Raw genomic sequence first — 115,343 nt, forward strand, 5'->3', positions numbered from 1 at the left:
ACTTGCGGATATTGCAGCATGAAGTGGGTGAGCATGTCGGCAACATGCGTTTGCAGCAGAGCGGTGGGACAACTGATACGAACTACGCCGCGTGGCTCGGCCCGCGTCATGTCAATAACGTCTTGTGCGGCCTCGGCCTCGATCAGCATGGCCTTGCAATGTTCGTAGTAAGACTGGCCAATATCGGTCATTCCGAACTGGCGGGTAGAGCGATGGATCAGTCGTACGCCCAGTTCTTCTTCCAGGATGCGTAGCTTGCGGCTGAGCGTGGATTTGGGTATGCCCAGCGCCCGGCCTGCCGGTGCCAGGCCCTTGTGATCGACAATTTGCACGTAGTAATAAAGATTGTTGAGGTCCTGCATTGCTTTTATTGTTCCATATATGGAACTCTGACTCCAATTTTTAGATCTATCGGAATATTTGTTCCAAGTTTATGATATCTCTACTGTCACTACAAGGAGATGACAATGAAAAAAGTACTTGGTCTCTACAGCGCACCTCGCCCACATTGGGTGGGAGACGGGTTTCCCGTCAGGTCCATGTTTTCGTATCAAAGCCACGGCAAACAACTGAGTCCGTTTCTGTTGCTGGACTACGCCGGTCCGGCCGACTTTACGCCGACAACGGGAAAACGCGGTGTCGGCCAGCATCCTCACCGCGGGTTTGAGACGGTAACCATCGTTCATAAAGGCGAGGTCAGTCATCGCGACTCAACCGGTCAGGGTGGCACGATCGGCCCTGGCGATGTGCAATGGATGACGGCTGGCTCAGGCATTCTGCATGAGGAATTCCATTCCGATGATTTTGCCGGCAAAGGTGGAGCTTTGGAGATGGTGCAGCTTTGGGTGAACCTGCCTGCCAAAGACAAAATGGCTGCGCCAGGTTATCAGGCCATACTGGATGGCGACATTCCGGTTGTGGCGCTGCCTGGCGACGTCGGGTCCGTGCGCGTGATTGCGGGTGAGTATGCGCAACACAAAGGGCCTGCACATACGTTTACACCGATGCATGTCTGGGATATGAGCCTGAATCAGGGTGGTATCGCCGAGCTCGAGGTACCGGATGGCTGGAATACCGCATTGGTGGTATTGCGTGGAACAGTTCTGGTTAACGGTGACACAGTGGCTCGCGAAGCGCAGTTGGTGGTGCTGGATAAAACCGGTAGCCATTTGACCATCGAGGCAAACAGCGATGCAGTTCTGTTGTTGCTCAGCGGTGAGCCGATTGATGAGCCTATTGTGGGTTATGGCCCGTTTGTGATGAATAGCCAGGATGAAATCGCCCAGGCCATTACCGACTTCAATAGTGGTCGGTTTGGCCAGATGGCCGAGTCAACAGCAGGGTAGCGCTGTTTTTGAATGCGATGGGCATTGTGCCCATCGCACCGTTAATGGCGAGCCGCTTCGTCAATAACGTTATTTGCCGGATGCCATTTTGGCACCGACCTGAACTTCATGGAGAATGGATATGACTACGCCCTATAAACGTTTGGATAAAAGCCAGGCCGCAGTTCTGATGGTTGATCATCAAGCTGGTTTGTTGTCGCTGGTTCGGGATATTGATCCGGACAAATTCAAAAATAATGTGCTGGCCCTGGGTGATTTGGCAAAGTACTTTGAGTTGCCAACTATTTTGACGACGAGCTTTGAGGATGGCCCGAACGGACCCCTGGTGCCAGAACTCAAAGAACGCTTCCCGGACGCCCCTTATATTGCCCGTCCTGGTCAGATCAATGCCTGGGATAATGAGGATTTCGTCAAGGCAATAGAAGCCACTGGCAAGAAGCAGCTCATTATCGCCGGTGTTGTGACTGAGGTCTGCGTTGCGTTTCCTGCATTGTCGGCCATCGAAGCCGGATACGACGTATTTGTCGTGACCGATGCGTCGGGCACCTTCAACGAAATCACTCGTCATTCTGCCTGGGATCGTATGTCGTCGGCAGGCGCGCAATTGATGACGTGGTTTGGCCTGGCGTGTGAGCTGCATCGTGACTGGCGTAACGATGTCGAGGGCTTGGGTACATTGTTTTCCAACCATATTCCCGATTACCGGAATCTGATCACCAGCTATAACACATTGACCTCAGGGAAATAAAACAGCAGGCAACGCGAGTAATCCATGATGCGATTGCCCGCGTTGCCTGATATCCGGTTCTGTTCCCGACGGGTTTACCAGGCGCAAGCTTGCTTACGGCCGTTTTAGCATGCCTGCTGCGTTGACCCTGATTTAGTGATGCATCAGATCATGTGCAATGGCCTGGCTATCCCATCCTGAAGGGAAATAAGTCGGCCAGTTGGTGAGCTCTTCACTGAGTTTCTGGTGGCCATCATTGCCAAAATAGATATGAAAGTGGCTGACTTTTTTCGGGGCAATCGTGTGATCGCTAAATTGTATGAAGCCGGGCGCTTGCGCGTCGCCCTGTGTCTTGGTGAACAAGTAACGCACGCCGCGATTGCCCGCTTTGTACGTCAGGATTTTATAACCATCGTATTTGTATTGAGCGCTGGTGCTTTTGCCATGCCGATAAAAAGTGAATCGATCATCTTGAATGACCAGGCGATCGATGTCGGTTTTATAGCCTGCGTCGTAATATTGTTTATATCCTTCTGCGGTTCGGTCTTTTTTGTGGTCGGCCTTGTGCGTCATGACCGTATCCAGCGAGCCGTTTTTCAGTAGAGGGTAGAGTGACTGCCAATCTCCTTCCCAGTCCGACAGGCTCCGGTCTTTTACTTCTGCATCCTTGAAATAGCCCTTTGCGGCAGTCTTCTTTATTGTTTCGGATCCATGGTCATGCGTGTGATTATGCTGATGGGTGTGCGCATGAGCGGGGGCCGTGAGCGCGAACGATAAGATTGCAGTCCGGAGCAGGTTGGTCGGCATGTTCATCACGTTGGCTTCCTCTTGTTTAAAATAGTTATGTTATAACATAACATTTATAGGAGTCAATGAATGATTTTTTCTTTGGCTGGTATGGGGACGAGCCGTTTTCGGGTTCAGCCGGGTGCCTCAGGAGGAAAGATTCTTTTGCGAAGCTGCGGGCCTCGCAAAAGAATGTGATGGTTGTGTGTGCCGGTTTCGGCGGCCAATAGATTTGTGTGGCTTATTTTTTATGTCGGGCAGCTTCGTCGCGTTGCATGCGGTCCAGCGAATGCTCTGTCTCGTTTTCATCGAGCGCCTGCTGCTGCAGCATGCATTCATCAAAATGCGCGGAACCGGGTTGAATACCCAGTGTTGCGCATTGCTTGCGGTAGCCGTCCGCTTGCCAATCGTCCAGTGTCTGACATCCGCCAAGTAAACCCGAGACTGCCATACTCATCGCCAGAAGCGCTTTCGCTGATGATTTTTGCTGCATCTTGTCTTATCCCCTAAATATGTCAAGTGAAATGCTATTTAACCATTGATGATTGTTTCTGCATAGCCGGGCGCTACGAAGCGTGGCTTTGCTGGACGGGGATCTCGCTATTTGGTGGTATAGCCGCCATTGACCAGAATCGTTTGTCCGGTCATCCACCATCCCTCCGATACCATGAAGCGGACCCAGGGAACGATGTCTTCGATATCGGTCAGGCCGGTTTTGGAGAAGGGAGAGAGCGCTGCTGCTGTCTTGTGGTATGCCACCGCGTCTTCGCCTTCTGCCGGATAAAAGAAAGGCGTATCCATGGGGCCGGGCCCGATGGCAGTGACCGAGATGCCGCGTTCTCCGAATTCCTTTGAAGCGGCACGAGTGAAATGTTCTACAGGCGCTTTTAAGCCTTCGTATGCAGAATAGAAGGGCGTATAGGCACCCAGCAGCGATGTGACCAGGGTACAAATTTTGCCGTTATCGTTGACGGCTTTGCCTGCTTCCTTCAGGAAAAAGAAGGCCGACTTGACGTTCACAGCGCTTGATTGATCAAACTCTTCTTCTGTGACCTCGGCCATGGGCTTTTTGAGCACCATGCCGACTGTGTTAATGGCGATATCGGGCCGGCCTACGGCGGCAATGGTATCGGCAAACAGTTTTTCCACTGCCGCGGCGCGGGTCAGGTCGGCCTGGAAAGCAACGCCTTTGGCGCCCGCCTGTTCAATGGCTGCAAGCGTTTCATCGGCAGCTGCCTTGGCTTCGTTGCCGTGATAGTGTATTGCCACTGCTTTGGCACCATGCCGGGCGAACTCGCGCGCCAGCAGACCACCCAGGTTTTTCGCGCCGCCTGCGATAAGGACTGTTTTTCCTTCGATTGTGTTTCTGGACATTTTCGGACTCCCGTTAGTGTTTGTTGAACGAAGTGCATTGCCACGTTTGTGATAAAGAATAATTGATCGTCATTTCGAGATAAAGCTGCTATTCTTGAATTCTTACGTCGAAATTTTCGAACAATCAATATTCTTATGGACCAGATCCGACAGATGCAGGTTTTCATCCAGGTGATGGAAAGCGGCAATTTCACGCGAGCGGCAGAAGCGCTCAATGTCCCCCGTTCCACTGTCTCCACCCTCATTCAGGCGCTGGAGGACCGGTTGGGTGTGCAGCTGTTGCGTCGAACCACGCGACGGATGATTCCTACCGTTGAGGGTCTCGAGTTTTTAAAAACGGCGCGGGAGATCGTGGAGGCGATTGAAGCCTCCGAACAAATGTTCCGTTCAGTGTCCCCGCGTTTGAAAGGAAGGCTGAGAATCGATATGCCCAGCCGAATTGGCCGCCGGATCATTATCCCTGCGCTGTCTTCATTGATTGAGATGCACCCCGACTTGGAGCTGGAGGTGAGCATGACAGATCGCATGGTGGATATGATTTCTGAAGGAATCGATTGCGTGATTCGTGTGGGAGATCTGAGCAGTTCTGATCTGATTTGCCGTAAGCTGGGAGAGGTCGATATCATCACATGCGCCAGTCCTGACTATCTGGCGTGTCGCGGTACACCGGAATCGCCTGATGATTTGTCCGGGCACCTGCTGGTCAATTATGCTCCCCGATTTCAGACCGGCCCGGCGGCCTGGACATATATCGCGCACGGCAAATTGAACGTGGTGAATATGAAGAGCATGATTTCAGTGAATAATGTAGAGGGCTATTTGGCCGCTGCCAGGGCGGGGATGGGATTGATCCAGATTCCTGCTTTTGATGTGCAGGATCTCATCGAGCGCGACGCGCTTGTCGAAGTGCTGTCCGGATTTCGCGCGGCTTCTATGCCGCTGTCATTTCTGTATGCGCGACGGCGCAATGTCCCGGTGCGTATTCAGGTATTTCAGAACTGGGTGTCTGATTTATTGCGGCGTGAAGGCGTATTCGGACCGGTATTGTGAAGTGAATGAGCTCGTTTTTTCTCTGAGGATGGTGCAGCCCCACTCGGACAAAGCAATGACGAGTCTGCGTCTGCTTACTGTAGCGGCGGTTTAGCGGAGGTGATATCCAGTACTGCCACCCCGCAGTCACGGCTGTTGTGCAGTGGCACGACTTCATAGTCTCTGCCCGCTTGCGGAGTGAACACTGCAGTATTGCTCCTGCATGAGGCTTCGTAATAATACGATGCATAGTGAGGGGCGGAAGACCCTAAGCCCACAAAGGCATTGTTCACACGTACCGGCACGCCTGCTGGAATGACAAATTCCCGATAGAATACTTTCGAAAGAATTCCGTCATAGTTGTGCATTTCGTTGAGCATGGGTGTTTTAGGCATACCCAAGCTGACATTTTCGGCTGTACCCACAAGAGACGAGAATGCGTCACCAAGGCTGCCGCCCACATTCTTCTCGACCTTTTTGTTGCCGATACTATATTCCATAATGGAAGGTTTCTGATTTTGGCCATAAAGCCGGATGCGCGCGTGTTGCTGCGGGTTGTAGTTTTCGGTGCTTATTACCGTGGTGCTTTGGCACGCGGTCAGCACGACCACGCATGCCAGTGGCGCAATGAGTTTACATATTCTCATGCTTTCAATCGATCCATCTGCAAGTTTTCAAAATGGCCTGGGCAAGACGCATGGACGGTCAGGCATCTATTGCCAGCCGATGGCATTATCCGATGAATTGCAAATAATGACCTTGATGTAATGCAACTTTTCCCGCCGATCTTGTCAATTTCAAAAATCCGATTTGACCAGGACAGGCATATGGATGCTGCGCCGGGCAGGCAGGTGGAGTTGGGACGGGCTGGCGGTTACTGTCGTGGAATATTGACGATAGGCGTGGCTTCGAGCAATTTGTCCAGCTTGGCGTTCAGTTCTCTGGTTTGCTCGTGCACTTCTTCGCGGATGCTCTTTCTAATGGAAGTGCCGACATCGAATATGGATATCATATTTTGGCTTAGCGCATAAACCAGGCTTGCAATACCAATAAGGACCGTAATGGCAGCCGTCCAGACGGTGTGGCGAAACGTCTTGCTCTCAGACACGAACTGCTCACACATCTTTTCAATGCGTACAATCCGTTCATCCATCCTTTGTTCGATGGATCGAATACTTTTATCGATATAGACATGGGTGGTGACAGCGCGCATAAGTCCAATATGATGCAGTCATTAGAAACGAAATCTTATGCATAACCTGACCGTGCGTCAATATATGAGTAGGCAAAAGAGTCCGGGACGTGTCTGTGTTCTGTCATATATTTTTACACTCCGTTTTTGGGTTGATGCGGTCAAGCGTTTGCCGGAGAATTGAAAGTCCACAGGTAGCTCAAATGGTAGAGTATCCGAGTACTTCACGAGGAGGGTTACGGTTCGAGCCCGTATCTGTGGAAGATTTCTACTACTACGTAACCGGACGGGAACAGCTTCCTGGCTGGCTTCGCCCGGTTGCCGTTTTGTGTCGCATGTAGTAACTACGGATGCTGTAGCGCGGTAAGATGATCCGAAGCAGGCAACGCTGTTTTGATTGATCAGGATCAAATATAAAAAAGCCTGTGGAGTCAGATCATCATGTCATGGACAAGACTTCAAAATAGAAGAGACATACCTGAATGCAAGCGTGTGCATGCAGTGGCGGGTTCCGGGCGCCGACAACGGTACGCCTGATATTTTTATAAAATGGAGTGTCCAGAATGCTGGTATCAAAGATACAAACCTCGCTGGCGTATGAGGTGTCGTCGGCGAGTGAGTTTTTTCTGAATATGCTGGTCTCCAAAAAAAGCCAGCTTATTCTGGATGAACGTTTGCATGTGGGGTATGTCAATCGTCATGGCGTGGAATCCGTTATTCATTTTCAGAAGAATATCGATGCTGTAGGCGGGCGCTTTGCATCGTTTACTGCGCAAGAGGGCACCGTGGGTGTCGAGTACACGGCTCGTGTTGTGACCAATAATGAACGACGCCCGGCCGATGCGGCGATTTATTCGATCAGTCGTCTGCCAAAGAAAACCATTCCCTGCTTGCGACCAAGCCGGTATTGTGAATCGGATGTTCTGTCCGCCCAGGTGCAGTCCCTTTTCCGGGCACAGGGCGACGGGATTGCGCTGGTTGAGTCTATCATTGACTGGATCCAGGACAATATTCAGTACGAAGTAGGGTGTTCGGACTCCACGACATCAGCCTGGGATGTGTTTGAAAAACGCAAGGGCGTTTGCCGGGATTTTGCTCATATGGCCATTACGTTTTGCCGCGCCCTGAATATCCCGGCCCGCTTTTGCGTGGGCTATATTTATTTTGATGAACCGCCTCAGGATTTCCATGCGATATTCGAAGCGTATTTGGGAGGGCGGTGGATCAAGTTTGATCCGACGCGATTGGCGCCACCCGATCACCTGGTTGTGATTGCGCGCGGCAATGATGCCAAGGACACGCCCTTTGCCACGATTTTTGGCAGTATCAGAACCACGCGCATGCGCATCAATATCGTGCAGGAGGATCCTTATTCTGATTTTCGCGTCGCGGCAGGCGATGAGCAACAGGCGATTATCGGCCGCTAGGCTGTGCGCGGATTGTATCGCGCACGCTGCCTGACAGATCTTACTGCTTTTGTTCTTCCTTGCGGGAGATGACCTCGCCGGTGCTGGCGTCAATAAAAAGTTCATATTTGGTGCCAGGCTTGAGCGTGGTCACTTCATAACCCCAGACATTCTTTTCACGGTCGAAATCGACTTCGACCGCTTTGGCGCCGGTTTCTGACTCGGCAGTTTGCACCGCCTGCGCCAATGTGACTTTGGCCTCATTGATCGCCCGGGCTTCCTGTTGATGATTTGACTCGGCTGCCGCCACGCCTGGCAAGGCGATGAGCAGGGAGAAAAGCAGAGGAGAGGTCATTTTCATTTTCATAAGTCATCCTGAAAGAAAGAGAGGATGTTTCAGTGTAATGCATCCGGGTGCTTCTGTAACCCGTGGCCGTCCCAATCTCGGTTTTCCGCAGATAGGGTGTTCTTGAAAATACTGTATACTTATACAGTATTTAAAGGAATTGCCATGATGGAAACTATTGTAGAAAGCCACGGAAAAAGGGCTGTGCTGGAGGCGCCAGAACGTGTTCATCCCGGCCTCTGGCGTGCTTCGCAAATGGCGCATGCGCCCGGTTTATATGCGCATACCGGCCATCCCGATCTCTCGGCTCAACTGCCGGGGGGCGGCTGGCCGCTGGGTAATCTTATCGAGGTTATGACACCGCGTGCTGGGATAGGCGAGCTGCAGTTGTTCAGGCCCGCCTTGTGTCACTCAACCAGGACGGGTTTGTCATCTGCTCTCACCGGCTTGGCTTCTCCTGGTGCGCAGTTGGACGATTCACGGCCTATTGTGCTGATTCAGCCGCCTTATGTCCCTCACATCTGTGCCTGGGCGCAGTGGGGAATCAACCCTGCCCGGTTGCTCTGGCTGTCTCCGCAAAGCAGCGCAGATGCCTTGTGGGCGGCAGAGCATATTCTGAACAGCGGTGCCTTCGCGGCCCTTGTGCTCTGGCAGCATGCCCTGCGCGATTCGGCCTTGCGTCGTCTGCAATTGTCAGCGCAAAAGGGCGACACGCTTTTCGTGCTGGTTCGGGGGCTGGCGGCGGCCCGGCAGTCTTCACCGGCGCCCTTGCGGCTTGCCCTTCACCCCGCGCATGCCGGTCTTCTTGTCCATATCGTCAAGCGTCGCGGCAATATAAGCGAACACCCCGTGCATGTGGCGCTTTATTCCGATCCTGCCGGCAGGTATGGGCATTCGGCCGTTGTGACCGAGCGTCATAGCGCTTTTTCCACTCATTCTGGTGTTTCTGATCCCGTTTCAGCCTCTTTTACAGAGTCCCATCATGCGAACATGGATAGCCGTCCATTTACTGCACCCCACGCTGGACACCCTTTGTCCTGACTGGCGCAGGCTTGCCGCAGTGGTCATGGATCATGATCTGGTACGGGTGTGCTCGCCGCTTGCCTGGGAAACGGGCGTCCGTCCAGGTATGCGTGCCGGTGGGGTCAACGCGCTCTGTCCCCAGGCGGTGCTCACTCAATACGACGAACACATACATCAATCGGCCATGCAGGCGGCAGCGCTGGCGTTGCTGCAATACACGCCCGAGCTTGCGCTGGATGAGCAGGACACGCTGTTGCTCGATGTCACCGGCAGTCTCAGCCTCTTTGGCGGTATCCGCCGGCTTTACCGTCGCATCCAGGGCACGTTGCAGGGGCTTTGCCTGAGCGCACGTTGCGCCATTGCGGCCACGGCCGGAGGAGCCTGGTTGCTGGCCACCGTTCCGACCGTTGCATGTGTTGCGCCGTCTGGCGCGATCACGGCTTGCGCTCATACAAGGGGGCGCCGGTGCCTGAAGCTGCACTCCTTGTTTGGCCGCCTGGATACCTTGCCTGCAAACGCGCTGCCTGCCGCGCGTCCCTATGAGGCGTGGCTTGACAATATTGGTTGCGGCACGCTCGGTGCGTTGCGACAGCTGCCCCGTGCCGGCTTGCAACGCCGTACCAGCAAACAGCTGTTGCAGGCGCTGGATGCCGCCTATGGAAAAACGCCTGAAATCTTTGAATGGATCACCGCTCCTTTGCAGTTTCACGGACGCATCGAACTGGTCGAGCGTATCGAATCAACAGAAGCGGTCGCACGCGTGGCCGGTCGACTGCTTGAGCAACTCTGCGGCTGGCTGACCGGACATCAACAGGCGGTCACACAGATGGCGTTGCTGCTGGAGCATGAGCGGGGTCGTCACGCCCGTCCTCCTACCCCGCTGGCACTGGCTGCAAGCACGCCTACCCGCGATCCAGCCCATCTGATGCGGTTATTGCAGGAGCATTTGCATCATTTGAAACTGGAGGCCCCTGTTATTGCCATGGCCCTTGAGGTTCATCGGGTGCAGGACCTTGCCCCGGTGCCCGACGACTTATTCCCCGACCCCGGGGGCACCCCTCAGGATCGACAGCGGGTCATCGACATCATCCTGGCGCGACTGGGACATGATCGGGTGTTGCAACCCCAGCTACATGCCGATCACCGTCCTGAGATGGCAAACCAGTGGGCAGCAGCAGGCCCTTCGCGCATTGTCGGACACACTGTGCAAGGCGGTGAGCGGCCGTGCTGGTTGCTGGAAAAGCCATTGCCGTTGGCGGTTCGTCGAAACCGGCCCTGGTACGGCACGCCTTTGCACATTCTCCATGGGCCGGAACGAATCGAAGATGGATGGTGGGACGGCTGGACGCAAAGAGACTATTTCTTGGCAGAAGACGAGGCAGGTATACGCTACTGGCTGTTTCAGGATCGTCGTAAAAAGTTGCGCTGGTTTTTGCATGGTGTTTTCGGGTAAGGGGATGCGCCTGTGACTGAGCCTTTATTTTCTTCATCTTCTTCTTATGAACTGCCGAATTATGCGGAACTGTATTGTCAGAGCAATTACAGTTTTTTGCAGGGGGCCTCGCATCCTCGTGAGCTGGTTCAGGCGGCGTTCAGCCTCAACTATATGGCTCTGGCCATCACCGACGAATGTTCGGTGGCCGGGGTCGTGCGTGCATACGAAGAAGTGACAAAACTGAATCAGCCCATCCTGGAACAGGCCGAACGCAGTAGAAAAGCGGCACTGGAAAAAGCAGGTTGTACCTTATGGCCGAAGGCGCTGGTGCCAGCGATGTTCCCAGCGCCCTCGTCGCTGGTGTTGTCTGCCAGCGCATCCGTTGAGTCCGGCGCCAAGTCACGTGCTGCGTCAGGTGTCAGGTCAGATGCTGAGCCAGGTGATAAGTCAAGTGCAGAGTCGCCGGAAGCGTCTGACGAGCCGCCATTGCGTTTGCCGATGAAACTGATCGTAGGGTCTGTTTTTTCGCTGCGCGCAGCAGAAGCATCTCCTGCGTTAAAGCTGATCGTTCTGGCTCAGACCCGCGACGGATATGGCAATCTGTGCGAGTTCATTACATTGGGACGGCGTCGTGCCCCCAAAGGGGATTATTATCTGACCACAAAAGACATTACCTGCCCAGAGAGCGCAGATCCGTCTCTGCCTCACTTGCGGTTTTTACCAGAGTGCCTGGGTCTGCTTGTGCCCGAATACTGTGCCCCCTATGAACAGGTGCTGGCGCAGGCGCAATGGCTTGCCCAGGCCTTTGCCGGACGGTGCTGGCTGGTGCTCAGTCTATTGCACCAGGGGCAGGATGCCGCGCACAAGCGCATGCTCATGGCGGTATCCGAAGCCACAGGCGTGCCGCTTGTGGCCGCCGGACATGTGCAAATGCATGTGCGTTCGCGCAAACCCGTGCATGACACACTGACGGCCATCCGGCTGGGGAAAAGTGTCCAGGACTGTGGATTCTCACGCAGTTCCAACGGCGAACAGCATTTGCGCCAGCGGGTAACGCTGGCCAGGCTGTATCCGCTGGCTGCGCTCCAGCAAACCATTGAGGTCATGCTTCAATGCTCATTCAGTCTTCACGAACTCAAGTATCAATACCCTGACCATATCTGCCCCACGGATATGACGCCAACGGCCTATCTGCGACAGGAAACCTATGCGGGAGCGCAGCGACGCTTTTCCGAAGAGGTGCCGGATGTTGTTACCCGCCAGTTGGAGGTTGAGCTGCAATTGATTGCCGAATTGAAGTACGAGGCCTATTTTCTGACGGTCTACGATATCGTGCGGTTTGCACGTAAACAGGGCATTTTGTGTCAGGGCAGAGGCTCGGCTGCCAATAGTGCCGTCTGCTACTGCCTGGGAATTACGGAAGTGGATCCGGCCCGGAGCAATAGTCTGTTCGAGCGGTTTATCAGTAAAGAACGTGATGAGCCACCCGATATAGATGTGGATTTCGAACATCAGCGTCGCGAGGAAGTCATCCAGTATATTTATGCCACTTATGGTCGCGACCGGGCGGCACTGACGGCAGTTGTCATCACCTATCGGGTCAAGAGTGTGCTGCGTGATACCGGCAAGGCGCTGGGCGTGGATCCGCTCATTATCAATGCGGTAGCACGCGCCTATCATTATTGGGACGGCCGGGCCAACCTGATGGCGCGCTTGCAGGAATGCGGCCTCGACCCGAATTCTCCGGTCGCTTTGCAATGGGTTTATCTGGCTGAAAAAATCATGAGTTTTCCGCGCCATCTTTCGCAGCATCCTGGCGGGTTCGTCATGTCGCGAGGTCCGCTTTCCAGGATCGTTCCCATTGAAAATGCGGCCATGGAGAACCGCAGTGTGGTGCAATGGGATAAGGACGATCTGGACGTCCTGCGTATTCTGAAAGTGGATGTACTGGCGCTGGGCATGCTCAGCATGATCCGCCGGGCGCTGGAGTTGGTGTCGCAACGATATGGCGAGCATTTTCAGATGCAGGATATTCCTGATGAAGACACGGATACTTACGACATGATCTGCAAGGCCGATACCATTGGCGTGTTTCAGATCGAATCCCGTGCGCAAATGACCATGCTGCCACGCTTGCGGCCGCGTTGCTACTATGATCTGGTTATTGAAGTGTCCATTATCCGCCCGGGGCCGATACAGGGTGGCATGGTGCATCCTTATCTGCGGCGGCGCCAGAATCTGGAAGAGGTGGACTACCCTGGCCCAGAGGTCCAGGCGGCCCTGGAACGTACATTAGGCGTCCCGATTTTCCAGGAGCAGGTCATGCAGATTGCCATGACGGCAGCCGGGTTTACCGGGGGCGAGGCCGATTCCCTGCGCCGTTCCATGGCGGCCTGGAAGCGCAAAGGGGGGCTGGAAAAATTCTATGACAAAATTATCAATGGCATGGTTGGCAATAACTATAAACGGGAGTTTGCCGAACAGATTTTCCGCCAGATCCAGGGTTTTGGTGAATACGGTTTTCCTGAAAGCCATGCGGCCAGTTTTGCATTGCTGGCCTATGATAGCAGCTGGCTTAAATGTCATGAGCCAGAAGCTTTCCTGGCGGCGCTGCTCAACAGCCAGCCCATGGGCTTCTATAGCGCCTCGACACTGATCCAGGACGCCAGACGACACGATGTTGCCATCGCACCTGCAGATGTGCAGGTCAGTGACTGGGAAACAACGCTGCAATTGCCCGAAGGTAGCCCTGCAGAGAGTGAGGTCACACATGACAGGCCAGATCAGACGCTTTCCGCAACAGCACGCCTTTGCATGGCCCAGTGTAAAGCCAGACAACAAGGTAAACGGCCCACTGTCAGACTGGGGCTGAACCAGATCAAGGGAATGCATGAGACCGTTGCCCGACGGATTGTCCAGGTGCGTGAGCAGGCACCTTTTGTGTCTGTGGCCGATCTGGCCCGTCGCGCCGATCTGAGCCGGCATGACCTGAACGCGCTGGCGGCAGCAAATGCGCTGGAGAGCATCGCCGGACATCGCCGGGCGGCCTTGTGGGACGCTGTTGTCAGCACGCCCGACAAAGATATGCTGCGAGATGCGCCTGTTTATGAAACCTCGACCCCGCAACTGTCATTATTGACAGAAGGCCAGTCTTTGGTCGCCGATTACGATTCGCTGGGTCTGACGCTGGGTCGCCATCCGCTGGCGCTTTTGCGGGACAGGCTGACAGCAATGCGCTTTTTGTCTTCTGCCGTCCTGCGTGAACAGCCTGATCGACGTCTGGTGCGTGCGGCCGGTATTATCACCGTCAGGCAACGGCCGGGAACGGCAAAAGGCGTGGTTTTTGTCACTATTGAAGACGAAGAAGGACAGATTAATCTGCTGATACGGCCGACGCTGGCAGAGCGTCAACGCAAGGAGTTGCTGACCTCTCGCCTGATAGGCGCTTATGGCCGGTGGCAATCCCAAAGCGGTGTTCAGCATGTGATCGTGGAGCGTCTGGTCAATCTGACGCATTTACTGGGAAAATTGCAGACGCGAAGCCGCAATTTTCACTGAAAACCCCCATGCCTGCTGATTGCTGACTGGAAAAAGCGGCGACGCAAGCGTTCTGTTCACCGAGTTGCATTGCTGTGCGTAAGGCGCTGCGGGCAGCCGCTACAAGTGTATTGCTCAAGCCTGGGTTGATTTTTTCTTGCAAGATCGGCGCTTCTGGATCCATCCGGCGACCAGACCCAGCAAGCTGATGATTACGATCAGCCAATTGCCTGTCCGGGCATAGAGTGTCAGCCCCTGCGTACCCTGTACCTGCACATCCAGGATATTGGCGGTGGCTGTCGGCAATTGCGCCAGTACGCGGCCTTCTGCATCAATGGCCGCGGTTGAACCGGTATTTGTTGCGCGAATCATGGGTCTTGCTGTTTCCATGCTGCGCATGCGTGAAATCTGCAAGTGTTGTCTGAGCGCCCAGGTATTGCCAAACCAGCCCAGGTTGCTGACATTGAACAGGATGCTGGCGCCGGGTGCCCCGTCAGCCTGCGTGTGCAGGGAAGGCAGCAGTTCTTCGCCAAAGACATCTTCGTAACAAATATTGGGTGCAAACTGCTGGCCGTTGACGACAAAGCTTTTCTGTCCCTGCTGACCCCGGTCAAAGTCGCCCAGCGGAATATTCAAGGCATCGACAAACCAGCGAAAACCGAAAGGCACGAATTCGCCAAAAGGCACAAGATGACGTTTGTCATAGACGGGCAACTGGGCCTGCATCAGCGCCTGCACAGAGGTATTGGCGTTAATGGCGATCACACTGTTGGTATAGCGGTCTTTGCCATTCTCGACAGTATGCATGGGGCTGCCCAGGAACAGGGTGGCCTTCATCTGATCAGCTAGGTCCACCACAGATTGCCAGAATTCAGGCGCCATTCTGTCCTGGAACGTCGGCAGAATGGTTTCGGGAAAAACAATGACAGAAGGTGCGCGTTGCGCGTCCGTAGCCGGACGGGTGGCCAGGCCAAACTGTGTCTGCAGTGAGCTCATCAACTGGGATGGATCGAACTTCATCTGTTGGGCAATATTGCCCTGCACCAGTCTGACCGTCAGGGGCGGCCCCTGATTGTCGAACCAGACAATGCGGCTGAGCGCCAGGCTGACGATGAACATGCCCATCAGCGCACTGGCCATGGCGGCCATGATGCCGGTGCGGTTGTGCTTTACATAATAGACAATGCAGGCAGTCAGCCCGCTGGCCAGTGCCGCCAGAAAGGCAACGCCATAAACGCCGAAAATGGGGGCCCAGGCAGACAGCAGGCTGCTGGTGTGGGCGTAGCCGATATTATTCCAGGGGAAGCCGGTAAACACAAAGCCGCGCAGCCATTCGCCCAGTGTCCAGGCGCAGGCCCACAGCAATGGTCGCCCCACTGCCAGTGGTACACGCATGACGTTCATGTCACGGCCCAGCCAGGCTGTGCAAGCGCCCGCCAGGGCGGCATACAGGGACAGATAAAGCGCGAACAGAAAGACAGCCAGCGCCGCAAGCGGCGCGGCCAGTCCGCCGAAATGATTCATGCTGATGTACAGCCAGTATATGCCGACGCAGAAACTGCTGGTGCTGAAAACAAAAGCGGCCAGTGCGGCTCGTCCGATATGGCGTGTGCTGAAGACAACGAAGGCCGGCATCGCCATGGACAGGACCTGGACATAGGCCAATGTCCAGTCGGGCAGGGGATCAGGCGCAAAACTCAATGCATGGAGCGCCCCGGCCACAATGAGAAGAAGCCAGACCATGGATCAGGTTTCTGATTTGCTGTGGCTGCTGCTCATGGCAGACAGCCGTTTGACATGCAGCCAAAGAGCGCGGCGGGCATCTGCGCGCAGGACCTGGAAACGCAGGCCCTGGAAATCATAACTGTCACCTCGTTGCGGAATATGGTCCAGTTCCGCGGCCAGCCAGCCGCCGATGGTGTCGTAATCGTCTTCGGGGATGGCAACCTGCAGCGTCTGGTTCAGCTGCTTGATGTCGGTAACGGCCATCACGCGCCAGGAGGAGTCTGTTTCCGGAAAGATGGTCATTTGCGCATCTTCGTCGTATTCGTCCTCGATGTCGCCCACAATCTGTTCGAGCACATCTTCCATGGTGACCAGGCCGGCGATGCTGCCGTATTCGTCAATCACGATCGCAATATGATTGCGGTTTTCGCGGAAATCGCGCAACAGCTGATTCAGCCGTTTGGTTTCCGGAATATAAATGGCCGGGCGCACCAGGCTGCGGATGTCCGTTTCGGGATTGGTAATGAATCGCAGCAGATCCTTGGCCAGCAGAATACCGATAATATTGTCTTTTTCTTCTTCAAATACCGGAAAGCGGGAGTGCGCTGTTTCAAGAATAATGGGAAGCAGCTCCTGCAGCGGCTTGCTGATGTCCAGCACGTCCATGCGTGAGCGCGGAATCATGATGTCGCTGACGTTTTTTTCGGTGAAGGAAATGGAGCCCACAATCATGGAATAGGAATCATCATCAATGATGTCCCTGTCATGGGCGGAAGAGAGGATCTCCTGGATGTCTTCCCGGTCTTCGGGTTCGTTCTGGCCCAGCAGGCCTTTTATGCGCTGGATAAGTGAGCGGGAAATCTGTTTTTTGCCGGGCTGACTGTCGGGCTCGGCATCGTTGGAAGGGTATGGATCTGACATCTCTGGACGTCTAGTTAAGGATTTATAAGGATAACGCAAATTTGCGTAAATTTGATGAAAAGTTAAAGACTTAGCGTAAACCCGAGCCGGTCATGGGGTCTTGGGTTTTAACGTGGTGTGTAAGGATCCGGAAAACCTAGCCCCGCCAGAAGGGCGGTTTCAATCGCCTCCATATGGGCGGCGTCGTCTTCGTTTTCGTGGTCATAGCCCAGCGCATGCAGCGCGCCATGAATAACCAGATGCGCAGCGTGCTGCTGCAGCGTTTTGTGTTGTTCCTGTGCTTCCCGCCTGAGGACAGGCACGCACAGGATGATGTCGCCTCGGGCAATGCCATCCGGATCAATGCCATATTCGAAGGTCAACACGTTCGTGGCATAATCGCGGCCGCGAAACTGACTGTTCAGTTCATGTGCTTCGTCGGTATCGACCAGTCGCAAGGCCAGTTCCACTTCGATGATGTCGGGATTTTCCGCCATGGCGGCATCCACTGCGCGCAACATCCAGCCACGGATACGCTGCCGGGTAAGAGAAGGTTCCGGTATCACATGTTGCACGGATGTGCGCAAATAAGAGGTATCGCGCGTGCGGCGGCGGCCGATGGGGGCAGAGTCAGGCATGGGGGCTGCGGCCTTCCGCCAGGTCGTATGCATCGATGATGCGGGCCACCAGCGGGTGGCGTACGACATCTTCACTGGTAAAACGTGAAAATGCGATGCCCTGCACATGATTGAGGACACGCACGGCGTGCTCCAGTCCGCTTTTCTGCCCCTTGATCAGATCAATTTGAGACGGGTCGCCGGTAATGACCGCTTTGCTGCCAAAGCCGATACGGGTCAGGAACATTTTCATTTGTTCCTGCGTGGTGTTTTGCGCTTCATCCAGAATAACAAAAGCGTGATTCAGTGTGCGGCCCCGCATATAGGCCAGCGGCGCGATCTCGATGGTCTGCTTCTCGAACAGGCGCATGACCTTGTCAAACCCCATCAGGTCATACAGGGCATCGTAGAGAGGCCGCAGATACGGATCAACTTTCTGGGCCAGGTCGCCCGGCAAAAATCCCAGGCGTTCGCCCGCTTCGACGGCAGGACGGGTCAGGATAATGCGCTGCACATGTTCCCGCTCCAGGGCGTCAATGGCGCAGGCAACGGCCAGCCAGGTTTTACCGGTGCCGGCCGGACCTGTGCCAAATGTGATGTCGTGCCGCAGGATGTTGTTCAGGTAGTCACGCTGGCGTGGTGTGCGCGGGCGCAGGTCGTTGCGTCGGGTGCGCAGGGCAATGGAGCCGCTGTCGTCATCCAGCGGAGGAAGGTCGGGGAGTGCCTGCCTGCCGCCGGGGCGCGCTTGAGATTGATCGTCGCTGCCATTGGCGCTGGGCCGGACGGGAGTGGCCGGTCTGGCATTGGCCCGCAATTCGACCAGCCCCAGCTGAATGTCATCAATGGTCAGGTCGCGATGGCGGGCACGACGATGGAACAGGTTGACGGCGCCTGCGGCATCCTGCGCCTGATCGCCTTCTACGATGATACGGCTGCCGTTGCGGCCAATTGTGACATCATAGGCCTGCGCAATTTGCTGCAGGTTTTCGTCCAGCGGTCCGCACAGATTGGCCAGCTGGGTGTTGTCGCCTTCCAGGTGAAAAACGACGGGCAGGGTCCGTTTTCCCGACATCAGGCGGCGTCTCCGTTGGCCAGTTCGCCACGCAACGAGTTGGTATAGACGTTGGTAATACGGACTTTGACAATCTGACCGATCAGGTTCGCTGGTGCGGCAAAGTTGACGATGCGGTTGTTTTCGGTACGTCCTGTCAGTTCGCTGGCGTCGCGACGGGAGGGGCCTTCGACCAGGACCGGCTGCAAAGTGTCAAGCATGGCGTGGCTGATGGCGCTGGCCTGAGCCGAAATCTGCGCCTGCAATCTTTGCAGCCGCTCAAGTTTGACTTCGTAGGGCGTATCGTCTTCAAGGTCGGCCGCAGGCGTACCCGGGCGGCGCGAATAGATGAATGAAAACGACGTGTCGAAGTTGACGTCGGCGATCAGCTTCAGTGTTGTTTCAAAATCGGCCTCGGTTTCGCCCGGAAAACCAACGATAAAGTCGGAAGACAATGTCATGCCCGGCCGGGCAGCATAGAGGCGGCGGGCGATAGATTTGAATTCAATACCGGTGTAGCCCCGTTTCATGGCCGCCAGAATGCGATCACTGCCGGTTTGAATAGGCAAATGCAGGAACGGAACCAGTTTGGGCAGGCGGCCATGCGCTTCGATCAGCCGGCTGGTCATTTCCTTGGGATGCGATGTGGTATAGCGGATGCGTTCAATGCCCGGAATGTCATGCACATAGTCGAGCAGCATGGCAAAGTCGGCCAGTTCCGTAGTGCCCCCCAGTGTGCCGCGATAGGCGTTCACGTTCTGTCCCAGCAGATTGACTTCCTTGACGCCCTGGTCGGCCAGATCGGCAATCTCGGTCAGCACATCTTCGAACGGGCGGGAAATTTCCTCACCACGCGTATAGGGGACGACGCAGAAGCTGCAGTATTTGCTGCAACCTTCCATGATCGAGACAAAGGCCGACGGGCCGTCAATCCGGGCAGGCGGCAAGGCGTCGAATTTTTCGATTTCGGGAAAGCTGATGTCTACCTGGGCGCGGCCGGTGCTTTTGCGCCGCTCGATCAGGTCAGGCAGGCGATGCAGCGTTTGCGGACCGAAGACCACGTCGACATAGGGTGCACGGCGGATGATGGTGGCGCCTTCCTGGCTGGCTACGCAGCCACCTACACCAATGACCAGATTGGGGTTTTTCTTTTTGAGCTGATTGATGCGGCCCAGATCGGAAAAGACTTTTTCCTGCGCTTTTTCCCGGATGGAACAGGTGTTGAGCAAGATGACGTCGGCGTCTTCCGGCGTGCTGGTCAATTCCAGCCCCTGGTTCTCGCGCAGGACGTCGGCCATTTTGTCCGAATCGTATTCATTCATCTGGCAGCCGAATGTCTTGATATACAACTTCTTGGCCGATGGATGGATGCGGATGGGGGTTTCCTGTACAGGTTGTACGGGCGTTGCGGCAGTTTCTGCTCCGCGCTTGAGTGTCGTTTCGTGCATGTTATGGGTACCGTGGCGGGTTTTTATCCCGGGGGTAAATTTGAAAAACGTGATTGTAACGTGTTTGCATCAATTTGGACTTATCTTGTTGTTTTTTCAGATAAAAAAAAGCACCCGCAGGTGCTTTTTCAGGCTTGTGCGCACCAGGGTGTGGCGCGCAGGGTACAGTTTCATGATCAGTAGATCACTTCGCTGGCCGGGTCTTCCTTTTTAGGCGTCTTGATCATGTCTTCGCGCTTGACGCCCAGCCACATGGCGATCGCTGCGGCCACGAACACGGAAGAGTAAATGCCAAACCAGATACCGATGGTCAGGGCCAGGGCAAAGTTGTGCAGGGACGGACCGCCGAAGAAGAACATGGACAGTACCATCATCTGTGTCGATGCGTGGGTAATGACCGTACGGGAAATGGTTTGTGTAATCGCGCCGTCGATCACATCACGCACGCTGGCACGACGCTGCTTGCGAAAGTTTTCACGGATCCGGTCCATGATCACCACCGATTCATTCACGGAATAGCCGAGCACCGCCAGCACGCCTGCCAGCACGGGCAGGGAGAACTCCCACTGGAAGAAGGCGAAGAATCCCAGAATGATGACCACATCGTGCAGGTTGGCGATCACGCAGGCGAGCGCAAATTTCCATTCAAAGCGTATGCCCAGGTAGATCATGATGCCGATGACGACGAAGGCCAGCGCCTTCAGGCCGTTGGACAGCAGTTCACTGCCCACCTGCGGACCTACGAATTCCACCCGGCGCAATTCAACGTCCGGGCTGGCCTTCTTGAGTTCGGCCATCACGGTGTTGCTTTGTTCTGTCGATGACAGATTCTTGTCTACCGGCAAACGGATAATAACGTCGCGCGATGTACCGAAATTCTGCACCTGAAAGTCGCTGTATTTGAGCGCGCTTATGCTGCTGCGGATTTCGTCCAGCTGGGCCGCCTGCTGATAATTGACTTCCATGACTGTTCCGCCGGTAAACTCAATCGACAGATGAAAGCCGCGGGTCACAATGAAAAATACCGCGAGCACGAAGGTGATGGCGCTGATCGTATTGAGGACCAGCGCGTTCTTCATGAACGGGATGGTTTTATGAATTCTGAAAAATTCCATATTTATTCCTGCTCTGTCCGGTCAGCCCGGACAGAAAAAGTGTTCTGCGTGATTCAGTTTTTCGCTTTGTCGACCTGAGTGCCGGTTTCGGGGCGCCAGACTGTGCCGATAGACACCGTCTTAAGTTTTTTGCGCCGTCCGTACCACAGATTGACAATCGCTCTTACGCCGACGACCGACGAGAACATGGAGGTCAGAATGCCGATGCAATGCACCACAGCAAAACCCCGTACCGGACCGCTGCCGAAGGCCAGCAGGGCAATACCCACGATCAGTGTGGTCAGGTTCGAGTCAAGAATCGTGGCCCATGCCTTGCTGAAACCGGTGCTGATGGCCTGCTGTGGCGAAGCGCCATTGCGCAGTTCCTCGCGAACCCGTTCGTTGATCAGCACGTTCGAGTCAATGGCCATACCCAGCGTGAGCGCGATGGCCGCAATACCCGGTAGTGTCAGCGTTGCCTGCAGCAGCGACAGGACAGCCAGCAGCAGCAGGACGTTGAACGCCAGGCCCAGTGTCGAGAAGATGCCGAACACGTGGTAATAAATGACCATGAAGATGGCGATCAGGATGAAACCGTAAAGGGTGGAATCAAATCCCATCCGGATATTGTCGGCGCCCAGGCTGGGGCCGATGGTGCGCTCTTCGATGATGGACATGGGCGCGGCCAGGGAACCGGCGCGCAGCAGCAGGGCGGTGTCGGCTGCCTGGGTGGCATCCATGCTGCCGGAAATTTCGACTTGTCCGTTCGGAATTTCACTACGGATAACCGGTGCGGTCACAACTTGCCCCTTGCCATTTTCAAACAGAATAATGGCAAGGCGCTTGCCGATATTGTCGCGTGTGGTATCGCGGAAAATACGTGCGCCTTTGTCGTCCAGTGTCAGATTGACAGTCGGTTGCTGTGTCTGCTGATTGCGGCCCGACTGGGCGTTTTCCAGGTTTTCACCGGTCAGCAGCACCTGGCGGCGTACCAGCACGGTACGGCCATCTGTATCCTTGAAGCTTTCCAGGCCGAAAGGAACGGTGCCGTTGGCCATGGCGGTTTGGGCTGCGGGCGAATCGTCTACCATACGCAGTTGCAGCGTGGCCGTACGACCCAGGATTTCCTTGGCCTTGGCCACATCCTGAATGCCGGGCAATTGAACGATAATGCGGTCGGTGCCCTGCTGCTGGATAATCGGCTCGGCAACGCCCAGTTCATTGATCCGGTTATGCAGCGTCAGAATATTCTGTTTGAGAGCGGTGTCCTGAACGCGGGTAATTTCGGCCGCACGAATGGCGCCGGTCAGTAAAAATTTTCCGCCGGACTGGCTGGAGGTGAAGTCCAGTTCGTTCGTCCGGGTACGCAGGGTGTCGAGCGCCTTGTTGCGCTCTTCTGCCGAGGCGAAGGTGGCGACGATGCTGGCGTTGGCGGTGTTGACCGATTCCACGTTGACGCGGGCGTCGCGCAGAATGGCGCGCATGTCTGTCGTCAGGGATTCATAGCGCGCAGTCAGGGCGCCCTGCATATCAACCTGCAGCAGGAAATGAACGCCGCCGCGCAGATCCAGACCCAGATACATGGGGTTGGCGCCGATGGCGCTCATCCAGTCGGGAGAGCCGGAGAGCAGATTCAGCGCCACGGTATAGGCTGGATCATCCTTGACAGGGTTGAGTGCATTGTCCAGGATATCCCGGGCCTTCAGCTGCGTGTCGGTGTTGGCCAGTCTGACCCTGACCGTGCCGGCCGGGCCGTTTTGTTGAAAATAGGCGCCCGAGTAGGCAATGTTGTTCTGCTTGAGTATGTCCTCTACCTGACCCATGGTCTGATTGGTGACTTTATGCGTCACCTTGGCGCTGGAGACCTGGACTGCAGGAGATTCGCCAAAAAAGTTGGGGACGGTGTACAGGATGCCGATGATCAGGGCAACCAGTACCGTAATGTACTTCCATAGAGGGTAGCGGTTCATACCGTGGCCGTTATCGATAAAGAGTTAAAACAGAGAGCCGGAAAAAAAGCGGGGCGGTGTATGCCGCCCGCCTGTCAGTCCGGTTTACAGTGACTTGACTGTACCTTTTGGCAATACCGTGGTGACGGCAACGCGCTGTACCTGTACTTCGACGGGTTTGTCGGCCAGCGCAGACACTTCCAGCGTCAGGTAGTTGTCGGTGACTTTAGTGATTTTACCCAGAATGCCGCCTGCAGTAATGACTTCGTCGCCTTTGGCAAGCGCGTCAATCATGGCTTTGGTTTCTTTCTGACGTTTCATTTGCGGGCGAATCATGAGGAAATACAGCACCACGAACATCAGGATGATAGGCAGGAAGCTGGTCAGGCCTCCCATGACGCCGCCGGCCGGAGCGGCCTGCGCCAGGGTCAGGGCAGATAAATTGCTAGTCAGCATAAAAAGAACTCCCGTAAGTGTAAATTAACCGAATATTGTAGCCTTTTCTTGGCTAATCAATGCCTTTTGACCGATCGCTGAAAAATTGTTCCTTCCATTGAGCGAAGCGGCCCTGTTCCAGCGCTTCCCGGATTTCTTCCATCAAGTGCAGATAGAAATACAGGTTGTGCAGGGTGTTCAGACGTGCGCCGGTGATTTCATTGGCCTTTTGCATATGGTGCAGGTAGGCTCGTGAAAAGTGACGGCAGGTGTGGCAGGCGCAAGTCGGGTCTAGCGGTCGGGTATCGTCGCGGTAACGCGCATTGCGGATCTTGATATCGCCAAAGCGGGTGAACAGCCAGCCGTTGCGGGCGTTGCGCGAGGGCATGACGCAGTCGAACATGTCCACGCCCTGGCTGACGCCTTCGACCAGATCTTCGGGCGTACCCACCCCCATTAGATAACGCGGCGCGTTCTCGGGCAACTGGTGGGCAATATGATCGAGAATCCGCAGCATATCCTGCTTGGGCTCACCCACTGACAGTCCGCCGATGGCATAGCCGTCAAAACCGATGCGTTGCAGTCCGGCCAGGGACTCGTCGCGCAGATCCTCGAACATGCCACCCTGGACAATGCCAAAAAGCGCATTGGGATTCTGCAGACTGTCGAAGGTGTCGCGCGAACGTTGCGCCCAGCGCAGGGACATTCGCATGGAACGGGCCGCTTCGTCATGCGTGGCGGGGCGTCCGTCAACGGTATAGGGTGTGCATTCGTCAAAAACCATGACGATGTCCGAGTTGAGGGCGCGCTGGATGCGCATGGATTCCTCGGGCGTCAGAAACAGGCGCGACCCGTCGATGGGGGAGGAGAACTTGACGCCTTCCTCGGTGATTTTGCTGCGCAGATCGCTCAGGCTGAATACCTGGAAACCGCCCGAGTCGGTCAGGATGGGTTTGTTCCACTGCATGAATCCGTGCAATCCGCCATGCTTTTCAATGACTTGTGTGCCGGGCCGTAACCACAGATGAAATGTATTGCCCAATACGACCTGTGCGCCGATTTCGTCCAGTTCGTGAGGCAGCATGGCCTTGACGCTGCCATAGGTGCCGACCGGCATGAACATGGGGGTCTGCACTGTGCCGTGGTTCAGTGTAATACTGGCCCGACGGGCTTTGCCCTCGGTTTTGATTAATGAAAAGGAAAGTCCTGACATGATGATTGACTGGGTTATCTAAACTCTAAAGACAAAAGGGCAACGACGGGGAAGGGCAGAAGGACAGGCCGAAAAACGAAGCGGCTAAGTACACAAGAACCAAGTATGACAGAATCGGTCCCGTTTCGTTCCCTGCCTGGCCGTTGACGCTGCGATCGCCCGCATATGCGGGCGATCATGCGGACCGCGGATCAGCGCGGGGTGATAAACATGGCGTCACCATAACTGAAAAAGCGGTAGCGCTGTTCAATCGCGTGACGATAAGCCCGGTGCATGCGTTCGCGACCCGTCAGCGCAGACACAAGCATCAGTAGGGTTGACTGGGGAAGATGAAAATTGGTGATCAAACCATCGATGACGCGAAACTCGTAACCAGGCGTAATGAATAGCTGTGTATCGGCACTATGAGCACGCGGACAACGCAGGTCGTCCACTGTGCCTGCCTGCTGCGCGGCCGATTCCAGGGCCCGCACACTGGTGGTGCCCACCGCAATGACGCGGGCGCCGCGGCTGCGGGCCGCAGCAATGGCGTCCACTGTTTCCTGTGGCACGGTATACCACTCCGCATGCATAATATGTTCGCTGATTTTGTCTACACGCACGGGCTGGAAGGTTCCGGCGCCCACATGCAGCGTGACCCAGGCCGTGTCGATGCGCTTGTCCTGCAGGTGTTGCATCAGAGCCTGGTCAAAATGTAGGCCTGCCGTGGGCGCAGCAACGGCGCCGGGGTGACGTGCATAAACGGTTTGGTAGCGGGTTTCGTCTTCCTGGTCGGCATTGTGTTTGATGTATGGAGGCAACGGAAGGTTGCCGTGCCGGTCCAGCAAGGGCAGAATATCGGCTTCGAACTGTAATTCGAACAGGTCTTCGTGCCTGGCCGTTACCTGGCAGCGGACTTCACCGTCAAAAATCAGGGTCGTGCCCGGGCGCGGCGATTTGCTGGCGCGGACGTGAGCCAGGGCGCGTGTCGGTTCAAGAATGCGTTCGATCAGGGCTTCCACTCGTCCGCCGCTGTCTTTTTGCCCGTATAGTCGAGCTTTGATGACTTTGGTGTCATTGAAAATCAGCAAATCGCCCGGCTGCAGCAGATCGGGAAGGGCAGAAAAGCGCAGGTCCTGCAGACCGCCGTCGGCTTCAAGCAGCAGCAGGCGACTGTCGGTGCGGGTGGCGGGGGGTGTCTGGGCGATCAGTTCTTCGGGAAGCTCGTAATCGAAATCGGCAATACTCAGCGAGGGATCTATGGGTAGCATGTATGAGAAAGCAATAGGGGCAATAGAGGGCGAGGGGTTCGGTCGTGGCAGTCAACTGCGTCGGACGCCGAACCAGGGTGTGAGCGGGTTGGCAAATCAATTTGTCCGGTTTTAACCGGATTGTCGTATTTAACCATTATAAAGTGTCTTTTCCATTCCGGACCGCAACAGGAGAGCCAGGCCATAATGATCCTTCCTCCGCTTTTTTCAACCAACACATGCGAAAGCGTTGTGGATCCCGGTCGCGCAGGCGAGCGACGGTTGTGCCGGACGACGGTTTTGTCTGACGGCAGTCGATGCTCATCGTGACTTTAGTGACGACCTCGTGCCTAAAGTGACTTCAAAAACGGTGACTTCAATAACCATTCCGATAACGACCTCAATAGCGACGTCACGTGCGCACTGTCTGGCGGGTGGCCTGGCCGCACTGGTCTGTCTTGCCGTGTTCGGTGTGTCGCTGGTCGCTCCGGCACAGGCGCGGGAGCCCGCGGGCAAGAGCAGCGTCGCCGGCAAATCGCAGGTCAAGGCCAAAACAGCATCGAAGACCGGTCGCAGCTCGTCCGGAACTTCTGGCAAAAAGAAAGGCAAAGTTGCAAAGGGTAAAACCGCCAGGATTCGGGTTGCGCCAGGTGAGACCTTCGAGTTTCACCGGCCAGGCTCGCTTGATGTGAAAATTGTGGAGCCGAATAAAAAAGGTGCGACAGGCTTGGGCACGGCGGCGGCTGCACAAAGCCATGCCGATACGGCCGAACTGCTCAATACTTACGGGTTTCCCATTGCGTCCATCCGCTCGGCCGATCATCTGCCCGAGGCCATCCAGGCGCGCTGGGACAGGACCGGAGTGCCGCTGTCGTCTTTGTCTCTGCTGATCAAGGAAGCAGGCGGTCCGGTGATTCTCGCAATCAATCCCACCACGCCGCGCAATCCGGCCTCGGTCATGAAAACCCTGACGACCTGGTCAGCGCTGAATCGATTGGGCGGCAGCTTTACCTGGAATACACGAGCGTACATCGACCGCCGGGCCCGGTTCGATGTGTCACAGGCCATGCGCACGCCGCTTTACATAAAGGGTGGCGGAGACCCGGCTCTCAATTACGAAGGACTCAGGGAAATGATTCGCGCGATCCAGGCTAAAGGATTGCGACATCTGTCTGACGTGGTGGTGGACCGTTCCCTGTTCGCGCCGATTTTTACTGACCCCGGAGAATTTGACGGCTCACCGGAACGGCCCTATAACGCAAATCCGGATGCCATGATGGTCAACCTGGGCGCGATTATGCTCAATTTCAAACCGGACCGGCAGGCAGGCAACTGGACTGTGTCATTTGAGCCGGACATACAGAACCCGCCGGTAACGGGACACCTGGGACTGACCTCGGGTGCTTGCAGCAAATCGCGCACCGGCTCGGAACTGACCGATATGATCGAGTCGGAAGAAGGGCGGTCGCTGCATCTGAAGGGCAATCTGTCGTCCGCTTGCGGGGCGTTTTCCTTCTATCGGCTGGTGGGCTCGCAATCCTATATGTTTTCCAGCATATTTGAACGGCTCTGGACGGCCGAGGGCGGAACCATTTCAGGTGTGATACGCGACGGCCTGGTGCCAGATAGGGCGGTCATGCTGGAGACACGCAGGTCTCCGCCACTGGGGCAGGTGATACAGACTATCAATAAATACAGCAATAATGTGATGGCCAAAACGCTGCTGCTGACACTCGGCGAACAGCTTTATGGCGCACCTGCGACGTTCGAAAAGGGTAGCCAGGCCGTTCTGGATACGCTGAAGAAACAGGGTGTTAATATTGGCGGATACACCGTGGTCAATGGCTCGGGCTTGTCCCGCGGCGGGCGCATTACCGCCGGCGGGCAGGCGCAGATGCTTGATTCGATCTGGTCCTCGGCATTGCGCGATACCTTCATTGATTCGTTGTCAGTCACGGGCGTGGATGGTACTATGCGTCGCCGTCTGACGGATCAGGCAGTCCGGGGGCGAGGGCATTTCAAGACAGGCACCCTGGGCAATGCCAGTGCGCTGTCCGGATTTGTGACCGCAGCCAATGGCAAAACCTATATTCTGGTCAGCCTGGTCAACGATGCTGCCGCACTGAACACCAAATCGTTTGTCGACGCCATTGTTCAGTGGCTTATTGCGCAATAATTTTTCGGAGAAAAAAATCATGTCCGTCCACGAAATCGATCATCCCCTGATCCAGCACAAACTGGGCATCATGCGTCGTGCCGATCTGAGCACCAAAAGCTTTCGCGAGCTGGCCCAGGAAATCGCCGCCTTGCTGACATATGAAGCCTCCAAGGATTTTCCGCTGGAAGATACCCAGATCGAGGGCTGGTGTGGCCAGGTGACTGTCAAGAAAATTGCCGGCAAGAAAGTCACCGTGGTGCCGATTCTGCGGGCAGGTATCGGCATGCTTGACGGGGTTCTTTCCCTGATACCCGGTGCCAAGGTGAGCGCTGTGGGCATTGCCCGCAACGAAGAAACGCTTGAAGCGGGCACCTATCTGCAGAAGCTGGTGGGTGACCTGGACCAGCGTCTTGCGCTGATTATCGACCCCATGCTGGCCACGGGCGGCTCAATGGAGGCGACTATTGCCATGCTCAAACAGGCCGGCTGCCGGGAGATCAAGGCGCTGGTGCTGGTCGCTGCGCCGGAAGGCATTAAACGAGTGCTGGATGCTCATCCGGATGTAAAAATTTACACCGCCTCGATTGATGAGCGATTGAATCAGGACGGTTACATCATGCCCGGACTGGGTGATGCAGGTGATCGTATCTTCGGGACAAAACAGAAAGAATGAACTACCGGTTTTTGCCAAATGTTGCGGTAGTTTCGGTGCCCGATAGAAAATGCAAGTATCTGATTTGAAATGTAAAAAATCAAAAGTATGACGTGTTGCAGGGTTGTCTGAGAATGGTAAAAAAATTGATCAAATGAAAAGAATTCTGAAGTTTGATAGACAAACGCACGGAATGCGATATGATAGGCTTGAAATTATCGACAATGGAATAATATATAAAAAGGCAAGTCCCGGTAAAAGCGGGTTCGCTTTCCGGATATCCAGATAATCTACGCAGGAGAGTCATATGGCTAGTAAATCTAATCTTGAACAATCCCAGGAACAGCTGCTGAACAATTTGCGCGCCAGTATTGCCGAGGCTGAAGGCATGCTCAAAGAAGCCACCGAAATCGGCGGCGACAAAGCCAGTGAGTTGCGTGACCGCGCTGTCAGCGCCCTGCAAAAAGCAACGGGTTCTTTCAAAGACGTACAGGAACGGGCTGTCGAACAAAGCAAACAGGCAGTGCAGGTAACCGACGAGTACGTTCATGACAATCCATGGCGTACAGTCGGTTTTGCTGCGCTGGCCGGCGTTCTGCTGGGTGTCATTATCGGCCGCAAGTAAAGCGCCCGCTTATGTCAGTCAAACAGAATCTGGGCTCGGTTGCGGGTGATTTTGCCTCACTGGTAAAAACCCGTCTTGAACTGCTGTCATTGGAATTGACTGAAGAAAAGGACCGACTGCTGTCGGTTCTTTTGTTCGGTGCAATCGGTTTGCTGTTTTTGCATCTGGCACTCATGGTCATTGCGGTTCTGGTCGGTCTGTTTTTTTGGGAAACGGAGTATCGCTATCTGGCCCTGGCTATACTGGTGCTTATTTACGTGCTGGTGGGTGTCGGGTGTCTGTTTCTGATGAAAAAACATCTTGGACTGGCTGCTTCGCCATTTTCGGCGACGGTCGATGCACTCAGAGACGATGCCGCCGCCTTGCGCGGGCGTCATCCATCCACGGCGGCTGCGAGCGCCCGGGCCTCTGCTTCGTCTGATACAGGAGTTGGCAATGACTGATCCGGCCATGAAAAAAGCGTTCCGCAAGCAACTGCTGACTGCCAGAGTGCTGGCAGAGCGTGAGCAATTGCGGCAGGATATCAATGCCCTGGGTCATTCGATGTCACCCGAGGCCATCAAGACCGCGCTATTGGATATGGGTAGCGGCACGCTCATGAGTCTGACCCGAAAGCGCAGCGGGATTTTTTCCCTGATCGAAAAAAATCCGATGGTCAGCCTCGCCATCGCCCGTTTTTTGTTACGCGCCAGCAAGTCCCGTTCGGCGCTGATTAAACCGCTGGCGCTGGCGGCCACGTCCTGGTTTGTTTATAACAAATTTCGCTCGAAACAGGAGCAGCGGGACACGCAGCGCGCCCGCCGGGAAACCTCAGTGCGCCGCTACACGGAAAGCGATATTCCGGTTGATCACGGCTCATTTACGTATCAAGACCAAGATCCTTCCACAATCCGTCGACCTTGAGCCGGACATCCTGATCCATGAGAATGGGTGTACCCCACTCCCGGTGGGTCTCGCCCGGCCACTTGTTGGTAGCGTCCATTCCCATTTTGCCGCCCAGCCCTGACTCGGGTGAAGCAAAATCCAGATAATCAATGGGTGTATTTTCGACCAGTACCGTATCGCGTACGGGATCCATGCGCGTGGTCATTGCCCAGACCACTTCCTTCCAGTCCCGCGTATCGATGTCGTCATCAACGACCACAATAAATTTCGTGTACATGAATTGGCGCAAAATACTCCACACACCGAACATGACGCGCTTGGCGTGCCCGGCATACTGCTTGCGAATGGAAACGACGGCCAGCCGATAGCTGCACCCTTCGGGAGGCAGATAAAAATCAACAATTTCAGGCAACTGCTTCTGCAGCAGTGGTACAAAGACCTCATTCAGCGCTACACCCAGTACGGCTGGCTCATCAGGGGGTTTTCCTGTGTAGGTGCTGTGGTAGATCGGGTTGCGTCGCATGGTAATGCGATTGATCGTCAAAACCGGGAACCAGTCCTGTTCGTTGTAGTAACCGGTATGGTCCCCATAAGGGCCTTCCAGCGCCATTTCGAAGCCGTTGCTGCGTGGCGCCGGTGCGCCGTCGGCGACCTGGGGGGCGCAGGCTTCGGGGTGGCTGGCGGGCAGAATATGGCCTTCGAGCACGATTTCAGCCGAGGCCGGGACTGACAGGTCATTGCCGATCGATTTGACCAGTTCGGTACGCGAGCCGCGCAGCAGCCCGGCAAACTGATATTCAGACAGACTGTCGGGCACAGGCGTGACGGCCCCCAGGATAGTAGCCGGATCGGCGCCCAGCGCTACTGAAATCGGGAAAGGCTGGTCGGGATGCGCCAGCATATGGTCGCGGAAATCCAATGCTCCGCCACGATGCGACAGCCAGCGCATGATCACCTTGTTGCGACCGATCACCTGCTGCCGGTAGATGCCCAGATTCTGGCGTTTTGCCTTTGGGCCGCGGGTGATGACCAGCCCCCAGGTGATCAGGGGTGCGATATCGCCTGGCCAGCAAAGCTGGATGGGCAGGCGTGACAGATCGACGTCATCTTTTTCCCAGATGATTTCCTGACAGGCCGCGTGCCGCTGCATTTTGGGTGCCATATCCCACAGCGCCGATTTGAGCATGGACACGGTGCCGATGGCCTCGCGCAACCCCTTGGGCGCTTCCGGCTCACGCAGGCTGGCCAGCAGGGCGCCGGTATCACGGAGGGCGTCGACGGATTCCGCGCCCATGCCCCATGCCACGCGCTGAGGCGTCCCGAACAGGTTGGTCAATACCGGTATGTCCGAGGTGCGTCCCAGATGTTGGGGTTGTTCAAAGTGCAATGCAGGGCCGCCGGCGCGCAGCACACGATCACTGATTTCGGTCATTTCCAACCGGGTTTGTACCGGCACGCCAATGGATTTGAGATTGTCCCGCTTTTCCAATTGCTTGAGGAAATCCCGCAGATCCGCATATTTCACGATAGACAGCCTATAAGATGAGTCAGATCAGAGCATTATAGGAGAAAGGCCACGACGGGTGCGGCTGTGGCAAAACTGGGTTATAGTAAATTCCCCTTTCATTTGCCGGCGCCGTCTGATCATGTCCGGTTATTGTGTCATACATGAATTCTGCGACAGCTAATCCCCCGATCTCCCGCTTATTCAAGTCGGTCTATCGCACGCTGCTGGATATCGTGCACCTGATGGTGTCCTATCTGGGTATCGCGGTGCTGGTGGCGGTGCTGGCAGCGGCGTTGCTGCCTGCAATCCGCGATCAGATCCGGGTCATCCATCAGGCATCGCTCAATGCATTGATGCCCGATAGCACCGTAATGTCTGATCGCGATCTGCTGACGATCTTCAGCACGCCCCAGGTACGTCACGGCGATACTGCCGAACCGAGGGTGGCCGCTTCGCCCGAGGACCAGCGTAACAGCGCGCTGATTCGGGAGCAGGATTACACGGCAGAGGGATTTTTTGCCAACCTGGGCATATCGGATAGCCAGTTCACGGTGCCTGGTCTTCCCAACAGCAAGGCGCTGGCGTTGCGTGAATACGTATCGCGCAAGTTCCGGATTGCCCGTAATGTGACCGGCGCCCTGATCCGCGTTGTGTATTCTGTTGCCGAAAAACAGGATCTGGACCCGATTCTGGTGCTGGGCGTTATTGCAATCGAGTCCCGCTACAATCCCTTCGCCGAGAGTCATGTCGGCGCGCAGGGTCTGATGCAGGTCATGCCCAATGTGCATGCGGAAAAATTCGATATTTTCCGCGGTGGAGTCCTGTCGGCCCTCAATCCGGTTGCCAATGTTCATGTAGGCGCGAAAATCCTGCACGACTGCATTTCGCGTCGCGGTTCCGTAGACCGGGGGCTGGCCTGCTATGTGGGGGCTATCGGGCCCAATGATGGTGGCTACGCTGCCAAAGTCCAGTCAGAACGCCGCCGCATCGCGCTTGAGTCGGGCATTGCCCTCAAGCGCAGTCTGGGGAAATTCTGATCACGTCGCCGACCCGTGCAACCAGCCTGTAAAAACACGGACCTGCGATCGCCGAAACTTAGCGAGCGGGAGCGGCGTTGTTATTTAAAGAATGCTCAGTTTAAATGTCTAAAGAATGCGCTGCAGCCGTTCGATCACTTCGTGCAGCCTGTCCAGGGCGGTTGCGTAGGATACGCGAATCATTTTATCGGCATAGGCCGGACCGAAGTCCAGGCCAGGCACGACTGCGACGCCGGCCTCATGCAGCAATTTGTGGGCAAACTGGTCGCTGTTGAGACCATGCTGCGTGATATCCGCATAGATATAGAAAGCGCCGTCCGGCTTGACCGGGACATGAATGCCCAGTTTTTCAAATTCGGGCAACAGGAAATCGCGACGCTCCATGAAGGCCAGGCGCCGGTTTTCATAGATGGCCAGGGCTTCGTCCGTGAAGCATGAAATGGCGGCGTGCTGCGCCAGGGTAGGGGGGCAGATATTCAGGCTGGCCGCCAGTTTTTCTACGGCGCCAACCATGCTCTCGGGAACGACCATCCAGCCCAGGCGCCAGCCGGTCATATTGAAATATTTGGAGAAGCTGTTGATGACAACAATGTCCTGATCCAGCGTCAATGCGGATCGTGGAACACGGTCATAGCACAGGCCGAGGTAAATCTCGTCCATGAGAACCACTCCATTGCGTTCCTTCACTGTCTGGATGATCCGGACCAGTTCCTCGCGTTCAATGGACGTACCGGTCGGATTGCTGGGCGAGGCGATCAGTACGCCGCGGGTTTTGTCGCTCCAGTGGGCGGCAATGTTGTCTGCTGTCAGTTGAAAGCGTCCCTGCGCGGTGCAGGGAATGAGACGGGGAGTGGCACCCGCGCACAAAATAAAATTTGAATTGGCCGGATAGGCCGGGTCGGGCATGAGGATTTCATCGCCCGGATTGAGCAGGGTCATGCAGGCCAGGGACAGTGCGCCCGAGGCGCCCGCTGTAATGATGATGCGACCCGGGTCAAGCTCAGTGCCCCAGTGGCTTTGGTAGTAATCGGCGACGGCGCTGCGCAACGGCATGATTCCCAGTGCCGGACTGTAGCCGCTCAGACCTGCCTGCGCCGCTCTGGACAAGGTGTCCACCACAATGGGGGGCGCCGTAAAGTCTGGTTCGCCAATGCCGAGACTGATAATATCGCGGCCCTGTTCGCGCAGTTGCTGGGCAGCTTTGGTGACTTCCATTGCGTGAAAAGTCAGCGCCTGGTCGATTCGTTGGGCAAAACGGGTCATGGTAAAACGGGGCAAGGTAAAATAGTCGGGTTAAATACGTGGGGTGAGCGCCTATTGTAACGGTAAACGTTCCCGACTCGCTGTTCGCCCCGCCAGCCGGATTGTTTTATCCCCGCTGCCGCAAAGGCTTTCCATTTATCATGCATGTAAATCGTCGACGCTTTCTAACGCTTAGCAAACGCCCCCAGGAGGGTCCGTGGCCAGCATTCTGCCGGCGTGTTCAGCGCGCACTCGAGGCGCCATTGTCGGATGAACAGGAACGGGATGGCTACCATTCGGCCCGTATTCCATTGCACCATCTGGGCGATCTGCCGTCGTTGCGGCAATTGTGCCAGGAGTACGATGTCGCGCTGGTGCTGGACGGTACGGCGACTGAAAAGTCCATGATCGGCCGTTCCTGCCTGATTGTCGAATCAGGACAGGGCCTGTCCGGGACGGAAGCGATCGGCGATCACGCCTGCCTGGCCCTGCCCGGGACGACCGTGGCGCAGATGCAGGCGCTGGGCTATGAGCAGTTTTCCCATGTCCCGCCCGGGCTTACGCTGGCACAGTGGCTGGCCATGCCGCAATGGCACGATTGCCGGCCGGGCTGCACGGCCAGCTCGGGGCTGGAACGGGTGCATGCGCTGTTTGCGGATGGGCAGACGGCCGTGCTGGGTGGATTTGGGGTAAATGACGAATCGCCACTGCGCTTGCCCGTTCTGCAAAAAAAAATTCCTTTGCTTTTTGAACTGCTGTCCGATACGGACATCCTGCGTTGTCTTGCCTTGCCCAGATGGCCGCTGGCCTATCGACTGGATGCGCTCAGGCCCCGGCTGGGCGATATCAATCTGGCCCAGCTTTTCCTGGGACATGGCGGAACCCTGATCTGGTGCCAGGAGCTGGTCATCCGCCGAATGCCCGGCAACGCCATTGTCACCGACCTGATGCTGACCGAAGCAGACCAGGACTGGGTTGCGGGTGTGCACAACCATATAGAGGGCAACATCAAAGCGATGTTTGATCCGGCAGGCCTGTTTGTCTATCCCGATGAACTGTCGTTTGCGGCGGACAATCTGTAAAGCGAAATACGGATGGTCTGCCCCCGCGAGCCTGGCAAGCTGTCAGGGCGGGGCTGCGCAGTGGGGTGGTCGCAATGACAAATGCGGCCATCCCATCGGAATTACCGGATGCATTCCTGGATGAATTTTCGTATGATAGGTATCGGGCAGTATTCACAAGCCTTCGTCTGTGTCTGCCGTTCAGAACGACTTGTGCTGTCCTATTTCCCCAGGAATCAGAATGGATCAGAATTTCAGAAATCCGGCCTCCGGCCCCCATACTGCATTGGTGCTGACCGGTGGTGGTGCACGCGCAGCCTATCAGGTGGGGGCGTTGCAGGCCGTACTGGCCATCCTGGATCCCAATAAATCGCCGCATTTTCGCAACCCGTTTTCGATCGTCTGCGGATCGTCGGCTGGCGCCATCAATGCGACCGCCTACGCGTGCAGGGCAGGGCACCCGCATACGGCACTCAAGCGGCTTGAGAAAATCTGGCGTGGGCTGCATACGGGCGATGTCTATCGTTCCGATCCGGCCGGTGTCTTCGGTAACGGTTTTCGCTGGCTGGGAATGCTGATGTTTGGCTGGGCGTTGCAGGGCTTGCGTGATAATGCACCCAAGTCGCTGCTTGATAATCGTCCCCTGGCACAACTCTTGTGCGACAGTATCGATTTTCCAAATCTGCAGCGTAACCTGCAGGGCGGTCACCTGCGGGGCCTGGCCATTACAGCCTCTAGCTACACCAGTGGTAATCATTTGACGTTTTATCAGGCGGGTCATCCCCTGGACGCCTGGAAGGGACGCCAGCGCTACGCGATCGCCGAGCCGATCACGCTGGATCACCTGATGGCTTCCAGCGCCATTCCTTTCGTGTTTCCGGCAGCCCGTCTGTCCCTGGAGGACCAATGTGAGTGGTGCGGAGACGGCTCCATGCGCCAGCTTGCCCCCATCAGCCCGGCTATCCATCTGGGCGCAGACCGGGTCCTGGTGGTCAGCACCAGTGCGCATGGCGATGCACCGGAAGAGGACGCGACACATCAAAGTGACCAGTATCCGACGCTGGCGCAAATCGGTGGACATGCCTTGTCGGACATCTTCATTGACGGGCTTTCCATTGATCTGGAGCGTATCAGTCGTATCAATATGCTGCTCGATGCCGTGCCTCCTGGTGTACAGTTGAACACAGGAGTGAAAAAAATTGATGTTTTAACGATAAGTCCAAGTAAATCTATTGACGAAATCGCCCTGAAGCATTTAAATTTCATGCCTAAGTCGGTGCGGGCTTTTTTACGTGTTTTGGGGGTGTCTGCAAAACCTGGAAAAGAGTCGGGCGGATTGCTTGCCTCGTTCCTCCTTTTTGAATCAGCTTTCACGGGTGAGCTGATCGGGCTGGCCTATAACGACGTGATGGCACGTCAGGAAGAAATCAAAGCGTTTTTTTATGGAGAGGTCAATGAATAAAAAAACAGGTACCCCATTGAAAGCCATTCTGGAAACAGGTGGCGCCATAAAAGAAAAAACGATTGGCCTTGATGATCTGAAATCTCATGCCGAAAAGGCTGGTCTGGCTTATTTTGAGGCTGATTGCGACAAGGCGCGCAGTTGTTCGGCCGTGCTGCGCGCTATTGCCAAGGCAGTGGATTACCCTGTCTTTTTCGGCAGCAATATGGACGCCTTGCTCGATTGTCTGGGCGAGACGCTGTTCGAGCAAAAAACAGGTATGGTACTGGCCTTGCGGCGCCTTCATTCCGAAGATGATTCGCTGCTTGAGCATATTGATGCGCTCAAGGGGGTGCTCAATGATACGGTCGAGTACGGCGAGGATAATGGTCGCGTGTTTTCATACGTGGTCGAACATGCGGGAAAACATGATGCACCCGAACCGGGACGTTCACCCCGACCCTATGCGGAAAGCGACTGACCTGGGCACGACTGACTTGTCCATAGGAGTTACAGTGCGCCAATACCATAAGCCGCTCCTGATCATGCTACAAATCAACCTGAACGTTTGCTCACACCCACCCGAGCGTTGCTATGGTCGCCGCGGTCATGGCCAGGCCTGCTGTTTCTGTTCGTAGAATCCGCTCCCCGAAAGTCACTTTTTCAATTCCTGCAGCCGTTGTCTGCTGCAATTCCTGCGGTGACCATCCGCCTTCGGGCCCGATCAGCAGCCGCAAGACAATATCTGACTTGATTGTTTTCGAGATTGCATCTTTCGATGTCGTATTTTGCGATGTCGCATCCGCCGGTAGCGAATGCGATATTGGTGTTGACCGTGATAGTTGTGTCAACACCTGCACCAGTGAGCACCCGCCTTCCGGGTGGCACATATAGGCATGCACCTGCGCGGCTTGTTGTAAATACGCACTGAGCGTCTGCAGGGGGTGAACCCGCACAATACAGTTGCGGCCTGACTGTTCGCTGGCCGATTCAGCAATACGCTGCCAATGGATTTGTCGTTTTTCCAGCCGGTTGCCTGTCAATTGCACAATACTGCGTTCGGCGCGAATGGGAAAGATCTCGGTCACGCCCAGTTCGGCGGCCTTTTCTATAATCCAGTCCATTTTGTCGCCCGACGGCAGGCCCTGAACCAGGCCGATTCGTCCAGGCAATTCTGTGTGGGTATGCTGTTGCTCGGTCACGTCGGCCATGGCCTTCCCCTGATCGAAGCGTAACTGCGCCAGATATTGGGCGCCATCGCCATTGAACAGGACAATGCTGTCGCCCTCACGCAGGCGCAGGGCGCGCGAGGCATGATGGGCTGCGGCTTCGGGCAGGGCAACGCGGGTGTCTGCAGACAGCGGGATCGGACAATAGAATCGGGGTGGCGTAGACATGGCTAAATTTTACTTTATTTAGTGTGAGCGGCACGCAGAAAACCGGGAGTGTTAAAATCGCTGGTTAATCGTAACTAAACCGTGACTTTCACAGGAACCGCATGACCACCACGGCCGCAACATCGAATTCCCATCTTTCCAATGCAATCCGCGCGCTGGCTATGGATGCCGTGCAGCAAGCCAATTCCGGCCATCCGGGCGCTCCCATGGGGATGGCCGAAATCGCCGAAGCCCTGTGGACACGTCACCTGCGCCATAATCCTGCGGATCCAGCCTGGCCGGATCGCGACCGTTTTATTCTGTCCAATGGACATGGTTCCATGTTGCTGTATTCGCTGCTGCATCTGACCGGCTATGATCTGCCCATGGAGCAATTGCGACAATTTCGTCAGTTGCACTCCAAAACACCCGGCCACCCCGAAGTGGGTATCACGGCAGGGGTAGAAACCACCACCGGTCCGCTGGGCCAGGGGCTTTCAAATGCGGTCGGTTTTGCGCTGGCAGAAGAACTGCTGGCTGCCGAATTCAACAAGCCTGATCGTAAAATCGTCGACCATTTCACCTATGCTTTTGTCGGCGACGGCTGCCTCATGGAAGGAATTTCCCACGAAGTCTGTTCGCTGGCGGGCACGCTGGGGCTGTCCAAACTCATCGTGCTTTATGATGATAATGGTATTTCCATTGATGGCAAGGTTGAGCACTGGTTCGCCGACGATACCGCCAAGCGATTCGAAGGTTATGGCTGGAATGTCATCCGTGGCGTGAACGGGCATGACGTGGTTGCGGTTGACCATGCCATTGCCAAGGCCAAGCAGCAGGCGCAGCGTGGCTCTTCCGGTCCGACCATGATCATCTGCAAAACAACGATCGGCAAGGGTGCGCCCAATATGCAGGGCAGCGACAAAGTGCACGGATCGCCCCTGGGCGCGGTCGAAATCGCCGCCACCCGCGAAGCCATCGGCTGGACGCTGCCACCCTTTGATATTCCCGAAGAAGTCTATGCCGGATGGAGCCAGCGCGAGCGTGGCGATCAGATTCAGCGTGACTGGAAAAAACAGTTTGCCCTGTATGCCATCGACTATCCGCAGGAAGCCGAAGAATTTAACCGGCGCATGACGGGCCAGCTGCCTGAAAATTTTGCAGAAAAATTTGCCTCCTTCCTCCAGGAGACCCTTGGCAAGGCGGAAACCGTGGCATCGCGCAAGGCTTCCCAGTTCGCCATTACGGCGTTGGCCGAGATCCTGCCCGAAATGCTGGGCGGGTCAGCCGACCTGACCGGTTCGGTCTTCACCGACTGGAAAGGGGCCGGCGCCGTGCGCAGCGGCACCGACGGTCATCTGAAGTTCGGTCGCCACATCAATTATGGCGTGCGAGAATTCGGCATGGCGGCCATTATGAATGGCGTTGCGCTGCACGGCGGCTATCTGCCTTTTGGCGGCACCTTCCTGACTTTCTCCGATTATTCCCGTAACGCCATCCGCATGGCGGCGCTCATGAAGCAGCGCGTCGTCCATATTTTCACACACGACTCCATCGGTCTGGGTGAAGACGGCCCGACTCACCAGTCCGTCGAACACGCTGCCAGCCTGCGTCTGATTCCCAATCTTGATGTCTGGCGTCCCTGCGATACGACTGAAACCGCCATTGCCTGGAAATCTGCGGTATCGCGTCCGGTCAGCGTCGGCATGAATGTGCAGCAGGGGGGGCCGACTGCGCTGTTGCTGTCCCGCCAGAATCTGCCTTTTGTCGAGCGCGACGCTGCAACCGTCGAACACATTGAAAAAGGTGGTTACGTCTTGCGTGACGCAGAAGGGGCCAGGGCCGTTATCATTGCTACCGGTTCGGAAGTGAGCCTGGCGCTTGAAGCGCAGGCACTGCTGGCCAAAGACAATATTCCGGTTCGTGTCGTGTCCATGCCCAGCACATCCGTCTTCGATCGCCAGAGTGCCGAGTGGCGCAATAGCGTGATTCCGACGACGCTGCCCGCAGTTTCTGTGGAAGCTGGCGTCACGGCTGGCTGGTACAAATACATCGGACGCGAAGGTGCGGCCGTCGGCCTGGACACCTACGGTGAATCGGCCCCCGCCGGCGTCTTGTTCAAGCATTTCGGATTGACCGCTGAGAACGTGGCAAATACGGTTAAACAGGTTTTATAAAACAGGAGAGAATGTAATGACCATTCGTGTTGCAATTAACGGCTATGGCCGCATCGGCCGCAATGTACTGCGCGCTCACTATGAAGGTGGTAAAAAGCATGATATTGAAATCGTCGCGATCAACGATCTGGGCGATCCCAAAACCAATGCCCACCTGACCCAGTATGACACAGCGCATGGCCGCTTCCCTGGCACTGTTACCGTCGATGGCGACTACATGGTCATCAATGGCGACAAAATCCGTGTGCTGGCCAATCGCAATCCTGCAGAGCTGCCCTGGGGCGACCTGAAGGTAGACGTCGTGATGGAATGTACGGGCTTTTTTACCTCCAAGGAAAAAGCCAGTGCGCACCTGAAGGGCGGCGCCAAAAAAGTCATCATTTCCGCACCCGGTGGCAAAGACGTGGATGCGACCATTGTTTACGGCGTAAACCATCAGGTGCTCAAAGCCTCTGATACTGTCATTTCCAATGCGTCTTGCACCACCAACTGCCTGGTTCCGCTGGTGCAGCCGCTGCACGAAGCGCTGGGCCTGGAAACCGGTCTGATGACAACCATCCATGCCTACACCAATGACCAGGTATTGACAGACGTTTATCACGAAGACCTGCGCCGTGCACGTTCAGCGACCATGAGCATGATCCCCACCAAAACCGGTGCCGCGGCGGCTGTCGGTCTGGTACTGCCTGAACTGAACGGCAAACTGGATGGCTACTCTGTCCGCGTTCCCACGATCAACGTGTCGCTGGTGGACCTGACGTTTATCGCCAAACGTGATACCACGGTTGATGAAGTCAACAGCATCCTGAAAAAAGCCTCGGAAGGTGCACTCAAAGGCATTCTGGACTACAACGAAGCGCCACTGGTTTCTGTGGACTTCAATCACAATCCAGCGTCAAGCACGTTTGACGCAACCCAGACCAAAGTGTCCGGAAAACTGGTTAAGGTGGCTTCCTGGTACGACAACGAATGGGGTTTCTCCAATCGCATGCTCGACACCACGGTTGCCCTGATGTCAGCCAAATAAGCTTTGGCGACTGCCAAAAGTATTGCAAACGGCATTGCGCGCTTCGGCGGGCAGTGCCGTTTTTACGATAACACCAAGGAGTGAAAAGAATATGGCGAATGTACAAACGCTTTCTGCCCTGGCGAAAAATGGCCAGCTCAAAGACAAACGTGTTTTTATCCGTTCTGATTTGAACGTGCCCCTGGCCGATGATGGCAGCATCACCGAAGATACCCGTATCCGTGCATCGGTACCCGCAATCCGGATGGCGCTGGATGCCGGCGCCGCAGTGATGGTGACATCGCATCTGGGCCGTCCCACCGAAGGCACGCTGGCTCCGCAGGATACCCTGGCGCCGGTCGCCCAACGCCTGAGCGAACTGCTGGGCAAACCCGTGCAACTGGTGCAGAACTGGGTCGACGGCGTCAATGTTGAGCCCGGTCAAGTCGTTCTTCTGGAAAACTGCCGCGTCAACAAGGGCGAGAAGAAAAACGATGAGGCACTGTCCAAAAAAATGGCGGCGCTGTGTGATGTCTATGCCAATGACGCCTTCGGCACCGCACATCGTGCTGAAGCCACGACGCACGGCATCGCCCAATTTGCGCCGATCGCCTGCGCGGGTCCCTTGCTGGAAGCCGAACTGGACGCATTGGGTAAAGCGCTGCAAAGTCCGAAGCGCCCGCTGGTCGCAATTGTCGGCGGTTCCAAGGTCTCTACCAAACTGTCCATTCTGCAATCGCTTGCTGATAAAGTGGATCAACTGGTTGTGGGCGGCGGTATCGCCAACACATTCATGCTGGCCAGCGGCAAGAAAATCGGCAAATCCCTGGCTGAGCCCGATCAGATCGATCAGGCTAAAGCGGTCATTGACCTGATGGCAAAACGCGGGGCATCGGTTCCGATTCCGAGCGATGTAGTATGTGGCAAGGAGTTTTCTGCACAGGCTAAAGGCGAAGCAAAATCGGCCGATGCGGTTGAAGATGATGACATGATTTTCGACATTGGCGAAAACACGGCCACCGAGCTGGCAGAGATCCTGAAAAATGCCGGCACGATTGTATGGAACGGTCCGGTCGGGGTGTTTGAATTCGATGCCTTTGCCAACGGTACCCGCAAGGTTGCCGAAGCCATTGCCGCCTCGAATGGCTTTTCCATCGCTGGCGGTGGCGACACTCTGGCAGCTATCTCCAAGTTCGGAATCACCGACAAAGTGGGTTATATCTCCACCGGTGGCGGCGCGTTCCTGGAGTTTCTGGAAGGCAAGACCCTGCCCGCTGTTGAAATACTGGAACAGCGCAATCAGGGATAAGGAGCGGGATCGTTCCCGTTGGCTTGCTCAGCGACATCTCCGTCGCTGGGCCCTGCGTTATTTCTGACATTCGTCCGTCGCTGCAAGGTCCGACTTCTGTTATGATTTCAGTCAGCCAGCGGCCCTGGACGTGGCCCTGATATACCTTTATCAAGGCAGTGACTATGAAATGCGCATATGTAGCAGGAGCCGTACTGGCTCTGACCGGTTTCGTTTCCACGGCAGGCGCCGCCAATATCGCGTCGGTTTCGCCGACCGGCACACAGAGCAAGGTGTCGACCATTGATGTGGTCTTCAGCACCAATGTCACTCCTTTGGGACGCATTGACTTGCCGGCGCCGGTGTCGGTCAGTTGCCGCGGCACCGAGATCAAAGGTCACGGAAAGTGGTCCGATGGTGCACACTGGTCCTACGAATTCGAAGGTACGTTGCCCGCCGGCGTGCAATGCGTCATTACGCCTGACCCCGACTTTCGCGACACTGCCGGCAAACCCGTCACCGCCCAGAAAACATACCATTTTGATACCGGCAAGCTGGCTGTCGACTCAGTCGGCCCGTCGCAGAACGCGAGCGAAGACCAGGCTTTTACAGTGCGCTTCAACCTGCCAGTTAATCCGTCCAGCCTGCAGGAACATGCGGCGTGTGTGGTGGAAGGGCTCGGCGAGCAGATTCCTGTAAAGGTGCTGTCGGAACAGGAAAAAAAGACAATTATTGAACAGGCCCGGCGTTACCTGGAGGACGAGGCCGACAATATCGCGTTTGTGCAATGCGCGCGACGCCTGCCGTCCGGCGCCAAGGGCCGCCTGTTGATTTCAGCAGATGTGGCCAGTCGCGGCGGCGTGCCGATGAAAAAGGCGTATGAGCATGAGTTTGAGGTACGCAAGGACTTTTCCGCAGGTTTTTCCTGCTCGCGTGAAAACCAGAATGCGAACTGTTCTCCCGCCAGGCCTATCTACCTGACCCTCAGTGACTCGGTCGATGCCGGCGATATCCGGTCAGTAACGCTTGAAAGCGTTTCGGGGAAAAAATACCCGGCCGAGATGGACGAGAGCGATAGCACTGTAAGCGGCGTAAAATTTCCCGGTCCTTTCGCCGAAAACGAAACGCTGACGCTCAATGTGCCGACGACGATCAAGGATGATTCGGGACGAGCCCTGAGCAATGCGGCGCAGTTCCCCATGAAAATTCGCATGGCGGCTTATTCGCCCATGCTCAAGTTTTCTTCCGCGACTTTCGGCATCATCGAGTGTCGCGCCGATAGCCCGGACGGAGCAGCACCCTGGCAGGTGCCGCTGACGGTACGTTATATTGAAAATCAGCTCTCCCTGAAAGATCAGACGCTGTCGCCCGGCACGATTCGCGACTATGTGCCTCAGGAGGATGCCGATGTGCTCAAAGCCTTTGCGCGCGTTCGCAGGCTGAATGAAACGTCGTTGACAGCACGCAATATTCGCGCGGTCATGAACGATCAGCCGGACAGTTATACTGAAAAAAATCCGGTTTATATCGACACGCGTTCGGTGTCCATGTTGTCGGAAAATCCGGGCGCCAAGACGCTGTCCGTGCCCGAGGTGAAAACAGCGGCCAAGCGTCGCGAGTTTGAAACCCTGGGCGTGCCGCTACAAAACCCCGGATTCCATGTGCTGGAGGCCAAATCGGCCATCCTGGGACAGGCCTTGCTTGCCAATAAAAATCCCATGTACGTACGCACCTCGGTGCTGGTCACCAATCTGGCAGTGCATGTCAAGAAAGGCCGGGACGATTTGCTGGTCTGGGTTACCACGCTGGATGACGCCAAACCGGTAGCCAATGCGCAGATCAATGTGCTCGATTGTGCGGGCAAGGCGCTGGCCTCGGGGCAGACCGGCAGCGATGGCATCTGGCATCATCGCAAGGCGGTCAAGGGTGAAGATTACTGCTCATCGACAGAGCTGTCGGGCCTGTTTGTGTCGGCCCGTATTGACGCTGACCACCCCCAGGCGGGCGGCACGGGCGACTACTCGTTTGCGTTCACCTCCTGGGATAACGGGATTGAATCATGGCGCTTTAATGTACCGACCGATACCGCCGCGCAGCCCACCGTGCGTGCGCATACGATTCTGGATCGCAGCCTGTTTCGTGCCGGCGAGACGGCATCCATGAAACACCTGATGCGGACCCTGACGCGCGATGGTTTCGGGTTGCCGGCGCGCGCCGCATTGCCGGCCAAAGTCAGCATCGAACTGGTCGGCGGTGAAGATAAATATACCTTCCCGCTCAGTTGGAAAGATACACCGGGAGGCGGATTGTACAGCACCTCCGAATGGAAAATTCCTGAGGATATCAAGCGCGGCCAGTATCGGATCGTGCTGGACCCGGACGGACAATCCTATGAGACCGGCGAGTTCCGCGTCGAGGACTTCAAGCTGCCGCTGCTGGCCGGGACCATTTCGGTGAGTAACGCCACAGGCGGGCAGGGGCCGCTCGTGGCGCCTTCGGCTGTCAAGCTGGACATGCAAATGCACTATTTGTCCGGCGGCGCAGCGGGTAAGCTGCCCGTCGATATTTCGGCCCTGTCGCGCAACCGTGTTGTGGCTTTCCGTGATTACGACGATTATTCATTCGACCCGCCCCAGTCTTCGGCAGACGCAGCAGAAGACAGTGATGCACAAGGAGACGAAACGAGCGATGATGACTCCAGTCGCATTATTGTGAACAAACAGAAGCTGGTGCTGGATGGCCAGGGGCGCGGGTCGTTGACGCTGGATGCGCTGCCCGCTTCCGACAGACCACGCAACATCACGTTCGAGGGCAGTTTCATGGACCCTAACGGCCAGGTGCAAACCCTCAGCCGCAGTGTGCCGGTCTGGCCGGCTGCCTACCTGGCCGGTATTCGCAGTGGCTATCTCATGCAGCAGGAAAAGGCTGCGGGCGTTTCGGTTGTGGCGCTTGACACCAATGGCAAGCCTGCGGCACAGGTGCCGGTGACGGTTCGGGCGGTAAGCTATACCTATCAGTCGGTACGCAAGCGTCTTGTCGGCGGTTTTTATAGTTATGACACGCATCGTGTCGCGCGTGATCTGGGAACTGTGTGCCAGGGCACCAGCGGTCCCGACGGCAAGTTCGCATGCGATATCAGTCTGAAAGAGCAGGGACGCGTGAATCTGGTGGCGGAAGTGACCGATACACAAGGGCGTCATGCTCAGGCCGAATCAACGGTTTATGTCGTGGGCGAAGGCGAAATGTGGTTCTCGGGAGAGAACAACGACCGTATCGACATCATTCCTGACAAAAAGGAATATCGTCCAGGTGACTCTGCACAGTTTCAGGTGCGCATGCCGTTTCGGCAGGCAAACGCCCTGGTGGCCATTGAACGCGAGGGCGTGCTGGAGACGAGGCAAATCGCCCTGTCCGGCACCAACCCTTCCTTTTCTCTTGATATCCGGCCCGAATGGGGGCCCAATGTGTATGTGTCGGTGCTGGCCTTGCGCGGACGCATCCGTGACTCCGCGCAGAATCCCGACCTGACCTGGGGTGAGGCCGAAGCAGCCGCTCCCACGGCACTGATTGATTTGGCCAAACCGGCCTACCGCTACGGGCTGGCGGCCATTCGGGTACGCAGCGACAAAAATGCGATGAACGTCAGCATCACGACCGATAAATCACGCTACCATATTCGTGATCAGGCCACCGCGACGATTCGCGCTACGCTGCCCGATGGCAGTCCTGCTGCGAACGCGAGTGTGGCGCTGGCCGTTGTTGATGAAGCGCTGCTGGAGCTCGCGCCTAATCAGAGCTGGGATATTGTCAAGGCCATGATGGGCGAACGTGCCTATGGCGTTGAAACCGCGACTGCCCAGATGGAAGTGGTGGGGCGGCGTCATTATGGTCGCAAGTCGCTGCCGCCGGGCGGTGGAGGCGGGCAGGGCGGCGCGCCCACTCGCGAAGTGCTGGACAGTCTGGTGTACTGGAAACCGGACATTGTGCTGGATGCACAAGGCCAGGCTACCGTACCATTCAGCCTGAACGATGCGATTTCAGGGTTCCGGCTGGCGGCAGTCGCCGAGCTTGGCGCCGACCGTTTTGGTCAGGCAAGCAGCCAGATTGTATCGACACAGGATCTGCAAATTATATCCGGCCTGCCTTTGGTAGCACGTACCAACGATCATTACAGCGCCGTTGTCACACTGCGTAACGCCACCGATCGCATCATGCAAGTCGAGGCGGGTGCGCGCCTGAGCAGCGAATCGCTCGCGCCTCTCGCGCTCGACAGGCAGACAGTGACATTGGACGCCCAGTCTTCTGCCCGTGTTGTCTGGGATGTGGATATGGCCAAACTGCCCGTGGGCCATACCGCGCAGACGTTGAAGTGGCGCTTTGATGCACAGGAACGCGGTGTTGCGTCTGCCGCACAGGCGCCCGGCGGGGATGCGACAGACCGGGTGGAGGTCTCGCAACTGCTCATTCCGACAGTACCTGTTACATTACGCCAGGCTACGCTGCAGTCGGTCCGGTCTGACGAGCCCATCCGGAACTTGCCCGTGCAGCCGCCTGCCGGCGCCCTGAATGCTGCGGATGGCCATCCGCAGGGCGGTGTGCAGGTGCAACTGTCCACATCGCTGGCCAAGGGGCTGGAGCCGGTGCGCCGCTGGTTCACCGATTATCAGTTCACCTGCCTGGAGCAACTGTCGTCCATCGCCATCGGTATCGACAATCCCCAGCGCTGGTCTGCATTGATGGATCGCCTGCCGTTGTATATGGACGATCACGGCCTGGTCGCTTATTTCCCCGGTTTGCGCGGCGATGAGGTGTTGACCGCACATCTGCTGGCGGTTTCTCACGAGGCCAGCCGGGGCGAGCAGCCCTACGCGATTCCACAGGCCTACCGCGAAAAAATGCTGGAAGGGTTGATGGCATATGTGACCGGCAAGATCCGTTCTACTGCATGGCAGCCGAAACAGGACACGGCCGAGCGCAAGCTCATGGTGCTGGAGGCCATGTCGCGGGTCGGGATGGTCACGCCGCGTTTGATGTCAACGATCGAGTTTGACCGTGAGCGCATGAGTACGGCCGCGCTGGTTGACTGGCTTGGCGTTGTATCTCGCGTCAAGGCTTTGCCGGATCAGGCAAAGGAAATGGCATCGCTGCGTTCCGCGCTGTTGTCGCGCATGAGCCGCCAGGGCACCAGCTTGATCTTTGCCGATGACGCCGATGCCTATCCGTGGTGGATGATGAGCAACCGCGCCACGGTGACGGCCAAGCTGTTGACCACAGTGATGAACAACAAGGCCTGGGAGAAGGACATTCCCGTGCTGATGACGGGCCTGCTAGGTCAGCAGCAGCGGGGAACCTGGTCCACAACCACTGCCAACGTGTGGGGCACCCTCGCCGTGCGCGCATTCAGTGCTGCCTTTGAAAAAACACCGGTCAAGGGCACGCTTACCATGTCGCTGAAGGTGGCTGCCGACAAGGCGGCAACTGCAGACCAGATCTGGGAAGGACTGCTGCCGACTCAGAAAATTCTGGCACCATGGAAAAATAGTGAGCCGCAACAGTTGTCACTCTCTCTGCAGGGAACCGGACGGGTATGGGCTTCCATGGGCGCACTGGCTGCTGTGCCTGTGACCAAGGCTGTGTATGCCGGTTACACCATTGATCGACAGATCACCCCGGTATCGCAGGCGAACAATGGCAGCTGGTCGGTTGGCGATATTTATCGTGTTCATTTGAATATCACGGCCAAGACGGCCATGAACTGGGTGGTGGTCAGTGATCCGGTTCCGGCGGGCGCGACGATACTGGGCGGGGGAATGGGGCGCGACTCTGCTGTGGCGACCGAGGGCGAGAAGCAGGATGAGCAGGGCATGTCGCCCAGCTTTGCCGAGAGAAAAAGCGAGCTGTATCGAGCCTACTATGCCTGGTTGCCGGCTGGCAAAACCTCGCTGGAATATACCGTCAGGCTGAACACGCCTGGCAGCTACAGCCTGCCGGCGACCCGGGTCGAAGCCATGTATGCGCCGCAGGTTTTTGGAGAATCGCCCAACACCGACAGGTTTATCATTGGTGCCCAGAAAGGCGAACCTGTGCAAAGCGGGGCCGACGCTGCACCGGCAATGGATGGGCCCGCTGTCGTTTCTCCGGCACCAGCACCTGCTGATGCCGCGAGGCCATGACAGTAAGGGCGTCCGATCGGGAGGCGCGCCGTCGCTGGCGCAACATCCTGGCTGGGGTATTCCTGCTGTTGCTCGTTGCATGTGTGGCAGCGGCCATCCACATTGCCCGTCTGCCGGTGCAGTCCTTTGATGCCGTACGCCAGGGATATCGCACGTCTTATCTGACACTGCTGGACCGGGAAGGGGCGGTGCTGGAACGAGTCCGGCGCGAGTACCATGAACGGCGCGATAACTGGACGCCGTTGTCCGGCATTTCGCCAGCCCTGGTCAGCGCGGTGCTGCTGTCAGAAGACAGGCGTTTCTATCGGCACTGGGGGGTGGACGTCCTTGCGCTTGGCGGCGCATTGCGCGATCGACTGTTTGGTCACCGCATGCGCGGTAGCTCCACGCTGACGATGCAACTGGCCGGGATGCTGCAAAGCCAGGACCCTCGGTCAGGCCGGCGTACGGTGACGCAGAAACTCCGGCAGATGGCGCAGGCGTGGGCGATGGAGCGGCATTGGAGCAAGCAGCAGATTCTTGAAGCCTATCTGAATTTGGTTCCCTGGCGCGGCGAGTTGTCGGGCGTGACGGCGGCCGCGCGCAGCCTGTTCGGCAAATATCCCGCAGGGCTGGACAGCAGAGACAGTGCGGTGCTGGCGGCGATGCTGCGCGCACCTAATGCGTCCCCCGCGGTCATTGCGAAACGGGCTTGCGGTCTTTTGACAGCGCAATCACAATCGCAATATTGTGATCACCTTGCCGGTTTCACAGAATACCAGCTGGGCCATACCAGCGACACGTTGCTGGACGATCCTTTTGCCGCTTCCCATTTTGCGCGGCGCAGACTCGCCCTGTCCATGCCGCAGCAAGAGCGGGTAGATACGACCATTGATGGGCGTTTGCAACGCACGGTCCAGACAATCATCAATCGGGTTGTCCACCAGATTCGCCACAGCCATGCCAATGATGCTGCTGCAGTGGTGCTGGACAATCGCAGCGGACGCATTCTTGCCTATGTCGGATCCTCGGGCGATCTGGCGACTGCCCGTTACGTTGACAATGCGGCCGCGATGCGCCAGGCGGGTTCCACTCTTAAACCGTTTCTGTATGCCCAGGCGCTTGAGCAACGCCGGATTACGGCCGCTTCGCTGCTGGATGACAGTGCCGTCAATTTGCCGACCGGCAACGGACTATATGTCCCGCAGAATTACGATAAACAATTCGGTGGCTGGGTTAGCGCCCGTACTGCCCTGGCCTCGTCTTTGAATATCCCTGCCGTGAGGTTGCTGGTGATGGTGACGCCCGATGTCTTTCACCAGCGCCTGCTGCAACTCGGATTGCCGCTGACCGAATCCGGCGATTATTACGGTTACAGTCTGGCACTGGGTAGTGCCGACGTCACGCTGCTGTCATTGACCAATGCCTACCGTGCGCTGGCCAATCGCGGCCTGTACAGTGAAGTTGACTGGGGTGTCGGCACCGTTGCCGGCGCTCGTCGCATCATGAGCGATGAAGCGGCCTGGCTGGTGGGAGACATGCTGGCCGACCGCCAGGCGCGTGCGCGCACGTTTGGGCTGGATAGCGCGCTGTCGACGCCGTTCTGGACGGCAGTCAAAACCGGCACCAGCAAGGATATGCGGGACAACTGGACGGTAGGGTGGTCCGAGCACTATACCGTGGGCGTGTGGGTCGGCAACAGCACCGGCGCCAGCATGCGACAAGTCAGCGGCGTGACGGGCGCGGGGCCGGTCTGGCATGACATCATGCGGTATCTGCATCGCGAACAGGCCAGCCGCGCGCCCGCAATGCCGGCAGCCTTGGCTCGTAAAAATATTACGTTTGAAAATAATCTGGAAGCGGCGCGCACTGAGTATTTTTTGCCGGGTACCGAAATGTCCCGTATCGCGCTGGCCGGTTCGGCTGTCGCGCCGGTTTCGGGTCGCATGACAATCCGCACGCCCGCAGACGGCACGATCATTGCTCTTGATCCCGACATCCCACAGGCGAACCAGCGACTGCAGTTGCTGGCCGTCACGCCCAGCGGCAGTATGCCGGAAGGGGTGCGCTGGTTTGTCGACGGTCGGTTTTTGGGCCAGTCCAATCCGTTTGCCTGGTATCCGGCCCCGGGCACGCATCTGATCGAAGCGCGCAATCGAAGTGATCAGCCCGAGGATCGCGTGCGTATTCACGTTCGTGGCGCGCAGCTGCGACGGGTCGGACAGCAGCCCTGATCTCTCGGTACGACCGCAAATCGGGAACGTATTCTGCATAGATAGTACACACAGGTTGCATACAGGACACATCGTCCTCAAACTATTGCATAATGGAATGAACCGTTCATTCAGGTGTCCCATGGAAACAATCGCAGATCAATCACAACTTAAAGTTGGCGTCGGTCAGTTCGCTGCCGTCAACGAAATCGAACCCAATAAAGAACACATTCGCACGCTGGTGGCGCAGGCCGCAGAGCAGGGCGTAGAGCTGCTGGTATTGCCCGAAGCCTCCATGTGTTCTTTCGGCTCGCCATTGCCGCAATTGCGTGAAACAGCAGGCAACAACTCACCGTCCTTCATCCGTTTCATGCAGGATCTGGCGCGCGACAATGCCATGCACATTGTCGTGGGTGTGCTCAGCCTGGCCGATCAGCCTGGCGACGAACGCGTGACCAATCAGTTGCTCGTACTGGACAACAGCGGTGCCGAAGTGCTTCGCTACACTAAAATGCATGTTTATGACGCGTTCAAGTTCAAGGAGTCCGACAAGGTGCGGCCCGGCAACTTTGGAGCAAAAAACAGCGAACTGGGGTTGTTTGACATCAAGGGCTTTCGGGTGGGCCTGATCAATTGCTACGATCTGCGCTTTCCCGAACTGGCGCGCGCGCTGATCGACCAGGGCGCCGATGTCCTGTCAGTGAGTGCTGCCTGGCTGGCCGGTCCGCTCAAGGAAAACCATTGGGAAATTCTGCTGCGCGCCCGCGCCATTGAAAACACCAGTTATGTGCTGGCATCGGGCCAGACGGCACCGCGCAATTGTGGCCTGAGCATGATTGTGGACCCGCTGGGTATGGTGCTGGGCACGGCAACCGCCGACCCGGGGCTCGCGGTACATACCCTGTCTTCACAGCGCATCGCTGAAGTCCGTGAACTGCTGCCTTGCCTGCAGAATCGCCGTTACCAGGTATCAGGATTGAAATGAACACAACTGCAATGAAACGATCTCATCCCGATGAACTGATTGTCGGCCTGGTTTCCGTCTCCGACAGGGCGACCTCGGGCGTATACGAAGACAAAGGCATTCCCTCCCTTGAAGCCTGGCTGGCCCGGGCATTGCAATCGCCATTTCGCAGCTGCACAAGGCTGGTCGCAGACGAGCAGCAGGTCATTTCAGATACGCTGATTGAATTGGTTGATGAACAGGGCTGTGATTTGGTCTTGACTACGGGCGGGACGGGGCCGGCGCGGCGGGATGTCACGCCTGAGGCGACCCTGGCTGTCGCCACCAAACAAATGCCCGGTTTCGGCGAGCAGATGCGCCAGATCAGCCTGGCTTTCGTGCCGACGGCCATTTTGTCACGCCAGGTGGCGGTCATCCGTGAGGCAGACAGGCATGCTGCCCTCATTATCAATCTGCCGGGGCAACCGAAGGCGATTCAGGAAACCCTGGAAGGACTGCGCGATGGTGAGGGAAGGGTGAGCGTGCCCGGGATTTTTGCCGCCGTGCCCTATTGCATTGATTTGATCGGCGGTCCCTATATTGAAACCCAAACAGAGATTGTCAATGCATTTCGACCAAAATCGGCCCGTCGGGAGCCGAAATCCTGAGATGCCTGTTGTCACAATTGGTAAATTTGGTAAAAAGCAGGGTTACTAAGCCCTATATGCGGTTTCCCACTTAAAATAGCGGTTATTCAGATACTTTTCAATTTCAGGAGATCGTTACATGGCACTCGTTTCTATGCGCCAATTACTGGATCATGCCGCCGAAAACGGCTATGGCATTCCCGCCTTCAACGTGAATAATCTGGAGCAGGTGCAGGCTATCATGGAAGCGGCCAAGGAAACCAACAGCCCGGTCATCATGCAGGCGTCTGCTGGTGCGCGCAAATATGCAGGCGAAGGCTTTCTTAAATACCTGATCCAGGCAGCCGTGGAAAGCTATCCCGAGATCCCGGTCGTCATGCACCAGGATCATGGCCAGTCGCCGGAAGTCTGTCAGGGCGCAATCAATCTTGGTTTTTCCAGCGTGATGATGGATGGCTCGCTCATGGCCGACGGCAAAACCATTGCCGAATACGAATACAACGTAGACGTAACCAAACAGGTTGTCGACCTGGCGCACAAGGTTGGCGTGACGGTTGAAGGCGAGCTTGGCTGCCTGGGTTCACTTGAAACCATGAAAGGTGACAAGGAAGACGGACATGGCGCTGAAGGCACCATGACCATGGAGCAACTGCTGACCGACCCCGAGCAGGCTGCGGACTTCGTTCGTCGCACCCAGCTGGACGCCCTGGCCATTGCAATTGGCACCAGCCACGGCGCTTACAAATTTACTCGCAAGCCTACAGGCGATATTCTCTCTATCAGCCGCATCAAGGAAATTCACGCCCGCCTGCCCAATACCCATCTGGTCATGCACGGCAGCTCCAGTGTTCCCCAGGAACTGCTGGCTGAAATCCGTGAGTTCGGTGGTGACATGAAAGAAACCTATGGCGTGCCGGTTGAAGAAATTCAGGAAGCCATCAAGTTTGGCGTGCGCAAGGTCAACATCGACACTGATATCCGTCTGGCCATGACCGGCGCCATTCGTCGCTTCATGGGCGAAAACCCAGGCAAGTTCGACCCTCGCGAATACAATAAACCAGCCCGCGAAGCAGCCAAGAAAATCTGCGTGGCCCGCTATCAGGAATTCGGTACTGCCGGCAACGCCAGCAAAATCAAGCCTATTCCCCTGTCAGATATGGCAGCCGCCTACGCGGCCGGCAAGCTGGCTCAGCAAATCAAGTAAGACTTACTGCGCCGTTCAATAGAACGGCCTGTCTGTGAACCCCGTTGCGACAATGCGTCGTAGCGGGGTTTTTTTACGGGTTTCCACAATAGAAAACCCTACCCGTAACGGGTACACTGCTAAAATTCATTAGTTAGCAGTGGCACTATGAAAGTATTAAAGCGTAGAGAGTTTGCAAAACGGCAAGTGCGTGAAAACCTGGCTGATGCTACTTTATGTTGGGCGGTAATGGAAATGGAGCACGGATTGGTTGACGCTGATCTAGGAGGATGTCTTTATAAAAAAAGAGTTCCTAGGGTGGGGAGTGACAAGAGGGGCGGATATCGGACCTTAGTGTCAGTTCGAACCGGCAATCGATATATTTTCCTGCACGGCTTTGTGAAGAGTGAGCTGTCCAACATTACTTTGAAAGAACAACAGGCGTTACGCTATGCTGGCAAAATATTTCTGGCGCTTTCGGAGAATGAACTCGCTCTTGCCTTACAAACTGACGTTTTACAGGAGTTAGATTGTGACTGGAAAAATCATTGAATCGTTACGCACTGAATTGGCTGAACTACAAAGTGCTGGAGCGATCAGTAAGACAACCATGCGTGATTTCGACACCCTTTTCCCTGCACCGGTCAGGGATTTCTCTGCGTCGGAAATACGAAAATTACGCGAATCGCTCAATGTTAGTCAGCCAGTCTTTGCGCTTCATTTACATACCACCGTCTCAACTGTGCGCAAATGGGAGCAGGGATATACACGTCCGGCGGGGCCTGCGTTAAAATTGCTCAACATAATCGCCGACAAAGGATTGCAGGCAATTCTGTGATGAAGCCGATAAGCATGGAGGTAAAAATGAAAAAAGCGATACTGCGGAATCCGGCTCAACCGCATCAACAGATTAAATTCGGTAGCCTGCTCAGTTCAATAGCACGTGAGGCCGGCGGCTTGACGGTCGAGGAAGCTGGTCTTTTTGATTATATCCGCGATAAAACGCCTGGCAAACCAATGAAGTTTGAATGGCATAACCAGAGCGCCACTCCTCGAGATATCACTCTTTCTGGAAGCTGCGGGGCTTAACGTGATCAATCCCTGGGGTTTGTGATCACCGCTGCGATGAATTGCTCCTCAAAAATTGGACACCAATCCAACTTTTGAGGTGTTATTTAATGACGTACGTCATACGTCATGATGAGCGGCGCTTTTGCCATACTTCCGCTGATCAGAAGGTATAGCGAATACCCAGCGATAAAGCGTGGTCCGAAACTTTCTTGCCGAATCGGCCGTCGTAATATAAACCTCCCGAGAGGCTCTTTTTGAAGGCTGCCTGCACACCCAGCTCGGTTACGAATGCGCTTCGGGAAATCGGAGTCCCTCTGGCGTCAAACGTCTTGCCGCCCTGGTACTTCACAGAGGCAACCGGGTCAATATCTCCAAAGTTGTAATTCCAGCCGATCATGCCTGACAGTCTGAACTCGGTACCGGAGCCGCTTTCAATGGTATTGGAGATCCTTGCCCCCAGGGTATTGGAAACCACATTGGCAGATTGACGTTTGCCGGATGCCACGCTGGCATCGCCATCCTCTTCGAATGCGCTGGTCCGCAAATGCGTATACGCACTGTTGACAAACGGTTCGATGACAACGGCATTGGCCGCAAACTTGTATCCCAGCTCGCCATAGACTTGCAGGCTGTTTGCGCTGTAATCGGCTTCGTTCCTGGATATCATATCGAAATAGCCAGCGCGTCGGGTGGTGATTTCATGGTGAGCCAGGGTGGCCCCCACACGCAGCCCGAGACGGTCGTGTTCTGTCGCGGCATACGCGCCGAGCTGGTAACTGTCCACTTTGGCTGAAGCGTGATCGCTCTTGAGCGAGCTATTGGACAAGCCGACCAACGCACCGGCACGCCAATTGGGGTTGAATAAATGATCTACGCCGAAGATCAGGCCGCCGGTATTTCGATCCAGCCGGGCGGCGTTGCCATCGCCCTTGTGTTTTTGCCACGAGCCCAGCACCTTGCCCCACACGTTCGTGCTCGCAACCGCGAGCGGTTCGCGGTCGACTCCGGCGCCGCCAGTCGGGACCGAGATATTTCCTACGCGACCGAGGACAGCCTCACGCATGAATCGGGTGTCGCTAATCAATACCTGTTTGAGTGACGCATGAATGTCTACACTGGACAACTGCTGCAAACTGTCGATTGCTTCCTGGCGTGATGCCGATGTCAGCAACGCATCGTATAACGGAAGACCTGGCGTCAATGACTCAATGCCGCTACCGATCTGCTTCTGGTTATGTGTTTGGCCGACATCGTAAAAAGCAAGATTGTTTCGACCCAGGGTCAGCCCAACTGTTTGAGGTGAATAGCGCAAGCCGGCGGCGATAAAGGGCAGGTTCATATCCAGGCGCGCGTGATCGAATGTCCCCGTCACACCGGCGCCGGCAGTCAGAATGGTATATGGCTTATGCGTGCTCTGTCTGAGCTGTTGCGCCAACTGCGGCCTGGACAGACTGGCAATGCCGACATCGACCAGACCGCCGTGGATCTGCGCTTCGTTTTCAACCTTCAATACGTCATGGTGACCCTGGCCGTCGATTTCGATGGCCAGCCGCGAATGCGGTTCAAACACCGCGTTGCCTGTCCCTGCCGCATCTGATTTTGCGACCGTCAGGGTGCCGATCGAATTGCCCGGTGAAACGATTCCGTCCCGACGAACATGAAGGCCACCGACCCGGCCGTTGCCGCTGACAATGCCTCCGCCATACACGATGGCCCTGGACGCTGCTGAACCGTCCACAGCAAACCGGCCGTCATAAACATGGGTGAGACCAGAGTAGGTATTGGCGCCCTGCAGACGGAAAGTACCCCCGCCTAAAATGGACACATCTCCGGAACCGCTGATGCTGTCCTTGTAGGCCCATTCATCGGACCGTGCAAAAACCAGCGAGCTGTTATTGATAATGTCGCCTGTCACGCTGCCGGATGTACCGCCAATGCCGAACTGCAGCACGCCGTCGGCAATTTTTGTGCCGCCGGTGTAACGGTTGTTGCCAGCCAGTGCCAACAGGCCCTTGCCTTTTTTCTCCAGTCCGCCCGGGCCTGAAATATCGTTGGTCCAGGCATCGGCAACGCATGCGTCGGCTGCGCACGTTTCAGATTTTTTGCCCGGAATATCAACCACAAAGTTGATATATTCAAATGCATTCTCGGGTGTGTCCGCCACATTATTCGGCTGTATGCGCGTCAGTTCATGCTCATATGCCTGCCTGCGAAACGCGGCCTCTTGTGGCGCAAGTTGTTTATTCACGGCGAGCAGTCGCGCTGCTTCATCCTTATTGCCTGCTTTTTCCGCTTCGTCTGCGCGTTTTGCATTTTCGATCATTTGAAGCTTTAATTCGTAGGCCTGCGTAGCGTAATAATCGGCTTGTGCAACGACGGGATTGTATTTGTCGGCGGCTTCAGTTTCATATTTTTCAAGCTTTTCAAGATAATCCCTGCGCAATGCGAACAAGGCGCGAGGCCCGCCCATGGCGGCTTCCAGATCCATCGCGCCCCAGCCATACACCCGGTCAATGCCCGGCGCGCCGAGGTCCTGTGCTGTACTCAAAACAATGTCACGAATCTGCCAGTTCTGCAGATAGGGAAACCGGGACTTTGTGACAGCAAGCCCGGCCGTCAACGTGGGGGCTGCCATGGATGTGCCCATGGCCATCCGGTAGACGGGTTGCAGGTTTTTCGGATCCATCACGACAGATTCGGGAGAGCCCGGCGGCGCTTTGCTGGTCACGGCAAGGCTCAGAATCCGATACTTGTCAGAAGAAATGTTGCCAGTCAGTTGTTCGTAAATGTATTTCTGGCCGCTTGCGTCAGGATAATAGTAGTCAACGGAATGAGGCAGGGAAGGCAGTGCTGTCGCATACGCTTTATCGGGTTCTGCCAGCATGCCGCCGGCGGTGCCGATGCACCAGTATTTACTGATGCCGCAGATGTTCGAATAGCTGTTGATATCGTTTGTGCCATTCAGGATGACGGCGCTCACGATACCCTTTTCGATTCGGCTCCAGTTCTCGTCGCTCAGGTCCTGCGCACGAAAATTCAGATACGGGATGCTATTGATGCCGGTGGCGTTGCCGATTCCCCGGAACAGACGGGGACGTGCGTCATATTTGTTGAACGCCGCAGTGAACGCGGCATAATAGCGATCATTGCCTGCTGAGCTGACGTTGACAACACCGTTGGCGGAACTGAACTCGATATGTGCATTATTCCGATATTGCTGCATGTGGCGAATATCGGGACCATGTGCGCCGGTTTTTCCGTCGGGAAGCGTCACCGGAAACGCGTAATTGCCAAAATTATATCCGTAGCTGTGATTGATGAAATCAGCGCCCGAGTCGACGATGGTTTGTCCGAGCTTGGACAGCGATTCGCCTGCCTGCAGGTACGCGTCATACAGTTGCGTGAAATCGCCGGCCACGAAATCGGTGGCGCCGAAGGCCCCGCCATGCATGCCTTTACCGTCTTTTCTGGCGGCAATAATGCCAGCCACATGCATGCCGTGATAGGCTGGCTTTCCCGTGCCTGCATCAAATTTTGGTTTGGTAGCCAGAGGGAAACTGCCTACGGGGCTGAAGTTGATTCCGGCCAGTTCGGGATGCGCTACATACAGGGGATTGTCCAGTTGTCCCACCTTCACGTGCTGGCCCGTTGCACCTGAGGCGTAGGCCGCATCGAATTTGTGAAGATTCAGCCCCCAGTTTGCGAAAAACTCCGATGTCCTAAAGCCCTCCCGATCGCCGCGCGCTTTGGGCGTGAAAATCTGCGTGTTGCTCTTGCGCTCGCTGGCCGTTGCATCGTGAATCGGTGCAAAGGCTGAGCCACCGCATAGAAGCGCAACAAGCGTATGGACATGTAGCGCTTTGTACCGGAATAAACATTTCATTTTGTCTCCCAATATTGTCAATAAGGTAAAGAAGAATCGCTCAACAACATGCTTGCCGAGTAATGACAAAATTAATCAAAATGTAATGTTATGTAAATAAAGATAGAGGCGAAATGTTTTGCAAAAAGTCTGCGGGTTTATACCAAGGTGACATACCCGACCGGGATGAGCAATTTGTCAAAAACGGCAGGGTCGGGGTTCAGATGCCGAGCAGATATCTGGTTTTGTCAGCCGGATACTCCGGGCCTGGTACTGGGGGGCTTGTCGACGATGCGTCGCACTCGGTGTTTTTGCCTTCATCCACGGCAGATGGCGGTAAAATATCGGATTATTCCCATTTATGTTGCACGACCCCGCAAGGTGGCCTTTTTTATTCGGTCATGCGGGGCGTGATATTTTCCCTTGCAAAGGATTCCCGGTGACATCTGCGCTTCTTCAATCTGATATTCAGTCTTTGCCCCTGCTGGCACGCGGCAAAGTCCGTGACATGTACGCCGTGGGCGACGACAAACTGCTGATTGTGGCCACCGACCGTATTTCTGCGTTCGACGTCATTCTGGATGATCCCATTCCAGGCAAGGGCCAGGTCCTGACCGAACTGACCGAGTTCTGGCTAAAGAAACTTGGCCATCTGATTCCTACGCATGTGACCGGCATCGCGCCTGAAGAGGTCGTAGAACCGTCTGAAGCTGATCAGGTTCGCGGACGCGCCATGGTTGTCAAGCGGCTCAAACCCGTGCTGGTCGAAGCGGTTGCGCGCGGTTACCTTATCGGATCCGGCTGGAACGACTACCAGAAAACCGGCGCAATATGCGGCGTGACTTTGCCAGCTGGCTTGGTCCAGGCGCAGAAACTGGCCTCACCCATTTTTACACCGGCGGCCAAGGCAGAAATGGGTTCACACGACGAGAACGTGGATTTCGATCATGTCGTGCGTGAAGTAGGGCAGGACGTGGCGGGGCAGATTCGCAATATTACGCTGCGTTTGTACACAGAGGCTGCAGACTATGCCGCTTCAAAAGGCATTCTGATTGCGGACACCAAATTCGAATTCGGCCTGGATGAAAACGGCGTCCTGCATTTGATGGATGAAGTGCTGACCCCTGATTCCTCCCGCTTCTGGCCGGCCGACTCATACCAGACCGGTATCAGTCCACCGTCGTTCGACAAGCAGTTTGTCCGCGACTGGCTGGAAACACAGCCTTGGGACAAAACGGCGCCCGCGCCGCGACTGCCCCAGGACGTATTGCAGAAAACAGCCGACAAATATCGTGAGGCGGCTACCCGCCTGATCGGGTAAGCGGGGCGTCATGAATCAGACTGAAAAGCAAAGTAGCGCTGCCGACAAGACACCGCATTCGGGCCAGCCTGTCGTCGGCGTCATCATGGGTTCGTCCAGCGATTGGGACGTCATGAAAAACGCCACCGACATGCTCGAACAGTTCGGCGTGCCCTATAAGGCTCAGGTTATTTCAGCCCATCGCATGCCGCAAGACATGGCTGAATATGGCGCGGCGGCTTACGACAGCGGTCTGCGCGCCATTATTGCAGGCGCGGGCGGTGCCGCGCATCTGCCCGGTATGATGGCTGCGCTCACCGAAGTGCCTGTTTTTGGCGTGCCGGTTCCTTCGCGGTATCTGCGCGGCGAAGATTCCCTGTTGTCGATTGTACAGATGCCCAAGGGCATCCCTGTCGCCACCTTCGCCATCGGCGAAGCAGGGGCAGCCAATGCCGCACTGCACGTGATTGCCATGTTGTCCATGACGAATGCAACACTGCGCGAACAGTTGCGGGCCTTCCGGGAAAAACAGACCAATACTGCCCGGGCCATGACCTTGCCGCCCGCTCCCAAGAATTGAAAGAGACGTATTCATGCACACACCGATAGCACTTTCCGACCGTATTCATCCTGGCGAATGGCTGGGCATGCTGGGCGGCGGCCAGTTGGGTCGCATGTTCTGTCACGAAGCCCAGAAACTCGGGTACAAGGTGGTGGTACTGGATCCGTCGGGCAACAGTCCTGCCGGCATGGTCGCCGAACGACACCTGTCGGCGGCCTATGATGACATCGTCGCACTCAAAGAGCTGGCTGCGATGACGCCGGCGGTGACGACCGAATTTGAAAACGTACCCGCCAGTAGCCTGAAGCAACTTTCGGCACGGTGCCGCGTAACGCCAGGCGCCGCCGCAGTGGCCGTGGTGCAGGACCGGATTGCAGAAAAAGCCTTTATCAGTGCCCAGGACATTCCCGTGGCGCCGTACTGCGAGGTGCGCGCCGACGAAGATCTCACACAGGCACCGGATGAACTGTTTCCCGGCATCCTGAAAGTGGCGCGTCTGGGCTACGATGGTAAGGGCCAGCAACGGGTTTCCTCTCGCGAGGAAGCCATCGAAGCGTTCCGGGTGTTTGGCCAGATTCCCTGTGTTCTGGAAGCCATGCTGCCGCTTGAACGTGAAATTTCAGTTGTGATGGCGCGTGGTATTAACGGTGAAACCGCAATTTTCCCCATCGGTATTAATACCCATGAAGAAGGGATTCTGGCCAGTACGGTCGTTGCGCCTGGTCTGGTCAAGGACGACCTGGCCACGCAGGCTCGTCATGCGGCCGTTCGCATTGCTGAAGGTCTCAATTATCAAGGGGTGCTTTGCGTCGAATTTTTCGTGCTGTCCGATGGCAGCCTGATTGCAAATGAAATTGCACCGCGTCCCCATAACAGTGGTCATTACACGATGGATGCCTGCGTCACCAGCCAGTTTGAACAGCAGGTACGCGTTATGACCGGTATGCCCCTGGGGTCGACCGATCTGCTCACGCCGGTCGTTATGCTCAATATTCTTGGGGATTGCTGGTTCAACGGTAATGCGAGCCATCCCAGGGAGCCGCAATGGCATGAGATTCTTGCCATACCAGGGGTGTCCCTGCATTTGTACGGCAAAGACGAGCCGCGTCCTGGCCGAAAAGTCGGGCATATCAATGTTGTGGGCACCACCATTGAGCTTGCGAAAGAGCGCGCGCGCGATGTCATTCGAAAATTGGGCATTCGCACTTATCTGCCGTAACGCTTTAGCACGTATTTTTTACAACCGGGGCTGCTCGTGCCACAAGCCTATTACAGCCCCGACCCAGCCTGACAGACCCTCTCCATGACCGCTACGACTACTGCTATTGAACATGCAGCCCGCATCCTGAACGAAGGCGGGCTGGTGGCGTTGCCCACCGAAACGGTTTATGGGCTGGGCGCAGACGCCGAAAGCGCACAGGCCGTGGCTAAAATCTATGCGGCCAAGCAGCGGCCGGCAAATCATCCTCTAATCGTACATGTGGCTCCCGAAGCGGACTTATCCTATTGGACCCGGGATATTCCGCAAGAGGCACGCAAGCTGATAGAGGCCTTCTGGCCCGGCCCATTGACGCTGATTCTGCCTAAAAATCCGGCCATCGATGACGCTGTCACCGGCGGTCAGGATAGTATCGGGCTGCGTTGCCCCTCCCACCCGGTTGCGATGGCCTTGATTCGCGCCTTTGCCCGCCTGCGCGAGTCCGGACAGGCGGGAATCGCCGCACCGTCTGCAAACCGATTCGGTCATGTTTCACCCACCCGGGCCCAGCATGTCCGGGACGAATTCCCGCAGGAGTGTGCCAATGGCATGCCGGTGCTGGAAGGCGGCGATACAGAAATCGGCATCGAATCGACCATCGTCGATGTGTCGCGAATTGCCCAGGGTGTACCCGTTGTGTTGCTACGGCCCGGCCATATCTCGGCGACGCAGCTGGAGCAGGTGCTGGGATACCCGCCGGCCCGGCCCGACGGCGCCGTCCCGCGCGCGTCCGGTACGCTAAAAGCACACTATGCGCCGCAAACGCGTCTTAGCCTGTTCGATGCCAGCGACCTTAAAGGGCTGCTGGCGAGCCGTCCGCAGCAGGAGCGGTGGGCCGTCTATGCTTTTGAGGCCCAGCCGAATGGGCTGCCGGCGCAAATTCAATGGCATCAGGTCCCGTCCGATCCGGTCCGCTACGCTCACGATCTGTACGCACTGCTACGCGACGCGGATCAGCAGCATTTTGATCATCTGCTGATCCAGCGCCTGCCGGGCGATGTCGCCTGGGACGCGATCAGCGACCGCCTGCAGCGCGCAGCTGCTGCGTTTGAATAAAAAAAATGCCCTCAATTTCCTCTTGCTAACCACAATTTGCAAATGTCTCAATTGTGGGTAACATAGTGTAAGTTAGTGGTTAATAAAGTGCGTCGCGTAGGTGAAACATGCTCACAGAAGATGAATTAGATTTGTTGCGGTCAGTAGAAAAGAGGGTAACTAACCCACGTGCCCGAACGACGACCAAAGCGAGACATGAGCAATTGAATTACGATTTGGTTTCAGTTGATAGAAAGTATAGATTTCGGTTATTTACCCGACAAAGTCTTGTTATCAACGATGGATTTTCCTGTGGCATACAACTTATTCGCAACAACGCGTCGATTATGCTCGCCAGATATAACGGAGCTGACCACGCTCATGTCAACTCACTGGACGGAACGAAATTTGCCCCGCATTGTCATATTCACATTGCAACTCCTGAATATATTGAGGCCGGCCGACGACCAGAGGGCTATGCTGAAATAACAACGCGGTATACCGATTTAAACGGCGCATTTAATTGTTTGATAACGGATTGGAATATAACTGGACTAAAATCAAGACGAGTCTCAGCTCTAGAAGATCTTATCGTTGAATCCAATTTGTCATTATTTGATAGTCAAAAATGAATCTATTGAAGGAACAACTTTGCACGGCAATGTGCGCTGATATTTCACTGACAGAAGTTGGTGATGGGAGTTATTTCGTCTCAACGCCATTCACTTTTTCCGATGGCGATAATTATGCTATCTACTTAAATCGCCTGGCATCTGGCGGATGGCGCATAACAGACCACGGCTTAACAATGATGCATCTAAGCTATGATCTGGACATAGACAAACTGAAAGACGGAACACGAGCTAAGATATTCGAACAGATACTGGGCGAGCATGGACTTGAAACGGATGATGGAGAACTGTTTATTGAGGTGCCTGCGGATGCTCTGTCAAATGGAATATTCACTTTCGGACAAGGCATAACACGAATTCACGATTTGTCTTTACTGAGTCGGATCAACGTTGAAAGTACGTTTTACGATGATTTAAAGGAGAAACTCCTGGAGATTTGCGGAGACGGATTGGAGATTAACTACTCTGTCCCAGGTCTCGCAGACCACAAGTTGTATCCGATAGATTTTGCAATCAGTTCGAAAAAGCCCCTTTTCATTTTCGGTGTGTCAAATCGAGAGAAAGCACGATTAGCGACCATTATTTTGCAGTATCTTCAAAAGAATCATGTCGTTTTTCGGAGTCTGATCGTCTATCAGGATATGTGGGCGATTCCTCGATCGGATTTGTCTCGCCTTACGGCGGCAGCAAACGATCAGATACCCTCTTTAGATAATGTGGATGATCTGGAGAGAAAAATAGTCGACGCAACAGCGGCTTAAGTCACTTGAAACGTTTGAATAATCTGTTTTCCCGCCCGTTTTCTTGATCCGATAGCCTGCTTGGCTTTACCCGCCGAGCCAAACCGGATTATGATGGCTCTATTGGAACCTCCGGAACATTCTATGTTAGAAATCAAGAACCTGCAGGAAATGGTGGACGTACGCAGGGATATCCACGCTCATCCCGAATTGGCCTATGAAGAGAACAGAACGGCGCAGGTAATCTGTCGCAAGCTGACGCAGTGGGGCATTCCCTTTGAGACGGGTATCGGCAGGACCGGTGTAGTCGCCACCATCAAGGCAGGCACTTCCGACAAGGCGATCGCTCTGCGTGCCGATATGGACGCGCTGCCCATGCAGGAAGAAAACCGGTTCGCCCATCGCTCTACCCACGACGGCAAAATGCACGGCTGCGGCCACGATGGTCACACCACCATGCTATTGACCGCTGCGTATTATCTGAATGAAACCCGTCAGTTTGATGGTACCGTGCATTTGATCTTCCAGCCGGCAGAAGAGGGCGCTGCAGGCGCCAAGGCCATGCTTGACGATGGCCTGCTTGAACGTTTTCCGTTCGAAGCCGTTTTTGGCATGCACAATTGGCCAGGCCTGCCCGAAGGCGCATTCGGTTACCGTAGCGGGCCTTTAATGGCTTCAAGTAATGTGTTCAGGATCACGGTGACAGGAAAAGGCGGTCATGCAGCTGCGCCGGCCGATTGTGCCGATCCGGTGCCTGCCATTGCACAGATTGCGGTGGCGTTGCAAACCGTCGTCTCGCGTTCGGTCCGTCCGATTGATCCTGCCGTGCTCTCCATCACGCAAATTCATACCGGTTCTGCAAACAACGTGATTCCCGATAGCGGCTGGCTGGCAGGCGCAGTGCGCTGTTTTTCCGAAGAGGTCATTGACCTGATGGAAAAGCGTATGCGTGAACTGGCCACCCAGATTGCGAACAGTTTTGGCTGTACATGCGAAATTGATTTTGACCGCAAATATCCTCCGCTGGTCAACACGCCGGATGAGACCGACTTCTGCCGACAAGTCATGGAGTCGTTGTATGGTGACGATAAGCGTGACGAAATGGTTCGGGAGCATGTGCAGGTCATGCCATCCGAAGATTTTTCCTTTTTCCTGCGCGAGCGGCCAGGCAGTTATGTCTTTCTGGGCAACGGCGATGGCAATCATCGTGAGCCGGATCATGGTCTGGGGCCCTGCATGCTGCACAACCCCAGCTACGATTTCAATGACAGCCTGATTCCTGTGGGGGCAAGCTACTGGATCCGGCTGACTGAAAGGTATCTGGCGGCCAAAGCAAGCTAACCGCACACCTCTAATCATTCCCGGTACCGATGCGACCGGGGAAGACGGCCCGCGTCGACCCCCAAACGCACTAAGGGCAGTTAACTACAAAGATGCGATGACGGTAACGATCGCATATTGATGTGTGAGACTTCCCCTTGTCTGCAAGCCGGATTCTATTTTACGGCGCCATATTTTTTCAGGATCTCCACTGTTTTGTCTATTGGCAACGCTTCCACAACACGGCCGTCCCTGCCCGTGGTTGTTGTTGCTTTAAGTAGAGAGTTATAAATGGCTTCCTCGGTTGCCTCTACGGTCGCAAGAAAGAGCGGTGACATGGCGTTATTGCCAAGCACTTTTGTTTCCCGTATCGCTTCAGACGAGTTGATCCGACTTTCCGGTGCAGTGCTGAAGGCAATGACGTAATCACCGCTGCCATTGGTCGCTGGGGACCCCGTGCGGGCCAGTCCGAGCATCGCTCTTTTTGCCAGTCGCTCCAGATTTCTGCTACCCAGCGGCGCATCGGTGGCAACGATCATCATGATGGATCCATCCGCACGATCGCTGACGTGATCAAGCTGGATCGGATCATGCTTCGTTAGCGTCAACGCGCCATTACCAACATGCGCGCTGACTTTTTTGCCTTCGATGGCTTCTTTCAAATAGTAGCGGCCCAATTCCTTGCCCACCGGCGCGCCGTTCATGGTAAGCACGCCGCCGAAGTTGGTCTGCACCAGCACGCCCACCGTGTAGCCGCCTGCGCTTTCAGGCACCACCCGTGACGACGTGCCGATGCCTCCCTTGAATCCGAAAGCTTCTGTGCCGGTGCCAGCGCCGACGGCGCCTTCTTCGACAGGACCATTACCGGCCGATTTTAATGCGGCGAACACTTGCTCCTGGCCGACGTGCCTGCCGCGCAGGTCGTTAAGCTGGCCATCATTGGTCTCGCCTACCACGGCATTGATTGACCGTACGTCCTCGTTACCCGGCAGCGCCAGCATCCAGTCCAGCAAGGCGTCGGCCACACGCGGTACGTTGAGGGTTCCAGTCAACAGGATGGGGGTTTCGATCTCACCCAATTCGCTGATCTGGGTCGAACCCATGAGTTTGCCGAACCCGTTTCCGACATACACAGCAGCAGCTACCTTTTCCTTGAAAAGGTTACCCGCATGAGGCAGGATTGCTGTTACGCCGGTACGTATGTCGTCACCCTTGTTCAATGTGGTCTGGCCCACCAGAACACCGTTGACATCTGTGATGGCATTCAGTTTGCCGGGAGACAGGACACCGCTGATCAGGCCGATATCACGCGCCCGTGGCCGGTTGTCGTTGTCATTGGCAGGTGCCTGTGCGTGAGCACAGACGAAGACAGAGGCCAACATGATTGAAAGTAACTTTGGTGCGGTAGAGCGCATTTAAATCTCCAAAAAATTCGACGACCATAAATTAACTTTATTAATACAGAACCTTAAAAAATAGTATTTCTGCGCCTGCAATGTCTGACTGAGGTGCATCGATTGGTTTTTCATAGGTAGTTTGTTATCTCAGCATGTGTTGCCCATAGCATTAAACCTGCTTTTGAACGAGAAGTGAAGTATGAGAAAGTCGATGGACCTCCAATGCCAGGATACCGGCATTCATTTTCTTACCTTAAATGAGATATACATAGGGTTATTCCGGTCGTTGAATATTTCAAATGTGTATATTATTCATAATAATGAAAATTTCATTTTGAATATTCAAGACGCACGGGATGGATGCCATGGACCCTGTTACGCCAACATCCGCCGCCAGATTCACTGGAAAAATCGTGTCATTTGTGGATTTCTGGCTGGGTCAGCAGTTGCGTGATATCCGGCGCCGCCAGGGTCTGTCACTGGAACAGGTCGCGCGCAAGGCGGACATCTCGATTGGTTCGCTGAGCCAGATAGAGCGCGGGATGACTTCGCCGACTGTGAATATGCTGAACCGGATTTCCGGCGCACTGAATATTTCGCTCAATGAGCTACTGAGCAACACCGAATGCACCGATGAGCAGACCGACGGTTGGGTCGCCCGGGCGGCCTCGCACAAGCAGGTGGTGATGAAAGATAAAAAAATTATTAAAAAAATCATTACCCCGGCGCGCTGCCGATCCCTGGATTTGTACCAGGCCATCATTCAGCCAGGCGGCAGCTCGGGGGACGAGTGGATCACCACCCGAAGCGGCGAAATCAGCGGGCTGATCATTTATGGTCAATTGCAGCTGTGGTTTGATAACCGCTACGTCAGGCTTGAGCAGAATGATACGTTTTGCTATACGAGCGAGATGCCACGCAAGTGGAGCAACCCGACCGATCAGGACACCTGTGTACTGTGGGTTATTACCAAACCCGAAAGGGAATAGGAGAATATCATGCGTATGAAAAAACTGTTATCTGTGTGTATGCTGGCCGCTTGTCTGAACGGATCGGTTGCGCTGGCCGCGGACAATTACAAAGTCGGGTCCACCCCTACCGGCATGCCGTTTACCTATCTGGATGCGAAGTCAGGAAAAATTGCGGGTGTCATGGTCGATGTCATTGACGCCGTTTCGAAAAAAGCCGGCTTCACCTATGAGATCAGTCCAATGGTCTTTTCGGCCCTGATCGGATCGTTGCAATCCAAACGAATCGATATTATTTCTGCCGCGATGCTCAAGTCGGCGGAGCGAGCAAAAATCATCGACTTTACCAACACCATTTTCAGCTATGGAGAAGGCCTGGTTGTGCCTGAGGACGACAAGACAGAGTACAGAAGTCTTGAGGATTTGAAGGGTAAGACCGTGGGTATCCAGATAGGTACGACTTACATTGCCCCGGCACAAAAAGCGGGTATCACGGATGTGAAGCTGTACGACGCCTCGACTGACATGATGCGCGATCTGGAAAAGGGACGGGTACAGGCCGTTCTGGTGGATCAGCCGATTGCTGCCGCGTATCTCACCAATAACATGTTCAAAGGCGTGCGCTTGGTTGAAAGCTACAAGCCAGCAGTTGTTCTGGATCTCGGCCTGATTACGCGCAAGAATGAAAAGGCGTTGCAACAGAAGCTCAACACAGCCATCGATGCCCTGAAGAGTGACGGGACGATCACCGCTATTCTGAAAAAATGGAAACTTGAAAAATAAGTGATGCGCTTGCGCGGGCACGCATCCTTATATATGCCGGCGCCACAGACGACAAACGCAATTGAAGGCGATATATGGATGAATTGTCGGTACGCATTGTTCAGTATTTTCCTGTGCTTTTGCAGGGAGTCAAGGCCACGCTCATCGTAACAGCCGGATCACTGTTATTGTCAACCGTGCTTGGTATGATATGGGCGCTCATGCGCAGTTCCGGCGTACGCTGGCTGGCATGGTTCAGCGAGAGCGCGGTCAATATCATCCGCGGTATCCCGATTATCGTCATTCTGTTTTACGTTTATTTTGTCTTCCCCGACATAGGCATCGATGTCAACGCCATACAGGCGTCCATTCTTGGACTGGGCGTAGCGTACTCGGCCTATCAGTCGGAAAATTTCCGTGCGGGCATCGAAGCGATCGATCACGGGCAGGTCGAGGCTTCGCAGTCCATGGGTATGACATGGACCACCATGATGCGGCGGGTCATTCTGCCCCAGGCGGTGCGAATTACGTTGCCTCCCTACGGCAACACCATGATCATGATGCTCAAGGACTCTTCGCAGGCCTCTACCATTACGGTTGCAGAACTGGCCATGCAGGGAAAACTGCTGGCGACATCGAATTTTGACAATATCACTGTTTTTACCATGGTCGCCGTGATGTATCTGGTGATGTGCATGCCCCTTATTTTTCTTGTCAAATATCTGGAAAAACGGACCAAGCCAGCATGATTACACTTCAAAATGTTCACAAGCGCTTTGGCCAGAATCATGTTTTGCGTGGTGTCGATGCCAGGGTCGATAATGGTGAAGTTGTCTGTATTATCGGGCCGTCGGGATCGGGCAAGTCAACGATCCTGCGTTGTATCAACGGACTGGAAAGCTATGAAGAGGGCAGCATTCACATTGACGAAAAAATGGTAGATCGTCAAAGTACTCATCTGCGACAGATTCGTCAGGAAGTGGCAATGGTGTTTCAGCGCTTCAATCTTTTCCCTCATCGTACTGCCCTGGAAAATGTCATGGAAGGGCCGATCTATGTGAAAGGTCTTCCTCGTACGCAGGCGCGTGATGCGGCGACGCACTATCTGGAAAAGGTCGGTCTGGCCGATAAAATGTCTTCGTTTCCTCAGCAGCTGTCGGGCGGACAGCAACAGCGCGTGGCCATTGCGCGCGCGTTGGCCATGGAACCGCAAGCCATTTTATTTGACGAGCCGACCTCTGCACTTGATCCGGAACTGGTGGGGGAGGTATTGGCGGTTATGGCTGATATGGCCCGGGCCGGCATGACCATGATTGTCGTGACGCACGAAATGGCGTTTGCCAAGGAAGTGGCCGACCGAGTCCTGTTTTTTGATCAGGGCGTGATTGTGGAAGAGGGTAAAGCCACTGATATTCTCAATGCGCCACAGCATCCACGTACCCAGGACTTTCTGCGGCGTGTTCTGCATCCGTTTTGAGATTTTTACTTTGGATTTAAGGATCTGCCATGTTTCCCGACAATCGATTTCCCCTGTCTCCCGCCCTGTGGCACGATACGGCCGTCGCAGCGCCGGTAACCACAGCGCTTGACGGTCCGGCCGACACCGACACATTAATTATAGGCGCGGGCTACGCCGGGTTGAGCACAGCACTGCATCTTGCACAGGCAGGCAGTCAGTGTATGGTGCTTGACGCCAGAGAGATCGGCTTTGGCGGATCCGGCCGCAATGGCGGGCAATTGGTGCCTGGTCTGAAAAAGGATCCGACTGAACTGCTGAATGCTTACGGACCGGCACGAGGGCGGCAACTGATCGACTTTGCAGATGCGACTGCACGCACGGTCTATTCTCTTATCGATCAATATCAGCTCAACGTGCCGCACACGCGCAGTGGCTGGATCCAGCCGGCGCATTCAAAGGTGACACTTGAATTAGTGAAGAAGCGCGTTGCCGATTGGCAAAGGCAGGGGGCGCCTGTACGTCCCTTGTCGCGCAGCGAAGTGGGCGATTTACTGGGCACGGATCAATATCATGGTGGCTGGTTTGACGAGCGCGGCGGCTCATTGCAGCCCTTGAGTTATGTGCGCGAGCTTGCGCGCGCGGCTATTGAGGAGGGGGCCACCGTACACACAGCGACGCCGGTGGCATCGATCCGCAAAAAAGGCAGCGGCTGGCTTGCTGTCACGGAAAAAGGTGATGCCGTCCACGCACGTCGCATCGTTGTATGCGCCAATGCTTATAGTGATGGGATTTGGAAGAACCTGAAAGAAACGGTCGTAGACCCCAATACCTATCAGGTTGCAACGGCGCCGCTACCTGAAGAAATCGCTAAAACCATTTTGCCGCAGGGCCAACCGGTATCAGATACACGCAATCTGTTGCTTTACTTTCGCAAGGACCACACCGGGCGGTTTCTGATGGGGGGACGGGGGCCGTTTCGCGAGCCGAGAGGCCGGCAGGACTGGGATCACCTGCAAAAAGCCATTACACTGCTATATCCGCAACTCAAAGATATTCCATTTGAATATTATTGGTGCGGCAGGGTGTCGGTCACTCAGGATTATATGCCGCATTTGCATCAGCCCGAACCCGGATTGATCTTGAATATCGGCTGTCAGGGCCGCGGCATCGGCTTGCAGACTGCAATGGGCAAGGCTTTGGCAGCGTATTTGACCTCTGGTGATCAGGCGTCGCTGCCAATCCCTTTTACCCCAGTGCGGCGCCTGCCTTTTTATGGCTTGCGCAAACTGTATGTTGGCGCCCTGATCGCCTGGTACCGTTATCTGGATAGCCGGACTTAATTTTTTATTTATTATTCGATTTCGAATTCGTTATAGAGCAGGACAAAACATGATACCCGTCGTACTCGCATCAGAAAGCAGCGCCGCAACACAGAAATGGTTAAAACTGATTCAACAGCATTTTCCGGAACTGGATGCCCATATTTTTGATTCCGCAGATAACGAAAAACCGAAAGAGGTCCGCGCCGCGATTGTCTGGAAACCTCAGTCAGAACTCTTTGAGCGCTATCCGCAACTGAATCTGATATTCAATATGGGTGCGGGGGTAGACGCGATTTTGCGCCAGTCCGGTATTCCCCCGACCGCGCGCATTATTCGACTGGAAGACGGTGGCCTGGCCAATCCCATGATTGAATACGTGGTGCATTATTTATCGGGTATCACCCGCAATTTTGCCGTCTATGAGCAGAACCGGGCGCAACGCCTGTGGCAGAGTGCAGAACAGACGCCGGTAGATCGTCTGACAGTCGGCGTCATGGGATTGGGCGTCATCGGCGCCCGAATCGCCCAGGCGCTCAGCGCGCTGGATTATCCGGTACAAGGCTGGTCGCGTAGTCCCAAGGAGCTGCCTGGTGTCACATGCTTTCATGGCGAGTCGCAGTTTGCCGACTTTCTGGGATCGAGCCAGATCCTGATCAACGTGCTGCCGCTGACCGATGAAACGCGCGATATTCTGAACCGCGACTCGCTGCAGCGTCTGCCGCAAGGCGCGGTATTGATGAATATCGGACGAGGCGAGCATGTGGTGGAATCAGATCTCATTGAGCTGCTGGACAGCGGTCACCTCTCGCGTGCCGTTCTGGATGTGACGCGCCAGGAACCGTTACCTGTCGATCACGCGTTCTGGTCACACCCCGCTATCACACTGACGCCCCATATTTCCGGACCCACGAACCATTATGTGGCGCTGGGCCAGATACGGGACAAACTGCAGGACGCGTTGCAGGGTAAGCCCATTACCGGCGAAGTCAAACGGGATGCGGGTTATTGAGCCAACATGAGAATATTGATTCAGCGGGTACGTCAGGCCAGTGTTGTCGTCGAAGAGAGAGAGGTCGCCGGCATCGGTGCCGGTCTGCTGTTGCTGGTGGGTATTGCGCCTGACGATACCGAGCAGGACGCGCAGTATCTGCTGCGCAAGACATTGGCCTTGCGTATTTTCAACGACGAATGTGGTGTGATGAATCTGTCTGTTCTGGATGCAGGCGCACAGATTCTGGCGGTTAGTCAGTTTACGCTGATGGCAAACACTCGCAAGGGGAATCGCCCGTCGTATACCGGCGCGGCACGCCCTGAATTTGCCGGGCCTTTTTTCGAGCACTTTGTGCAACAGCTGTCCGAGTCAATGGGGCGACCCGTTCCCACCGGCGTCTTTGGCGCAGATATGAAAGTGTCGCTTGTTAACGACGGGCCGGTGACGATCATGCTGGACAGTCGTGACCGATAGTTGCCTGAATCCGCCGATCTGTCAGCGGATGTTCCGTGGCTGGCCAAGGTACGGGAGCCGCTAGTGGACGTCATTTATATTTATGTCATTCTGGGCGCAGTGGTCGCCGGCTTTGTGCAAGGATTGTCCGGCTTTGGCTTTGGGCTGGTTTCCATGTCCCTATGGGCCTGGGTGCTTGATCCACGCCTGGCCGCCGCGCTGGCCGTATTTGGTGGCATGACGGGCCAGATTGTCGGGACATTGTCACTGCGGCGCGGATTCAATGCCCGGGTGCTGGCACCCTATGTACTGGGCGGGCTGGTCGGTGTGCCGCTGGGCGTGGTGCTGCTGCCCATGCTTGATGTCAATATGTTCAAGGCTGCGCTGGGGTGTCTGCTGCTGCTTTGGTGTCCGGTGATGATTTTCGCAAGGAAACTGCCCAAAATCACCTTTGGAGGACATGTTGCCAATGCGGTTATTGGTGTGGGCGGCGGGGTCATGGGTGGACTGGGTGGCTTCTCGGGTGTGCTGCCGACCCTGTGGTGCACGCTTCGTTATTCCAATCGTGATACGCAGCGCGCCATTATCCAGAACTTCAATCTGTCCATGCTGTCGCTGACCATGCTTTCCTATGTGTTGAGCGGGCTGGTCACCAAACCCATGTTGCCCATGTTTTTGCTGGTTTTGCCCTCGATTCTGATTCCGTCCTTTATTGGAACAAGGGTGTATGCGGGATTCAGTCCTGAACGCTTCCGGCTGGTGGTGCTGGTGTTGCTGACCTTTGCGGGGGCAGCGTTGCTTGCATCCTCCGTTCCGCACCTGATCGCCTTGTGATGGTGCCCGCAGCTTGCAGGAGGTGAAGCACGCAACTGGGGACACGCAAGTCATGCTAGTGGGAGCAGGAGAGTCATGCCACGCGCTCCGTCTTTTTGCGGATGCACAGAAAGCACTGTTTAATCCGATAGAAAAAATCAGAACAGCAGATAGTACAGCACAGGAATCACAATCGCGGTAAAGATCCCATTCAAACTCATTCCCAGGCTGGCGTAGGAACCTGCTTCCTGGCTATGTTTGAATTCGCTCGCTGTTCCGATCACATGTGAGGTTACGCCCATGGCCAGGCCGCGCATATCGTCGTGCTGGATATTCATCCATTTGAAAATAAACGGGCCGATCGTGGCGCCCAGAATACCGGTAAAAAAGACGAAAGCGGCGGTCAGGGGGATCACGCCGCCAAGCGAGTCAGCCAGCTCAAGCGCGATGGGCATGGTTGCCGCTTTCACGGACAGCCCGATCAGGATCGCGCGATCCGCGCCCATCAGCCAGGCCAGTCCGACCGATGAGCAAACCGCCACCAGAGAGGAGACGATGAGCGCCAGTGTAATGGGTCGCAGGCGCTTTTTGATGGTTCTGCCATGCATGGCAATGGGTACAGCCAGCGCGACGGTGGCCGGTCCCAGCAGCAGGGAAAGGTAATGCGCGCCCTGCATATAGCGGGTGTAATCGATATCGAATAGCCACAGGCACAAAATAATAAGTGCGGTTGCCACCAGTACCGGGTTCAGCAAGGGGAAGTGGCCGCTGCGGGAAAACAGCCAGGTTGCCAGCCCGTAGGCCAGCAGGGTCAGCAACAAACCGGTCAGAACAGAAAGCACAGTCACTCCCTATGATCGGTTTCGGTCGGCATACCGAAAGACGAGGACGCCGGCCACAAGCGACAGCAGGGTACTGACAATAATCGCCGTGATAACGGCCGGCCAGTAACCGTCCAGCAATCGATAGCTGACCATGATGCCCACGGTGGCAGGCAGAAACAGTAGCGCCAGATGGGAGAGCAGTGCAGGGATATGCCGCGCCAGGAGGGTAAAAAGGGCTGGTCGCAGTTTGAACGCGAGCAATAGCAGAAGCAGCCCCACGATGGGGCCAGGCAACGGCACCGGCAGCATCCGGCTGACCCCTTCACCAGCGAAATAACAAACAGCAACGACAAGAAGCGATATCAGCATGAGCATTCGTCTGCCGAAGCAGAAGCATAAGCATAAAATAGACCCATTATACCGGCTGGCCGTCAGCACAATATCACGACCGAAAGACAAACATTTTTTACCGGCAGTATCGAATATGTACCTCTTTGCCGGGCATCGCCAACTGCGTTCCAAACCTTCATATCACAAACGGATTGGTGCGGGGATGTGGTACTCTTTTAATAATCAATTCAATCAAAATCATAAAATTATTCCATGACAGGAACAGGAGTCAGTCCATGAAGCTTAAGAATGCCAGTCTGCTCAAAGACAAGTGTTATATCAACGGTAAATGGGTCGGTGGCAAGGAAGTCATTGAGGTGACCAACCCCGCTACAGGAAAACGTGTCGGGACCGTACCCAAGCTGGGGAAAAAAGAAACAGCCGATGCGATCAAGGCGGCCGACAAGGCCTGGCCTGCATGGAAGGGGCTGACCGCCAAAGAGCGTTCCGCCATTCTTCGCAAATGGTTTGTGCTTATCAATGAGAACGCAGATGATCTCGCCCTGATCATGACCACCGAGCAGGGCAAACCGCTGGCCGAAGCCAAAGGAGAAGTGACCTATGCTGCTTCGTTTATCGAATGGTTTGCCGAAGAGGCAAAGCGTGTGTACGGAGATACGATACCTGCGCCTCAGACCACCCAGCGCATCGTGGTGACCAAGGAGCCCATCGGTGTATGTGCCGCCATCACGCCCTGGAATTTCCCGGCTGCCATGATCACGCGAAAAGTGGCGCCTGCGCTGGCAGCCGGTTGCACCGTGGTGATCAAGCCTGCTTCTCAGACACCGCTGACTGCGCTCGCCCTGATCGAGCTGGCAGAACAGGCGGGCGTGCCGCCAGGCGTCATGTCGCTGATAACCGGTAATTCATCTGAAATCGGCAAAGAACTGTGCAGCAATCCGCTGGTGCGCAAGGTCAGTTTCACCGGCTCTACGGAAGTGGGACGCCTGCTGATGGAGCAGTCGGCCAGTACCATCAAAAAAGTCTCCATGGAATTGGGCGGCAATGCGCCGTTTATTGTCTTTGATGATGCTGATATTGATGCGGCGGTTGAAGGCGCGATTATTTCCAAATATCGAAATGCCGGCCAGACCTGCGTATGCGCGAACCGTATTTATGTGCAGAAGGATGTATACAAGGAATTTACCAAAAAACTGGTCGCGGCCGTCGAGAAGCTGGTTATCGGTGACGGCACCGGCAAGAATGTGCAGATCGGCCCCCTGATCGACGAGAAGGCAGTAGAAAAAGTCGAGAGCCACATCAGCAATGCACTGGAGCATAAAGCCAAAGTGCTGACTGGCGGCAAGCGCAGCAAACTGGGCGGTTTGTTCTTTGAACCCACCGTTATTGCGAACGCCACCCAGGATATGGCCTTTGCCCGCGAAGAGACCTTTGGCCCATTGGCACCGGTCTTCAAGTTCGATACGGATGCCGATGTCATTCGCATGGCCAATGACACAGAATTCGGGCTGGCCGCGTATTTTTATGCGCGTGATCTGGGCCGTGTATGGCGCGTTGCCGAACAGCTGGAGTATGGCATTGTCGGCATCAACACCGGTCTTATTTCAACTGAAGTCGCGCCTTTTGGCGGTGTCAAACAGTCGGGTCTTGGCCGGGAAGGGTCGCATTATGGCATTGATGATTATCTGGTCATTAAATATATGCTGATGGGTGGTATCTGATACATGAAACTGCAAATACCCAATGCTTTCCGCCAGAAGTTGCTTGCCCGTGAAACAACCGTGGGCCTGTGGCTTAGCACGGGCAGTCCCACGCTCGCCGAGATGGCAGGGGTGTGTGGCTACGACTGGCTGCTGCTGGACGGCGAACATGCGCCTAACGACATTCCCTTGCTGATGTCACAGCTGCAGGCTGTCAATGCCAGCAGCAGCGCTGCAATCGGCCGGCCTCCTGTCAATGATCAGACCCTCATCAAGCAGTATCTGGATATCGGCTTTTACAATCTGTTGATTCCTTTCATCGAATCGCGGGAACAGGCCGAGTATGCAGTGGCGGCAACCCGCTATCCGCCTGAAGGGGTGCGGGGCGTGGCCGGTATGACGCGGGCCAGCGCTTATGGGACGGAACCCGAGTATTTCAAGCAGGTGAACCAGAATATCGGCGTTATCCTGCAGATTGAAAGCCGTGCCGGCGTCGATGCCGTCGAGGACATTGTGGCAGTCGATGGGGTGGATGCCATTTTCATCGGCCCTTCGGATTTGTCTGCAGCCTATGGTCATTTGGGCCAGCCTCAACATCCCGAAGTGCAACAGGCCATCGCACATGTGCATGAGGTCGCCAACGCAGCAGGCAAGGCCAGTGGCATCCTGGCCGTGGTGCCCGAAGACGCCCAGCGATATATCAGCATGGGTGTCAGCTTTGTGGGCATCGGTGTCGACCTGTCTGTATACAAAAATGCATTGGTGGGGCTGCGTAACCGGTTTTAGTATAATCTGTGCCGGATCGGGTGTATTTTGTCATTCTTGCGTTTTATACTAAGTTTTTGGTAAGCGAGGAATTTGACAGATTGATTGTCCGCGTACTTTTTACTGCTTCTGTTTTCAGCCTGATTGTCCCTGGCGGTTTGCTGGCTGCCCAGACCATCACATTTGCAATGGGTGACGACGCACCGCGCAGCGAGGGCGCTGTTGTACCTGGCGCCGGTCAGGACGCCGCCAGCTCTCCATTACTGCCACCGGCATGGGATTTCGACCCGGAAAAAACCAAAATTATTCTCCTGCCCATGGACGAGCCACCGCCACCAGTCAAGGCAGGTGAGCCGGTACCGCTGGAGCAACTGGTCACCGCCGATGCGCTGCGGGGCGTAGACAACTGGGAAAGCTATCAATATGAATCAGAACTCGGTCCGTTCATGCCGGGCCAGAATGCGACCACAATGCGCAGAAAATCGTCCAGAATCGCACTTAAACCCGTGCAGAGTTTTTCGACCGGTGCGCAGGCCTGGAGCCTGACCACAGAAGATCACAACCGCATTTCCCTGGGTTCCAACCAGGTGGTCAGCAACCTTGGTCAGACCGGATTTCGCATCGGCGGCATGCAACTGAGCAGGCAGCCCGACGGGACGCAGGATAGCTGGTTCCTCGACAGCAACCAGTTGGCCTATTCCACCACTGCTGGCGCGATGGATTATTCTGCTGCGTCAGCGGACAACGCCAGTTTCAATTTCGGCAGCGGTGCCGCCAATACCGCCGTACGTTTCGGCCTGAGCGATTCGGCCTCCATCGATTCACAGGTACAATTTGCCCGGTCAATGAAGAATCTGGGACTGGGAACCAGTTATGCGCTTGACGATATGGGAGACTTGCGGCTGACCGTGAATGCAGGCAAGTACGAAGACAACTCAAACTGGCGATCCATGTTTGCCTACCGTGCCAAGGTGTTTGATCTGGCCTCGCTGCAGTTTTCCAATGAACTGACCAGCGCTCACTACATGGATCTGTCCAGGTTGTCACAGGACCCACTGACCGACCGGGCCATCCGCAACCAGCTCAAGTTGACTTATCCGCTGAATACGCAGTCGCAAATGGCTGGCATATTTGAAAACAGTCATGTCATGAATGGAACGTCAGAGCAATTGATCGGCCTGGAACAGAGCTACAAACTGGATTCGGTGTTGCTTAAACTGAAGGCGCAGCGCGCTGTGCGCAGCGACACGGGGTCGCTGCAATTTAATGTGAATATTCCCATGAGCGGGAAATGACAGGGGCCGGAATGAGCACCGGCCCCACACTGACTTCCGACTTGCTCAGGATCAGTTGGCTATCGTGCTGGTCGTGATCGGCGCCTGTTGTGCCAATTCGCTTTGCGCCAGGATGTTTTCCAGGATGTGCGGCACTTCAAAGACGGCCTGGTTGTCCTGGCGTCGGACATTGGCCTTGTACCGATCCAGATCGTCCAGCAGCCGGTGCACGGCCTGATTGATTTTGGCAAAGCTCGGCAGCACAATACCCAGCCCGTTTTTGGTGATCCATTCGCCGTTATAGCGCTCCTGGATCATGGTCCATTTATTACTGACCACAATAACGGGCATGTCCTTGCGGATGGCTTCGCTGATACTGCCCGGACCGGGTTTGCCGATGAAGAAGTCGGCCATTTCCATGTACACGGGCATTTGCGTGGTGAACCCCTCGACCAGTTTGTGTGCACGGGTTTGCATTTTCGAGATTTTTTTTGCCAGCGCCGCGTTATGCCCGCAAATATAGATCATCTGCACATCAGACAATTGTTTGGCAATCTTGATCATGGCTTTGGAACCATGTCCGCCGAACATGACCAGGCCTACCGGTTTATCCGGGTCAAAGCCGGCCGCTTGCAGTTGTTCGCGACGGTCAATATCAGGCTTGCGATAAAAATCCGGGTGTAGCAGCATGCCTGAACTGCCATGAATGCAGCGATCGGGATGGCCGGCCGCCCGTGCCTGTTCCATGGCCTTGTCGGTGCCACAAATGAAATGTTGTTGCTGGTTTTCCTCGATCCAGAAATGCGGCGCATTGTCGGCCAGGTCAGTCAGAATGGTGACATAGGGAACGCCGGGCAGGGACGATACCAGACTGTCGTACATTGCCCGGTTGAAATTGGGCACCAGCGATACGACCATATCCGGTTCAGTTTCGATCCAGTGCTCCTGCAGACGCTTGACCATGACCTGGTGAGTCAGGCGGATAAAGGCCTGCAGAATGCGCAACTCGGGCGTCATGGCCATGGTCCAGCCTTTTGCCAGCTGCCGGTTATAGAATTCTTCGGGGGCAACGCCCGTTACCCGTTTGTATACCTGTCGCGAATCGAGCACTTCGAACAGGTTGACCAGCCGTACGTTCCAGTCAGGATGGCTGTTTTTCAGCACGGCCTCCAGAGCCCGGGCAGACGCACGATGACCGCCGCCCGCATTGAAATAGATCAAGTCAATATTTTTTTTCATAAATGGCTTTCTCTCAATGGATTTGATGGACAGTTTATGACCGTATTGTTGCATGAATATGAACACGTGCCCATTATTAAATGTGTCCGACTGATACGATTAATCTGTCATGCCAGACAGCAAAAAAATACCCCGCCTGTTATGCAGGCGGGGTCGGTCAGCGAAGACGGCCGATGGGCCGCCAATAACATGCTTATTTCTGGGCGATGGTCGTGTTTACACCGGTATCGTGCGAGGCCCAGCGTGCGGTAACCGATTTGGTCTGTGTCCAGAAGAGCAGGGCCTGTTTGCCGTTGGGACCCAGGTCGCCCAGCTTGGAGGCGCGGGATCCGGTGAAGCTGAACCATGCGACGGGTACGGGAATCGGGATGTTGATGCCGATCTGTCCAACGTCAATATTGTTCTGGAAGTAGCGGGCGTTTCCGCCGCTTTGCGTAAAGACCGCCACGCCATTGCCATTCGGATTGCGGTTGACAAACTCTACGGCTTCTTCCAGCGTATCGACGCACACAATGCACAAGACCGGACCGAAAATTTCTTCACGGTAAATGGCCATGCTGTCGGTCACGCCGGAAAAAATGGTCGGGCCGATAAAATTGCCTTTTTCGTAGCCCTTGACCTGGGCATCGCGCCCATCCAGAAGCAGGGTGGCTTTTTCGTCTACGCCACTTTGAATAAGTTGTGCCACACGTTGCTTGGCGCGGGGCGAGACCAGCGGGCCGAGGTCCGCCTTGCGGTCTGAGCCGGCATTGACCTTCAGGCCTTTGGATTTTTCGACGAACTCATCAATCCAGTCTTTGGCCTGGCCCACCATGACGGCGACCGATGTTGCCATGCAGCGCTGGCCGGCGGCGCCAAAGGCTGCACCGACCAACTGGTTGAGCGCAACCTCCTTGTCGGCGTCGGGCAGGATAACGCAATGGTTTTTTGCGCCCATCATGGCCTGGCAGCGCTTGCCCGCATTGGAGGCGCGTTGGTAAATTTGCGTGCCCACGTGCGTGGAACCAATGAACGAGACGGCCTTGATATCGGGGTGCTCGCAAAGGCGGTTAGCCACGTCCGGTCCGCCATGCACCACATTGAGTACGCCAGGCGGGAGGCCCGCTTCCACGGCCAGTTCGGCCAGAAACAGCGAAGCGCTGGGATCCTGCTCGGAGGGCTTGAGCACAAAGGTGTTGCCGCAAGCGACCGCGATCGGGAACATGAAGCAGGGCAGCATGACCGGGAAGTTGAAGGCTGTGATGCCGGCACACACACCCAGGGGCTGGATCAGCGTATAGACGTCAATGCCGGTACCTGCGTTTTCCGCGTACTCACCCAGTTGCAGGCTGACAATTGAGCAGGCGTGTTCGATCACTTCCAGTCCACGACCCACTTCGCCTTCGGCGTCAGGCAGCGTTTTGCCGTGCTCCAGCGTAATGAGTTCGGCCAGTTTCGGGGTGTTTTCACGTACCAGTTGCTGTAATTTGAGCATGATGCGCATGCGGGCGCCCTGGCTGGTGTTGCGCCAGCTCTGAAAGGCTTGCTTGGCGCTGGCCACTGCATCATCTACTTCAGAAATCGGCGCCAGCGGCACGCGCGCCACCACTTCCTGATTGGCGGGGTTCAGCACGTCCAGCCAGTCTTTGGCAGAAGACTGGACTTTTTTTCCGTTGATCAGCAGCGGTACATTGGGTATGGCACTCATAACATCAATCCTTTAGTGTTTCACAAGAGGGCAAGTTGATTCAGACAGCGGCTGAAAGGCTTCTTCAGCGGGAATGGTGGCGACCAGTTTCGAATAATCCCATTCGCTTTTCTTTTCATCGGGTTTCTTCACTTCATACAGGTACATATCGTGAATGACCCGACCGTCGGCGCGAATCGACGCGTTATGCATAATCGGATCTTCGATCGGCAGCTTGCGCATTTGCGCAGCCACCTTGTCACCGTCGGTGCTGCCGACTGCGGCCACCGCTTTCAGGTAATGCAGCACGCTGGAGTAAACGCCTGCTTGCGTCATGGTGGGCTTCAGGCCCTTGTATGCCTTGGCAAAGCGATCTGACCATGCGCGGGTGCCATCGTCAAAATCCCAGTAAAATCCGTCAACATAGGTAAGGCCCTGGGCATTCTCATTGCCCAGTGCGCGCAGGTCGGACAGGAAGATCAGCAGGGCCACCAGACGCTGGTCTGCGCCGCCCACACCGAACTCTTTGGCCTGCTTGACGGCGTTAACGGTATCCTGGCCGCCATTGGCCAGCGCTACTACTTGCGCTTTGCTGCTTTGCGCCTGTAGCAGGAACGAGGCGTAATCACTGTTATTGAGAGGATGGCGTACCTGGCCCAGGACTTTGCCGCCGAGTTTTTCAACCATTTTTGCGGTATCGGCTTCAAGAGAATGACCGAACGCGTAATCGACTGTCAGGAAGAACCAGGATTTGCCGCCAGCCTGCACGGTGGCCTTGGCTCCGCCGACCGACTGGGAATAGGTGTCGAACATCCAGTGAAAGCCGACGGGCGAGCAGGATTTATTGGTCAGCGCGGTCGTTGCAGGACCGGAAAAAAGCGCAATGCGATTTTTTTCTTTGGCTACGTTCTGCACTGCCAGCGCCACCGCCGAATTGGTCAGGTCGGCAATGGCGGTCACGCCCTGGCGGTCAAACCATTCACGGGCCTTGGCTGCGCCCACATCGGCCTTGTTCTGATTGTCGGCGGACAGCAGCTCAATTTTCATGCCCTTGCAGGGCCCGGCCAGGCACTCGTCGATGGCAAGCTGTGCAGCCGCAACCGAGCCGGCGCCGCCCATGGACGCGTAGGTGCCCGACATATCGGTGAGCACCCCGACCTTGACTTCGGGCTTATCGGCCGCCCAGGCGTTGAATGCCAGGCACGATGCTGCCACCAGGACTGATTTTCTGATCAACATTGGAGTCTCCTGAATTTGTAATTTGTTTTATTGTTTTGTATGCAAAACACATTCAGTTTGATGTGTATAAATCAATTTTGCAATAGAATATTTGCACATCCATTGTTCATTTTTGCACAGAAAAACATGCCTGACTGGGACGATATCCGTTACTTTCTGGAGGTAGCCAGAACGCACAGGGCCAGTGCTGCAGCGGCACGGCTGGGCGTTGAGCACACTACCGTGACCCGGCGCATCCGCCACCTCGAGGCCGATCTGGGCCAGCTGCTTTTCGAGAAATCGCGCCGATCAGGATTTACCCTGACACGCTCCGGTCAGCAGTTGCTGGCGCATGCCGAGCAAATGGAAACGCATCTGTACAATGCCCAGGAGCAGATTCTGGGAGTCAGCCAGAGTCCGGCGGGGCACGTGCGGGTTGCGGCCACCGAAGCCTTTGGTTCCTGCATTATTGCGCCTCTGTGTGCGCAATTCCAGAGCCAGTTTCCGGATATGACCATTGATGTGCTGCCCGTACCGCGCTTTGTCAGCCTGACCCGGCGCGAGGCCGATATTGCCATCACCATAGAGCGGCCTGCACGCGGTCCCTATGTGACCCGGAAACTGACTGATTACACTTTGCTGTTATATGGTACTCAGGCCTGTTTTGAGCGCTATGGAGCCGTGCACACTCAGGCCGACCTGCACCATCACCGCTTCATCAGTTATGTGGATGAACTGCTGTTCAGTGACCAGTTGCGGTATCTCGAAGACATTTTGCCGTTTACCAAACCTGTGATAAAAAGTACGAGTGTCATTGCCCAGTATTACAGTTGTCTTCAAGGGCACGGTCTGGCCATTCTGCCGTGCTTTCTGGCTGGCCAGAACCCCCAGCTGATTCCGGTGCTTCAGGACAGGATCGGCATAACGCGAAGTTTCTGGATTTACTATCACGAAGAATTGAAACGGCTGAAACGTATTGTGATGCTTTCGGAACACTTATGTGACATGATAGGAAACAACCGCCTGCTGGTGCAGGGCAGAATGCCGGTGCAGCAGGTACAATAGTTTGCAGATAGCAACCTGTGCGAAACCCGTTTCCAGACAAGGAGTGATATTTATGAGCATGACGTTAACCGCCGCAGACGGACATACCTTCGAGGCCTTCACCGCGGGACCTGAAGACGCGGAACACGGCATTGTCGTGCTGCAGGAAATCTTTGGCGTGAACAGCCACATCCGCGATGTCTGTGAATTTTACGCGGCAAAAGGATATCGCGTGATTGCCCCGGCGCTGTTTGACCGCGTTGAGCCGGGCATCGAGCTGGGTTATACCGGCGAAGATATCAGCCGTGGCAAAGACCTCAAGGCCAAAGTCAGTTATGAGGATGCACTCAAGGATATTGAAGCGGCTGCGGGTGCGATGTCGGTACAGAAAAAACTCGGTGTCGTCGGTTTCTGCTGGGGTGGTACGCTGACGTGGCTGGCGGCCTGCCGCAGCTCGCTGTTTTCCGCTGCCTCCTGCTGGTATGGGGCGGGTATTGCCGAACTGCGCAACGAGAAACCCCATTGTCCTGTTCAGATGCACTTCGGTGAAAAAGACAAATCCATCCCCGCAAGCGATGTTGAGGCCATCCGCCAGGCGCAGCCCCAGGCCGATGTCTGCGTTTACGATGCCGACCATGGTTTCGGCTGCGACCAGCGCGGTTCCTATGATCCATTTGCCAGTGAATTGGCCCGTACACGCACAGTTGAGTTTTTCAAGGCCAACCTTTAATCAGTGCATTGCGATTTTCCCGTTTGACCTTGCCCTTATCGCCTGCCGGCGCCACAGAAGCAGGTTGGAACCGAATCCGACCCCGATATGGAATACATCACGACAGGTGAAAAAATATATGAGACTTTCGACGACGTTGTCTGCGCTTGCGCTTTCCCTTATGCTTGTGACCTCGGTACAGGCACAGACTCCACAGGCCCAGGCACCGCAGGCGCGCGAGCCAGGTGTGTTCACCGTGCCCGAGGGCGGCATGGCGTTGCCTCAGGATTTCGGCAACGCCACGTTTGAAGCCCCTGCCGTCACCTGGATCGAAGACGGCCGCCCGATAGACCAGGCCAGGGATGCCTTGACGTTGTTGGCGACTGCCGATCAACATGGCCTGGATCCGCGCTGGTTCCATATTGCGCAATTACAGTCGCAATGGCAGCGGGTCAGTTACGCGGCCTCGGCCGACGAAATCGCTCAGTTTGATCGTGATCTGAGCACGCAAATGCGCACCTATGTCAAATTTCTGAAAAACGGGCGTATTTCACCGTCTCTCATCAAGAACCGTTATTCCAAACCAGCGTTTACCGACGCAGACGCCAATCTGTTCCTGTCTACGGCAATTCGCAATGGCAATTTGAAGGCTGCCGTCAAGAGCCTGACTGACAGCATTCCCATGTATAACTCGCTCATGCGTGCACTGGCTGTCTATCGCGAATTGCAGAAAAATCCGTCTATGAGCCAGCCATTGCCGGCGGTACCCAATGGCAAGCTGACAGAAGGGCAGCCTTATACCGGTTTGCCGGCGTTGATTGAGCGTCTCACGCTGCTGGGCGATCTGCCGCAGGGCACGCCTGCGCGGCCGCTATATGACACCACTGTGGTGGCGGGCGTCAAAAGCTTCCAGGAGCGTCATGGTCTGGAACCCGATGGCGTACTGGGCAAAGGTACGCTCACGCAGTTGAATATGCGTCCGATTGACCGCATCCGGCAGATTCAGATCAGCATGGAGCGGCTGCGCTGGACCCCTTTGATGGAAGGCGAACGCCGGATCGTGGTGAACGTACCTGAATTCGTACTGCGTGCCTATCACATTCGCAATCAGAAGATCGAAAATCTGCTTGAAATGAAAGTCATCGTGGGGCGCTCATTCGATACCAGCACACCGCTGTTCGATGGTGCAGTCAGCAAGATCGAATTCAGTCCCTACTGGAACGTGCCGATCTCGATTTCCCGCAAGGAACTCATCCCGCATCTGCGTCGCGATCCGTCCTATATGCGCACCCAGGGATTTGAATTCGTCACCCAGTCCGGCGTGTCGCAGAACGTAACCGAAGCCAACCTCAGCGCAGTGCTGAGCGGCCAGGCACGCATCCGACAGCGCCCTGGACCCAAGAATTCGCTGGGGGACATCAAGTTCATTTTCCCCAATAGCGACGCGATCTACCTGCATCACACGCCCAGCACCAATTTGTTTGACCGTACCAGGCGCGATTTGAGCCACGGCTGCATCCGGGTCGAGGCGCCGGTGCAGCTGGCGCAATTTGTGTTGGAAAAACAACCAGAATGGACTGCCAGCGCTATCGAATCGGCGATGTCGGCAAAAAAATCCAAAACAATCAACGTATTGGAGCCGGTTCCTGTTGTATTGGGTTATAGTACCGTGGTGGTTAAAAACAACAAGATCCACTTTTTCGCCGACATCTACGGACAGGACAAGATTCTGGACAATGCCATCAAGAAAATGGCCGCCTCACGTAACATTCCACCTGCCTCGTAATTTTTCAGGAGCCAGCACGGTATGACGTTTACACCTCATCAGCCAGTACGCCGCCGCCAATTTTTAAAAACTTCTTCTTCCCTGCTTGTCACCGGTGCCCTGTTTACCATCGGCACCAATACCGCCCGCGCCAATATCGCGGGGGGGGTCAGGCAGATCTCCCTGGACAATCTGCATACCAATGAAAAGATCACGCTGGCCTACGCCGACGGAGAAACCTATATTCCTGCGGCCATGCAGCGCCTGAACCGTTTTCTGCGCGACCATTATTCCGGTGTCGTCGGAAAAATGGATCCGACCCTGTTCGATCTGGTCAACAAGGTAAGAGCATCGCTCAATACCGATGTGGCCATCGAGGTGATTTCAGGTTTCCGTGATCCGCATACCAATGAACGCCTGCGCAAGACACGCGGGGGCGGCGTGGCCAAGCGCAGCCTGCATATGGTTGGCCAGGCCATGGACTTGCGCCTAAAGGGCGTGCCGCTGGACGAACTGCGCGACGCCGCAAAAGAGCTGGCCCTGGGCGGGGTCGGTTACTATCCTAAAGACGGATTCGTACACATGGATACCGGGCGCGTGCGCAGCTGGTAAGTCTGCACAATTGGCAAGTCTTTCACCTTTCGTCATTCACAGCTTCAAGTCGTCATAAGCATTACGTTCGTTTATGGATAACAGCAACATCAAAACCATTGCCATCGTTGGCGCGGGTACTATCGGCAGCAGCTGGGCAGCCCTTTTTCTGGCGCATGGCTATCATGTGGTGGTCTCCGATCCTGCCGCCGATGTCCAGGCCAATACCCAGACGCTCATTGATTCTGCCTGGGAAACACTCCGGGAACTGGGCAAAGTCCGGGACGAATCCTGCCGCCACAATCTGCGCTTCGAGGCCGATCTGGACAAGGCGCTGGCCGGAGTCGATTTTGTGCAGGAAAATGCACCCGAGCGCGAGGACTTTAAAATCGCGCTGTTCGCGAAAATGGATGCCATTCTTCCCGAACAGGTGATCATTGCGTCCAGTTCGTCGGGTTTGCTGGTCAGCCGCATGCAGTCGCAATGCCGTTTTCCGCAACGATGTGTGCTCGGGCATCCATTCAACCCGCCCCATGTGATTCCGCTGGTGGAAGTGGTGGGAGGCGAGCACACCTCTGAAGCGACCATTGAACGCACGCTGAATTTTTATCGTGCTGTCGGAAAGCATCCGATTCGCCTGAATCGCGAGATCGCGGGACATATCGCCAATCGTCTGCAGGCGGCTGTCTGGCGCGAGGTCATGCATCTGGTCAATGAGAATGTCGCCAGCGTACAGGATATCGACGCCGCCATGAGCAAAGGTCCGGGCCTGCGCTGGGCCATTCTGGGGCCGCAAATGGTTTTTGATCTGGCGGGTGGCCAGGCGGGGCTGGCACATCTGATTGATCATTTGCAACCGGCCATCGAGAGCTGGATGGATGATCTGGGCAATCCCCGCATGACACCTCAGTTGCGCCAGCGCATGATCGAAGGCACGCAGCAGGCCAAAGAAGGGCAGTCCTTTGAAGCGTTGCTGCGCAAGCGTGACCGTCATTTGATCGATATTCTGAAAAGCCTGGATGATACACAGGAAGGGGCTGCCGATTAAGCGGTTGCAGGGATGGCGATCAGGTTAGAAAAATCATGACAATTGAAGTATTCGGGCGGGCGCCGGGCTTGCCCATATGTATCAGACCCTTGGGACCGGATGATGTGCCCCGGATGGTCGCCTTGCAGGCAGAAGTGTATCCGTCCGGGTTGCATGAAAGCGCGCAGGTGCTGTCCAGTAAAATAAGCGCGGTGCCCGCCGGCTGGACATCGCTTGCTGCAACGCAAGGCGAACACTTGTGCGCCTATGCTTTGGGCTATCCTTGGCGTGCAGATCTGCAGCCGCGATGGAATCACCTGCTGGCCAGGCATCACGATTGTGATGTACTTTATGTGCACGATGTTGCGGTATCCGTCGCCTGGGCCGGAAAAGGTATCGCCCGCAGCCTGGTTTCGCAGTTGCTGCTGCAGGGGGCCCGGTTCGGTCTGGATCGCGCCATTCTGATTGCAGTTGAAGGCGCGCAAGGCTATTGGTCACGTCACGGTTTTGTGGCAGCAGACGCAGGGCAGGTCGATCCTGCGTTCGGCAGCGAAGCGGTCCTGATGTCGCGACGCCTGGATCCGATCTCCCCTGAACCGCTTGCCCGGCAGTAAAGCGGCGGGATAGAAGGAGTCGACATGCCTTTGCTCAAGACAGTTCAGTTTGCCCATGCGCTGCTGACCGATCATGTCGGCCAAGGTGACCGCGTTGTGGATGCCACCATGGGCAATGGCCATGACACCTTGCATCTGGCCCGGCTGGTAGGCGACACCGGCAAAGTATATGCATTCGATATACAGCCCCAGGCGCTGCAGACGACGGCAGCGCTTTTACTGGCAGAAAACCTGCAGGCGCGCTGTGTATTGATACAGGAGAGTCATGTGCGTATGCGAGCGTATGTGGCAGAACCGGTCAGCGCGATCATCTTCAATCTGGGGTATTTGCCGGGTGCCGATAAATCTCTGGCGACGCAGGCCGATCAAACCTTGCTGGCCGTTCGGGAGGCCTTGTCCCTGCTCGGTCCTGCCGGTCTGTTGCTGATCGCTGTTTATTGGGGGCACTCTGCTGGCGTGCAGGAAAAGCGTGTGCTTGATGCGTTCGTGGCGCAACTGTCATCGTCGACTTACCGGGTACTCAAATATGAGTTTATGAATCGTGCGCGACCGTCACCATATCTGCTGGCCATCCAGCGATTTGAGGATTGAGCCGGACCCTGTCCGGCCTTGGTGCATGGGGGCAAAGAGAGCGCGTTCATGTAGCGCCGTCTCGCCCACTGGTCTATGCTTTATAACGCAAATGTCGGCCGCACCGGCGCACCTGGTCGTGGCAAATTGAGCATTTGCCGCGCTTCCTGTGGCGTGGCGGGTTCGTAACCCATTTCGCGAATCAGCCGTACGATCCTCTCGGTCAATTCGATATTGCTGGCCAGGCGGCCCTGTGAATAGTACAGATTGTCTTCCAGCCCGACCCGCACATGTCCGCCCAGCAGCAGCGAATTAAGTGCGCAGGGCAACTGCGCCGGCCCGATGCCGCTGGCGCCGAAAATGGTGCCTGCCGGCAGGCACTCCACCATGAATTGCAGATTCTTTGGAGAGTAGGGCATGGCATTCTGAAAGCCGCGATGCACGCCCATGACCAGGTTGACATAAGCCGGTTCCTCGTCCATACCCATGGCCAGTAGCGTGGCCGTATCCTGCAGGATATGGGTCGGGCTGAATACTTCCCATTCGGGTTTGATGCCACGCTTTTTCATCTCCTCTGCCAGGAACCGGCAGCGCGAGGGCGCGGTGTTCATCAGAATTTCCTTGTCGTCAAAACTGGCGATAATGGTGGTGGCATCCAGTGTGCACATTTCTGCACCGGCCTCCATCCCCTTGATGCGCTCTTCCCATAGCAGTTCCCACATGCCGTTTTCATTCTGGCCGATCATGTCGCCGTGGACACCGCCGCCGGTGGAGTTATTCAGAATGATGTCGCATTTGGCCCGGATCCGTGTATTCATGTCGTAATAAATATCCGGATTGCAGGTGGCGCCATCATCGGGGTTGCGCGCGTGCAGGGCGACGATGCTTGCGCCGGCGTTATAGCAGTCGTATACGTCGCGGGCGATTTCTTCGGGTTGCGTCGGCAGCGCGGGGTTCTGGCTTTTATGAGCCATGCCGCCGGTCGGTGCAATGGTCACAATGACTTTAGGGGTACTCACAATCAGGCTCCTGTAGTGGGTTGAACAAGGCTGCAGCCCGAGTCCTCGACCTTGCCATAGAGGTCGTCAGGCGACAGCGTTTCGATTTTTCTGTAATAGTCCCAGGGCGCTTTGGACTCATCCGGTTTCTTTACCTGCATCAGGTACATGGGATTGGTGAGCCGGCCGTCGGCGCGCACAATGGCATCCTTGGCAAAAAAGTCTTTGATGCGCTCGGTCTTGAACCACTTCATGATGGTATCCGGGTCATCTGTCTTTAACGCGGCGACACCCTTCAGGTAATTGCTGACCGCCGAGTATGCGCCTGCCTGGATATAGGTCGGAATGCGGTTTGTGATTTTTTTGTAATCGGCGCTCCACTTGCGCGTGTCGTCATCCAGATCCCAGTAGAACGGGGTGGTCAGATACATGCCCTGTGTAACCTGCAGACCCAGAGAATGAATATCGGGAATCAGCACGGTCAAGCCCACCAGATTCATTTGCGTATTGACGCCGAACTCGTTGGCGGCTTTTGCTGCGTTCACGAAGTCGCCGCCGGCATTGGCCATGCCAAGAATTTTTGCGCCGGACGATTGCGCCTGCAAGATATAGGAGGAGAAGTCCGAAGCGCCCAAGGGGACTTTGACAGACCCCTTGATCGTGCCATTGGCCTGTTTGACGACCTTGGATGTGGCCGCCTCCAGCGCATGGCCGAAGGCATAATCGGTGGTAATAAAGAACCAATCCTTGCCGCCATTGTTCACCACAGACTTGCCGGTGCCATTGGCCAGGGCGTCGGTTGAATAGGTATAGTGGATGATATACGGGGAACATTGTTTGCCGGTCAGGGCAGAGGTGCCGCCGCCGGTCGAGATAAAGACTTTTTTCTTTTCAGTGGCGACGTGGGCCATGGCCAGGCTGACTGCAGAGTTGGTACCGCCTACCAGGATATCCACCTTGTTGACATCGATCCATTCACGGGATTTGGCTGCAGCGACGTCGGCCTTGTTCTGGTGATCGGCATACAGCAATTCTATTTTTTTGCCGTCGATATTGCCGCCTGCATCGCGGATGGCCATGCGAATGGCCTGAACACCACCTTCGCCATCATAGTCTGCATACACGCCGGAAATATCGGTCAAAAAGCCGATCCGGATCACGTCATCAGACATGCCGGCGCTATGCGCCACGCTTCCGGCGGCCATCATCATGACGCCTGTCATCAGTTGCTGTCCCGTATTGTTCATGTATCTCTCCTTTTTTGATTATGTGGTTTTCGGTGCGTCACCGTAATGTCATTACACGCCAAGATATTGGTGGATCTGTGTCGGATCATCGCGCAGTGGCGCGGCTTCACCCTGCAGAACGACCCGGCCTTTCTCCAGGATAACGAGCCGGTCGGACTGTTCCATTACCTTGCGGTAGTTGCGATCGACGACCAGGGCAGCCAGTCCGGAATGTCGGATCAGGCTGATGACCCGCCAGATTTCCGCCACGACCAGGGGCGCCAGCCCTTCGGTGGCTTCATCCAGAATAATGGCGTCGGGATTGGTCATGAGCGCGCGGCCGATGGAAAGCATTTGCTGTTCGCCTCCGGAGAGCTGATCGCCCATGTTGTCCAATCGTTCGGCCAGACGCGGAAACGTGTCCAGGATGCGATCCAGGTCCCAGGCGGTGGTGCCGTTGCGACCAGCACGGGCTGACATCAGGAGGTTTTCACGGACACTCAGATTGGGAAAGATGCCGCGTCCTTCCGGAACATAGGCAATGCCAAGACGAGCGGCGTGGAAAGGACGGGCGCGGGACATGTCCTGCTGTTGCAGCTCAATGGTGCCCGAGCGTTGCCTGACATGACCCAGCAGGCTGCGTATCAATGTCGACTTGCCCATGCCATTACGGCCCAGCAGCCCGACTGTCTCGCCGCGTTTCAGGTTGAAGTCGATGCCATGCAAAATATGGCTGGAGCCGTACCAGGCATGAACATCGCGCGCGCGAATAATGTCATTTGTCATGGTTTCGTCCATCATGAAAAGGGAGCCGCGAGGGCGTCTGGTAACGGTTCGGCTTCGCCCAGATATGCCGTCTGTACTTCGCTATTGCTGCGAATGTCCTGGGGCAGGCCACTGGCCAGAACCGATCCGTTGACCATCACGGTCAGCCTGTCGGCTACCGCAAAGACCGCGTCCATATCATGCTCGATCAGCAGAATAGCCAGGTCTTTCTTCAGCCGCTGCAGCAACTCCAGCATTCGCTCAGATTCTTCTGCGCCCATGCCCGCCAGCGGTTCATCCAGTAAAACCACGTCGGGTTGCTGGGCCAGGCACATGGCCACTTCCAGTTGACGTTTCTGTCCATGCGACAGATTGGCTGCCACGGTAGCCGCCTGTTGCGCCAATCCTGCATGTTCCAGAGCCTGATCCGCCAGTGCCAGGCTCTGGCGGCAGTGTTGTGCGGATGACCAGATCTGCCAGGGTTTCTGAATTTTCGCCTGGGCGGCAAGACGACAGTTTTCACGTACGCTCAGTGGCAGAAATATATTGTTTCGCTGATAGCTGCGGCCGATGCCTGCCTGCGATCGGGCGGGCTGCGACCAGCTGCTGATATCGCGGCCGCGCAGCAGGACGTGGCCCTGCGTCAGGGGCAGTTCACCCGACAGCAGATAGGTCAGGGTGGACTTGCCTGCACCATTGGTGCCGATAACGGCGTGTATTTCACGTTCAAAAAGCTGCAGCGATACGTCATTGACCGCAACCAATGCCCCGAACTTACGGGTAACGTTTTTTCCTTCCAGCAAAATGGAGCCAGTATTCATGGCGCATCTCCCGAGCCTGAACGGCGGTGACGCCACTCGCGCAACTGTCGTGGCAGGCCAGCCAGTCCGTAAGGCATTAGCATGACCACAAAAATGATGAACCCGCCCAGCAGCAATTGCCAGTGCTTGGTGATGCTCGTAAACCATTCCGACAGCAGCACAAAGGAGAAGGCACCAATAATGGCCCCGCCCAGGCTGCCCAGGCCGCCCAGAATAATCATCAGCAACACATTGCCGGACTGATGCCAGGACAGCAATTCCGGATTGACATACCCATACTGACACGCATACAAAAAACCCGCCAGGCCGGCCAGCATGCCGCTGATGACAAAACTGGCGATTTTGTAGGCAGTGGACTCAAACCCCGCGGCGCGCATGCGCAGCTGATTGTGCTTGATGCCGACAAAAGCATGGCCAAGCCTGGATCGCAGGATCAGTTGCAGAATGATGACTGTAATAATCAGCAGAGCCAGTGTAAACCAGTAAAAGGTATTGCCCGATTCCAGATCGAACGGTTGCCAGTTCCGGATTGAAAAATCCGGTTTGAAATAAATATAGGTGCCGTCCGAGCCACCGAAGAATTTGACGTCGTGAAAGACGAAGTACACCAGTTGACCGAAAGCCAGGGTGACCATAATAAAATAGACACCTTGGCTGCGCATGACCAACATGCCAATCAGCAGGGCCAGCAAGCCTGCACCGGCAACACAGATAAGCATCAGCAGCCAGCCGTTGGCCGCCTCGGCCTCAGGAGAGAACGTGGCCACCATATAGGCACCAAAGCCAAGAAAGGCCGCATGGCCCAGGCTGATCAGACCGGTAAAGCCGACGAGCAATTGCAGGCTTAGGGCAAAGATACTCAGGATCATGATTTTCGACACCAGATCGCTGTGATATTTGCTCCCGATGGGCTCGGGCAGAAAGGGAATTATCGCCAGTACAACAAAGCCGATCATCCAGAACAGCAGGTTTTTTCTGTTTATCATGATCAGGTCCCCTGTTTGAACAGTCCCTGGGGCTTGAACAGCAGCACCAGCACCATGAGCAGATAGATCAGCGCGCCAGCGCCTTCGGGCCAGAGCACCTTGCCGAAGGTATCCACGAAACCGATCAGCAGTGCGGCGACCAGGGCGCCTTTGATGGAGCCGATACCACCGATCACCACGACAACAAAACAGATGATCAGTTCATTGCCGCCCATGCCAGGGTAGACGGAAGACACGGGCGCAGAAATCATGCCGGCAAAAATCGCCAGTCCGACACCGGTAGCAAAAACAATGCGGTATAAAACCGAGATGTTGACGCCCAGGGACTGTACCATTTCGCGATTGGTGGCGCCGGCGCGAATTTTCATGCCCAGCCGCGTGTGCCTGATCACAATATACATGCCAATCGCAATCAGCATGCAGACAAGTGAAATAAACAGCCGGTAAATCGGATAGCTCAGGCCGTTGCCCAGGGGAATGGAGCCGGCAAGCCAGGCGGGCGGGCTGACACCATGCACGTCATCGCCCAGCAAAATACTGCGCAGCGCTTCAAAAATCAGAATCAGTCCATAGGTCATGAGCACCTGCAACAGATGCTCCCGTTCGTACAGAAAACTGAAGAATCCCCATTCAAGCAGATAGCCGAAAGCCACGGCCAGAATGACGCCCAGCAGCAGTGCAAGCGCGAAATTGTTGATATACATGCCCAGTGCATAAATCAGATAGGCACCGATCATAAAGAAACTGCCGTGCGCCAGATTGATGACGCCCATAATGCCGAAGATCAGTGTCAGGCCGCTGGCAATCAGGAACAGGAGCAGCCCGTACTGCACACTGTTCAGACACTGAATCAGAAACGTTGTTATATCCATATGTGATCCGAAGAAAGGCGGGCACGGTGGACCTCGTGCCCGGGCGCTTTCGGTTTACTTGTCCAGCTTGCAGCCTTTTGCCGGATCTTCCAGATTGGCGACGGCAATTCCCAGATTTTTATTATGTTTGCCGACGACTTCGCGCAGATAAATGTTCTGCACGGGGTTGTGCGCCCTGGACATCGTAAAGGGGCCGCGTGGGCTGTCTACTTTGGCCTGTTCCATTCCCTGGATCACGGCGTCCTTGTTTTTGATATCACCCTTTGCGCTCTCCAGACCCGCTGCCAGCAGTTGCGCGGCATCGTAACCCTGGACGGCATAGACATCCGGTTCCATATTGAATTTGGCCTGGTAGCTCTTGCGAAATGCCTTGTCTTTCGGATTGTCCAGTTCGTCGGCGTAGTGCAGGGTGGTCAGCATGCCTTTGGCCGCGTCGCCCTGTGCTTCCAGGGTGCCATCGGTCAGAAAGCCCGGCCCATACAACGGAATGGTCTTGCGAAGGCCTGATGCGTCGTAGTCTTTCACGAATTTGACGGCACCGCCTCCTGCAAAAAAGGCGAAAACGGCATCGGGTTTAAGGGAAGATATTTCGGTCAGCAGGGACTGAAATTCCACATTGGGAAAGGGCAGAGTCAATTCTTTTACAACTTTGCCGCCCTTGGATTCAAAGCCTTCACGAAAGCCTTTGGCCGCCTCGGTACCGGCGGCATATTTCCAGTTGATGGTGACGGCGGTCTTGTGTTTCTGTTTTTCAGCTGCAACAATGCCCATGCCATAAGCGGGTTGCCAGTTGGTAAAGGAACTGCGGAAAATGTTTTTGGCGCATAGCGGGCCGGTCAGCATATCTGCGCCGGCATTGGGAATGATGTAGATCACGCCGCTGTCGCGTGCGATCTTGGCCATCCCCATGGCAACGCCCGAGTGCACCGTGCCCACCAGGACATCGACTTTGTCGCGCTGCACCAGCCGGTTGGTGTTTTCGGGCGCTTTGGCGGGGTCGGATTCATCATCAACTGCAAAGTACTGGACATCCTGCCCGCCCAGCTTGCCGCCCTGTTCGTCCACATAGAGTTTGAAACCATTTTCAATGGCCTTGCCCAGTGCGGCGTAGGTGCCGGTGGCCGGCAGCATCAGGCCCACCTTAACCGGCTCGGCCTGCGCCGCCTGACCCAATCCCCATGCCAGCGTGATCGCTGCAGCGATCGTGGCGTTTTTCATTTTTAGCATTGTCCTGTCTCCTGTACGGTTGTTTATTATGTGCTGCTGATTATGTTGCCACGAGGCGATCTGTGTAATTGGTCGCCTTCTTTCTTCAATTACGGGTGAAACCTGCAGCAGCCCGTTCTGCTGTCTGGATAAATTGGCCTAGGCCGGTTCATGCTGATTCAATTCGCGTAAGCGGAATCGCTGGATTTTGCCGGTTGCCGTTTTCGGCAACTCGTCCAGAAATTCAATGCTGCGTGGATACTTGTGGGGCGCAAGACGGGATTTGACAAACGCCTTGAGTACTTCTTTGAGTGCGTCGTCCGCTGCCGGTGCGGTTTCTTTGAGGACAACGTATGCCTTGGTTTTGACCAGCCCCTGTGAATCGGTGACCCCGATGACTGCGGCTTCGAACACCGCTTCGTGTTCAATCAGCGTGGCTTCGACTTCAAAAGGAGAGACGTATTGTCCGCTAACTTTCAGCATATCGTCACTTCGTCCTGCGTACGTGTAGTAACCGTTAGCATCGCGCGAGTATTTGTCGCCACTTTTTGTCCATTCCCCCAGAAAGGTTGCCTGTGTTTTTTCGCGGTTGTTCCAGTACATGAGCGCTGCGCTCTTGCCCTTGATATACAGATCACCAATTTCTCCATCTGCGACGATAGCACCTTGCTCGTCGCGCAGCTCGAGTTCATAGCCGGGTACGGGTTTTCCTGTGGTGCCATACCGTACATCGTCGGGTGTATTGGACAGGAAAATATGCAGCATTTCCGTGGAGCCGATGCCATCGATAATATGACAGCCGAAATGAGCGGTAAACCGTTCGCCCAATTCGCGGGGTAGCGCTTCACCAGCCGATGAACACATACGCAGTTGCACCTCGTCCCGGGTCGGCGTGTTAGCTGCCGCCAGCATCCCGGCGTACCCGGTAGGTGCACCGCAGAATATGGTGGGTTTGTGCTGGCGCATTGCCGCAAAAACAGCGTCGGGGGTAGGACGTCCTTCAATCAGAACCACGCTGGCGCCCACGCTCAGCGGAAAGGTCAGCGCATTGCCCAGACCGTAGGCAAAAAACAGCTTGGCAGCCGAGAGAATGCGATCGGATTCGCTTAAATGCAACAGGTCCTGTGCGTAATAGCGCATGGTCCAGTACGGATTGGCCTGGCTGTGCACTGTACCCTTGGGTTTTCCCGTAGACCCCGACGAATAGAGCCAGAACGCCGCCTCGTCGGCCTTGGTGGTACATGCGCGGTGGCAGGGCGTGGCCGCCTGCAGCGTGTCTTCCATGCATAAGTGGCCGTGAGCCAGTGCCGCTTGCGGTCGAGAAACGACAATATGCTTGATCTCATGATCGACGCCGTCCATGGCTTCGGTCAATACAGGCAGCAGGCTTTCCGACACATAGGCGGCCTGGCAGCGGCTGTCTTCGATCATGTATCGATAGTCCTGCGGCTTGAGCAGGGTGTTGACGGCAACGGGCACGATGCCGGCGTACAGCGCGCCCAGAAAAACAACCGGCCAGTCGGTGCAATCGTTCATCAGCAGGAGCACGCGCTCTTCGCGATGCAATTGCAGATTCTTGAGCGCGGCGGCCTGACGGCGGATTCTGTCAAAGAGTTGCCCATAATTCAGGGCGCCCGTATTGTCGAAATAGGCAGGCCGCTCCAGGCGATCCTGATTGACCTGCATCAGGTATTCGGCAAGATTGAAATGCAGGCTGTTTTCCGGGGTATTCATAGTGGACTCCACTGGTTTGCCGATAGATATCTGCCACTGCTGAATGCAGCGGCCTTTCAGCGGTCTTATGCTGACGTCGCGTTTACACGCGAAGGCAGCAGGGCGGTTATTGCATTTGCTATTACGGTGCTTGTGGTACCTGTTGCAGTGTTTATTGAGGTACCTTGGTGAATTCAATCTTGCCTTCGGGCAGCAAATACAGCACGTGCGCTGCACCGCGACGAACCGTCGGTGAATGGGCCGAGTCCGGACCGTAGACTTTCCAGCCTGCGTCACAGCCGTCAAATTGGGCGCCCGGCGTGATGGGCATGATCAGGTCAATCTCGCCGTTGGGATGCCGGTGGTGGGGGCCGCGTACATCCTGCATGCTGACCACATCGACCGAAAACCCACCGCTGGCCTCCGATGGCTTGGTGACACGGCCATATTTCACGCCGTCCGCTTCGTATTTGCACATCCAGCCATCGGCCACGCCCTGGGTACAGGAGGCACTCATATCGCGATACCAGTCACTATCCGCGCCAAAGTGAGTGTTGAGCCACTCCTGGAGATTGGCATCGAGCGACTGACCTGCAATCTGGCTGGTTACCGTATGGATGAGCGTATCGAATTGTTCGCGCATGGTAAAACTCTCCTAATCTCTCAATTTTTTCGTGCATTATTTTGCATGTAGATGATAAGATAGGCATGCAGTTAAAATCAGTCAAGATTTTTACTCCATGTTTAGGGAAAACACTAGCCTTTCCCGTTCAACGAAATGGCACGCTATGACGCTGGAAAATTCATTTGAAATAGATTCGCTGGAAGACAAGACACCACTGCTGCGGGCGCTCGGCGAGCGCATTCGCTCGTTGCGCGCGCGCAAGGGTATCACCCGCAAAAAGCTGGCGAGCCTGGCAGGCATCTCCGAACGCCATATGGCCAATCTCGAACTGGGTACCGGTAACGCCACCATTCTTGTGCTGCATCAGGTCGCCCAGGCGCTGACCTGCTCGCTGGCCGAGCTGACCGGCGATATCACGACCTCATCGCCGGAATGGCTGATGATTCGGGAGTTGCTGGAAAACCGTAACGAGACGGAACTGCACAAGGTTCGCTTGAAGCTGGTCGAATTATTTGGCGCTGACCGCAATCCGGGCTCGCGTCTGTCGCGCATTGCCCTGATCGGCTTGCGCGGGGCGGGTAAATCCACGCTGGGGCGGATGCTCGCCGACAGGCTCAACTACCCGTTCATCGAGTTGTCCCACGAAATCGAACAGACGACCGGCTGCAGCATCAATGAAATTCACTCACTGTACGGGCCCGTGGCCTATCGCCGCTATGAGCGCCGCGCCCTGGAGGAAACCATCCAGCTTTATCCGGAAGTGGTCATTGCCACCCCCGGTGGGCTGGTATCGGAGGCGGCCACCTATAACAGCCTGCTGGAGCACTGCCTGACAGTCTGGCTGCAGGCCACGCCCCGGGAACACATGGATCGCGTCATTGCACAGGGAGACTTTCGTCCCATGTCGGGCAGCAAGGAGGCCATGAATGATCTGAAACTGATTCTCGAGGGGCGGGTCGCGTTCTATAGCAAGGCCGACGTGCACCTGGATACCAGTCTGCAGCCTCTGGATGATACGTTTGAGGCGCTGTTTGCCAAAGTCCAGGGGGCACGCCAGTCAGTCTGACCAGCAGGTTTGGGGCGCGGCTTTAGGGTAAATACTGAGTCGAACCCCTTGACGATCTCCATAATCATGCAATATAGTGCTTTTAACGAAAAAATAAATGCAACGAATTGCATGACTCTAATGGAGAACAGCCATGAGCGAGCTCAAAGTCAACTACCAGACCCATCCGTCGCAGTACAAACATATTTCCCTTACGACCGAAGGGAATATCGCACGCCTGATTATCGATATCGATGAAGATAGCGGTATCCGCCCCGGCTATAAACTGAAGCTCAACTCCTACGATCTGGGTGTTGATATTGAGTTGAATGATGCGCTCAACCGGTTGCGTTTCGAACACCCCGAGGTGCGTAGTGTCGTGGTCTCCAGCGGCAAGGACCGGATTTTCTGTTCCGGCGCGAATATCTTTATGCTGGGGTTGTCCAGCCACGCGTGGAAGGTGAATTTCTGTAAATTCACCAATGAAACCCGCAATAGCATTGAAGACACCAGTGAACATTCCGGCGTCAAGTTCATTGCTGCAGTCAATGGTGCCTGTGCCGGCGGCGGATATGAACTCGCGCTGGCGTGCGATGAAATTTATCTGGTTGATGACCGATCTTCGTCAGTCTCGCTGCCCGAGGTTCCGTTGCTGGGCGTACTGCCCGGTACAGGCGGATTGACTCGGGTAACCGACAAGCGCAAGGTGCGCCACGATCATGCCGATATTTTCTGCACACTGGTCGAAGGCATTCGCGGACAGCGCGCCAAAGACTGGAAACTGGTTGATGAAGTGGTGAAAACGGCCAAATTCCAGGAAACGATCAACGCGCGGGCGCATGAATTGGCACAAGCGAATGCCGTGTCTTCAGAAGCCAAAGGGGTTGCCCTGACACCGCTGGAAAAACACGAATCGGTCGACGGCCTCAACTATAAATATGTCAGTGTCGATATCGATCGCACCGGTAAGTCCGCCACCTTCACTATTCGTGGCCCCGAGGGTGATTTGCCCGATACGATCGATGCAATCGTGCAGGCAGGCATGAACTGGTGGCCGCTGCAAATGGCGCGTGAACTGGATGATGCAATCCTCTCTATGCGTACCAACGAACTCGATAGCGGTCTGTGGCTGGTCAAGACCGTCGGCAATGTGCAGGATGTCCTGAAAAGCGATGACATTCTGCTGGCCAATAAGGATCACTGGTTCGTGCGCGAAACCCTGGGGCTGATGCGCCGTACGTTTGCGCGACTGGATGTTTCTTCACGATCCCTATTCGCGTTGGTCGAAGAGGGTTCATGCTTTGCGGGTTCTTTGCTTGAGCCTGCACTGGCCTGCGATCGCATTTACATGCTGACACTGCCCGACGATGAAGAGCGGTCGCCGCGCATTGTCGTGGGCGCCATGAACTTTGGCTTTCTGCCCATGGTGACCCGGCAGTCGCGTTTGGCCCGGCGCTTCTATGACGATGCGAATGTCCTGGAAGAGATCAAAGCCCAGGCGGGCACCCAGCTGAACGGAGACGAAGCTGAGCAAGCTGGCCTGGTAACCTATGCGCTGGACGATATTGACTGGGGCGACGAAGTGCGTATTGCGATAGAGGAACGTGTCTCCATGTCGCCCGACGCACTCACCGGCATGGAAGCCAACCTGCGTTTTAACGGACCTGAAAATATGTGGACCCGCATTTTTGGTCGCCTGACCGCGTGGCAGAACTGGATTTTCATCCGGCCCAATGCGGTGGGTGAGAAGGGCGCGCTGAAATTGTATGGCAAAGGCGAGAAGCCCAATTTCGACTGGAACCGCGTTTAACCGATTGCTGCGTAATTCATCAATATGGCGGAGCCGGGTATAACAATTGAAATACCCGCTCCCAGACTCTGGAGAACACGATGTCAAGTATCAACTACAACGACAAAATCCCCAATAACGTCAACCTGTCCGAAGACAAGACGCTGCAGCGCGCGCTGGAACACTGGCAACCCAATTACCGCAAGTGGTGGAATGATATGGGGCCGGACGGATCCCAGGATTTTGATGTGTATCTGCGAACGGCCACCAGTGTGGACCCGCAAGGCTGGGCCTCGTTCGGCTATGTGAAAATGCCGGACTATCGCTGGGGCATTTTCCTGAATCCGCGAGACGCCGATCGCCAGGTTAATTTTGGCGAGCACAAGGGGGAAAAAGCCTGGCAGGATGTACCGGGTGAGCACCGGGCCAACCTGCGCCGCATTATCGTGACCCAGGGTGATACCGAGCCAGCGTCGGTAGAGCAGCAACGTCATCTTGGTCTGACTGCACCGTCCATGTATGACCTGCGCAACCTGTTCCAGGTGAACGTGGAAGAGGGGCGTCATTTGTGGGCCATGGTGTATTTGCTGCACAAGCATTTCGGTCGTGATGGACGGGAGGAGGCCGAGGCGCTCCTGGAGCGCAACAGCGGTGACGAGGACAATCCCCGCATTCTGGCGGCGTTTAACGAGAAAACGCCGGACTGGCTGGCCTTTTACATGTTCACTTATTTCACCGATCGCGATGGCAAGTTCCAATTGTGTGCCCTGGCCGAATCCGGTTTCGACCCGCTGGCCCGCACCACCAAGTTTATGCTGACCGAAGAAGCGCACCACATGTTCGTGGGCGAATCGGGCGTGTCACGTGTGATTCAGCGCACCTGCGAGGTGATGAACCAGTTGAAAACAGACGATGCGGCACGCCTTCGCGAAGCGGGTGTGATTGATCTGGAAACCCTTCAGCGTTATTTGAATTTCCATTTCAGCGTGACCATTGATCTGTTTGGTGCGGATGAGTCAAGCAATGCGGCCACATTCTACAACACCGGCCTGAAGGGACGTTACGAAGAGACCAAGCGCGACGACGATCACAAGCTGTATGATCGTACGTATAACGTGCTGGCCATACAGGACGGTCGTTTGGTCGAGCGCTCGGTGCCCATGCTCAATGCCCTGAATGAGGTGCTGCGCGATGACTATATCAAGGACTCGATCGGCGGGGTCAACCGCTGGAACAAAGTCATTGAAAAAGCAGGTATTCCTTTCCGTCTGAAAGCGCCCCATAAAGCGTTCAATCGACGCATCGGCACCTTGTCTGCCGTCCATGTTTCTCCTGAAGGGCAGGTTATGTCCGAAGCGGAATGGGTCAGGCACGAACGCGAGTGGCTGCCTACTGCAGAAGATCGCGCATTTGTGGCGTCGCTGATGGGCCGTGTGGTAGAGCCGGGCAAGTTTGCCAACTGGATTGCGCCACCCGTGATGGGTATCAACCGTCAGCCCGTAGACTTCGAATACGTGCGTTTTAACTGATAACGCCGCCCGCAAGGGCGGTCACTAGCAAGGAAATAGATTCAGGATGGAGACTGTTATGGCGACGACTGAACAAGCCCAGGTAACAAAACAGCACCTGATCGACCCGGAAATCTGCATACGCTGCAACACATGCGAAGAGACCTGTCCGATCGATGCGATCACGCACGACGGAACCAATTACGTCGTGAAGCCGGATATTTGCAATCATTGCATGGCCTGCGTGGCACCCTGTCCCACCGGTGCCATTGATAACTGGCAGCCGGTGTTCGTTGAGAAGATGTATTCGCTCGAAGAGCAGTACAGTTGGGATGAACTGCCGGCCCTGCAGGCGCTTGAGGTTCCGGCGGATGACACGCCGGTTGCCGCCGGCACGGACAGCGACGCCGAGGTTACCATTCAGGGCAGCAATTATGTCGCCGGATCGCAGATTCCGCCGTGGTCCGCCTCACACAGCTATACCAATCTGTATGGCACTCGTAATTTCATTACCGCGACGGTGTCGGGCAATTACAGGCTGACGGACGAATCATCCGAAAGCGATATCCGCCACGTCGTTTTGGATTTTGGTGAAACGCCGTTTCCGGTGCTGGAAGGGCAATCCATCGGCATCATTCCGCCGGGAACCGACGCCAGCGATCGTTTGCATCACGCGCGCCAGTACTCGCTGGCCAGTCCACGTGATGGGGAGCGCCCGCGTTACAACAACGTCTCGATCACGGTCAAGCGCGTGGTGCAGGATTATGATGGCAACCCGGTCCAGGGGGTCTGCTCCAATTATGTTTGTGATTTGAAAAAGGGCGACAAGGTCCAGGTGATCGGCCCCTTCGGGCACACCTTCCTGATGCCGAACCACCCCGGCTCCAATATCATTATGATTTGCACAGGCACCGGCAGCGCTCCCATGCGCGCCATGACTGAAAGGCGTCGGCGCAAACGTCAGGAAGAGGCGGTGGATGAACACGGTAAACTGATGCTGTTTTTCGGGGCGCGTTGCCAGGAAGAGCTGCCTTATTTCGGGCCACTCAACAAACTGCCCAAGGATTTCATTGATATTAATTTCGCATTCTCACGGACACCGGGACAGCCCAAGAAATATGTGCAGGATGTGATGCGCGAAAGAATCGTTGACCTACTCGAACTGCTAAAAAACGAAGATACCTATATCTATGTTTGCGGACTCAAGGGCATGGAGGCAGGGGTGCTGGAAGTGCTGCAGGAAGTGGCTGCGTCCGGTGGCATGGACTGGAGCGAGCTGCATGCCAATTTGCGGCAGAAAGGACGGCTGCATCTGGAGACGTATTGATTAGTCAGTTCCGCACACAAAGATTGAATATTCAGTCACCCACGGGCTATTTTCCCGTTTTTGCCGGATAGCTGTCCTTAATTGCCTTCAGGGCAATGGTGACTGAACTGAACCTTTCTTTGCTGGAGGTGGTTTTTATTTCGCAGTCAGTTTTGCGTCAGATATCAGATTATTGAATTTCGCGGTTTCGCTATCGATAAAAGCCTTTGACTGCTGCGCGGTTCGTGAGCCCGGTACCGGATTGACCCCGAGACTGGCAAAACGCTTCTGCAAATCCTTGGACAGCATCACTTCGCGAATATCCTTATTGAGCTTGTCCACGATGGGATCGGGCGTACCCGCGGGCGCGGCAATGGTGAACCAGGCGGTAAAAACATATCCGGGCAGCCCATCTTCTGCAATAGTCGGCACATTCGGCAGCGAGGCGACTCGTTTATCGCTGGTGACCGACAGTACCTTCACATCTCCTGATTGAATGAGCGGCATGGCAGTCGGCAAATTTTCGAACATGACATCAAGCTGCCCGCCCATCAGGTCTGTCAATGCCGGTCCGCTACCCTTGTATGGAACATGCGAAAGATTGGCATGCGATTCGTATTTGAACAGTTCGCCGGCAATGTGTGTTGACGAACCGAATCCGGCCGATCCGTAAAAAAGTGCTTGATCAGCCGTAGCATTCTGTGATTTTTCAATGATTTCTTTTGTGTTCTTCAATTGCAGTCGTTTGCTGGCAATAAGCACATTGGGCGTGTCGGCGACGATGATGATCGGTTCCAGGTCTTTGGGCGGATCATAATTCAGATTGGGGTAGATATTGAACGTTGAATGTATCCCGATTGTACCGAAGAGCAAAGTGTATCCGTCTGGCGATGCTCTCGAAACCTGTTCTGCGCCAATGTTTCCGCCGACGCCGGGTTTGTTTTCAACAACCACCGGCTGTTTGTATTTTTCGTTCAATTTCTGAGCCAGGATCCGACCCAGTACATCTGCAGTGCCGCCCGGGGCAAACGGCACAATGAGACGGATCGCTTTGGAAGGATAATCTTGTGCGCTCGCGGGCTGGAAAACGAACGCAAACATTGCCATGAAAAATATTGCTGATGATTTAAACATAGTGTTCCTGCCGAGATAAGGTGTGTGGTTAGTCGAACTCGGACCGTTACGCTGACAGCCGCAACAGTCTTCTCTCTTGCCATGCTGATCTATGTGAGACACGGCCAGTATAGGTTTGTGAACACGGCGTGCATAATTCCTTTTCAGCGGCTGTCTATTCTTTTTGAATATAAAGGATTACCCCAACATCTCCTGGTGCATCGCCGGCGCATTGCGCACTTTTCAAGAGCAGCGGCGGGCCAAATGGGGGCATGCGGTGCACCTGGGAGAGTATGTTCATTTGGCATACCTGTCATGGAAATTTGCATTTGATAAACATGCCCTCACAGGATACAGTTTGTCTGAGCCATGTGTAATCGTCTTGCGGACTATTTCCGGCAAATCAGGTTTTTTAGCGAGGGGAAGTGATGAACAGCAAACTCAATGCAGTAACCCTGGAACTGTTGTGGACCAGGATGATATCGATCGTGGATGAGGCGGCGGCCGCGTTGGTAAGGACTTCGTTCTCGACCATTGTGCGTGAATCGAACGATTTCGCCTGCGTCTTGACCACTGCGGATGGGCGATCGATCGCGCAAGCGACCAATAGTATTCCTTCGTTTATGAACACGATGCCGCAAACAATTAGGCATTTTTTGAAAGTGTTTCCACTCGGGTCGCTGGAGGACGGCGATATCATTATTACAAATGACATTTGGCAGGGGACAGGACATCTTCCGGATATCTCTGTTGCCAAGCCTATTTTTCGCAACGGCAAAGTCGTCGCCTGGTCAGGCTCAGTCGCCCATGCGCCTGATATCGGCGGCAGAATTCGGTCGGCCGACGCTCGGGAAGTCTATGAAGAAGGCTTGCAGATCCCGATCATGAAAGTGGTGCGCAAGGGCGATTTGGACAAAACATTTGAAGCGATTATGCGCAAGAACGTCAGGGAGCCGGACCAGGTAATGGGAGATCTCCATGCGCAATTTACAGCACTCAGACTTATTGAATCCCGCATGCTCGATCTCATGTCCGAGCAGCAGCTCGAGAGCCTGGACGAATTGGCGGCCGAAATACATAGCCGCTCGGCCGTAGCGATGCGAGAGGCGATTCTCCAGATCCCTGATGGCGTCTATAAAAAAAGCGCAATCAGCGACGGACTGGAACAACCTATCAAATTGATGCTGACTCTGACGGTGAAGAACGGAGAAATATTCGTGGACTATGAGGGCACGGATGCGCAAGTGGCCCGCTCGATCAACGTTTGTATGGCCTACACGATAGCCTATACATGTTATGGCTTGCGGGCATTTCTTTTGCCTAACATTCCAAACAACGAAGGCATCGTTGAGCCGATTCATGTCCGCGCGCCCGAAGGTTGCATTCTGAATTCCACGCCGCCAGCTGCAGGTGGTGCAAGAGCGCTCATTGGACATTTCATTCCGATGATGGTGATTGGCGCACTATCTGAAGCGTTGCCGGAACGCGCCATTGCGTCGGTCGGCTCGCCGCTGTGGTGTGTCAATCTGTCCGGCGTTCGCCAGTCGGGGGCGCCGTTTACAAATTTGTTTTTCATGAACGGGGGCTATGGCGCTTCTCAACATAAAGACGGAGCCAACGTCTTGTCCTGGCCCAGCAATATTTCTTCAACGCCGGTGGAAATGATCGAGCGGATGTCGCCCCTGCGTGTGCTGCGCCGAAGCTATCGAGTCGATGCGGGTGGCACGGGAAAACACCGGGGTGGCACGGGCCAGCATATCGCATTCGAGAACAGAAACGCGACCCCTATTGTGGTGAGCTTCATGGCGGAGCGAACCCGTGACGAAGCGGCCGCGCAAGGACTGGCCGGCGGGACGGCGGGCAAGCCGGGAGCAGTGATATTGAATGGTAGTGTTGTCAATCCAAAGGTGCAGCATGTACTGGAACCGGGCGGCGTAGTAGAGCTGCTCACGCCCGGCGGCGGCGGATTCGGGAACGCGAGTGAGCGGGGTGCCGATCTTTTCGATGCGGACAAAATCAACGGCTATGTTTCAAATACGACGATGCAGGAGACTCAATAATGAATACCAAGTGTTATGCACTCGGGATCGATATCGGCGGCACTTTTACGGATATTGTCCTTTTTGACACCAGCAGCGGCCAATGTGTCTCTCACAAGGAATTGACAACGCCGGCCGAGCCGCATGTAGGGGCACTGCGAGGCGTGCAGGTGCTCGTGGACCGCGAATCGATCGCTCTGCAATCCATTGACCGTGTCGTCCATGCCACGACTTTGTTTACCAACGCTCTGATTGAGCGAAAGGGAATGAAAACCGGCCTGATAACGACTAAAGGTTTTCGCGATACGCTGGAAATGGCCCGCGAACATAAATACGAACTGTTTGATCTGCACATTGAGTTGCCCAAACCGCTGGTGCCCCGCCAGTTGCGCCTTGAAGTGGATGAAAGGGTAGGTCCCGAAGGCACCCTGGAGATCGCAATTGACGGCGCTGAATTGACTGAACAGGTGCAGGCGCTGGTCGAGCAGGGCGTCACGTCTGTTGCTATTGTTTTTCTGCATGCATATGCCAATGCGGCAAACGAACAGGCTGCCCGCCGGATAATAAAAGAGGTTTTTCCCGATGTCTTCGTTTCGATCTCTTCCGAGGTATCCCCGCAGATCCGGGAGTATGAGCGGACGTCTACAACCGTGGCCAATGCCTATGTGAAACCGCTTGCAGACGGATACCTGGACCGCATGACAGAGCAGTTGGCCGTGCTGGGTATTGAAGCCCCCCTGTTCATGATGTTGTCCAATGGCGGCCTGACGCACGTAGACGAGGCTAAACGTGTACCGATTCAATTGCTCGAATCAGGACCTGCTGCCGGCGCGCTGGCAGGCGCATTCTTCGGTGAGCGCTCGGGGTTTCAGGATATCCTTGCATTTGATATGGGCGGCACGACGGCCAAGCTGGCTGTTGTCAATAAGGGCACACCGCTGATTACCCATCGGTTTGAAGCAAGCAGGGAAAAGCGTCTGACCGAAGGCAGCGGGCTGCCTATTTCTATTTCGACTATCGAACTGATAGAAATTGGGGCGGGCGGGGGCAGTATCGCCAAACTGGATGAGTTGTCCCTTCTGAAAGTGGGGCCTGAAAGCGCCGGCTCCGCGCCCGGGCCCGCATGTTACGGGCGGGGAGGAATACAACCGACAGTGACTGATGCCAATCTGGTGCTTGGTTTATTGGACCCGGTTGCGTTTGCCGGTGGCACAATGAGCATCGACCAGGACAAGGCGGAAGCAGCCATCCGGCCGCTGGCCGAAAAGTCTGGCTTGACAGTGCCGGAGCTAGCGTGGGGAATCCATTCGGTTGTCAATGAGAATATGGCTGCCGCCGCGCGCGTACATATTGCAGAACGCGGATATCATGCGGGCAAATTTTCATTGCTCTTAACGGGCGGTGGCGGACCTCTGCATGGTTGTGAGATTGCGCGCAGACTAGGTGTGACTCAGGTCTTATGTCCGCCTGGAGCGGGCGTTGCTTCGGCTATGGGATTGCTCATGGCACCGGCCAGAATTGACAGGATGGTCAGCCTGGGCTGGAAGCTGGAGTCGTTGGACTGGAAAGAGCTGGAAGGGGCTTTTCAGGCGATTGAGACAGACGCGGCTGCAGTCATCGAGTCTACTTTGCCTCAGGCAAAGCAGTCGATGGTAAAACAGCGCGCGGCCGACTTAAGGTTTGCCGGCCAGGGCTTTGAAATTGTGACTGATCTGCCTGGCGGACCGTACGATAAAAATGCATACGATTGCATCCGTGACGCGTTTATAAAAAATTACACGCGTACCTTCGGGCAAGCGCCGCATGCGGGCGAGATCGAGGTGATCAATATTCGAGTGGCAGTCAGTGCCCCCAGCAGTGGCAAAGCGCTGAGTGTCGAGATGTCGATTTCAGGCGAACATGCGATTCGAGGCACCAGAAAACTTTATCTTGCCGGAAGAAATGCATATGCCAGCGTCCCCGTCTATGAGCGCGCGGCCCTGTTGCCCAATCAGACCATCGCTGGTCCCGCGATTGTCCAGGAGGCGTCTTCGACATTGATCGTGCCCGAGGGCGCAAGCGCCCAGGTCGATGCGAGTTTCACGCTGGTGGTACAGTTGAAACAGTCTGCTGAAGTGACAGGTGTTGAAGAGCGTAAAGCGGTGGCCTGATTGTGTTATAGCCACCGGGTTTACCGGTGGCTATAAGCTCGTGTGCAAAATGTGGAACAAGCGGGCGACCATTGCGCCTCGAATACGCAACGTGGTGCTGGGTACCAGCAGGTGTTTCTGGCGTCAGCTAAACAATCACTCGGGTTCGATTCCCGCATGCCTGGTTTGTTCTCCCCAGGCCGTGTACTGGGTCTGCACAAATTTTCTAAAGTCCGTGCCTGTTGATAAATCAGGTTCCATGCCCAAGGTACGCAATTGATCTTGTATTTTCGCGGAGCCTATCGTCTCCCTGAGTTGAGTTTGCCACCAGTCCACGACATCTTGCGGTAGTTTGGCAGGTCCCGCTATTCCGATCCAGGCAATCAGGTCGACTCCTTTGATTCCGAGCTCCTCCATCGTCGGCACATCAGGCAGAATGGTTGAGCGCTTTGGTGCCATAAGCGCTACTGCATTCAGTTTACCCGCTTTAATCTGGGAGACAAGCGCACCGATATCAGCAGCGACAAAGTCGATGCGTCCTCCGATCAGATCAATGATGGCTGCTGGTTGTCCTTTATAGGGGATTGCCTGTACTTCGATTCCTGCAGCGCGGCTGAATGCTGCAGCTGCAACTCTTCCTGTGCCGGATCCATACCCGCTGTTGATCGCACCGGGTTTTTTTTCTGCTGCTTTCAGTAACGACTTCGCGTCCTTGTAGGCGCTATCGGCACTTGTAGCGACGGCGACATCGAATCTGACAACACGTGCGATTTGGGTGAAATCGTCAACCGCCGCGTATTGTTGGAATGCTTTGGAAAGAAAAGGACCAGAGGAGTGAGTGGCGCTCGAACTTGGCATTAGCGTATAGCCGTCGGGTTGCGAGCGCGCGACTTCCCCGGCGCCGATGGAGCCAAGCGCGCCTGATTTGTTATCCACTACGATGACCACACCAGTGCGTGCGCTTATGTCGTCAAGTATCAAGCGTGAGACATTGTCGATCGTGCTTCCGGCGGGAAACCCAACAACAAATCGAATACGCTTATGCGTATCTGGATATGCTGCGGCCAGTGATTGATGCATAAGTAATGCCAATAGGGCAAGAATACTAAATGTCTTTTTCATATCGGTCTCCGTTATTGTTGACAGCGGTAGGTTGTGCCTGATCGACTATCTCTTGCAAAACCTCTTTTGTATGTTCTCCCAGCATGGGTGCGTGGCGTCGGATTTCACCCGGTGTGCCGGAGAATCGAACCGGAATGCCTGCTTGTATAATCCGGCCTTCGGATGGGTGATCTGTTTCTTGCCAGAATCCGCAACTTGCAAGATGCGGATCAGCGATAAGATCGGCGATGGAATTGACTTTCGAGAACGGGATATCGGCATGGGTGAGCAATTGCGTCCATTCCTCGGTTGTGCGTTCGACTAATACTTGTTCGACGTAACGGTAGAGTTCAGGAAAGTGTTTGCTGCGTTCGGTCGCCGTACGAAAACGCATGTCGTCGGCTAAGTCGGGACGGCGGGTAAGTTCAAAAAACCGTTGCCATTGCCCATCGGTATACGGTACGACACTGATATACCCATCCGAACAGCGGAATGGCCGACGATATTCGTTCAGTAAGCGTGCATAGCCCGCCGGCCCTTCGGGCGGCACAAATGTCATGCCTGCCAAATGTTCCGGCGCGAGAAAAGCGGTCATGCACTCGAACATCGGCACTTCGACTGCCTGGCCAAGGCCGTTTTTTTCCCTGGCAAACAGGGCGGACACAATAGCGTTTGATACATAAAGAGCAACGACTTTGTCAGCGATGACTGAATTCATATAGTTCGGCTCTCCCTGTCCGGCAGCGCCTTGTATCCAGGCAAGTCCGCTTGCTGCCTGAATTGTGTCGTCGATTGCCGGGCGTCCTGCGTAGGATCCTTTTTCGCTATAGCCATAGCAGGAACAGTAAATGAGCGTTGGCAGGCGCTCCCTGAGCGAAGCGTAGTCCAAGCCCAGCCGACGCATTGCCGAAGCGCGCATATTGGATACAAGCACGTCTGCTGTCAGAAGCAGTTTGTGCAGTTGATCTTTGCCCGTGGCTGTTTTTATATCAAGGACGACGCTTCGCTTGTTTCGGTTGAAATTGAGGTAAGCGTGACTCATGCCCCTGTGGCGTTGAGGCGTCACATGCCTGAATACATCGCCCTCGTGCGATTCCACTTTGATCACATCCGCGCCCATATCCCCCAGCATTTGGGTCGCCATCGGACCCATTCCAACACTAGTGAGATCGATGACCCGGATTCCGTCTAACGCTCCCGCCATTTTCATTCCTTATCGAGCAATCGTTGCGCCAGGCGCAGATGAGGTTGATCTATCATCTTGCCGTTCAGATTTAGTGTTCCGGCCAGCGGATTTTCTTCAAATGCAGCGACCACCGAATGCGCCCACTGCAGCTGCTGCGGACTAGGTGAAAAAATTCGATTGACCGTCTCGATGTGCCGGGGATGGATAAGCATTTTTGCAGTAAATCCATCGTTAACGGCTTCTTGTGTTTCGGATGAGAGAATGTCGCTATCATCCAGGTCCACACATACCGTATCAATAGCGAGAACATCAGCAGCAGCGGCGGCCACAAGGCACATGGAACGAGCCATGCGAAAAAGTTCTGTGTATCGCCCGTCGACTCTATTGATATGGGAGCCGATGTCGGCGCTTAAGTCTTCTGCGCCCCATGATACGCCCCACAGTCTTGGTGTCACATTTACGTAGTCGTTGACGGCCATGAGCGCGCGAGCTGTCTCGGTAATAATCGGAAGAATTTTGGTCTGCCCAACAGCTACGTCAGCAATTCTTTCAAAGGCATCGAGATAATGGGAAATTTGACGCAATATGGCGCTTCCCTCGCACTTGGGCAGGACGATTCCAAATGGTTGAAGTGCAACCACGGCGGCCAGATCATCAAGTGCATGGCCGGTATGAAGTGCGTTAATGCGTATCCATAGCTGTTTATCGGTCTTTGCGCCCGCAATGACTTGTTGGACTAAAGCGCGTGCTAGACATTTACGATCGAATGCAACTGAATCCTCAAGATCGAAGATGAGTGCGTCAGCCTGACTGGCCAACGCTCGTGTCATCTTGTGCTCGGAGTCGGCGGGTACGAAAAGAAGTGATCGAACCATGATTTGTCTTCAGCCCGGTTGCTTGTGCATGAGAGCAGAGCGTTTGCAGATTGCGACCACCACGTTGTCCTGATTGAATGCGGTGTGTTCGAACTCGACGATTCCCGCATTTGGCCGGGATTTGCTTTCGCGCTTTGATATTACTGTGGTGCGCACGTGCAGCGTGTCCCCTGCAAAGACGGGTTTAGGAAAAGTGACGTCGGTCATGCCCAAGTTGGCGACTGTTGTGCCCAAGGTGGTGTCGTTGACTGTCATCCCGATCAGTAGGCCAAGAGTGAAAAGACTATTGACCAGAGGGCGCTTGAACTCGGTTCCAGCGGCAAAATGGGCATCCAGATGCAGGGGCTGCACGTTCATAGTGAGCGAGCTGAAAAGGACGTTGTCCATCTCTGTGAGCGTTCTGGTCCAGGCGTGTTGGAACGCCTGACCTGTGGAAAACTGTTCGTAATAAAGTCCAGCCATGCATCATCTCCTTTTGTTCATATTTATGAACAAAAGTTTATATACATATTTTGCGCGTGTCAACGTTCGCGCATAAAAATACGCAGCAATCGTTTTCTTGATGAGTTGTTCCGAGATCGTCGACTGGCGGGTCGATCTGTGCGTGGTTAAGACTGGGGGCGCCCGCTGCTATTGAGCGGATCTGATAAGTCCCGGCAGACTCGCGCCAGCGTCCGCCCGATTTCATCTGCCTGGTCTCTGGCTCGTGTCAGCGGGGCGCCGACAACCAGCGCGTATGGCGTATCGAATACGACCAGTGATGCGGCGACGGAAAGGGTATCGACCTGATGTTCCCCAAAATTGATATGCCAGCCTCTTTCTGTTTCCTCTTTCAGCAGTGAGCGCAGACGTTTCAAACTGAGGATTGTATTTTCTGTATATCTGTCCAGTTTTATCCGTGCGAGCAAACGCTCCCGATCATCGGGCGGCATGCCCGCCAAAATGGCGCGTCCTGAAGCAGAGCAGTGGAGTGGCTTGAATTGTCCAACTCTCGCTGTGAAGCGTACGGTGGAATCGGGTTCTACTACGTCAAGATAAACCAGCTGTTCGCCCGTCCGCTGGGCTAACAGGACAGTTTCGCCCAGTTCTTTACAAAGCCCCTCCAGCGTCGGGTGAAGCAGTTGAATGAGTGGATCGTGTGCGGAGACAATTTTTGCCTCGTGAAGCCAGCGGCGCGTCAGATAATAGCGACCGGCGATTTGATGTGCATAGCCGTCGCCTTCAAGCGTGTCAAGCAGGGCAAGACAGCTCGACTTCGGAAAACCCAGTGACGCAGCTATCTGTGAAAGACTTGCGGGCTCTCGGGTTCTGGCGAAAAACTGGAGAATATCCAGGACGCGCTTTGCGCTTTTGACATCGTTCATACTCATGGGCGACAGTTTACCTGCATATTTTAGGATTTTCCGATATTCGGCAGCGGTAAGCCGACGAAGGATGGACAAGTGGGACTGAAATTGATATTAATCAGGGACGAGCGCTTGTTTCATAAAATCAATAAAGGTGTTGGCCAGCCTGGATCTGGGGTGGTCCAGTGCGGTCAGCAGCACCAACTCGATCTGCACTTGGGGTTCGAATTTCTTTACGATCAGGCCAGCGCGCTTCAAAGGCATGGCCACGTGCGGGCTGACCAATGCAGCACCGGCCCCCTGCAAAGCGAGCAGGCACATGGTCATGCCATAACTCGTCTCGGCCGAGATTGTCGGAGCGAAGTCCTGCTCGAGAAAGATCTGATCCATCATGGCACGCGTTGCACTTTCCCTGGAGGGGAAAACCATGGGCTGGTTTCGTAAATCGTCAATGTGAATCTTTCGCCTTGAACTGAGCGGATTCGATTTATCCATGACACAGACCAGATGGTCCGAAACCAACGGCTCCACTTCCATGCCGGACATATCGATGGACGGAACAATAATGCCCATATCGATTTTTCCGGAAAGCACACTGTGCCGGATCAAGCTGGAGTTGACTGTTTCGATGGAAATCTGCACCTCGGGCTCCAGCTTGAGAAAATCTGCGGTAATTGAGGTTAGCGGCCCCATTCCGAAGGATGGCAGACAGCCGATGCTCAGCCGACCCCGGTGGCCACCCTGCAATTCGGAAATGGTTTGTGCGACGTGGTCCAGACCGATGTAAGTGCGCTGTATGGTTTTGAACAGGATATACGCCTCCTGCGTGGGAACAAGCCGGCTTTTTCGTAGTTCGAACAGGCGGATATTGATGATTCGTTGAAAGCGCGCGAGCAACTTGCTGACGACGGGCTGTGAGGTGTGCAGCATAACCGCAGCTTCGGTGACGGTGCCCCTGAGCATCACGGCCCGGAAGGCTTCAACTTCGTGAATCTTCAGCATTTGTGCGGAAAATACGGAGGGTGGCATGGTCTGGTTCAAGTTGGAATCCTTCCGAAATATGCGCGGTGGAGTGTATGTTTATTTAGAATAACACTCGCTAATATTTGCATTAGATTGACATAGTATATTCGACTATAGTGCTCCCATGCAATGAACGGAAGGCGCAACAGGCCTGGCTCCATCCCACGAGCCGGCTTTTACGAACGCACACCGTCACGTTGAAATCACATTTGGCATGCAGGGAGCCTATGAAACCATCAAGCGAAAGAATCAGGGCGTACAAAACGGGCGCGATCGGCTGGGTCGAATTTAACGACCCGCAGAAACACAACGCCATTTCCATGGATATGGCGCAAGCGATTCCCGATCTCGTAAAGAATTTCGAAGTCGACGAGGAAATACGCGTGATCGTATTGCGTGGCAACGGCGACCGCGCTTTTGCCGCCGGCTCGAACATCAGCTCATTTGAAGCCGTCAGGAAGAGTCCCTCAGACAATAGGGAATACCATGCTATTAGCGAGCGGGCGTACGACGCATTTTATCTCTGCGCAAAGCCGACTATCGCAATGATAAACGGCTACTGCATTGGTGGAGGACTGGACTTCGCCGCGAGTTGCGATATCCGGCTTTGTTCCGACTCGGCTGTATTTGCGATTCCGGCCGGCAGACTGGGTGTGGGATACGGATATGAAGGGATTATTCGATTGAACCGGATCGTGGGCGAAAGCAAGGGGCGCGAGATTTTCTTTACCGCGCGGCGATACGGCGCGCAGCAAGCTTTGCAGATGGGGCTCGTACACGAGGTCATGCCGGCTGAGGAACTGGTGGAACGCACCGCAGCCTATGCTGAAAACATCAGTCTGAATGCACCATTGACGCTGCAGGCGATAAAAAAGAGCTATTTGTGCCTGGAGCAAACTGCACGACATACAGAT

General features: G+C 55.4%; 103 protein-coding genes and 1 tRNA gene (2 of these 104 cut by a window edge). 61 read left to right on the top strand and 43 right to left on the bottom strand.

Annotation, left to right across the window (positions count from 1 at the left end; genetic code table 11):
- Positions 1-362 carry the start of a LysR family transcriptional regulator gene (locus tag W822_RS40835; protein ID WP_024006535.1) on the bottom strand. It extends 544 nt beyond the left edge of the window, so the window shows 362 of its 906 coding nt (coding positions 1-362); its start codon is at positions 360-362; its stop codon lies off the left edge, out of view.
- Positions 363-467: 105 nt separating this feature from the next.
- On the opposite strand from W822_RS40835, the gene W822_RS40840 reads away from it, so the two are divergent.
- The gene (locus W822_RS40840; RefSeq protein WP_024006536.1) at positions 468-1,346 is read left to right on the top strand and encodes a pirin family protein; all 879 of its coding nucleotides are present in this window, start codon (positions 468-470) and stop codon (positions 1,344-1,346) included.
- Positions 1,347-1,467: 121 nt separating this feature from the next.
- Positions 1,468-2,094, top strand: a complete 627-nt coding sequence (gene ycaC / locus W822_RS40845; protein WP_024006537.1) for an isochorismate family cysteine hydrolase YcaC — start codon at positions 1,468-1,470, stop codon at positions 2,092-2,094.
- 132 nt (positions 2,095-2,226) lie between these two features.
- Here ycaC and W822_RS40850 read toward each other — a convergent pair whose 3' ends face one another.
- From W822_RS40850 to W822_RS40860, 3 genes are all read right to left on the bottom strand, one after another.
- Positions 2,227-2,886 carry a metal-binding protein ZinT gene (locus W822_RS40850; protein WP_024006538.1) on the bottom strand — a complete coding sequence of 220 codons (660 nt, stop codon included), beginning with the start codon at positions 2,884-2,886 and terminating at the stop codon, positions 2,227-2,229.
- A gap of 214 nt (positions 2,887-3,100) precedes the next feature.
- A complete protein-coding gene (locus tag W822_RS40855) occupies positions 3,101-3,352 on the bottom strand; it encodes a hypothetical protein (RefSeq protein WP_024006540.1) in 252 nt (83 codons plus the stop codon).
- Between the two features lie 107 nt (positions 3,353-3,459).
- A complete protein-coding gene (locus W822_RS40860) occupies positions 3,460-4,233 on the bottom strand; it encodes an SDR family oxidoreductase (RefSeq protein WP_024006541.1) in 774 nt (257 codons plus the stop codon).
- 135 nt (positions 4,234-4,368) lie between these two features.
- Here W822_RS40860 and W822_RS40865 point away from each other — a divergent pair, with 135 nt between their 5' ends.
- Complete coding sequence (locus W822_RS40865; RefSeq protein WP_024006542.1) at positions 4,369-5,283, top strand: LysR family transcriptional regulator; 915 nt, start codon at positions 4,369-4,371, stop codon at positions 5,281-5,283.
- Positions 5,284-5,357: 74 nt separating this feature from the next.
- Here the strand turns inward: W822_RS40865 and W822_RS40870 are convergent, their stop codons facing one another.
- Together W822_RS40870 and W822_RS40875 are read right to left on the bottom strand one after the other, a co-directional pair.
- Positions 5,358-5,909, bottom strand: a complete 552-nt coding sequence (locus W822_RS40870; protein WP_031243317.1) for a hypothetical protein — start codon at positions 5,907-5,909, stop codon at positions 5,358-5,360.
- A gap of 227 nt (positions 5,910-6,136) precedes the next feature.
- Complete coding sequence (locus W822_RS40875) at positions 6,137-6,475, bottom strand: hypothetical protein (protein ID WP_024006545.1); 339 nt, start codon at positions 6,473-6,475, stop codon at positions 6,137-6,139.
- A 167-nt stretch (positions 6,476-6,642) separates the two neighbouring features.
- Here W822_RS40875 and W822_RS46400 point away from each other — a divergent pair.
- Positions 6,643-6,716: transfer RNA gene (locus W822_RS46400), tRNA-OTHER, on the top strand.
- Positions 6,717-7,017: 301 nt separating this feature from the next.
- Positions 7,018-7,881 (top strand): transglutaminase-like domain-containing protein, encoded by an 864-nt coding sequence (locus W822_RS40880; RefSeq protein ID WP_024006546.1) that lies wholly within the window; start codon positions 7,018-7,020, stop codon positions 7,879-7,881.
- 40 nt (positions 7,882-7,921) lie between these two features.
- Here W822_RS40880 and W822_RS40885 read toward each other — a convergent pair whose 3' ends face one another.
- Positions 7,922-8,227 (bottom strand): PepSY domain-containing protein, encoded by a 306-nt coding sequence (locus W822_RS40885; RefSeq protein ID WP_031243319.1) that lies wholly within the window; start codon positions 8,225-8,227, stop codon positions 7,922-7,924.
- Between the two features lie 144 nt (positions 8,228-8,371).
- On the opposite strand from W822_RS40885, the gene W822_RS40890 reads away from it, so the two are divergent.
- Genes W822_RS40890 through W822_RS40900 form a run of 3 tightly spaced genes read left to right on the top strand, consistent with a single transcriptional unit; the run spans position 8,372 to position 14,222 of the window.
- Positions 8,372-9,247, top strand: a complete 876-nt coding sequence (locus tag W822_RS40890) for a hypothetical protein (protein WP_051401813.1) — start codon at positions 8,372-8,374, stop codon at positions 9,245-9,247.
- Entirely contained in the window at positions 9,189-10,682 is a 1,494-nt protein-coding gene (locus tag W822_RS40895; protein ID WP_024006549.1) for a Y-family DNA polymerase, read from the top strand. Before W822_RS40890 ends, W822_RS40895 begins: the two co-directional genes overlap by 59 nt.
- Positions 10,683-10,694: 12 nt before the next feature.
- Positions 10,695-14,222 (top strand): error-prone DNA polymerase, encoded by a 3,528-nt coding sequence (locus tag W822_RS40900; protein ID WP_024006550.1) that lies wholly within the window; start codon positions 10,695-10,697, stop codon positions 14,220-14,222.
- A 114-nt stretch (positions 14,223-14,336) separates the two neighbouring features.
- Here the strand turns inward: W822_RS40900 and lnt are convergent, their stop codons facing one another.
- The 10 genes from lnt to queA all read right to left on the bottom strand — a co-directional run bounded on the left by lnt (position 14,337) and on the right by queA (position 25,883).
- Entirely contained in the window at positions 14,337-15,944 is a 1,608-nt protein-coding gene (lnt, locus tag W822_RS40905; RefSeq protein WP_024006551.1) for an apolipoprotein N-acyltransferase, read from the bottom strand.
- A 3-nt stretch (positions 15,945-15,947) separates the two neighbouring features.
- Positions 15,948-16,847, bottom strand: coding sequence for an HlyC/CorC family transporter (locus tag W822_RS40910; protein WP_024006552.1), 900 nt, complete (start codon positions 16,845-16,847; stop codon positions 15,948-15,950).
- Positions 16,848-16,954: 107 nt separating this feature from the next.
- On the bottom strand, positions 16,955-17,464 hold the full coding sequence (ybeY, locus tag W822_RS40915) for an rRNA maturation RNase YbeY (RefSeq protein WP_051401815.1): 510 nt from the start codon (positions 17,462-17,464) through the stop codon (positions 16,955-16,957).
- Positions 17,457-18,515: a PhoH family protein gene (locus W822_RS40920; RefSeq protein ID WP_024006554.1), complete on the bottom strand. Its 1,059-nt coding sequence runs from the start codon at positions 18,513-18,515 to the stop codon at positions 17,457-17,459. The genes ybeY and W822_RS40920 overlap by 8 nt, the downstream gene beginning before the upstream one ends.
- On the bottom strand, positions 18,515-19,942 hold the full coding sequence (gene miaB, locus W822_RS40925; protein WP_024006555.1) for a tRNA (N6-isopentenyl adenosine(37)-C2)-methylthiotransferase MiaB: 1,428 nt from the start codon (positions 19,940-19,942) through the stop codon (positions 18,515-18,517). The genes W822_RS40920 and miaB overlap by 1 nt, the downstream gene beginning before the upstream one ends.
- 176 nt (positions 19,943-20,118) lie before the next feature.
- A complete protein-coding gene (gene secF / locus W822_RS40935; RefSeq protein WP_024006557.1) occupies positions 20,119-21,057 on the bottom strand; it encodes a protein translocase subunit SecF in 939 nt (312 codons plus the stop codon).
- A 53-nt stretch (positions 21,058-21,110) separates the two neighbouring features.
- On the bottom strand, positions 21,111-23,006 hold the full coding sequence (secD, locus tag W822_RS40940; protein ID WP_024006558.1) for a protein translocase subunit SecD: 1,896 nt from the start codon (positions 23,004-23,006) through the stop codon (positions 21,111-21,113).
- Positions 23,007-23,090: 84 nt separating this feature from the next.
- A complete protein-coding gene (yajC, locus tag W822_RS40945) occupies positions 23,091-23,441 on the bottom strand; it encodes a preprotein translocase subunit YajC (RefSeq protein ID WP_024006559.1) in 351 nt (116 codons plus the stop codon).
- Between the two features lie 52 nt (positions 23,442-23,493).
- Complete coding sequence (gene tgt / locus W822_RS40950; protein WP_024006560.1) at positions 23,494-24,633, bottom strand: tRNA guanosine(34) transglycosylase Tgt; 1,140 nt, start codon at positions 24,631-24,633, stop codon at positions 23,494-23,496.
- 191 nt (positions 24,634-24,824) lie between these two features.
- Positions 24,825-25,883 (bottom strand): tRNA preQ1(34) S-adenosylmethionine ribosyltransferase-isomerase QueA, encoded by a 1,059-nt coding sequence (queA, locus tag W822_RS40955; RefSeq protein ID WP_031243330.1) that lies wholly within the window; start codon positions 25,881-25,883, stop codon positions 24,825-24,827.
- 349 nt (positions 25,884-26,232) lie between these two features.
- Here queA and dacB point away from each other — a divergent pair, with 349 nt between their 5' ends.
- The 5 genes from dacB to W822_RS40980 all read left to right on the top strand — a co-directional run bounded on the left by dacB (position 26,233) and on the right by W822_RS40980 (position 30,200).
- Positions 26,233-28,038 carry a D-alanyl-D-alanine carboxypeptidase/D-alanyl-D-alanine endopeptidase gene (dacB, locus tag W822_RS40960; protein WP_172642814.1) on the top strand — a complete coding sequence of 602 codons (1,806 nt, stop codon included), beginning with the start codon at positions 26,233-26,235 and terminating at the stop codon, positions 28,036-28,038.
- Between the two features lie 19 nt (positions 28,039-28,057).
- Positions 28,058-28,693 (top strand): uracil phosphoribosyltransferase, encoded by a 636-nt coding sequence (upp, locus tag W822_RS40965; protein ID WP_024006563.1) that lies wholly within the window; start codon positions 28,058-28,060, stop codon positions 28,691-28,693.
- Between the two features lie 286 nt (positions 28,694-28,979).
- A complete protein-coding gene (locus W822_RS40970) occupies positions 28,980-29,297 on the top strand; it encodes an ElaB/YgaM/YqjD family protein (RefSeq protein WP_024006564.1) in 318 nt (105 codons plus the stop codon).
- An 11-nt stretch (positions 29,298-29,308) separates the two neighbouring features.
- On the top strand, positions 29,309-29,740 hold the full coding sequence (locus W822_RS40975) for a phage holin family protein (protein ID WP_024006565.1): 432 nt from the start codon (positions 29,309-29,311) through the stop codon (positions 29,738-29,740).
- Positions 29,733-30,200, top strand: coding sequence for a hypothetical protein (locus W822_RS40980; RefSeq protein WP_024006566.1), 468 nt, complete (start codon positions 29,733-29,735; stop codon positions 30,198-30,200). The genes W822_RS40975 and W822_RS40980 overlap by 8 nt, the downstream gene beginning before the upstream one ends.
- On the opposite strand, the gene ubiD is transcribed toward W822_RS40980, so the two are convergent.
- The gene (ubiD, locus tag W822_RS40985) at positions 30,157-31,707 is read right to left on the bottom strand and encodes a 4-hydroxy-3-polyprenylbenzoate decarboxylase (RefSeq protein ID WP_024006567.1); all 1,551 of its coding nucleotides are present in this window, start codon (positions 31,705-31,707) and stop codon (positions 30,157-30,159) included. The two genes, W822_RS40980 and ubiD, sit on opposite strands and share 44 nt — an antisense overlap.
- A 143-nt stretch (positions 31,708-31,850) precedes the next feature.
- Between ubiD and W822_RS40990 the strand changes: the two genes are divergently transcribed.
- Positions 31,851-32,726 (top strand): lytic transglycosylase domain-containing protein, encoded by an 876-nt coding sequence (locus W822_RS40990; RefSeq protein ID WP_024006568.1) that lies wholly within the window; start codon positions 31,851-31,853, stop codon positions 32,724-32,726.
- A gap of 108 nt (positions 32,727-32,834) precedes the next feature.
- Here W822_RS40990 and W822_RS40995 read toward each other — a convergent pair whose 3' ends face one another.
- The gene (locus W822_RS40995; protein ID WP_024006569.1) at positions 32,835-33,989 is read right to left on the bottom strand and encodes a pyridoxal phosphate-dependent aminotransferase; all 1,155 of its coding nucleotides are present in this window, start codon (positions 33,987-33,989) and stop codon (positions 32,835-32,837) included.
- A gap of 140 nt (positions 33,990-34,129) precedes the next feature.
- Here W822_RS40995 and W822_RS0123960 point away from each other — a divergent pair, with 140 nt between their 5' ends.
- The 3 genes from W822_RS0123960 (at position 34,130) to W822_RS41005 (ending at position 36,951) form a co-directional block, all read left to right on the top strand.
- Positions 34,130-35,050 carry a hypothetical protein gene (locus tag W822_RS0123960; protein ID WP_034280790.1) on the top strand — a complete coding sequence of 307 codons (921 nt, stop codon included), beginning with the start codon at positions 34,130-34,132 and terminating at the stop codon, positions 35,048-35,050.
- A gap of 220 nt (positions 35,051-35,270) precedes the next feature.
- Positions 35,271-36,491, top strand: coding sequence for a patatin-like phospholipase family protein (locus tag W822_RS41000; protein ID WP_031243341.1), 1,221 nt, complete (start codon positions 35,271-35,273; stop codon positions 36,489-36,491).
- Entirely contained in the window at positions 36,484-36,951 is a 468-nt protein-coding gene (locus W822_RS41005; RefSeq protein WP_024006572.1) for a barstar family protein, read from the top strand. Before W822_RS41000 ends, W822_RS41005 begins: the two co-directional genes overlap by 8 nt.
- 91 nt (positions 36,952-37,042) lie before the next feature.
- On the opposite strand, the gene W822_RS41010 is transcribed toward W822_RS41005, so the two are convergent.
- Positions 37,043-37,867, bottom strand: a complete 825-nt coding sequence (locus W822_RS41010; protein WP_024006573.1) for a 16S rRNA (uracil(1498)-N(3))-methyltransferase — start codon at positions 37,865-37,867, stop codon at positions 37,043-37,045.
- Positions 37,868-37,968: 101 nt separating this feature from the next.
- On the opposite strand from W822_RS41010, the gene tkt reads away from it, so the two are divergent.
- The 11 genes from tkt to W822_RS0123965 all read left to right on the top strand — a co-directional run bounded on the left by tkt (position 37,969) and on the right by W822_RS0123965 (position 54,544).
- Positions 37,969-40,023 carry a transketolase gene (gene tkt / locus W822_RS41015; protein WP_024006574.1) on the top strand — a complete coding sequence of 685 codons (2,055 nt, stop codon included), beginning with the start codon at positions 37,969-37,971 and terminating at the stop codon, positions 40,021-40,023.
- Between the two features lie 16 nt (positions 40,024-40,039).
- Positions 40,040-41,050: a type I glyceraldehyde-3-phosphate dehydrogenase gene (gene gap / locus W822_RS41020; RefSeq protein WP_024006575.1), complete on the top strand. Its 1,011-nt coding sequence runs from the start codon at positions 40,040-40,042 to the stop codon at positions 41,048-41,050.
- A gap of 91 nt (positions 41,051-41,141) precedes the next feature.
- On the top strand, positions 41,142-42,338 hold the full coding sequence (locus W822_RS41025; protein ID WP_024006576.1) for a phosphoglycerate kinase: 1,197 nt from the start codon (positions 41,142-41,144) through the stop codon (positions 42,336-42,338).
- A 164-nt stretch (positions 42,339-42,502) separates the two neighbouring features.
- Entirely contained in the window at positions 42,503-48,490 is a 5,988-nt protein-coding gene (locus tag W822_RS41030; protein WP_024006577.1) for an alpha-2-macroglobulin family protein, read from the top strand.
- Positions 48,487-50,703, top strand: coding sequence for a penicillin-binding protein 1C (gene pbpC, locus W822_RS41035; protein WP_031243346.1), 2,217 nt, complete (start codon positions 48,487-48,489; stop codon positions 50,701-50,703). Before W822_RS41030 ends, pbpC begins: the two co-directional genes overlap by 4 nt.
- A 121-nt stretch (positions 50,704-50,824) precedes the next feature.
- Positions 50,825-51,667, top strand: a complete 843-nt coding sequence (locus tag W822_RS41040) for a carbon-nitrogen hydrolase family protein (protein ID WP_031243348.1) — start codon at positions 50,825-50,827, stop codon at positions 51,665-51,667.
- Positions 51,664-52,293 carry a molybdopterin adenylyltransferase gene (gene mog / locus W822_RS41045; protein WP_024006580.1) on the top strand — a complete coding sequence of 210 codons (630 nt, stop codon included), beginning with the start codon at positions 51,664-51,666 and terminating at the stop codon, positions 52,291-52,293. Before W822_RS41040 ends, mog begins: the two co-directional genes overlap by 4 nt.
- 118 nt (positions 52,294-52,411) lie before the next feature.
- The gene (fba, locus tag W822_RS41050; protein WP_024006581.1) at positions 52,412-53,476 is read left to right on the top strand and encodes a class II fructose-bisphosphate aldolase; all 1,065 of its coding nucleotides are present in this window, start codon (positions 52,412-52,414) and stop codon (positions 53,474-53,476) included.
- 147 nt (positions 53,477-53,623) lie between these two features.
- Positions 53,624-54,007: a type II toxin-antitoxin system RelE/ParE family toxin gene (locus W822_RS41055; RefSeq protein WP_024006582.1), complete on the top strand. Its 384-nt coding sequence runs from the start codon at positions 53,624-53,626 to the stop codon at positions 54,005-54,007.
- Positions 53,988-54,293, top strand: coding sequence for a helix-turn-helix domain-containing protein (locus W822_RS41060; protein WP_024006583.1), 306 nt, complete (start codon positions 53,988-53,990; stop codon positions 54,291-54,293). The genes W822_RS41055 and W822_RS41060 overlap by 20 nt, the downstream gene beginning before the upstream one ends.
- Positions 54,294-54,319: 26 nt before the next feature.
- Entirely contained in the window at positions 54,320-54,544 is a 225-nt protein-coding gene (locus W822_RS0123965) for a hypothetical protein (RefSeq protein WP_155848194.1), read from the top strand.
- Between the two features lie 142 nt (positions 54,545-54,686).
- On the opposite strand, the gene W822_RS41065 is transcribed toward W822_RS0123965, so the two are convergent.
- On the bottom strand, positions 54,687-58,409 hold the full coding sequence (locus W822_RS41065) for an autotransporter domain-containing protein (RefSeq protein WP_024006585.1): 3,723 nt from the start codon (positions 58,407-58,409) through the stop codon (positions 54,687-54,689).
- Positions 58,410-58,827: 418 nt separating this feature from the next.
- Between W822_RS41065 and W822_RS41070 the strand changes: the two genes are divergently transcribed.
- The 7 genes from W822_RS41070 to W822_RS41095 all read left to right on the top strand — a co-directional run bounded on the left by W822_RS41070 (position 58,828) and on the right by W822_RS41095 (position 65,256).
- Positions 58,828-59,709, top strand: coding sequence for a phosphoribosylaminoimidazolesuccinocarboxamide synthase (locus tag W822_RS41070; protein ID WP_024006587.1), 882 nt, complete (start codon positions 58,828-58,830; stop codon positions 59,707-59,709).
- 10 nt (positions 59,710-59,719) lie between these two features.
- Positions 59,720-60,268, top strand: a complete 549-nt coding sequence (purE, locus tag W822_RS41075) for a 5-(carboxyamino)imidazole ribonucleotide mutase (protein ID WP_024006588.1) — start codon at positions 59,720-59,722, stop codon at positions 60,266-60,268.
- A gap of 13 nt (positions 60,269-60,281) precedes the next feature.
- Positions 60,282-61,469, top strand: a complete 1,188-nt coding sequence (locus W822_RS41080; protein WP_024006589.1) for a 5-(carboxyamino)imidazole ribonucleotide synthase — start codon at positions 60,282-60,284, stop codon at positions 61,467-61,469.
- A gap of 84 nt (positions 61,470-61,553) precedes the next feature.
- The gene (locus tag W822_RS41085; protein WP_024006590.1) at positions 61,554-62,564 is read left to right on the top strand and encodes an L-threonylcarbamoyladenylate synthase; all 1,011 of its coding nucleotides are present in this window, start codon (positions 61,554-61,556) and stop codon (positions 62,562-62,564) included.
- Between the two features lie 107 nt (positions 62,565-62,671).
- Positions 62,672-63,175, top strand: coding sequence for a hypothetical protein (locus W822_RS46405; protein ID WP_155848195.1), 504 nt, complete (start codon positions 62,672-62,674; stop codon positions 63,173-63,175).
- Positions 63,172-63,936 (top strand): DUF1828 domain-containing protein, encoded by a 765-nt coding sequence (locus tag W822_RS41090; RefSeq protein WP_024006591.1) that lies wholly within the window; start codon positions 63,172-63,174, stop codon positions 63,934-63,936. Before W822_RS46405 ends, W822_RS41090 begins: the two co-directional genes overlap by 4 nt.
- Before the next feature lie 123 nt (positions 63,937-64,059).
- Entirely contained in the window at positions 64,060-65,256 is a 1,197-nt protein-coding gene (locus tag W822_RS41095; protein ID WP_024006592.1) for a M20 aminoacylase family protein, read from the top strand.
- Between the two features lie 155 nt (positions 65,257-65,411).
- Here the strand turns inward: W822_RS41095 and W822_RS41100 are convergent, their stop codons facing one another.
- Positions 65,412-66,650, bottom strand: coding sequence for a DmpA family aminopeptidase (locus tag W822_RS41100; protein ID WP_031243353.1), 1,239 nt, complete (start codon positions 66,648-66,650; stop codon positions 65,412-65,414).
- 395 nt (positions 66,651-67,045) lie between these two features.
- Between W822_RS41100 and W822_RS41105 the strand changes: the two genes are divergently transcribed.
- From W822_RS41105 to W822_RS41140, 8 genes are all read left to right on the top strand, one after another.
- Positions 67,046-67,621, top strand: a complete 576-nt coding sequence (locus tag W822_RS41105; protein ID WP_172642815.1) for a helix-turn-helix domain-containing protein — start codon at positions 67,046-67,048, stop codon at positions 67,619-67,621.
- Between the two features lie 9 nt (positions 67,622-67,630).
- Positions 67,631-68,383, top strand: coding sequence for a substrate-binding periplasmic protein (locus W822_RS41110; RefSeq protein WP_367379366.1), 753 nt, complete (start codon positions 67,631-67,633; stop codon positions 68,381-68,383).
- A 74-nt stretch (positions 68,384-68,457) separates the two neighbouring features.
- Positions 68,458-69,111: an amino acid ABC transporter permease gene (locus tag W822_RS41115; RefSeq protein ID WP_024006596.1), complete on the top strand. Its 654-nt coding sequence runs from the start codon at positions 68,458-68,460 to the stop codon at positions 69,109-69,111.
- Complete coding sequence (locus tag W822_RS41120; protein ID WP_024006597.1) at positions 69,108-69,839, top strand: amino acid ABC transporter ATP-binding protein; 732 nt, start codon at positions 69,108-69,110, stop codon at positions 69,837-69,839. Before W822_RS41115 ends, W822_RS41120 begins: the two co-directional genes overlap by 4 nt.
- Before the next feature lie 29 nt (positions 69,840-69,868).
- Positions 69,869-71,161, top strand: a complete 1,293-nt coding sequence (locus W822_RS41125) for an NAD(P)/FAD-dependent oxidoreductase (protein WP_031243356.1) — start codon at positions 69,869-69,871, stop codon at positions 71,159-71,161.
- Between the two features lie 49 nt (positions 71,162-71,210).
- Complete coding sequence (locus W822_RS41130; protein WP_034280791.1) at positions 71,211-72,152, top strand: 2-hydroxyacid dehydrogenase; 942 nt, start codon at positions 71,211-71,213, stop codon at positions 72,150-72,152.
- Between the two features lie 6 nt (positions 72,153-72,158).
- Positions 72,159-72,608 (top strand): D-aminoacyl-tRNA deacylase, encoded by a 450-nt coding sequence (gene dtd / locus W822_RS41135; RefSeq protein WP_024006600.1) that lies wholly within the window; start codon positions 72,159-72,161, stop codon positions 72,606-72,608.
- A gap of 63 nt (positions 72,609-72,671) precedes the next feature.
- On the top strand, positions 72,672-73,421 hold the full coding sequence (locus W822_RS41140; protein WP_024006601.1) for a sulfite exporter TauE/SafE family protein: 750 nt from the start codon (positions 72,672-72,674) through the stop codon (positions 73,419-73,421).
- A gap of 137 nt (positions 73,422-73,558) precedes the next feature.
- Here W822_RS41140 and W822_RS41145 read toward each other — a convergent pair whose 3' ends face one another.
- Positions 73,559-74,242 (bottom strand): LrgB family protein, encoded by a 684-nt coding sequence (locus W822_RS41145; RefSeq protein WP_172642816.1) that lies wholly within the window; start codon positions 74,240-74,242, stop codon positions 73,559-73,561.
- 9 nt (positions 74,243-74,251) lie between these two features.
- Positions 74,252-74,593, bottom strand: coding sequence for a CidA/LrgA family protein (locus tag W822_RS41150; protein WP_024006603.1), 342 nt, complete (start codon positions 74,591-74,593; stop codon positions 74,252-74,254).
- Between W822_RS41150 and W822_RS46410 the strand changes: the two genes are divergently transcribed.
- From W822_RS46410 to W822_RS41165, 4 genes are all read left to right on the top strand, one after another.
- Positions 74,592-74,831, top strand: coding sequence for a hypothetical protein (locus W822_RS46410; protein WP_155848196.1), 240 nt, complete (start codon positions 74,592-74,594; stop codon positions 74,829-74,831). The two genes, W822_RS41150 and W822_RS46410, sit on opposite strands and share 2 nt — an antisense overlap.
- 19 nt (positions 74,832-74,850) lie before the next feature.
- On the top strand, positions 74,851-76,296 hold the full coding sequence (locus W822_RS41155; protein ID WP_024006604.1) for an NAD-dependent succinate-semialdehyde dehydrogenase: 1,446 nt from the start codon (positions 74,851-74,853) through the stop codon (positions 76,294-76,296).
- A gap of 3 nt (positions 76,297-76,299) precedes the next feature.
- Entirely contained in the window at positions 76,300-77,061 is a 762-nt protein-coding gene (locus tag W822_RS41160) for an aldolase/citrate lyase family protein (protein ID WP_024006605.1), read from the top strand.
- 80 nt (positions 77,062-77,141) lie between these two features.
- Complete coding sequence (locus tag W822_RS41165) at positions 77,142-78,335, top strand: hypothetical protein (RefSeq protein ID WP_155848197.1); 1,194 nt, start codon at positions 77,142-77,144, stop codon at positions 78,333-78,335.
- Between the two features lie 51 nt (positions 78,336-78,386).
- Here the strand turns inward: W822_RS41165 and W822_RS41170 are convergent, their stop codons facing one another.
- From W822_RS41170 to W822_RS41180, 3 genes are all read right to left on the bottom strand, one after another.
- The gene (locus tag W822_RS41170) at positions 78,387-79,553 is read right to left on the bottom strand and encodes a glycosyltransferase (RefSeq protein WP_024006607.1); all 1,167 of its coding nucleotides are present in this window, start codon (positions 79,551-79,553) and stop codon (positions 78,387-78,389) included.
- A 193-nt stretch (positions 79,554-79,746) separates the two neighbouring features.
- On the bottom strand, positions 79,747-81,240 hold the full coding sequence (locus W822_RS41175) for a CoA-acylating methylmalonate-semialdehyde dehydrogenase (protein ID WP_024006608.1): 1,494 nt from the start codon (positions 81,238-81,240) through the stop codon (positions 79,747-79,749).
- A gap of 12 nt (positions 81,241-81,252) precedes the next feature.
- The gene (locus tag W822_RS41180) at positions 81,253-82,458 is read right to left on the bottom strand and encodes an ABC transporter substrate-binding protein (RefSeq protein ID WP_051401818.1); all 1,206 of its coding nucleotides are present in this window, start codon (positions 82,456-82,458) and stop codon (positions 81,253-81,255) included.
- A gap of 126 nt (positions 82,459-82,584) precedes the next feature.
- On the opposite strand from W822_RS41180, the gene W822_RS41185 reads away from it, so the two are divergent.
- The 7 genes from W822_RS41185 to W822_RS41215 all read left to right on the top strand — a co-directional run bounded on the left by W822_RS41185 (position 82,585) and on the right by W822_RS41215 (position 88,778).
- A complete protein-coding gene (locus W822_RS41185; RefSeq protein WP_024006610.1) occupies positions 82,585-83,502 on the top strand; it encodes a LysR family transcriptional regulator in 918 nt (305 codons plus the stop codon).
- Positions 83,503-83,554: 52 nt separating this feature from the next.
- Positions 83,555-84,211: a dienelactone hydrolase family protein gene (locus tag W822_RS41190; protein WP_024006611.1), complete on the top strand. Its 657-nt coding sequence runs from the start codon at positions 83,555-83,557 to the stop codon at positions 84,209-84,211.
- A 118-nt stretch (positions 84,212-84,329) separates the two neighbouring features.
- Positions 84,330-85,976, top strand: a complete 1,647-nt coding sequence (locus tag W822_RS41195; RefSeq protein WP_024006612.1) for a L,D-transpeptidase family protein — start codon at positions 84,330-84,332, stop codon at positions 85,974-85,976.
- 21 nt (positions 85,977-85,997) lie between these two features.
- The gene (locus tag W822_RS41200) at positions 85,998-86,567 is read left to right on the top strand and encodes a peptidoglycan L,D-endopeptidase MepK (RefSeq protein WP_024006613.1); all 570 of its coding nucleotides are present in this window, start codon (positions 85,998-86,000) and stop codon (positions 86,565-86,567) included.
- Positions 86,568-86,640: 73 nt separating this feature from the next.
- Positions 86,641-87,594, top strand: coding sequence for a 3-hydroxyacyl-CoA dehydrogenase NAD-binding domain-containing protein (locus tag W822_RS41205; protein ID WP_024006614.1), 954 nt, complete (start codon positions 86,641-86,643; stop codon positions 87,592-87,594).
- A gap of 35 nt (positions 87,595-87,629) precedes the next feature.
- Complete coding sequence (locus tag W822_RS41210) at positions 87,630-88,187, top strand: GNAT family N-acetyltransferase (protein WP_051401819.1); 558 nt, start codon at positions 87,630-87,632, stop codon at positions 88,185-88,187.
- A gap of 24 nt (positions 88,188-88,211) precedes the next feature.
- Positions 88,212-88,778, top strand: a complete 567-nt coding sequence (locus W822_RS41215) for a tRNA 5-(aminomethyl)-2-thiouridylate-methyltransferase MnmM (RefSeq protein WP_024006616.1) — start codon at positions 88,212-88,214, stop codon at positions 88,776-88,778.
- A gap of 80 nt (positions 88,779-88,858) precedes the next feature.
- On the opposite strand, the gene W822_RS41220 is transcribed toward W822_RS41215, so the two are convergent.
- The 9 genes from W822_RS41220 to W822_RS41260 form a co-directional block, all read right to left on the bottom strand.
- On the bottom strand, positions 88,859-89,776 hold the full coding sequence (locus W822_RS41220) for a beta-keto acid cleavage family enzyme (RefSeq protein WP_024006617.1): 918 nt from the start codon (positions 89,774-89,776) through the stop codon (positions 88,859-88,861).
- Between the two features lie 2 nt (positions 89,777-89,778).
- Positions 89,779-91,002, bottom strand: a complete 1,224-nt coding sequence (locus W822_RS41225; RefSeq protein ID WP_024006618.1) for an ABC transporter substrate-binding protein — start codon at positions 91,000-91,002, stop codon at positions 89,779-89,781.
- Between the two features lie 51 nt (positions 91,003-91,053).
- Positions 91,054-91,767: an ABC transporter ATP-binding protein gene (locus W822_RS41230; protein ID WP_024006619.1), complete on the bottom strand. Its 714-nt coding sequence runs from the start codon at positions 91,765-91,767 to the stop codon at positions 91,054-91,056.
- Between the two features lie 11 nt (positions 91,768-91,778).
- Positions 91,779-92,567 (bottom strand): ABC transporter ATP-binding protein, encoded by a 789-nt coding sequence (locus W822_RS41235; RefSeq protein ID WP_024006620.1) that lies wholly within the window; start codon positions 92,565-92,567, stop codon positions 91,779-91,781.
- Positions 92,564-93,553 carry a branched-chain amino acid ABC transporter permease gene (locus tag W822_RS41240; RefSeq protein ID WP_024006621.1) on the bottom strand — a complete coding sequence of 330 codons (990 nt, stop codon included), beginning with the start codon at positions 93,551-93,553 and terminating at the stop codon, positions 92,564-92,566. Before W822_RS41240 ends, W822_RS41235 begins: the two co-directional genes overlap by 4 nt.
- A 2-nt stretch (positions 93,554-93,555) precedes the next feature.
- Positions 93,556-94,425: a branched-chain amino acid ABC transporter permease gene (locus W822_RS41245; protein ID WP_024006622.1), complete on the bottom strand. Its 870-nt coding sequence runs from the start codon at positions 94,423-94,425 to the stop codon at positions 93,556-93,558.
- A gap of 54 nt (positions 94,426-94,479) precedes the next feature.
- Positions 94,480-95,652, bottom strand: a complete 1,173-nt coding sequence (locus W822_RS41250) for an ABC transporter substrate-binding protein (protein WP_024006623.1) — start codon at positions 95,650-95,652, stop codon at positions 94,480-94,482.
- Positions 95,653-95,790: 138 nt separating this feature from the next.
- On the bottom strand, positions 95,791-97,365 hold the full coding sequence (locus tag W822_RS41255; protein ID WP_024006624.1) for a benzoate-CoA ligase family protein: 1,575 nt from the start codon (positions 97,363-97,365) through the stop codon (positions 95,791-95,793).
- A gap of 151 nt (positions 97,366-97,516) precedes the next feature.
- Positions 97,517-97,987 carry a DUF4863 family protein gene (locus tag W822_RS41260; protein ID WP_024006625.1) on the bottom strand — a complete coding sequence of 157 codons (471 nt, stop codon included), beginning with the start codon at positions 97,985-97,987 and terminating at the stop codon, positions 97,517-97,519.
- A 145-nt stretch (positions 97,988-98,132) separates the two neighbouring features.
- Between W822_RS41260 and W822_RS41265 the strand changes: the two genes are divergently transcribed.
- The 4 genes from W822_RS41265 to boxA all read left to right on the top strand — a co-directional run bounded on the left by W822_RS41265 (position 98,133) and on the right by boxA (position 103,638).
- Positions 98,133-99,035: a helix-turn-helix transcriptional regulator gene (locus W822_RS41265; protein WP_024006626.1), complete on the top strand. Its 903-nt coding sequence runs from the start codon at positions 98,133-98,135 to the stop codon at positions 99,033-99,035.
- A gap of 133 nt (positions 99,036-99,168) precedes the next feature.
- On the top strand, positions 99,169-100,824 hold the full coding sequence (gene boxC / locus W822_RS41270) for a 2,3-epoxybenzoyl-CoA dihydrolase (protein WP_024006627.1): 1,656 nt from the start codon (positions 99,169-99,171) through the stop codon (positions 100,822-100,824).
- Between the two features lie 80 nt (positions 100,825-100,904).
- The gene (boxB, locus tag W822_RS41275) at positions 100,905-102,332 is read left to right on the top strand and encodes a benzoyl-CoA 2,3-epoxidase subunit BoxB (protein ID WP_024006628.1); all 1,428 of its coding nucleotides are present in this window, start codon (positions 100,905-100,907) and stop codon (positions 102,330-102,332) included.
- A 58-nt stretch (positions 102,333-102,390) separates the two neighbouring features.
- Entirely contained in the window at positions 102,391-103,638 is a 1,248-nt protein-coding gene (gene boxA / locus W822_RS41280) for a benzoyl-CoA 2,3-epoxidase subunit BoxA (RefSeq protein WP_024006629.1), read from the top strand.
- Positions 103,639-103,773: 135 nt separating this feature from the next.
- On the opposite strand, the gene W822_RS41285 is transcribed toward boxA, so the two are convergent.
- A complete protein-coding gene (locus W822_RS41285; RefSeq protein ID WP_253272326.1) occupies positions 103,774-104,724 on the bottom strand; it encodes a Bug family tripartite tricarboxylate transporter substrate binding protein in 951 nt (316 codons plus the stop codon).
- A 434-nt stretch (positions 104,725-105,158) separates the two neighbouring features.
- On the opposite strand from W822_RS41285, the gene W822_RS41290 reads away from it, so the two are divergent.
- Together W822_RS41290 and W822_RS41295 are read left to right on the top strand one after the other, a co-directional pair.
- Positions 105,159-106,790: a hydantoinase B/oxoprolinase family protein gene (locus W822_RS41290; protein WP_024006631.1), complete on the top strand. Its 1,632-nt coding sequence runs from the start codon at positions 105,159-105,161 to the stop codon at positions 106,788-106,790.
- Positions 106,790-108,919 carry a hydantoinase/oxoprolinase family protein gene (locus W822_RS41295; protein WP_024006632.1) on the top strand — a complete coding sequence of 710 codons (2,130 nt, stop codon included), beginning with the start codon at positions 106,790-106,792 and terminating at the stop codon, positions 108,917-108,919. The genes W822_RS41290 and W822_RS41295 overlap by 1 nt, the downstream gene beginning before the upstream one ends.
- A 135-nt stretch (positions 108,920-109,054) precedes the next feature.
- Here W822_RS41295 and W822_RS41300 read toward each other — a convergent pair whose 3' ends face one another.
- From W822_RS41300 to W822_RS41325, 6 genes are all read right to left on the bottom strand, one after another.
- Positions 109,055-110,020 (bottom strand): Bug family tripartite tricarboxylate transporter substrate binding protein, encoded by a 966-nt coding sequence (locus W822_RS41300; protein ID WP_024006633.1) that lies wholly within the window; start codon positions 110,018-110,020, stop codon positions 109,055-109,057.
- Positions 110,004-111,203: a CaiB/BaiF CoA transferase family protein gene (locus W822_RS41305; protein WP_024006634.1), complete on the bottom strand. Its 1,200-nt coding sequence runs from the start codon at positions 111,201-111,203 to the stop codon at positions 110,004-110,006. Before W822_RS41305 ends, W822_RS41300 begins: the two co-directional genes overlap by 17 nt.
- A gap of 2 nt (positions 111,204-111,205) precedes the next feature.
- Complete coding sequence (locus tag W822_RS41310; protein WP_024006635.1) at positions 111,206-112,060, bottom strand: HpcH/HpaI aldolase/citrate lyase family protein; 855 nt, start codon at positions 112,058-112,060, stop codon at positions 111,206-111,208.
- 9 nt (positions 112,061-112,069) lie between these two features.
- Positions 112,070-112,522, bottom strand: coding sequence for a MaoC family dehydratase (locus tag W822_RS41315; protein ID WP_024006636.1), 453 nt, complete (start codon positions 112,520-112,522; stop codon positions 112,070-112,072).
- A gap of 146 nt (positions 112,523-112,668) precedes the next feature.
- Positions 112,669-113,430, bottom strand: a complete 762-nt coding sequence (locus W822_RS41320; RefSeq protein WP_024006637.1) for an IclR family transcriptional regulator — start codon at positions 113,428-113,430, stop codon at positions 112,669-112,671.
- 90 nt (positions 113,431-113,520) lie between these two features.
- Positions 113,521-114,447, bottom strand: coding sequence for a LysR substrate-binding domain-containing protein (locus tag W822_RS41325; protein ID WP_024006638.1), 927 nt, complete (start codon positions 114,445-114,447; stop codon positions 113,521-113,523).
- 209 nt (positions 114,448-114,656) lie between these two features.
- On the opposite strand from W822_RS41325, the gene W822_RS41330 reads away from it, so the two are divergent.
- Positions 114,657-115,343, top strand: the 5' portion of a protein-coding gene (locus tag W822_RS41330; RefSeq protein WP_024006639.1) for an enoyl-CoA hydratase. It continues 108 nt past the right edge of the window; 687 of the gene's 795 nt are visible here — the first part of the coding sequence; the start codon lies at positions 114,657-114,659; its stop codon lies off the right edge, out of view.

This window comes from Advenella kashmirensis W13003 (assembly GCF_000506985.1).
GTDB classification, from domain to species: Bacteria; Pseudomonadota; Gammaproteobacteria; order Burkholderiales; family Burkholderiaceae_B; genus Advenella; species Advenella kashmirensis_A.

Excerpts from the sequence above, each read along its gene's own strand:
- W822_RS40860 (WP_024006541.1), bottom strand. The coding sequence starts at position 4,233 with ATGTCCAGAAACACAATCGAAGGAAAAACAGTCCTTATCGCAGGCGGC.
- W822_RS40840 (WP_024006536.1), top strand. The coding sequence starts at position 468 with ATGAAAAAAGTACTTGGTCTCTACAGCGCACCTCGCCCACATTGGGTG.
- W822_RS40875 (WP_024006545.1), bottom strand. The coding sequence starts at position 6,475 with ATGCGCGCTGTCACCACCCATGTCTATATCGATAAAAGTATTCGATCC.
- mog (WP_024006580.1), top strand. The coding sequence starts at position 51,664 with ATGAACACAACTGCAATGAAACGATCTCATCCCGATGAACTGATTGTC.
- W822_RS41065 (WP_024006585.1), bottom strand. The coding sequence starts at position 58,409 with ATGAAATGTTTATTCCGGTACAAAGCGCTACATGTCCATACGCTTGTT.
- W822_RS41250 (WP_024006623.1), bottom strand. The coding sequence starts at position 95,652 with ATGCTAAAAATGAAAAACGCCACGATCGCTGCAGCGATCACGCTGGCA.
- W822_RS46405 (WP_155848195.1), top strand. The coding sequence starts at position 62,672 with ATGCTCACAGAAGATGAATTAGATTTGTTGCGGTCAGTAGAAAAGAGG.
- secF (WP_024006557.1), bottom strand. The coding sequence starts at position 21,057 with ATGGAATTTTTCAGAATTCATAAAACCATCCCGTTCATGAAGAACGCG.
- purE (WP_024006588.1), top strand. The coding sequence starts at position 59,720 with ATGAATCAGACTGAAAAGCAAAGTAGCGCTGCCGACAAGACACCGCAT.
- W822_RS41205 (WP_024006614.1), top strand. The coding sequence starts at position 86,641 with ATGGATAACAGCAACATCAAAACCATTGCCATCGTTGGCGCGGGTACT.
- W822_RS41230 (WP_024006619.1), bottom strand. The coding sequence starts at position 91,767 with ATGACAAATGACATTATTCGCGCGCGCGATGTTCATGCCTGGTACGGC.
- W822_RS40895 (WP_024006549.1), top strand. The coding sequence starts at position 9,189 with ATGCGAACATGGATAGCCGTCCATTTACTGCACCCCACGCTGGACACC.
- boxB (WP_024006628.1), top strand. The coding sequence starts at position 100,905 with ATGTCAAGTATCAACTACAACGACAAAATCCCCAATAACGTCAACCTG.
- W822_RS41085 (WP_024006590.1), top strand. The coding sequence starts at position 61,554 with ATGACCGCTACGACTACTGCTATTGAACATGCAGCCCGCATCCTGAAC.
- W822_RS40855 (WP_024006540.1), bottom strand. The coding sequence starts at position 3,352 with ATGCAGCAAAAATCATCAGCGAAAGCGCTTCTGGCGATGAGTATGGCA.
- W822_RS41265 (WP_024006626.1), top strand. The coding sequence starts at position 98,133 with ATGACGCTGGAAAATTCATTTGAAATAGATTCGCTGGAAGACAAGACA.
- W822_RS41095 (WP_024006592.1), top strand. The coding sequence starts at position 64,060 with ATGTTAGAAATCAAGAACCTGCAGGAAATGGTGGACGTACGCAGGGAT.
- W822_RS41100 (WP_031243353.1), bottom strand. The coding sequence starts at position 66,650 with ATGCGCTCTACCGCACCAAAGTTACTTTCAATCATGTTGGCCTCTGTC.
- W822_RS41285 (WP_253272326.1), bottom strand. The coding sequence starts at position 104,724 with ATGGCAATGTTTGCGTTCGTTTTCCAGCCCGCGAGCGCACAAGATTAT.
- queA (WP_031243330.1), bottom strand. The coding sequence starts at position 25,883 with ATGCTACCCATAGATCCCTCGCTGAGTATTGCCGATTTCGATTACGAG.
- yajC (WP_024006559.1), bottom strand. The coding sequence starts at position 23,441 with ATGCTGACTAGCAATTTATCTGCCCTGACCCTGGCGCAGGCCGCTCCG.
- W822_RS41190 (WP_024006611.1), top strand. The coding sequence starts at position 83,555 with ATGAGCATGACGTTAACCGCCGCAGACGGACATACCTTCGAGGCCTTC.
- W822_RS40995 (WP_024006569.1), bottom strand. The coding sequence starts at position 33,989 with ATGACCCGTTTTGCCCAACGAATCGACCAGGCGCTGACTTTTCACGCA.
- W822_RS41195 (WP_024006612.1), top strand. The coding sequence starts at position 84,330 with ATGAGACTTTCGACGACGTTGTCTGCGCTTGCGCTTTCCCTTATGCTT.
- boxC (WP_024006627.1), top strand. The coding sequence starts at position 99,169 with ATGAGCGAGCTCAAAGTCAACTACCAGACCCATCCGTCGCAGTACAAA.
- upp (WP_024006563.1), top strand. The coding sequence starts at position 28,058 with ATGTCCGTCCACGAAATCGATCATCCCCTGATCCAGCACAAACTGGGC.
- pbpC (WP_031243346.1), top strand. The coding sequence starts at position 48,487 with ATGACAGTAAGGGCGTCCGATCGGGAGGCGCGCCGTCGCTGGCGCAAC.
- W822_RS46410 (WP_155848196.1), top strand. The coding sequence starts at position 74,592 with ATGAGCATTCGTCTGCCGAAGCAGAAGCATAAGCATAAAATAGACCCA.
- W822_RS41120 (WP_024006597.1), top strand. The coding sequence starts at position 69,108 with ATGATTACACTTCAAAATGTTCACAAGCGCTTTGGCCAGAATCATGTT.
- W822_RS41170 (WP_024006607.1), bottom strand. The coding sequence starts at position 79,553 with ATGAAAAAAAATATTGACTTGATCTATTTCAATGCGGGCGGCGGTCAT.
- W822_RS41320 (WP_024006637.1), bottom strand. The coding sequence starts at position 113,430 with ATGAGTATGAACGATGTCAAAAGCGCAAAGCGCGTCCTGGATATTCTC.
- gap (WP_024006575.1), top strand. The coding sequence starts at position 40,040 with ATGACCATTCGTGTTGCAATTAACGGCTATGGCCGCATCGGCCGCAAT.
- boxA (WP_024006629.1), top strand. The coding sequence starts at position 102,391 with ATGGCGACGACTGAACAAGCCCAGGTAACAAAACAGCACCTGATCGAC.
- ybeY (WP_051401815.1), bottom strand. The coding sequence starts at position 17,464 with ATGCCTGACTCTGCCCCCATCGGCCGCCGCCGCACGCGCGATACCTCT.
- W822_RS41125 (WP_031243356.1), top strand. The coding sequence starts at position 69,869 with ATGTTTCCCGACAATCGATTTCCCCTGTCTCCCGCCCTGTGGCACGAT.
- W822_RS41115 (WP_024006596.1), top strand. The coding sequence starts at position 68,458 with ATGGATGAATTGTCGGTACGCATTGTTCAGTATTTTCCTGTGCTTTTG.
- W822_RS40920 (WP_024006554.1), bottom strand. The coding sequence starts at position 18,515 with ATGTCGGGAAAACGGACCCTGCCCGTCGTTTTTCACCTGGAAGGCGAC.
- W822_RS41150 (WP_024006603.1), bottom strand. The coding sequence starts at position 74,593 with ATGCTGATATCGCTTCTTGTCGTTGCTGTTTGTTATTTCGCTGGTGAA.
- W822_RS41200 (WP_024006613.1), top strand. The coding sequence starts at position 85,998 with ATGACGTTTACACCTCATCAGCCAGTACGCCGCCGCCAATTTTTAAAA.
- W822_RS41110 (WP_367379366.1), top strand. The coding sequence starts at position 67,631 with ATGCGTATGAAAAAACTGTTATCTGTGTGTATGCTGGCCGCTTGTCTG.
- W822_RS41155 (WP_024006604.1), top strand. The coding sequence starts at position 74,851 with ATGAAGCTTAAGAATGCCAGTCTGCTCAAAGACAAGTGTTATATCAAC.
- W822_RS41055 (WP_024006582.1), top strand. The coding sequence starts at position 53,624 with ATGAAAGTATTAAAGCGTAGAGAGTTTGCAAAACGGCAAGTGCGTGAA.
- W822_RS41310 (WP_024006635.1), bottom strand. The coding sequence starts at position 112,060 with ATGGTTCGATCACTTCTTTTCGTACCCGCCGACTCCGAGCACAAGATG.
- W822_RS41255 (WP_024006624.1), bottom strand. The coding sequence starts at position 97,365 with ATGAATACCCCGGAAAACAGCCTGCATTTCAATCTTGCCGAATACCTG.
- W822_RS41090 (WP_024006591.1), top strand. The coding sequence starts at position 63,172 with ATGAATCTATTGAAGGAACAACTTTGCACGGCAATGTGCGCTGATATT.
- W822_RS41235 (WP_024006620.1), bottom strand. The coding sequence starts at position 92,567 with ATGAATACTGGCTCCATTTTGCTGGAAGGAAAAAACGTTACCCGTAAG.
- W822_RS40990 (WP_024006568.1), top strand. The coding sequence starts at position 31,851 with ATGAATTCTGCGACAGCTAATCCCCCGATCTCCCGCTTATTCAAGTCG.
- W822_RS41005 (WP_024006572.1), top strand. The coding sequence starts at position 36,484 with ATGAATAAAAAAACAGGTACCCCATTGAAAGCCATTCTGGAAACAGGT.
- W822_RS40910 (WP_024006552.1), bottom strand. The coding sequence starts at position 16,847 with ATGTCAGATCCATACCCTTCCAACGATGCCGAGCCCGACAGTCAGCCC.
- W822_RS41300 (WP_024006633.1), bottom strand. The coding sequence starts at position 110,020 with ATGAAAAAGACATTTAGTATTCTTGCCCTATTGGCATTACTTATGCAT.
- W822_RS41210 (WP_051401819.1), top strand. The coding sequence starts at position 87,630 with ATGACAATTGAAGTATTCGGGCGGGCGCCGGGCTTGCCCATATGTATC.
- W822_RS40980 (WP_024006566.1), top strand. The coding sequence starts at position 29,733 with ATGACTGATCCGGCCATGAAAAAAGCGTTCCGCAAGCAACTGCTGACT.
- W822_RS40870 (WP_031243317.1), bottom strand. The coding sequence starts at position 5,909 with ATGAGAATATGTAAACTCATTGCGCCACTGGCATGCGTGGTCGTGCTG.
- W822_RS40880 (WP_024006546.1), top strand. The coding sequence starts at position 7,018 with ATGCTGGTATCAAAGATACAAACCTCGCTGGCGTATGAGGTGTCGTCG.
- W822_RS41295 (WP_024006632.1), top strand. The coding sequence starts at position 106,790 with ATGAATACCAAGTGTTATGCACTCGGGATCGATATCGGCGGCACTTTT.
- W822_RS40890 (WP_051401813.1), top strand. The coding sequence starts at position 8,372 with ATGATGGAAACTATTGTAGAAAGCCACGGAAAAAGGGCTGTGCTGGAG.
- W822_RS41305 (WP_024006634.1), bottom strand. The coding sequence starts at position 111,203 with ATGGCGGGAGCGTTAGACGGAATCCGGGTCATCGATCTCACTAGTGTT.
- secD (WP_024006558.1), bottom strand. The coding sequence starts at position 23,006 with ATGAACCGCTACCCTCTATGGAAGTACATTACGGTACTGGTTGCCCTG.
- tkt (WP_024006574.1), top strand. The coding sequence starts at position 37,969 with ATGACCACCACGGCCGCAACATCGAATTCCCATCTTTCCAATGCAATC.
- lnt (WP_024006551.1), bottom strand. The coding sequence starts at position 15,944 with ATGGTCTGGCTTCTTCTCATTGTGGCCGGGGCGCTCCATGCATTGAGT.
- W822_RS41010 (WP_024006573.1), bottom strand. The coding sequence starts at position 37,867 with ATGTCTACGCCACCCCGATTCTATTGTCCGATCCCGCTGTCTGCAGAC.
- W822_RS41030 (WP_024006577.1), top strand. The coding sequence starts at position 42,503 with ATGAAATGCGCATATGTAGCAGGAGCCGTACTGGCTCTGACCGGTTTC.
- W822_RS41040 (WP_031243348.1), top strand. The coding sequence starts at position 50,825 with ATGGAAACAATCGCAGATCAATCACAACTTAAAGTTGGCGTCGGTCAG.
- W822_RS41245 (WP_024006622.1), bottom strand. The coding sequence starts at position 94,425 with ATGGATATAACAACGTTTCTGATTCAGTGTCTGAACAGTGTGCAGTAC.
- W822_RS41290 (WP_024006631.1), top strand. The coding sequence starts at position 105,159 with ATGAACAGCAAACTCAATGCAGTAACCCTGGAACTGTTGTGGACCAGG.
- W822_RS41260 (WP_024006625.1), bottom strand. The coding sequence starts at position 97,987 with ATGCGCGAACAATTCGATACGCTCATCCATACGGTAACCAGCCAGATT.
- W822_RS41000 (WP_031243341.1), top strand. The coding sequence starts at position 35,271 with ATGGATCAGAATTTCAGAAATCCGGCCTCCGGCCCCCATACTGCATTG.
- W822_RS40850 (WP_024006538.1), bottom strand. The coding sequence starts at position 2,886 with ATGAACATGCCGACCAACCTGCTCCGGACTGCAATCTTATCGTTCGCG.
- ycaC (WP_024006537.1), top strand. The coding sequence starts at position 1,468 with ATGACTACGCCCTATAAACGTTTGGATAAAAGCCAGGCCGCAGTTCTG.
- W822_RS41160 (WP_024006605.1), top strand. The coding sequence starts at position 76,300 with ATGAAACTGCAAATACCCAATGCTTTCCGCCAGAAGTTGCTTGCCCGT.
- W822_RS41215 (WP_024006616.1), top strand. The coding sequence starts at position 88,212 with ATGCCTTTGCTCAAGACAGTTCAGTTTGCCCATGCGCTGCTGACCGAT.
- W822_RS0123965 (WP_155848194.1), top strand. The coding sequence starts at position 54,320 with ATGAAAAAAGCGATACTGCGGAATCCGGCTCAACCGCATCAACAGATT.
- W822_RS40865 (WP_024006542.1), top strand. The coding sequence starts at position 4,369 with ATGGACCAGATCCGACAGATGCAGGTTTTCATCCAGGTGATGGAAAGC.
- tgt (WP_024006560.1), bottom strand. The coding sequence starts at position 24,633 with ATGTCAGGACTTTCCTTTTCATTAATCAAAACCGAGGGCAAAGCCCGT.
- miaB (WP_024006555.1), bottom strand. The coding sequence starts at position 19,942 with ATGCACGAAACGACACTCAAGCGCGGAGCAGAAACTGCCGCAACGCCC.
- W822_RS41080 (WP_024006589.1), top strand. The coding sequence starts at position 60,282 with ATGCACACACCGATAGCACTTTCCGACCGTATTCATCCTGGCGAATGG.
- W822_RS41025 (WP_024006576.1), top strand. The coding sequence starts at position 41,142 with ATGGCGAATGTACAAACGCTTTCTGCCCTGGCGAAAAATGGCCAGCTC.
- W822_RS41240 (WP_024006621.1), bottom strand. The coding sequence starts at position 93,553 with ATGATAAACAGAAAAAACCTGCTGTTCTGGATGATCGGCTTTGTTGTA.
- W822_RS41185 (WP_024006610.1), top strand. The coding sequence starts at position 82,585 with ATGCCTGACTGGGACGATATCCGTTACTTTCTGGAGGTAGCCAGAACG.
- W822_RS41225 (WP_024006618.1), bottom strand. The coding sequence starts at position 91,002 with ATGAACAATACGGGACAGCAACTGATGACAGGCGTCATGATGATGGCC.
- W822_RS41130 (WP_034280791.1), top strand. The coding sequence starts at position 71,211 with ATGATACCCGTCGTACTCGCATCAGAAAGCAGCGCCGCAACACAGAAA.
- fba (WP_024006581.1), top strand. The coding sequence starts at position 52,412 with ATGGCACTCGTTTCTATGCGCCAATTACTGGATCATGCCGCCGAAAAC.
- W822_RS41175 (WP_024006608.1), bottom strand. The coding sequence starts at position 81,240 with ATGAGTGCCATACCCAATGTACCGCTGCTGATCAACGGAAAAAAAGTC.
- W822_RS41315 (WP_024006636.1), bottom strand. The coding sequence starts at position 112,522 with ATGGCTGGACTTTATTACGAACAGTTTTCCACAGGTCAGGCGTTCCAA.
- W822_RS40975 (WP_024006565.1), top strand. The coding sequence starts at position 29,309 with ATGTCAGTCAAACAGAATCTGGGCTCGGTTGCGGGTGATTTTGCCTCA.
- W822_RS40885 (WP_031243319.1), bottom strand. The coding sequence starts at position 8,227 with ATGAAAATGAAAATGACCTCTCCTCTGCTTTTCTCCCTGCTCATCGCC.
- W822_RS0123960 (WP_034280790.1), top strand. The coding sequence starts at position 34,130 with ATGCATGTAAATCGTCGACGCTTTCTAACGCTTAGCAAACGCCCCCAG.
- dtd (WP_024006600.1), top strand. The coding sequence starts at position 72,159 with ATGAGAATATTGATTCAGCGGGTACGTCAGGCCAGTGTTGTCGTCGAA.
- W822_RS40970 (WP_024006564.1), top strand. The coding sequence starts at position 28,980 with ATGGCTAGTAAATCTAATCTTGAACAATCCCAGGAACAGCTGCTGAAC.
- W822_RS41180 (WP_051401818.1), bottom strand. The coding sequence starts at position 82,458 with ATGTTGATCAGAAAATCAGTCCTGGTGGCAGCATCGTGCCTGGCATTC.